General features: G+C 68.4%; 102 protein-coding genes, 1 tRNA gene and 1 riboswitch (1 of these 104 only partly in view). Of the genes, 51 read left to right on the top strand and 52 right to left on the bottom strand.

Going from position 1 to position 114,447, the window contains the following annotated elements:
• Together allB and IEY33_RS14635 are read left to right on the top strand one after the other, a co-directional pair.
• Positions 1-354, top strand: partial view of an allantoinase AllB gene (gene allB, locus IEY33_RS14640; protein ID WP_188964028.1) — the 3' end only. The gene continues 987 nt to the left of window position 1, outside the view; the window shows 354 of its 1,341 coding nt (coding positions 988-1,341); its start codon lies off the left edge, out of view; it ends in the stop codon at positions 352-354.
• Positions 355-432: 78 nt separating this feature from the next.
• The gene (locus IEY33_RS14635; RefSeq protein WP_188964027.1) at positions 433-1,101 is read left to right on the top strand and encodes a PadR family transcriptional regulator; all 669 of its coding nucleotides are present in this window, start codon (positions 433-435) and stop codon (positions 1,099-1,101) included.
• 273 nt (positions 1,102-1,374) lie between these two features.
• On the opposite strand, the gene IEY33_RS14630 is transcribed toward IEY33_RS14635, so the two are convergent.
• A complete protein-coding gene (locus IEY33_RS14630; protein WP_188964052.1) occupies positions 1,375-2,604 on the bottom strand; it encodes a M24 family metallopeptidase in 1,230 nt (409 codons plus the stop codon).
• Positions 2,605-2,686: 82 nt separating this feature from the next.
• Positions 2,687-4,453 (bottom strand): putative bifunctional diguanylate cyclase/phosphodiesterase, encoded by a 1,767-nt coding sequence (locus IEY33_RS14625; RefSeq protein ID WP_188964026.1) that lies wholly within the window; start codon positions 4,451-4,453, stop codon positions 2,687-2,689.
• Between the two features lie 121 nt (positions 4,454-4,574).
• On the opposite strand from IEY33_RS14625, the gene IEY33_RS14620 reads away from it, so the two are divergent.
• On the top strand, positions 4,575-4,997 hold the full coding sequence (locus IEY33_RS14620; RefSeq protein WP_188964025.1) for a HesB/IscA family protein: 423 nt from the start codon (positions 4,575-4,577) through the stop codon (positions 4,995-4,997).
• A gap of 291 nt (positions 4,998-5,288) precedes the next feature.
• Here the strand turns inward: IEY33_RS14620 and IEY33_RS14615 are convergent, their stop codons facing one another.
• The 3 genes from IEY33_RS14615 to IEY33_RS14605 all read right to left on the bottom strand — a co-directional run bounded on the left by IEY33_RS14615 (position 5,289) and on the right by IEY33_RS14605 (position 8,936).
• The gene (locus IEY33_RS14615) at positions 5,289-6,116 is read right to left on the bottom strand and encodes a transglutaminase family protein (RefSeq protein ID WP_188964024.1); all 828 of its coding nucleotides are present in this window, start codon (positions 6,114-6,116) and stop codon (positions 5,289-5,291) included.
• Positions 6,117-6,252: 136 nt separating this feature from the next.
• The gene (locus IEY33_RS14610) at positions 6,253-7,185 is read right to left on the bottom strand and encodes an alpha-E domain-containing protein (protein WP_188964023.1); all 933 of its coding nucleotides are present in this window, start codon (positions 7,183-7,185) and stop codon (positions 6,253-6,255) included.
• Complete coding sequence (locus IEY33_RS14605) at positions 7,185-8,936, bottom strand: circularly permuted type 2 ATP-grasp protein (RefSeq protein WP_229671036.1); 1,752 nt, start codon at positions 8,934-8,936, stop codon at positions 7,185-7,187. Before IEY33_RS14605 ends, IEY33_RS14610 begins: the two co-directional genes overlap by 1 nt.
• Positions 8,937-9,099: 163 nt before the next feature.
• Between IEY33_RS14605 and IEY33_RS14600 the strand changes: the two genes are divergently transcribed.
• Complete coding sequence (locus IEY33_RS14600) at positions 9,100-9,432, top strand: hypothetical protein (protein WP_188964022.1); 333 nt, start codon at positions 9,100-9,102, stop codon at positions 9,430-9,432.
• Between the two features lie 51 nt (positions 9,433-9,483).
• On the opposite strand, the gene IEY33_RS14595 is transcribed toward IEY33_RS14600, so the two are convergent.
• From IEY33_RS14595 to IEY33_RS14550, 10 genes are all read right to left on the bottom strand, one after another.
• A complete protein-coding gene (locus IEY33_RS14595) occupies positions 9,484-10,719 on the bottom strand; it encodes a cytochrome P450 (protein ID WP_188964021.1) in 1,236 nt (411 codons plus the stop codon).
• Positions 10,720-10,800: 81 nt separating this feature from the next.
• Positions 10,801-11,061, bottom strand: a complete 261-nt coding sequence (locus IEY33_RS14590) for a hypothetical protein (protein WP_188964020.1) — start codon at positions 11,059-11,061, stop codon at positions 10,801-10,803.
• A 156-nt stretch (positions 11,062-11,217) separates the two neighbouring features.
• On the bottom strand, positions 11,218-12,312 hold the full coding sequence (locus IEY33_RS14585) for an LptF/LptG family permease (protein WP_188964019.1): 1,095 nt from the start codon (positions 12,310-12,312) through the stop codon (positions 11,218-11,220).
• Positions 12,313-12,364: 52 nt separating this feature from the next.
• Positions 12,365-13,432, bottom strand: coding sequence for an LptF/LptG family permease (locus IEY33_RS14580; RefSeq protein ID WP_188964018.1), 1,068 nt, complete (start codon positions 13,430-13,432; stop codon positions 12,365-12,367).
• A 69-nt stretch (positions 13,433-13,501) separates the two neighbouring features.
• Positions 13,502-14,557, bottom strand: a complete 1,056-nt coding sequence (gene mltG / locus IEY33_RS14575) for an endolytic transglycosylase MltG (RefSeq protein WP_188964017.1) — start codon at positions 14,555-14,557, stop codon at positions 13,502-13,504.
• A complete protein-coding gene (locus tag IEY33_RS14570) occupies positions 14,554-15,564 on the bottom strand; it encodes a carbohydrate kinase family protein (RefSeq protein WP_188964016.1) in 1,011 nt (336 codons plus the stop codon). Before IEY33_RS14570 ends, mltG begins: the two co-directional genes overlap by 4 nt.
• 31 nt (positions 15,565-15,595) lie before the next feature.
• Positions 15,596-16,573 carry a polysaccharide pyruvyl transferase CsaB gene (gene csaB, locus IEY33_RS14565; protein ID WP_188964015.1) on the bottom strand — a complete coding sequence of 326 codons (978 nt, stop codon included), beginning with the start codon at positions 16,571-16,573 and terminating at the stop codon, positions 15,596-15,598.
• A 203-nt stretch (positions 16,574-16,776) separates the two neighbouring features.
• Positions 16,777-18,624: a DUF5693 family protein gene (locus IEY33_RS14560; RefSeq protein WP_229671035.1), complete on the bottom strand. Its 1,848-nt coding sequence runs from the start codon at positions 18,622-18,624 to the stop codon at positions 16,777-16,779.
• Positions 18,625-18,764: 140 nt separating this feature from the next.
• A complete protein-coding gene (gene udk, locus IEY33_RS14555) occupies positions 18,765-19,373 on the bottom strand; it encodes a uridine kinase (protein ID WP_188964014.1) in 609 nt (202 codons plus the stop codon).
• Between the two features lie 89 nt (positions 19,374-19,462).
• Positions 19,463-20,500 (bottom strand): Glu/Leu/Phe/Val dehydrogenase family protein, encoded by a 1,038-nt coding sequence (locus IEY33_RS14550; RefSeq protein WP_188964013.1) that lies wholly within the window; start codon positions 20,498-20,500, stop codon positions 19,463-19,465.
• Positions 20,501-20,641: 141 nt separating this feature from the next.
• Between IEY33_RS14550 and IEY33_RS14545 the strand changes: the two genes are divergently transcribed.
• The 3 genes from IEY33_RS14545 (at position 20,642) to folE (ending at position 25,022) form a co-directional block, all read left to right on the top strand.
• Positions 20,642-22,876: an E3 binding domain-containing protein gene (locus IEY33_RS14545; RefSeq protein WP_188964012.1), complete on the top strand. Its 2,235-nt coding sequence runs from the start codon at positions 20,642-20,644 to the stop codon at positions 22,874-22,876.
• A gap of 174 nt (positions 22,877-23,050) precedes the next feature.
• Positions 23,051-24,268: an adenylosuccinate synthase gene (locus IEY33_RS14540; RefSeq protein ID WP_188964011.1), complete on the top strand. Its 1,218-nt coding sequence runs from the start codon at positions 23,051-23,053 to the stop codon at positions 24,266-24,268.
• A gap of 142 nt (positions 24,269-24,410) precedes the next feature.
• Positions 24,411-25,022 (top strand): GTP cyclohydrolase I FolE, encoded by a 612-nt coding sequence (gene folE / locus IEY33_RS14535; RefSeq protein WP_188964050.1) that lies wholly within the window; start codon positions 24,411-24,413, stop codon positions 25,020-25,022.
• A 207-nt stretch (positions 25,023-25,229) separates the two neighbouring features.
• Here the strand turns inward: folE and IEY33_RS14530 are convergent, their stop codons facing one another.
• Both IEY33_RS14530 and IEY33_RS14525 read right to left on the bottom strand, forming a co-directional pair.
• On the bottom strand, positions 25,230-25,793 hold the full coding sequence (locus tag IEY33_RS14530) for an NUDIX hydrolase (protein WP_188964010.1): 564 nt from the start codon (positions 25,791-25,793) through the stop codon (positions 25,230-25,232).
• On the bottom strand, positions 25,790-26,443 hold the full coding sequence (locus IEY33_RS14525) for a MazG family protein (RefSeq protein WP_188964009.1): 654 nt from the start codon (positions 26,441-26,443) through the stop codon (positions 25,790-25,792). The genes IEY33_RS14530 and IEY33_RS14525 overlap by 4 nt, the downstream gene beginning before the upstream one ends.
• 131 nt (positions 26,444-26,574) lie before the next feature.
• On the opposite strand from IEY33_RS14525, the gene IEY33_RS14520 reads away from it, so the two are divergent.
• From IEY33_RS14520 to IEY33_RS14510, 3 genes are all read left to right on the top strand, one after another.
• Positions 26,575-27,078, top strand: coding sequence for a hypothetical protein (locus IEY33_RS14520; protein WP_188964008.1), 504 nt, complete (start codon positions 26,575-26,577; stop codon positions 27,076-27,078).
• A gap of 128 nt (positions 27,079-27,206) precedes the next feature.
• The gene (locus IEY33_RS14515) at positions 27,207-27,929 is read left to right on the top strand and encodes an SDR family oxidoreductase (protein ID WP_188964007.1); all 723 of its coding nucleotides are present in this window, start codon (positions 27,207-27,209) and stop codon (positions 27,927-27,929) included.
• A 344-nt stretch (positions 27,930-28,273) separates the two neighbouring features.
• Entirely contained in the window at positions 28,274-28,870 is a 597-nt protein-coding gene (locus IEY33_RS14510; RefSeq protein WP_188964006.1) for a DUF937 domain-containing protein, read from the top strand.
• A 220-nt stretch (positions 28,871-29,090) separates the two neighbouring features.
• Here the strand turns inward: IEY33_RS14510 and IEY33_RS14505 are convergent, their stop codons facing one another.
• From IEY33_RS14505 to IEY33_RS14495, 3 genes are read right to left on the bottom strand one after another with little or no spacing between them, the layout of a single operon-like run.
• Positions 29,091-31,319 carry a coiled-coil domain-containing protein gene (locus IEY33_RS14505; protein WP_188964005.1) on the bottom strand — a complete coding sequence of 743 codons (2,229 nt, stop codon included), beginning with the start codon at positions 31,317-31,319 and terminating at the stop codon, positions 29,091-29,093.
• Positions 31,320-31,362: 43 nt separating this feature from the next.
• Positions 31,363-33,129: an RAD23 family protein gene (locus IEY33_RS14500; RefSeq protein WP_188964004.1), complete on the bottom strand. Its 1,767-nt coding sequence runs from the start codon at positions 33,127-33,129 to the stop codon at positions 31,363-31,365.
• Positions 33,126-33,848 carry a roadblock/LC7 domain-containing protein gene (locus IEY33_RS14495; protein WP_188964003.1) on the bottom strand — a complete coding sequence of 241 codons (723 nt, stop codon included), beginning with the start codon at positions 33,846-33,848 and terminating at the stop codon, positions 33,126-33,128. The genes IEY33_RS14500 and IEY33_RS14495 overlap by 4 nt, the downstream gene beginning before the upstream one ends.
• Before the next feature lie 119 nt (positions 33,849-33,967).
• Here IEY33_RS14495 and IEY33_RS14490 point away from each other — a divergent pair, with 119 nt between their 5' ends.
• The 4 genes from IEY33_RS14490 to lptB all read left to right on the top strand — a co-directional run bounded on the left by IEY33_RS14490 (position 33,968) and on the right by lptB (position 37,362).
• Complete coding sequence (locus IEY33_RS14490; RefSeq protein ID WP_188964002.1) at positions 33,968-35,176, top strand: glycine C-acetyltransferase; 1,209 nt, start codon at positions 33,968-33,970, stop codon at positions 35,174-35,176.
• 104 nt (positions 35,177-35,280) lie between these two features.
• Positions 35,281-35,574, top strand: coding sequence for a GNAT family N-acetyltransferase (locus IEY33_RS14485; protein ID WP_229671034.1), 294 nt, complete (start codon positions 35,281-35,283; stop codon positions 35,572-35,574).
• An 89-nt stretch (positions 35,575-35,663) separates the two neighbouring features.
• Entirely contained in the window at positions 35,664-36,485 is an 822-nt protein-coding gene (locus tag IEY33_RS14480; RefSeq protein ID WP_188964001.1) for a GNAT family N-acetyltransferase, read from the top strand.
• A 124-nt stretch (positions 36,486-36,609) separates the two neighbouring features.
• On the top strand, positions 36,610-37,362 hold the full coding sequence (gene lptB, locus IEY33_RS14475) for an LPS export ABC transporter ATP-binding protein (protein WP_229671041.1): 753 nt from the start codon (positions 36,610-36,612) through the stop codon (positions 37,360-37,362).
• Positions 37,363-37,557: 195 nt separating this feature from the next.
• Here lptB and IEY33_RS14470 read toward each other — a convergent pair whose 3' ends face one another.
• Complete coding sequence (locus IEY33_RS14470; RefSeq protein WP_188964000.1) at positions 37,558-38,010, bottom strand: DUF3197 domain-containing protein; 453 nt, start codon at positions 38,008-38,010, stop codon at positions 37,558-37,560.
• Positions 38,011-38,076: 66 nt separating this feature from the next.
• Here IEY33_RS14470 and IEY33_RS14465 point away from each other — a divergent pair, with 66 nt between their 5' ends.
• Positions 38,077-38,601 (top strand): YfiT family bacillithiol transferase, encoded by a 525-nt coding sequence (locus IEY33_RS14465; protein WP_188963999.1) that lies wholly within the window; start codon positions 38,077-38,079, stop codon positions 38,599-38,601.
• Positions 38,602-38,649: 48 nt separating this feature from the next.
• Here IEY33_RS14465 and IEY33_RS14460 read toward each other — a convergent pair whose 3' ends face one another.
• From IEY33_RS14460 to IEY33_RS14450, 3 genes are all read right to left on the bottom strand, one after another.
• Complete coding sequence (locus tag IEY33_RS14460; protein ID WP_188963998.1) at positions 38,650-38,940, bottom strand: hypothetical protein; 291 nt, start codon at positions 38,938-38,940, stop codon at positions 38,650-38,652.
• A 4-nt stretch (positions 38,941-38,944) separates the two neighbouring features.
• A complete protein-coding gene (locus IEY33_RS14455; RefSeq protein WP_188963997.1) occupies positions 38,945-40,066 on the bottom strand; it encodes a M20 family metallopeptidase in 1,122 nt (373 codons plus the stop codon).
• 126 nt (positions 40,067-40,192) lie between these two features.
• Positions 40,193-40,465, bottom strand: a complete 273-nt coding sequence (locus IEY33_RS14450) for a hypothetical protein (RefSeq protein WP_188963996.1) — start codon at positions 40,463-40,465, stop codon at positions 40,193-40,195.
• 461 nt (positions 40,466-40,926) lie between these two features.
• On the opposite strand from IEY33_RS14450, the gene IEY33_RS14445 reads away from it, so the two are divergent.
• From IEY33_RS14445 to IEY33_RS14425, 5 genes are all read left to right on the top strand, one after another.
• Positions 40,927-42,243, top strand: a complete 1,317-nt coding sequence (locus IEY33_RS14445) for a thymidine phosphorylase (RefSeq protein ID WP_188963995.1) — start codon at positions 40,927-40,929, stop codon at positions 42,241-42,243.
• Positions 42,244-42,377: 134 nt separating this feature from the next.
• Positions 42,378-42,851: a LapA family protein gene (locus IEY33_RS14440; RefSeq protein ID WP_188963994.1), complete on the top strand. Its 474-nt coding sequence runs from the start codon at positions 42,378-42,380 to the stop codon at positions 42,849-42,851.
• A gap of 82 nt (positions 42,852-42,933) precedes the next feature.
• The gene (accD, locus tag IEY33_RS14435) at positions 42,934-43,830 is read left to right on the top strand and encodes an acetyl-CoA carboxylase, carboxyltransferase subunit beta (RefSeq protein WP_188963993.1); all 897 of its coding nucleotides are present in this window, start codon (positions 42,934-42,936) and stop codon (positions 43,828-43,830) included.
• Entirely contained in the window at positions 43,827-44,777 is a 951-nt protein-coding gene (locus IEY33_RS14430; RefSeq protein ID WP_188963992.1) for an acetyl-CoA carboxylase carboxyltransferase subunit alpha, read from the top strand. The genes accD and IEY33_RS14430 overlap by 4 nt, the downstream gene beginning before the upstream one ends.
• Before the next feature lie 87 nt (positions 44,778-44,864).
• Positions 44,865-44,939 (top strand) — tRNA-Asn (locus IEY33_RS14425).
• A 96-nt stretch (positions 44,940-45,035) separates the two neighbouring features.
• Here IEY33_RS14425 and IEY33_RS14420 read toward each other — a convergent pair.
• The 7 genes from IEY33_RS14420 to lipB form a co-directional block, all read right to left on the bottom strand.
• The gene (locus IEY33_RS14420) at positions 45,036-48,035 is read right to left on the bottom strand and encodes a PAS domain-containing sensor histidine kinase (RefSeq protein WP_188963991.1); all 3,000 of its coding nucleotides are present in this window, start codon (positions 48,033-48,035) and stop codon (positions 45,036-45,038) included.
• Positions 48,036-48,140: 105 nt separating this feature from the next.
• Entirely contained in the window at positions 48,141-48,890 is a 750-nt protein-coding gene (fabG, locus tag IEY33_RS14415; RefSeq protein ID WP_188963990.1) for a 3-oxoacyl-[acyl-carrier-protein] reductase, read from the bottom strand.
• Complete coding sequence (locus IEY33_RS14410) at positions 48,887-49,483, bottom strand: DinB family protein (RefSeq protein ID WP_188963989.1); 597 nt, start codon at positions 49,481-49,483, stop codon at positions 48,887-48,889. Before IEY33_RS14410 ends, fabG begins: the two co-directional genes overlap by 4 nt.
• Positions 49,480-50,412: an ACP S-malonyltransferase gene (gene fabD, locus IEY33_RS14405; protein WP_268238837.1), complete on the bottom strand. Its 933-nt coding sequence runs from the start codon at positions 50,410-50,412 to the stop codon at positions 49,480-49,482. Before fabD ends, IEY33_RS14410 begins: the two co-directional genes overlap by 4 nt.
• The gene (locus tag IEY33_RS14400) at positions 50,409-51,434 is read right to left on the bottom strand and encodes a beta-ketoacyl-ACP synthase III (protein ID WP_188963988.1); all 1,026 of its coding nucleotides are present in this window, start codon (positions 51,432-51,434) and stop codon (positions 50,409-50,411) included. The genes fabD and IEY33_RS14400 overlap by 4 nt, the downstream gene beginning before the upstream one ends.
• A 161-nt stretch (positions 51,435-51,595) precedes the next feature.
• Complete coding sequence (gene lipA, locus IEY33_RS14395) at positions 51,596-52,594, bottom strand: lipoyl synthase (protein ID WP_188963987.1); 999 nt, start codon at positions 52,592-52,594, stop codon at positions 51,596-51,598.
• Positions 52,591-53,304: a lipoyl(octanoyl) transferase LipB gene (gene lipB, locus IEY33_RS14390; RefSeq protein ID WP_188963986.1), complete on the bottom strand. Its 714-nt coding sequence runs from the start codon at positions 53,302-53,304 to the stop codon at positions 52,591-52,593. The genes lipA and lipB overlap by 4 nt, the downstream gene beginning before the upstream one ends.
• A gap of 207 nt (positions 53,305-53,511) precedes the next feature.
• Between lipB and IEY33_RS14385 the strand changes: the two genes are divergently transcribed.
• Positions 53,512-54,084, top strand: a complete 573-nt coding sequence (locus tag IEY33_RS14385) for an RBBP9/YdeN family alpha/beta hydrolase (protein ID WP_188963985.1) — start codon at positions 53,512-53,514, stop codon at positions 54,082-54,084.
• Between the two features lie 67 nt (positions 54,085-54,151).
• Here IEY33_RS14385 and trxA read toward each other — a convergent pair whose 3' ends face one another.
• Entirely contained in the window at positions 54,152-54,481 is a 330-nt protein-coding gene (gene trxA / locus IEY33_RS14380; RefSeq protein WP_188963984.1) for a thioredoxin, read from the bottom strand.
• Between the two features lie 109 nt (positions 54,482-54,590).
• Here trxA and IEY33_RS14375 point away from each other — a divergent pair, with 109 nt between their 5' ends.
• Both IEY33_RS14375 and IEY33_RS14370 read left to right on the top strand, forming a co-directional pair.
• Positions 54,591-54,980, top strand: coding sequence for a DUF309 domain-containing protein (locus tag IEY33_RS14375; RefSeq protein ID WP_188963983.1), 390 nt, complete (start codon positions 54,591-54,593; stop codon positions 54,978-54,980).
• An 8-nt stretch (positions 54,981-54,988) separates the two neighbouring features.
• A complete protein-coding gene (locus IEY33_RS14370; protein ID WP_188963982.1) occupies positions 54,989-58,054 on the top strand; it encodes a tetratricopeptide repeat protein in 3,066 nt (1,021 codons plus the stop codon).
• 388 nt (positions 58,055-58,442) lie between these two features.
• Here IEY33_RS14370 and polA read toward each other — a convergent pair whose 3' ends face one another.
• The 5 genes from polA to abxC form a co-directional block, all read right to left on the bottom strand.
• Complete coding sequence (polA, locus tag IEY33_RS14365; RefSeq protein ID WP_188963981.1) at positions 58,443-61,202, bottom strand: DNA polymerase I; 2,760 nt, start codon at positions 61,200-61,202, stop codon at positions 58,443-58,445.
• 99 nt (positions 61,203-61,301) lie between these two features.
• Positions 61,302-63,089 (bottom strand): HAMP domain-containing protein, encoded by a 1,788-nt coding sequence (locus tag IEY33_RS14360; protein ID WP_188963980.1) that lies wholly within the window; start codon positions 63,087-63,089, stop codon positions 61,302-61,304.
• Entirely contained in the window at positions 63,086-63,502 is a 417-nt protein-coding gene (locus IEY33_RS14355) for a DUF8082 domain-containing protein (protein WP_188963979.1), read from the bottom strand. Before IEY33_RS14355 ends, IEY33_RS14360 begins: the two co-directional genes overlap by 4 nt.
• A 73-nt stretch (positions 63,503-63,575) precedes the next feature.
• Positions 63,576-64,382, bottom strand: a complete 807-nt coding sequence (locus tag IEY33_RS14350; protein WP_188963978.1) for a hypothetical protein — start codon at positions 64,380-64,382, stop codon at positions 63,576-63,578.
• Positions 64,383-64,608: 226 nt separating this feature from the next.
• A complete protein-coding gene (abxC, locus tag IEY33_RS14345) occupies positions 64,609-65,238 on the bottom strand; it encodes a monothiol bacilliredoxin AbxC (RefSeq protein ID WP_188963977.1) in 630 nt (209 codons plus the stop codon).
• A gap of 302 nt (positions 65,239-65,540) precedes the next feature.
• Between abxC and IEY33_RS14340 the strand changes: the two genes are divergently transcribed.
• Positions 65,541-66,050: an HNH endonuclease gene (locus tag IEY33_RS14340; RefSeq protein ID WP_188964046.1), complete on the top strand. Its 510-nt coding sequence runs from the start codon at positions 65,541-65,543 to the stop codon at positions 66,048-66,050.
• A 162-nt stretch (positions 66,051-66,212) separates the two neighbouring features.
• Here IEY33_RS14340 and IEY33_RS14335 read toward each other — a convergent pair whose 3' ends face one another.
• The 3 genes from IEY33_RS14335 to uvrB form a co-directional block, all read right to left on the bottom strand.
• A complete protein-coding gene (locus IEY33_RS14335) occupies positions 66,213-66,758 on the bottom strand; it encodes a dihydrofolate reductase family protein (RefSeq protein ID WP_188963976.1) in 546 nt (181 codons plus the stop codon).
• Positions 66,759-66,765: 7 nt separating this feature from the next.
• On the bottom strand, positions 66,766-67,725 hold the full coding sequence (locus IEY33_RS14330) for an NAD-dependent epimerase/dehydratase family protein (protein WP_188963975.1): 960 nt from the start codon (positions 67,723-67,725) through the stop codon (positions 66,766-66,768).
• An 89-nt stretch (positions 67,726-67,814) separates the two neighbouring features.
• Positions 67,815-69,830 (bottom strand): excinuclease ABC subunit UvrB, encoded by a 2,016-nt coding sequence (uvrB, locus tag IEY33_RS14325; protein ID WP_188963974.1) that lies wholly within the window; start codon positions 69,828-69,830, stop codon positions 67,815-67,817.
• Between the two features lie 168 nt (positions 69,831-69,998).
• On the opposite strand from uvrB, the gene IEY33_RS14320 reads away from it, so the two are divergent.
• Genes IEY33_RS14320 through IEY33_RS14310 form a run of 3 tightly spaced genes read left to right on the top strand, consistent with a single transcriptional unit; the run spans position 69,999 to position 73,351 of the window.
• Positions 69,999-70,565: a YIP1 family protein gene (locus IEY33_RS14320; protein ID WP_188963973.1), complete on the top strand. Its 567-nt coding sequence runs from the start codon at positions 69,999-70,001 to the stop codon at positions 70,563-70,565.
• Between the two features lie 33 nt (positions 70,566-70,598).
• A complete protein-coding gene (locus IEY33_RS14315) occupies positions 70,599-71,195 on the top strand; it encodes a glycerol-3-phosphate acyltransferase (RefSeq protein ID WP_188963972.1) in 597 nt (198 codons plus the stop codon).
• Positions 71,192-73,351 (top strand): hypothetical protein, encoded by a 2,160-nt coding sequence (locus IEY33_RS14310; protein WP_229671032.1) that lies wholly within the window; start codon positions 71,192-71,194, stop codon positions 73,349-73,351. Before IEY33_RS14315 ends, IEY33_RS14310 begins: the two co-directional genes overlap by 4 nt.
• Positions 73,352-73,579: 228 nt before the next feature.
• On the opposite strand, the gene IEY33_RS14305 is transcribed toward IEY33_RS14310, so the two are convergent.
• On the bottom strand, positions 73,580-74,218 hold the full coding sequence (locus IEY33_RS14305; RefSeq protein WP_188963971.1) for an SRPBCC family protein: 639 nt from the start codon (positions 74,216-74,218) through the stop codon (positions 73,580-73,582).
• Positions 74,219-74,365: 147 nt separating this feature from the next.
• Between IEY33_RS14305 and IEY33_RS14300 the strand changes: the two genes are divergently transcribed.
• Both IEY33_RS14300 and IEY33_RS14295 read left to right on the top strand, forming a co-directional pair.
• On the top strand, positions 74,366-75,364 hold the full coding sequence (locus IEY33_RS14300) for a DMT family transporter (RefSeq protein WP_229671031.1): 999 nt from the start codon (positions 74,366-74,368) through the stop codon (positions 75,362-75,364).
• Positions 75,361-76,839 (top strand): ABC transporter permease subunit, encoded by a 1,479-nt coding sequence (locus tag IEY33_RS14295; protein ID WP_188963970.1) that lies wholly within the window; start codon positions 75,361-75,363, stop codon positions 76,837-76,839. The genes IEY33_RS14300 and IEY33_RS14295 overlap by 4 nt, the downstream gene beginning before the upstream one ends.
• A 42-nt stretch (positions 76,840-76,881) precedes the next feature.
• Here the strand turns inward: IEY33_RS14295 and IEY33_RS14290 are convergent, their stop codons facing one another.
• Positions 76,882-77,448: a DUF1990 domain-containing protein gene (locus IEY33_RS14290; protein WP_188963969.1), complete on the bottom strand. Its 567-nt coding sequence runs from the start codon at positions 77,446-77,448 to the stop codon at positions 76,882-76,884.
• Positions 77,449-77,538: 90 nt separating this feature from the next.
• Positions 77,539-77,717, top strand: a riboswitch (FMN riboswitch).
• 34 nt (positions 77,718-77,751) lie between these two features.
• On the opposite strand from IEY33_RS14290, the gene IEY33_RS14285 reads away from it, so the two are divergent.
• A complete protein-coding gene (locus tag IEY33_RS14285) occupies positions 77,752-78,738 on the top strand; it encodes an ABC transporter substrate-binding protein (protein ID WP_188963968.1) in 987 nt (328 codons plus the stop codon).
• 308 nt (positions 78,739-79,046) lie between these two features.
• Here the strand turns inward: IEY33_RS14285 and IEY33_RS14280 are convergent, their stop codons facing one another.
• On the bottom strand, positions 79,047-79,871 hold the full coding sequence (locus IEY33_RS14280; RefSeq protein WP_188963967.1) for an NAD-dependent epimerase/dehydratase family protein: 825 nt from the start codon (positions 79,869-79,871) through the stop codon (positions 79,047-79,049).
• 259 nt (positions 79,872-80,130) lie between these two features.
• On the opposite strand from IEY33_RS14280, the gene IEY33_RS14275 reads away from it, so the two are divergent.
• Entirely contained in the window at positions 80,131-81,873 is a 1,743-nt protein-coding gene (locus tag IEY33_RS14275; protein WP_188963966.1) for a DUF937 domain-containing protein, read from the top strand.
• 180 nt (positions 81,874-82,053) lie between these two features.
• On the opposite strand, the gene IEY33_RS14270 is transcribed toward IEY33_RS14275, so the two are convergent.
• Together IEY33_RS14270 and IEY33_RS14265 are read right to left on the bottom strand one after the other, a co-directional pair.
• Entirely contained in the window at positions 82,054-82,953 is a 900-nt protein-coding gene (locus IEY33_RS14270; RefSeq protein WP_188963965.1) for a DUF4384 domain-containing protein, read from the bottom strand.
• A 98-nt stretch (positions 82,954-83,051) separates the two neighbouring features.
• Complete coding sequence (locus tag IEY33_RS14265) at positions 83,052-83,390, bottom strand: ArsC/Spx/MgsR family protein (protein ID WP_188964043.1); 339 nt, start codon at positions 83,388-83,390, stop codon at positions 83,052-83,054.
• 323 nt (positions 83,391-83,713) lie between these two features.
• On the opposite strand from IEY33_RS14265, the gene IEY33_RS14260 reads away from it, so the two are divergent.
• From IEY33_RS14260 to IEY33_RS14235, 6 genes are all read left to right on the top strand, one after another.
• Entirely contained in the window at positions 83,714-85,078 is a 1,365-nt protein-coding gene (locus tag IEY33_RS14260) for an ROK family transcriptional regulator (protein WP_188963964.1), read from the top strand.
• Complete coding sequence (locus tag IEY33_RS14255; RefSeq protein WP_188963963.1) at positions 85,075-86,325, top strand: ABC transporter substrate-binding protein; 1,251 nt, start codon at positions 85,075-85,077, stop codon at positions 86,323-86,325. Before IEY33_RS14260 ends, IEY33_RS14255 begins: the two co-directional genes overlap by 4 nt.
• 211 nt (positions 86,326-86,536) lie before the next feature.
• On the top strand, positions 86,537-87,643 hold the full coding sequence (locus IEY33_RS14250; protein ID WP_188963962.1) for a carbohydrate ABC transporter permease: 1,107 nt from the start codon (positions 86,537-86,539) through the stop codon (positions 87,641-87,643).
• Positions 87,643-88,518 carry a carbohydrate ABC transporter permease gene (locus IEY33_RS14245; protein WP_188963961.1) on the top strand — a complete coding sequence of 292 codons (876 nt, stop codon included), beginning with the start codon at positions 87,643-87,645 and terminating at the stop codon, positions 88,516-88,518. The genes IEY33_RS14250 and IEY33_RS14245 overlap by 1 nt, the downstream gene beginning before the upstream one ends.
• 291 nt (positions 88,519-88,809) lie before the next feature.
• Positions 88,810-90,729 (top strand): sensor histidine kinase, encoded by a 1,920-nt coding sequence (locus IEY33_RS14240; RefSeq protein WP_188963960.1) that lies wholly within the window; start codon positions 88,810-88,812, stop codon positions 90,727-90,729.
• 77 nt (positions 90,730-90,806) lie between these two features.
• Positions 90,807-91,259, top strand: a complete 453-nt coding sequence (locus tag IEY33_RS14235; protein ID WP_188963959.1) for a response regulator — start codon at positions 90,807-90,809, stop codon at positions 91,257-91,259.
• A 117-nt stretch (positions 91,260-91,376) separates the two neighbouring features.
• Here the strand turns inward: IEY33_RS14235 and IEY33_RS14230 are convergent, their stop codons facing one another.
• The 4 genes from IEY33_RS14230 to IEY33_RS14215 form a co-directional block, all read right to left on the bottom strand.
• Positions 91,377-92,873, bottom strand: coding sequence for an ATP cone domain-containing protein (locus IEY33_RS14230; RefSeq protein WP_188963958.1), 1,497 nt, complete (start codon positions 92,871-92,873; stop codon positions 91,377-91,379).
• A 96-nt stretch (positions 92,874-92,969) separates the two neighbouring features.
• Positions 92,970-93,572: a TetR/AcrR family transcriptional regulator gene (locus IEY33_RS14225; protein WP_188963957.1), complete on the bottom strand. Its 603-nt coding sequence runs from the start codon at positions 93,570-93,572 to the stop codon at positions 92,970-92,972.
• An 84-nt stretch (positions 93,573-93,656) separates the two neighbouring features.
• Entirely contained in the window at positions 93,657-94,316 is a 660-nt protein-coding gene (locus IEY33_RS14220) for a potassium channel family protein (RefSeq protein ID WP_188963956.1), read from the bottom strand.
• Between the two features lie 82 nt (positions 94,317-94,398).
• Positions 94,399-95,763 carry a TrkH family potassium uptake protein gene (locus tag IEY33_RS14215; RefSeq protein WP_188963955.1) on the bottom strand — a complete coding sequence of 455 codons (1,365 nt, stop codon included), beginning with the start codon at positions 95,761-95,763 and terminating at the stop codon, positions 94,399-94,401.
• A gap of 94 nt (positions 95,764-95,857) precedes the next feature.
• On the opposite strand from IEY33_RS14215, the gene IEY33_RS14210 reads away from it, so the two are divergent.
• Positions 95,858-96,808 carry a type I phosphomannose isomerase catalytic subunit gene (locus IEY33_RS14210; RefSeq protein ID WP_188963954.1) on the top strand — a complete coding sequence of 317 codons (951 nt, stop codon included), beginning with the start codon at positions 95,858-95,860 and terminating at the stop codon, positions 96,806-96,808.
• Between the two features lie 61 nt (positions 96,809-96,869).
• Here the strand turns inward: IEY33_RS14210 and IEY33_RS14205 are convergent, their stop codons facing one another.
• From IEY33_RS14205 to IEY33_RS14195, 3 genes are all read right to left on the bottom strand, one after another.
• A complete protein-coding gene (locus IEY33_RS14205; protein ID WP_188963953.1) occupies positions 96,870-98,150 on the bottom strand; it encodes an HD domain-containing protein in 1,281 nt (426 codons plus the stop codon).
• A gap of 68 nt (positions 98,151-98,218) precedes the next feature.
• Positions 98,219-98,464 carry a DdrH gene (locus IEY33_RS14200; protein ID WP_188963952.1) on the bottom strand — a complete coding sequence of 82 codons (246 nt, stop codon included), beginning with the start codon at positions 98,462-98,464 and terminating at the stop codon, positions 98,219-98,221.
• 92 nt (positions 98,465-98,556) lie between these two features.
• Complete coding sequence (locus IEY33_RS14195) at positions 98,557-99,615, bottom strand: glucose-1-phosphate thymidylyltransferase (protein ID WP_188963951.1); 1,059 nt, start codon at positions 99,613-99,615, stop codon at positions 98,557-98,559.
• Positions 99,616-99,813: 198 nt separating this feature from the next.
• Between IEY33_RS14195 and IEY33_RS14190 the strand changes: the two genes are divergently transcribed.
• The 13 genes from IEY33_RS14190 to IEY33_RS14130 all read left to right on the top strand — a co-directional run bounded on the left by IEY33_RS14190 (position 99,814) and on the right by IEY33_RS14130 (position 114,244).
• Positions 99,814-101,223, top strand: a complete 1,410-nt coding sequence (locus IEY33_RS14190; protein ID WP_188963950.1) for a phosphoglucomutase/phosphomannomutase family protein — start codon at positions 99,814-99,816, stop codon at positions 101,221-101,223.
• Between the two features lie 287 nt (positions 101,224-101,510).
• Entirely contained in the window at positions 101,511-102,617 is a 1,107-nt protein-coding gene (locus IEY33_RS14185; RefSeq protein ID WP_188963949.1) for a mannose-1-phosphate guanylyltransferase, read from the top strand.
• Positions 102,618-102,751: 134 nt separating this feature from the next.
• Entirely contained in the window at positions 102,752-104,317 is a 1,566-nt protein-coding gene (locus IEY33_RS14180) for a polysaccharide biosynthesis tyrosine autokinase (protein ID WP_229671030.1), read from the top strand.
• A gap of 11 nt (positions 104,318-104,328) precedes the next feature.
• Complete coding sequence (wbaP, locus tag IEY33_RS14175) at positions 104,329-105,765, top strand: undecaprenyl-phosphate galactose phosphotransferase WbaP (RefSeq protein ID WP_188963947.1); 1,437 nt, start codon at positions 104,329-104,331, stop codon at positions 105,763-105,765.
• Between the two features lie 42 nt (positions 105,766-105,807).
• Positions 105,808-106,932: an MATE family efflux transporter gene (locus IEY33_RS14170; protein WP_188963946.1), complete on the top strand. Its 1,125-nt coding sequence runs from the start codon at positions 105,808-105,810 to the stop codon at positions 106,930-106,932.
• 1 nt (position 106,933) lies between these two features.
• On the top strand, positions 106,934-108,001 hold the full coding sequence (locus tag IEY33_RS14165) for a glycosyltransferase family protein (RefSeq protein WP_188963945.1): 1,068 nt from the start codon (positions 106,934-106,936) through the stop codon (positions 107,999-108,001).
• A complete protein-coding gene (locus IEY33_RS14160; protein ID WP_188963944.1) occupies positions 107,994-109,307 on the top strand; it encodes a hypothetical protein in 1,314 nt (437 codons plus the stop codon). The genes IEY33_RS14165 and IEY33_RS14160 overlap by 8 nt, the downstream gene beginning before the upstream one ends.
• Complete coding sequence (locus tag IEY33_RS14155) at positions 109,297-110,130, top strand: glycosyltransferase (RefSeq protein ID WP_188963943.1); 834 nt, start codon at positions 109,297-109,299, stop codon at positions 110,128-110,130. Before IEY33_RS14160 ends, IEY33_RS14155 begins: the two co-directional genes overlap by 11 nt.
• The gene (locus IEY33_RS14150; RefSeq protein ID WP_188963942.1) at positions 110,127-110,846 is read left to right on the top strand and encodes a glycosyltransferase family 2 protein; all 720 of its coding nucleotides are present in this window, start codon (positions 110,127-110,129) and stop codon (positions 110,844-110,846) included. Before IEY33_RS14155 ends, IEY33_RS14150 begins: the two co-directional genes overlap by 4 nt.
• The gene (locus IEY33_RS14145) at positions 110,843-111,766 is read left to right on the top strand and encodes a glycosyltransferase family 2 protein (RefSeq protein ID WP_188963941.1); all 924 of its coding nucleotides are present in this window, start codon (positions 110,843-110,845) and stop codon (positions 111,764-111,766) included. Before IEY33_RS14150 ends, IEY33_RS14145 begins: the two co-directional genes overlap by 4 nt.
• A gap of 3 nt (positions 111,767-111,769) precedes the next feature.
• A complete protein-coding gene (rfbB, locus tag IEY33_RS14140) occupies positions 111,770-112,807 on the top strand; it encodes a dTDP-glucose 4,6-dehydratase (protein WP_188963940.1) in 1,038 nt (345 codons plus the stop codon).
• The gene (gene rfbA, locus IEY33_RS14135; protein ID WP_188963939.1) at positions 112,804-113,703 is read left to right on the top strand and encodes a glucose-1-phosphate thymidylyltransferase RfbA; all 900 of its coding nucleotides are present in this window, start codon (positions 112,804-112,806) and stop codon (positions 113,701-113,703) included. The genes rfbB and rfbA overlap by 4 nt, the downstream gene beginning before the upstream one ends.
• Complete coding sequence (locus IEY33_RS14130; RefSeq protein ID WP_188963938.1) at positions 113,696-114,244, top strand: dTDP-4-dehydrorhamnose 3,5-epimerase family protein; 549 nt, start codon at positions 113,696-113,698, stop codon at positions 114,242-114,244. Before rfbA ends, IEY33_RS14130 begins: the two co-directional genes overlap by 8 nt.
• Positions 114,245-114,447 lie beyond the last annotated feature (203 nt).

The following is a 114,447-nucleotide window of genomic DNA, read 5'->3' as shown; positions in this document are numbered from 1 at the left end:
GGCGTCGCGGGCGTGCAGAGCACACTGCAGGCCATGCTGACGCACGGCGAGGAGCGCGGCCTGACGCTGCCGCGCCTGACGCAGCTGCTGTCGTCCGCTCCGGCGCGGCGCTTCCGGCTGGCCGGGAAGGGGGAACTGACGGCCGGGATGGACGCGGATTTTGCGCTGGTGGACGTGGAGGCCCGCGCGGAGCTGCGGCGGGAGGCGCTGCTCAACCGCTGGCCGCAGACGAGTCCGTACCTGGGCGGAACGTACCGGGGGCAGGTGCGGGAGGTGTGGCTGCGCGGCGAGCGGGTCTTCGCGCAGGGGCAGGTGCTGGGGGCGGCGCGGGGGCGGCTGGTGCGGCCCGCGTAGGGCAGGAGTGAGCCGACCTCTTGACAGGCGATATATCGTAAGACTATCTTCGATATATCGCTCAGGAGGAGCGTTCAGATGCACAACCACACCCACAGACCCCGCCCCTACGGTTTCCAGTCCACCGACGAGAACCACCGCTCCCACGGCCACGGCTGCCGCGCCTACGGCCACCGCCCCGGCGGCCCCCGCTTCGGCTTCGGCGACCCCGAAGGCCGCGGCCGACCCGACTTCCGGGGCGGCCCCCGGGGCCCCCGCGCCAAGGTCGGCAACCTGCGCCTCGCCATCCTCGCGCTGCTCGCCGAAGCGCCCCGCAATGGCTACAGCATGATCCAGGAGACCGCGCAGCGCAGCGGCGGCCTCTGGCAGCCCAGCCCCGGCAGCATGTACCCCGCCCTCTCACAGCTCGAAGACGAGGGCCTGATCGAGGTGCAGCCCCAGGACGGCAAGAAGGCCTACGCCCTCACCGAGGCGGGCCGCACCTACGTCCAGGAGAACGCCGACGCCCTCCAGTCCCCCTGGACCCCCCAGGACGACACCGGCCGCCACGGCGACCGCATGGAACTCCGCCAGGCGCTGCACGCCCTGATGAGCGCCGCCCAGCAGGTCGCGCAGACCGGCACCCCCCACCAGACCAGGGAGGCCGCCGGCATCGTCAACACCGCCCGCAAGGCCCTGTACCGCCTGCTGGCCGAGGACGACACCCAGCCCGGCACCGAGCCAGGCACCGCCCCCACCGACCTCTGATACGATTTTGAGCTGAACTTTTGGAGTTCAGCCGAGCGACAAGGGCACCAACAAGTACGGTTTGGAGGAGATGGAAGCGGGCAGGCGTCCCCTCCTGTGGAGCTGTGCCAGTCATGGGCGCTGTTCTGCCCAAGAAGCGGGCAGGCGTCCTGCAGGGCGTATCGTCGTGAACGGACGCGGCTGGCCACGCCACTCCTCCCGTTCTGCCCAAGAAGGGATGTCGGCGCTGTTTCCGTCATCCCTGTAATCGGATCAAAATCGTATGACCGGCCGTTACCTTTCGCCCAGACCCGTGGCCCGCACCGCCTCCCACTCGCCCGCCCCGAGCACGAAGGGCCGCGCCTGGACGGGGGTGGTGAGGCGCGGGCCTTCCGGCGTCACCAGGATGTTCACCTCGCTGCGGATCCCGAACCCGCGGGGCGCCACGTACGCGCCCGGCTCGATGGTGACCGCTTGACCCGGCAGCAGGCGGCGCGTGTCGTGCGTCTCCAGATCGTCGAGGTTCGCGCCGGACCCGTGAATCTGCACGCCGAGGTTGTGGCCTAGCCGGTGCGTGAAGTACTCGCCCAGTCCCGCCGCGTCCAGCACGTCCCGCGCCGCGCGGTCCACCTCCCAGCCCTGCAGTTCCAGGCCCGCGCCCAGCCGCTCCCGCATCAGGCGCAGGCCCGCGTCGCGCGCGCCCGCCACGGCCTCCCACGCGTGCAGGTACTCGGGCGTCGGCTCGCCCGCGAACCCCACCCAGGTCACGTCCCCGAACGGACGGCCCGGCTCCTGCGCCCACAGGTCGATCAGCACGCACTGCCCGCGCGCGAGGGTGGCGTTCTGCTCCGCGGACGGCTCGTAGTGCGGGTCGGCGGCATTCCCGGCGAAACTCACGTTCACGGGATGCCCGGCCGTCATGCCCGCCCCCTCTATGCGCCGCATGATCACGTCCTGCACCTCCAGTTCCGTGACCGGCTCGTCCGCCTTCAGGCGCTCGTGCACCAGCCGGAACGCGGCGTCCTTGGCGTCCATCAGGACCTGCACGGCCCGGTCGTGCGCGTCCAGGTCCCCGTCGCCCCACACCGTGAAGCCCTGCAGCAGGTCCGCGCTGGAGTGCGGGTCCAGGCCCGCCTCTTTCAGGCGCTCCAGGGTGCCCGCGTCCACGCGGCTCACGTACGGCACCGCGCCGCGCGGACTGTACTCCAGCGCGCCACGCTGCCCGTTCAGCAGGGCGTGCAGGTGGGCGTCCAGTTCCGTGTGCGCGCTGTACGGCAGGAAGTTCAGGTTCGCGTCGCCCGCGAGGCTGCGCCACGTGCCGCCCTCGATCCGGTGGTGGACCAGGGTCGGCGTGCCGTCCTTCGGCACCCACACGAAGTACCGCCGCGTGAGGAACGCGTCCCGCAGCCCCAGCAGGGTGCGCGCGTGCGGGTTGAGGCCCTGGAAGTCGTAGATCAGCCAGCCGTCCAGCGGCACGTCACTGGCGCGCACGGCGTCACGCACGCGGTCGAGGGCGGCTTGCATCCCGGCAGTCGGTGAGGAGGACATGCCGTCAGCCTAGAGCATCTGCTTCACGGCGCCACGTCCCGGCGCGCCTGTGCGCGCGTCAGCGGGACACGCCGGGATGCGCGCCGATCTCCTCGGCCGGTCGGGGACGGCCCTGCAGGAAGCCCTGCGTGCGTCCGCACCCGGCCCGGCGCGCCAGGGCGAGGTGCGCGGACGTCTCCACGCCCTCCAGCACCACGTCCAGCCCCAGCGCGTGCGCCATGGCAATGCTGGCCGTCACGCCGCGCCCCTCCCGCAGCGGCGCGGACGTGTCCTCCCGCAGGAACTGCCGGTCGATCTTCAGGCCGTCCAGCGGCACCTGCATCAGCGCGGCGAGCCCCGACCCGCCCGTCCCGAAATCGTCCAGCACGACCCGCACGCCCAGGCCGCGCAGCGCGTGCAGCCGCTGCGTGATCACCGACTGGTGCGACGCGACGAACGCCTCACCCAGCTCCAGTTCCAGGCAGGCGGGCGGCAGGCCGCTGTCGTCCAGCGCGGCACGCACCACCCGCTCGAAATCCGGACGCAGGAACTGGACGGGGGAGACGTTCACGGCCACGCGCGCGTACGGCAGGCCCGCCGCACGCCAGTGTGCCAGCTGCGTGACGGCCTCGCGCAGCACCCACGTCCCCAGCGGCACGATCAGGTCGTCGTCCTCGCAGAGGGGAATGAACTCCGTCGGCGTGACGCTCCCCCAGCGCGGCGAGGTCCAGCGGGCCAGCGCCTCCACCCCGCACGGCTCACCGTCCGGCCCGAACTGCTCCTGGTAATGCACGCCGATCTCGCCGCGCTCCAGGGCGCCCTGCAGGTCCTGCGTGAGTGCCGCACGCCGCTCCGGTGACCCGCTGCCCGGCAGCTGCGCGAGCCACACGAGGCCCCGCCCGTGCCGTTTGGCCTGCCGGGCCGCCTGCTTCGCCAGCGCGCACAGCTCCTCCGGCTGCTGCCCGTGCGGCGGGGCGAGACTCACGCCGATGGACGCGCCCAGCGTCACGCTCGCGCCCGGCAGGTTCATGGGCACGCTCAGCACCAGCCGCACCTTCTCGGCGACCAGCAGGGCCTGCTGAACGCCGTGCAGGCCGCCCAGCAGCACCACGAACCGGTCGCCTTCCGTGCGCGCCACGGTGTCGGTGGCGCGCACGGAGGCCCGCAGGCGCGCGGCGGCCGTCGCGAGCGCCCGGTCGCCCAGCGCCCGCCCGTACTCCTCGTTCACCCGCCCGAAGTGATCCAGGTCGATGGACAGCAGCGCGCACGGCGAGCGGTCACGGGCCGTCCGCGCGAGCGCCTGCTCCAGCCGGTCCCGCAGCAGCGGCCCGCGCGGCAGGCCCGTCAGGGCGTCCGTCAGGGTCATCGCCGCACAGTCGCGTTCCAGCTGCTCGCGCGCCAGCAGGCCCGCCGCGAGGCCCGCCACGACCTCCAGCGCCGCCAGGTCCTCCGGCCCGAACGGCTCAGCGCGCCGCACCGTCAGCGTGCCGAGCGCGCCCTGCCCGGCCGCGAGCGGCAACGCCACCAGCCACCCCGCCTCCCCCTCGTCCTGCAGCACCCGCTGCCGCTCCAGCACCGCCCGCTCACCCGGCCCCGCCTGGAAGGCCGCCCGGTCGGCGGGCAGCAGCGCCTCCGCCACGCCCACGTCCCCCGCGAGGACGCCCGCGCAGGGCTCACCGTCCGGCGAGAGCGGCAGGAGGGCCGCCGCGCGGCCGGACGTGAGGTCCAGGGCCGCCTGCGTGACGGCCTGCAGGGCCTCACGGGTCTGGGCGTGCTCGGCCACGTCCCGCGCCAGCCGCGACAGGACCGAGAGGGCAGACGGAACGGGAGTCAGAGAACTGTGCATGCTGACCCCAGCGTACCCAACGGAGCACCGCAAAACCCTTTCAGGTGCCTCCCGCGATGGGGGGGGTGGCTTTATGGTTCGGGGCACCTTTGAAACCCGGACGGTTTGCTATGGTTTCCGCATGACTCAGCTGGCTGACCTCACTCCCACGCAGCCCGGCGCTGCCCACCCCATCACCATCAGCGAGAAGGGCGCCGAGCGCGCCATCGCCGCCATCGCCGGAAGCGGCAAACCGAACGCCGGCGTGCGCCTCTTCGTGAAGAGCGGCGGCTGCAGCGGCTACCAGTACGGCATGGCCATCGACGACCGCGAACTGGAAGGCGACACCGTCGTCATGGACCGCGGCGTGAAACTCGTCGTGGACCAGATGAGCCTCCCGCTCGTGAAGGGCGGTGAGATCGACTTCATCGAGAACATGATGGGCGGCGGCTTCACCGTCAACAACCCCAACGCCACCAGCGGCTGCGGCTGCGGGCACAGCTTCCGCACGGACGGCGCGCAGGCCCAGGACGGCGAGGGCGCGGCCGGCTGCGGCAGCCACTGAGTGCAGAGGTAAACGCGTGCGCCCGGACCGTGGACAGGTCCGGGCGCATTTCCTGTTCTTCTGAGCGTGGTCGCCTGCCGCCGGTCCGGGCGGCGCGCCGTTTCGTACGGTTTTGAGTTGGACTCCTGAAGTTCAGCCGAGCGACAAGGGCACCGGCAGGTCCGGTCTGGAGGAGATGGAAGCGGGCAGGCGTCCCTCTCGTGCGGAGCTGTACCAGTCACGGGCGGTGATCTGCCCGGGAAGGGATGACGGCGCTGTTCCCGGCATCCCTGTCATCGGACCGAACCCGTTTCACTGCTCCTGGTCGTAGACTTTCACTTCCACGTCCAGCACGCCTCTGGTGCTGCCGTGATAGCTGCCGCTGATGGGTGACACGTCGCCGTAGTCGCGGCCGTGCCCGATCTTGACGTGGGCTTCCACCACCTCGGTGTTGTTGGTGGGGTCGTACCCGACCCAGCCGGTGCCGGGCAGGTACGCTTCCACCCACGCGTGACTGGCTTCGGCGCCCACGAAGTTCGCCCCGGCGTAGATGTACCCGCTCACGTACCGGGCCGGAATGCCGAGCGACCGGCAGATGCCGAGCATGGCGTGCGCGTAGTCCTGGCACACGCCGCGTCCCGTCTGCGCGAACGTCGACAGGGGGGTGCGCACGTCGGTCGCGCCGGGCGAGTACGTGAAGCGGCGGTACAGGGCGCGCGTGAGGTCCATCAGGAAGCCGTGCAGGTCGGCGTCCCGCAGGGGGGCGGTCACCTCGAACACGTCTGCCCAGCGGCCGTGCGGGATGCGGGGCGACGCGATCAGGTACTCGGTCAGTTCGTCGCGGTGCGCGTCCAGGCTGCGGACGGCGGCCGGTGCGGGTACGCGGGACGGGTACGTGACGACCAGCGTGCGCGCCTCGATGCGCAGCAGCGTGTGCCGTTCGTGCACGTGCACGTGGTGGATGAGGTTCCCGAAGTAGTCGCGGTGCGAACTGGCGGGCACGTCGGGCGTGACGCTGATGTCGAAGGCGAGGACGTTCTGCCGTTCGTCCCGGATGGGATGCAGGCGAACTTCGTTGAAGGAGTCCCACACGGGCTCCTGGTACCGGTACTCGGTGACGTGCCTGATCTCTGCTCGCATGATGGGGTTGGGTGGTTCCGGGGGTGCGGCCCTGCCGTGCGGTTCCGCCTGCCTTCACCCTACTGCCCACGGCCTGTCTGTGGCCTGACAGCGGGATGACGTGGCGCGGCCCGCACGGTCACGGCCCTGCGCCCGCTCAGACCACGAAGTACGCCTCGTGAATGGCGCGGCCCAGCGTGTTGAACTCGGCCAGCAGCGCTTCCAGGCCCGGTTCCTCACGCGTGAGGATGTCGTCCACGCCGACGTGCTGCAGGCGCGCGTACAGCCACGCTGCCTCTCGCAGCAGGCCGGGGTGCGCGTCGGGCCTGCTGCGCCCGATCTGTTCGAGCGTCTCGTGCAGGTTCTTCGCGGCGTGCCGCACGCTGCGCGGGAAGTCCGGGTCGAGCAGCAGGAATTCCGCGATGGTGCGCGGGTCGAGGCCCGCGTGGCGGCGTTTCTGGTACGCCTCGTACGCGCTGGCGCTCTTCAGGACCGCCACCCAGCGGTGGTTGTGCACGGCCACCTGCGGCAGGTCGCCGGTCTTCTGGCGGTAGCGGACCTGCAGGAGCCGCAGGGTGTTGTCGCCGCGTTCGAGGATCTGTCCGGCCCGCAGGAACGACCAGCCCTCGTCGCGCGGCAGGGTCGCGAACGCGATGCCGAAGAACAGGTGGCTCGCCTCGCGGGCCGCCACGCAGTACTCGTGCAGTTCGTCCCGGTCGAGGATGCCGTCGTCCTGAAAGCATAGGCTGAGGTACGAGCGGTTCAGCGCCTCCCACATCTCGCTGGGGATGCGGTCGCGCAGGCCGCGCGCGTTCTCGCGGGCACGCGCGATGCTGGACGCGATGCTGCCGGGGTTGTTGCGGTCGAAGGCCAGCCAGGACGGGACGCTGCGCGCGTCGGCGCGGCCCCCCTGCTCACGGAAGCTCGCTTCGGACCCGCTGATGGACAGCAGCGGACTCCACTGCTCGCTCACCACGCCGGACGCTTCCAGGGTGGCGTAGTAGTTGACGTTCAGCATGCGGGCGGTGTTCTCGGCGCGTTCCACGTACCGCCCGATCCAGAAGAGGGATTCTGCGACGCGGGACAGCATCAGTTCCCTCCTTTCTTGCTCTTGCGGGCACGGCGGGCCGGGGTGGGCGCCGCCTGCGGTTCGGGGTCCGGGGCGGGCGTGCCTGGCTGCGCCTGCAGGGCGGGCGCGCCCCTGCCGCCCGACTGGCCTTTCGGGGGCCGGGTGAGGCGCACGCGGTCCTGCGAGGTGCTGCGCGAGATGGCGATCTTCGCGGCGGCGGGCAGCACCGTCTGCATGTCCTGCTCGGTGAGGCCCGCCGTGACTCCGGCGAGCGCCTCGGACGCGACCTTGTCGGCCCTGGACGCGCCCGGCTGGTTGACGGGCGCGATGGGGGGCGCGTCGGACTCCAGCACCCACGTGTCCTTGGACCCGCCGCCCTGCGAGCTGTTCACGACCAGCGACCCGCGCGTGAGGGCCACGCGCGTCAGGCCGCCCGGAATGATCGTGACTTCCTGACCCACCAGGATGTAGGGCCGCAGGTCCACGTGCGCGGGCTCCAGCTTTCCGCTGTCCGGGTAGAAGGTCCCGTGCCGCGACAGCGCCACCAGCGGCTGCCCGATGTAGTTGCGGGGGTTCTCCTTGACCTTCTCCATGAACGCGCGGCACTCGGCCTTCGTGGCGGCCGATCCGATCAGCATGCCGTACCCGCCCGCCTCCCCGACCGCCTTGATGGCCATGCTGGAGGCGTTCTTCAGCATGTGTTCCAGGTGGTCCGGGTTGCTGCCCAGGAAGGTCGGGACGTTGTTCAGGAGGGGTTTCTCGTTCAGGTAGTACTCGATCATGGCGGGCACGTACGCGTAGATGGCCTTGTCGTCCGCGACGCCCGCCCCGACCGCGTTCGCGAGCGCCACACGGCCCTGCCGGTACACCTCGATCAGGCCCGGCACGCCCAGCGCCGAGTCGGGCCGGAACGTGAGCGGGTCGAGGAAGTCGTCGTCGATGCGGCGGTAGATGACGTCCACCTGCTGCCGTCCGGCCGTGGTCCGCATCCAGACGTTCCCGCCCTCCACGAACAGGTCGCGGCCCTCCACCAGCTCGATGCCCATCTGCTGCGCGAGGTACGCGTGCTCGAAGTACGCGCTGTTGTACATGCCGGGCGTGAGCAGCACCACCGTCGGCTCCCGGTCGCGGGGACTCAGGGAGCGCAGCAGAGACAGCAGGTGCGACGCGTAATGCTGCACGGGCCGCACGCCCTGCCCCTCGAACATGCCCGGGTAGATGCGCGTCATCGCCTGCCGGTTCGCGAGCACGTAACTCACGCCGCTCGGCGAACGCAGGTTGTCTTCCAGCACGAGGTACTCGCCGTTCTCGTCCCGGATGAGGTCCGTCCCGACGATGTGCGTGTACAGCCCGAGCGGCACCTTGATGCCGTGCACCTCGCGCCGGAAGTGACTGGAGGTGTACACCAGTTCCCTCGGCACGATCCCGTCCTTCAGGATCTCGCCCGGCCCGTAGATGTCACGCAGGAACGCGTTCAGGGCCAGCACGCGCTGCCTGAGGCCCGCCTCGACGTGCGCCCACTCGGACGCCGGAATGATGCGCGGCACCGGATCGAAAGGGAAGGTGCGTTCCGTGCCGGACGCGTCCCCGTACACCGTGAAGGTGATGCCCTGATTCCGGAAGGCCAGGTCGAGCAGCGCGTGCCGGCGTTGGACTTCCGCCGCGCCCAGTCGGTTCAGGTACGCCTGAACGCCCCGGTAGTGCGGCCTGGACTGCCCGTCCGGCGTGTACATCTCGTCGAAGAACGCTTTGCCCGGCGTGTAATTCAGCATCCGTCCTCCTGATGTCATCCCTTCCGACCCGCGAAGGATTGCATCAAGATACCGGATGATGTGAAGAGATGCGTCCCGCAGCGGCATTCATGTCCGGGGTGGGCGGCCTGCCTCTGTGAGCGGCGGTCCAGGGACGACGCCCACGCTCCTCTACACTGCCCGCATGACCCTGCCCACCACCAGCAAACCCGTCGCGCCCGAGGACCGCAAACGCCTCGACCAGATCTTCATGCAGGTCGTCATGAGCGTGCAGCAGCAGGCGCAGGCGAGCCGCCCACCGCAGCCGGGCAACCTCGCCGCGATGTTCCACCGCGAGCAGGTGTCCGAGGCGCTGCAGGGATGCGCGATGCTCATCGCGGGCTGGAATGCCGGCACGATCGACGCGCCCGGCGTGTCCCGCACCAGCCGCGCCCTCAAGGCCCTCGGCGAGCCCGAATGGGCCGCGCGCGTCGAGGGCCTGTACCGCATCGACGAGGACGGCACGCAGGACGAGTGATCCTGCAGTCCTCAACCCCGTTCTTTCCTGCGTCCCGCACTTCCGGCCGGATCAGTCCAGCGTCGCCTGGAGGGCACGGGGGCCGCGCAGCACGAAGTTCGGGCGGAACGGCACCGGCTGTTCCGGTACCTTCAGGGTCGGGTGGCGTTCCGCGAGCGTGCGGAACACCACTTCGCCCTCCAGGCGGGCGAGGCTCGCGCCGAGGCAGTAGTGCGGGCCGCTCGCGAAGGCCAGATGACGGGCGGCGTTGCGGCGCTGCGGATCGAGCCGGTCGGGGTCCGTGAACACGGACGGGTCGCGGTTCGCGGCGGCCACGATCAGGCCCACGAAACTCCCGGCCGGGAGGGTCTGCCCGTCCAGCGTGACGTCCTGAGCGAGGCCGCGTCCGGTGCGCTGCACGGGCGACACGAGGCGCAGCAGTTCCTCGGTCACGGCGGGCGCGAGGTCCGGGCGTTCCACCAGGGCCGCCCACGCGTCCGGCTGGCGGGACAGTTCCAGCAGGCCGCCCGCGATGAGGTTGGTGGTCGTCTCGTGCCCGGCGGCGAGCAGCAGCACGGCGTTGGCGAGCAGCTCGTCGCTGCTCAGGCGTTCCCCGCCGTCCTCGGCGGCCGCGAGGGCGCTGAGCAGGCCCGGCTGCGGGTGGGCGCGCAGTTCGTCCGCGAGGTCCCGGAAGTACCCGCGCATCTCGCGGGCGTCCTGTTCGATGCGGGCCATCAGGTCGGGCGTCTGTTCGCTGCCGCCGAGCAGGTCGGCGACCGTGCCGGACCACTGCCGGAACTTCGCCTCGTCCTCGCCCCTCAGGCCGAGCATCTCGGTGATGACGCCCACCGGGAGCGGCACGGCGAGCTCCTCGACGGCGTCGAAGGGCCTGCCCTGCACGCCCTGCAGGAGGCGGTCGAGGCGCGACTGTACCAGTTCGCGGCTCTGCGCGACGACGCGCGGCGTGAAGGCCGCCTGCGCCAGTCCCCGCAGGCGCGTGTGCGACATGCCGTTGTGGAACAGCATCATGGGCTGCAGGACGCGCATCGCTTCCGGGTACGCGTCCTCGGTGTCGCCCTGCGCGAAGCCCGCGCCGCTCACGGCGGCCGGACTCCTGAGGACGGCGCTCACGGCGTCGTGCCCGAAGGCCAGGGTGGTGTTCCACTCCGGAACGCGCAGCAGGGACGCGCTGCCCTGCTCGGCCGCGAGCGCCTTCGCGCGCGCGTACAGCGGGTACGGGTCACGGATGGCCTGCGGGCTGAACAGGGCCTGGGCGGCCTCCAGGGCCGGGGACGTGGCAGCAGTCATGCCTGCAGTGTAGGCCCGGGGTTGGACCGGGTTCAAAAGAGCGGCGTGAGAACGGTCCGGCAGGCGCGCACGCCCGGAAGGTCAGCTGATGAGGGAACCGCTGTCGCAGTCGCCCAGCGCGCGGAACTCCTGCGCCTTGTGCGTCAGGCCCATGCTGTCGTAGCAGTGCGCGAGGCGCAGGGCGAAGAAGCGGACGGCCTGGCAGTCCTCGCGCCGTTCGGCCGCTTCCAGGCAGGTGCGGTAGTGCATCACGGCCAGATGGTACTGCTCACCGTTGGCGGCGTGTTCGGCGCGGCAGTGCGCCACGCGCAGGGTCACGATGTCAGGGGCAAGGCGATTCATGGACGCCTCTAGTGTAGACAGATGCGGGCCGCCATGAATGCGAGGTGAAGAAGCATTGGGGCAGCTGGAAGGTGAGCTGAACCCTCATCTGGAGCGGGTTTTCTTGTGTACGGAAACTCCGCGGCCTGCATTCTGCCCGGCCCGAACGGCCGCCCCTCAGCGGCGGGCCGCGACGCCCAGCAGGCCCAGGCCCGCCAGCAGGTAGATCAGGGTCGGCGTCCACGCCGCCAGCACCGGCGACAGCGCCCCCGTCTCGCCCAGCACCCGGAACACGCTCCACGTCGCGTAGTACGCGAACGTCAGCATCAGCACCCACACCAGCCCGATGTTCACGCCGCTGCGCAGCGAGTAGATGCTGAGCGCCACCGCGAAGAACGCCATCGTGACCGCCGCCAGCGGTTCCGCGAACTTCCGCTGCAGCGCCGTGAAGTCCCGCGGCGACCGGATGCCCTGCGCCGCCATGCTGCGCACGTTCGCGATCAGTTTCGGGAGCGGCAGGTAGATGGGCAGCAGCTCGTCGTTCGCCGAGAGGCTCGCCTGCAGGTCCTGCACCGGCAGCGTCCCGCTGCGGAAGCGCACGACCGTCACGGGCCGCGTGTCCTGGTACGTGACGCGCACGCCGCTCTCCAGCATCAGGACGTTGCGGGTCAGGGTGCCGCGCCGCGCCGTGATCACCTCGCGCGCCCCCTGCCCGTCCCGCAGCGTCACGATCCGCAGGCCCTCCAGCCGTCCGCCGGGCCTGACCTGCGCCACGCTGATCGCCCGGCCGAGCGCGTCGCGCAGCACCACGCCCGTCCCGCCGCGCCCGTCCCCCAGGCCCAGCACGCGCGGGTTGTCGAGCACGATGTCGCGCTGCACCTGCAGCGCCTCCACCTTCGCGCGCGGCACGAGCGTCTCCGCCACCGTGAAGCTCAGCAGCGACACGCCCAGCGCCAGCGCCAGCACCGGCCAGAACAGCCGCGTGCCGCTCAGCCCGCCCGACTGCGCCGCCTTCAGTTCCGCGTCGCTCGACAGGCGAGACAGGCCCAGCATCGCCGCGAACAGCAGCGCGATCGGCAGGCCACGCGACACGGCCTCCGGCACCTGCAGCGCCACGAGCCGCAGCACCAGCAGCGGCGCCGCGCCCTTCGCGAGCAGCGGCGCGATCACGCTCTGCAGCGCGGCCAGCAGCAGCAGCAGGATCACCACTGCCAGCCCCGACAGCAGGTACGGCAGGATCTCCTCCAGCACGTACCGGTCGAAGCGCTTCACGCCCGCCCCCCGCACGCGCGGCGCACCCCGGCCTGCACCCCTGTCCCGGCCCTCAACGCAGCCTCCACGCGAGTGCGGCGCCCAGCGCCACGAACACCAGATTCGGCAGCCACGCCGCCAGGGTGGGGGAGAGCGCGCCCGCCTGCGCCAGCGACGGCACGGTGCTCCACAGCACGTAGAACCCGAAGATGAACAGGATCACGCTGCCCGCCGCCCACGCCCTGTTGCTCACCAGCAGCCCCAGCGCGCCCGCCGCCAGCACGAACGCCAGCGGCGTGAACGGGTCCGCCACCCGCCGACTCAGCTCGAAGGCCAGGGACCGCTGCGTCTCGTCCGGCAGGGGACGCTCCGCCTGCAGCTGCCGCAGCTGCGCCCGGAGCTGCGGCGTGCCCGTCTGGTCCGGCCGCGACACGGGCCGCTGCAGCACGTCCCGCTGCGGCAACGTCAGCTCGCCCGCGTAGGGTCTCGGCACGCCGTCCGGGCCGACCACCGTCACGCCGCCCATCGTCCACGTGTGCGCCAGCGCGTCCCACACGCCGTTCGCGGCGCTGTACACCGTGTCGCCCCGGATCACCAGCACGCCCACCAGGCTCGCCAGCACCCCGTTGCGGTCGTTCTGCACGCGGCCCGCCGAGTAGAACGTGTCCCCCTGCGCGAACGCGTACCGGTCCGTGCTGGGCGGCGGCGGCGCCTGATTGAACACCCCGTACCACGCGTTCCACCACCGCTCCTGCCCGGCGGGCGTGACCCAGCCCGCGTTGTAGTACGCGAAGCCCCCCACCAGCAGTGCCGGGACGAGCAGCGGCAGCAGCAGCCGCAGGGGCCGCACGCCGCCCGCCATCGCGGCCTTGAACTCGCTGTCCTTCGCGAGCCGCCCGAACGCCAGCAGCAGCGCGAACGGCACCGCCAGCACCAGGCAACGGTTCAGCAGGGCGGGCATCTGGTCGCCCAGCAGCGCCAGCACCTGGGCCAGCGGCACGCGGTACGTGATGAGCCGACCGACGGTGCTGCTCAGCACGTCGGTCATCTGGAGCGTCAGGAACAGCAGCACACCGCCCAGGTACCAGGGCACCACTTCCTTCAGGACATACAGGGGCAGTTTTTGCCGCACGCCGGGCATTCTACAGGTCCGGACCATGAGGACCGCGCACACCCGCCCGCCCGCAGCGCCGCGTGGCCGGGGCGGTCTTCAGCGGTAGCGCGCCACGTCCCGCAGGTGCGCGGCATAATCGGCGTTCACGTGAATGCGGCCGTCCAGGCCGTGCACGAAGTACAGCGCCTCCCGCCCGTCCGGCAGCGTGCGCCGCGCGTTCAGCACGCTCAGCAGCGCCGCCTCGCCGGGATTGTTGATCGGGCCGGGCGGCAGGCCCTGCCGGGTGTACGTGTTGTACGGCGTGTCCTTCACGAAATCGCCCGCCGAGCGGTCCAGCTGGTTCAGGTCCTTCCCCAGGCCGTACGCCACGGTCGGGTCCGCGCCCAGCGCGATGCCGACCTTCAGGCGGTTCAGGAAGATGCCCGCGATGGTCGGCATCTCGCCCACCGTGGCCGCCTCGGCCTGCACCATGCTCGCCAGCGTCACCCACCCGCACGTCGTGAGCCCCAGACGCCTGGCGGCGCTCAGGCGTTCCGGCGTGAACTCCTGCGTCATGCGGTCCTGCATGGCGCGCACGATCTCGGCGTCCGTCACTTCAGGCCGGAACGGGTACGTGGCCGGGAACAGGAAGCCTTCCAGTGACCCGTTCGGGCAGTCGCCCCGGGCGGCCTTCAGCGCGGCGGGCAGCGTGGCCGGGTCACCCAGCCGCGCGGCCGTCAGGATGTCCGGCAGGTCACGCACGCGTTTGCCTTCCGGGACCGTCACGTTGCGCACGCGCGGCCTGGGCGTGTCCGCCAGCCGGTCCGCCAGCTGGAAGGCGTCCAGACCGGCGGGCAGGTCGTAGTACCCCTCGCGCAGCCGCCCGGCCGTGCCGCGCACCCGCATGATGGTCCGCAGCGCGTCCGGGGAGCGCAGCACGCCCGCCGCCTGCAGCCGCGCGGCCGCGCCCGGCAGGGTGTCGCCGGGCTTCACTTCCAGCGTGTACGCCTGGGTGGCCGCCGCGCCCTGCGGGGCGCGCGTCAGGCTCCACGCGTACCCGGCCACGCCGCCCGCCACCAGCAGCAGGAGCAGCAGCACGGCCAGCAGCACCTTCCACCACGCGCGGCGGCGCCTCGGCGGGCGGGGCGGGGCAGGCTGGTACGTGTCCGTCATACCGTCCCCCCGGCCACGCGGTCGCCCGCGCGTCCTGCCGCGTCCAGGTACGGCGCGAGGCGCGCGTGCAGGTCCGCGTCCGCGGGCGGCCTCGCCCCGAAGCGCGACACCACCCAGCCGCCCACCTGCGCCGCCGCGCCCGCCGCCTCCACCGCGTTCCCGTGCCGCAGGTACTGCGCCAGGAACGCCCCGCCGAACGCGTCGCCCGCCCCGGTCGCGTCGATCAGCCGGTCACGGGTCGCGTCCACGTGCGCCCGCGCGCACCCCGGCCCTTCCAGCAGCGCGCCGCGCTCATCCATCTTCAGGACCACCAGCGCGTCCGGGTAGCGTTCCCGGAACCAGTCCATCGCCGCTTCGGGCGTGTCCTCGTCACTCATGGCGCGCGCCTCGTCCGCGTTCGGGAAGATCACGTCGAACGGAATGCTGTCCAGCACCCGCAGGAACCGCCCCCGCCCCAGCTGCCCGATCATCTGGAAGCTGCCCGGGTCCAGCGACAGCGTCGCGCCCGCCGCGTGCGCCACCCGCGCGGCCTCCAGCGCCGCCGCGCGCGGCGGGTCGCGGAACAGGCTCCACGCGGTCAGGTGCAGGTGCCGCCCCGACGCGATCAGGTGCCGCGGCAGTTCCGACGGCAGCAGCTCCCAGTCGGCGCCCTGCCCGGTCAGCATGGCGCGCTGCCCGCGCTGGTCGATCATCGCGAGGATCACGCCTGTCCGGTGCAGGGCCGACACCGTCACCTCCGGCGTCACGTCCTCGTCCCGCAGGGCCGCGACGGCCAGCTCACCGAAGGTGTCCGCCCCGATCTTGCCCACGAAGGTGCTCGGCTGCCCCAGCCGCCGCGCCCACACCGCGAGGTTCGCGGCACTCCCGCCGCCCGACAGTTCCAGCCGTCCGGTCGTGTCGCCGCCCGCCTGCAGCAGCGTGTCCGGCCGGGCCAGCACGTCCCAGGCGAGATCGCCCAGCGAGATGAGGGGGCCGTCGGGATGCGGGTGGGGAACGTCTCGGCTCATGCAGGCACAGCGTAGAGCATTTCGGGTCGCCTCACCCGTCCAGCGCCCAGCCGAAACTGTCGCGCGCGCGCCGCTGCATCTCCTGCACCTGCGCCCAGTCGGGCGAGACGTTCTTCATGACGAGCCCGCACACCTGCGCCGCCTCGAATCCCGTCGGCACGCTCTGCGCGCCCGCGTCCGTACAGAAGCCCGCCACTTTCGGGTCGTAACTCACGCCCGCGAACGGCACGCCCGCCGCGGCCGCCAGGATCACGGCGTGCAGGCGCACCCCCACCACGTACCCGGCCGCCGCGATGGTGTCGAGTGCGCGCGCGGGGTCGCTCGTGCTGATCACCTCGTCCGCCCCGAGCGCGTGCGCGGCCGTGTCGTCCACGCCGGGATGGAAGCTGAGGACCACCACGCGGCGGCCCTTCTCGCGCAGCAGGGCCGTCAGCGCCTTCAGGCCCGCGTTCGCGTCCTGCACGTCGCCGCGCGGCGCGAGCACCACCGTGTTCCGGTCGGCCGTCAGGCCCGGCGTCGGTGCGAGCAGCAGCGCCGGATCGCCGCCCAGCCGCGCCTGCACGCCCAGGTGCCGCAGCGTCTCCAGGCTCCCGCGGTCCCGCACGATCACCTGCACGCTGCCGCCCGTCAGGACGCGCGCCACGCGCGCCCCGCCCTCCAGGCTGAGCGGCCCGATCGACTGGTTGAAGATCACCACGCGCCGCCGCAGCAGCTGCGCCGCCCGGATGAGCGTCAGGTAGTACGTGAGGTTGCGGGCGCTGGTCTTGTCCTGCAGCAGGCCACCGCCGCCCGACCACAGCATCTGCGCGCCGAGCAGGGAGCCGAGCAGTGCGGCCGGGTTCATGCGGGCGGCACTCGCGCAGCCGTACGCGCGGCGTGTGTGGTCCGGCTCGCGGCTCAGGAGCAGCGGAGCGTGCCCGCGCGACTTCAGTTCGCGGGAGATGGCGAGCGCGATGGCCTCGTCGCCCGTGTTGTGGAAGCCGTAGTAACCGCTGACGGTGATCTTCATGGTGACCCTTCGGCGCCGGAATCGCCCGGAACTCCCCGCGCCAGGCGGGGCGGAACGGGAGCGGCGTCCAGTGTGACGAACGTGATGCCGGAGGTGACGGCGGACTGCGCGGAACGGGCGTCACCGCGCCCACAGGATAGCGAACCTGCGTGGGTGACGCCCGCTCCGGAGGCAGGGAAGGACGCCCGGTGTGCGGCCTGCGCTCAGTTGAGCGTGCCGGACCGCAGCCAGTCGCCGCGCCCCTGCCACAGGCGCATGGCGAACTTCACGGCGTACAGCGCCACGTACCCCAGCACCAGGCCCGCGCCCAGCCCGATGAAGGCCCGCTGGAAGCTGATCAGGAGCGGCGTGTGGAAGTGACTGAAGGTGTTCAGGATGCTCGCCTGCCCGATCACGCCGCCCAGCAGCATCAGCAGCGTGAAGTATCCGGGCAGGATGCCGCTCAGGCCCAGCAGCAGCAGCGGGTGGCCCGCCAGTTCCTTGAAGCGCGGCCGGATGATGCTGTCCTGCAGGCTCTGCCGGACTTTCGCCTCGGCGTCCGAGACGCCGACGCCCGTCGCGTTGCCGCGCCGCAGGAACACCAGCGCGAACGCGGCCGCGCCGAGCACCATCACGATGATGTCGCCCAGCTTGATGGGCGCCGTGTAGATCTGGTACACGGTCTTGCGGATGTCCTGGCGCGGCAGGAAGCTGAGGGCCACCAGCAGGATCGGGAAGAGCAGCGTCAGACCCACGCCCTTGAAGGGGTCCAGGCCCAGCATGCTGTCACGGTTCGCGCCGAGCGCCGACACGAACAGCACGCCCGCCAGACTGAAGCCCGTCGCCACGAACCAGTCCGTGACGCGGTCGCGGCGCATCACGAGGCCCAGCGCCGGGAAGCTGATGGCGGCCACGAGCGCGAAGCCGGGGAACGGCTGCCCGCCGTTCAGGCCGAGCGCGATCAGCAGGCCGATCACGGCGACGCCCAGCCCCACGCGCGTCAGCGGGTAGCTCAGGCCGATCAGCAGGATCGCGGCGAGCGGCCCGACGATGCACAGCCACTTCAGCAGGAGGTTCGGCTCGTACGCGGCAGCGACGGGCGTCCCGACCCGGATGCCCCACTTGTCCAGGCCGGTCTTCAGGTCCTTCAGGAAGGTGGTCGTGTCGTTCACGGTCTTGAAGGGCCGGGTGTACAGCAGCTTGTGGCTGCGTTCACGCGCGGCGAGCACGAACTTGCTGCTCACCTCGGGCGGCGTGAGCAGGTCCTGCCACGCGGCGCTGATCGAGAAGAGCCGCACGGCCTTCCCGCCCGCGATGAGCTGGTCGAGGCCCTTCTGCGGCGTGAACTCGATGATGGCGGGAACGCGGTTCCCGAGGCGCGCCCGGACCTGACGCATGAGTTCCGGGTCGCGCGCGCCGATCACTTCGGTGTCGTTGAACGCCAGGAACGGCACGTCCGGCCAGTCGCTGCCCGGCACCTTCACGACGGGACTGTCGTAGGGACGGTACACGACCACGTACCCCTGGGCCTTCAGGGCGCTGATCAGGGTGGTGTTCGGACCGGCGGGCAGGAAGCTGATGTCGGTCGGCCACGCCGTCCACCTCTGCCCGCCCACGGTGACGTCCGTGAACTTCAGGTTGAAGCGCGCCTTGAGGGCGGCGGTCGTGCCGGGCTTCAGGTCACGGGTGTACGTGAGCTGCGTGTTGACGTTCGCGCCGGGGTTCTCGACGGCCAGTTCGCTGCCCGGCTTGAGGTACAGTTCGCCGCGCGCGACCTTGCTGCCCACGGTGTCCTCGTACACGGCCACGCCGTTCACGCCGAGCGCACGGTACTGGCCGAGCAGGCCGAGCGGCGTCTGGCCGTTCAGGTTCGCCTGCGCTGACAGTGACGAGTAGTCCATCACGATGGACACGGTCTTCTGCGCCTGCTCGAACTGGACGCGCGTGAAGGCCAGGATCAGCGCCGGGATCAGCGACAGCGCGATGAGCAGCAGCAGCACCGGCGTGAGCGGGTGGCGGTTCGGGGTGGGCAGCAGCGGGTTGCGGCTGGCGGGCGGGGTGGTTGGGGTCACAGTGGCTCCGGGAATGGTCTGGGTCGGGGGCGGACGGGCGTGCTCGGCCGTTCAGTATGACGCGCCACGGTAAAGGCCGGGTGTACGGACGCGGCGCTGCGGCCCGTGGCTGCGGACGCCCCGCCCGGACGGCTACAGGGTCAGACGGTGCTGCGGATGCGGGCGGCGAGCATGTCGAGCGCCGGTTCGTTCAGGCCGCCGTGCGGAATGATGACGTCCGCGTACCGTTTGGTGGGCTCCACGAACTGCAGGTGCATGGGCCGCACGAAGTCCAGGTACTGCCGGATGACGCTCTCGGGCGTCCGGCCGCGCTCCTGCGTGTCGCGCTGGAAGCGCCGGATGAAGCGCACGTCGGCGTCGGCGTCCACGAAGACCTTCAGGTGCATGTGCTGCCGGATGGCCTTCTCGTACAGCGTGAAGAACCCCTCGATCACCACGACCGGCGCGGGCAGCACCGTCAGCGTCTCCGGGGCGCGCGTGTGGTTCGTGAAGTCGTAGCTGGGCATCTCGATCGGGACGCCGGCCAGCAGCGCTTCGAGGTGCTCCTGCAGCAGTTCCCAGTCGAAGGCGGCCGGGTGGTCGTAGTTGGTCTTGGTGCGCACGTCGAAGGGGATGTCCGACTGGTCGCGGTAGTAGTTGTCCTGCACCAGCACGGCGACGCCCTCGGTGCCGACCGTCTCGATGACGCGGCGCGTCACGGTGGTCTTGCCGCTGCCGGACCCCCCCGCCACGCCGATCACGAACGGCATACGGACCTCCGGACGGTCAGGGGAGTGGCGGTGGAGTGGGGGTGGGTGGGGAGGGGTTCACGCATGCCTGGAGGTCCTCGCGGGGGCGGTCAGAGCGGCCGGGCGAGCGACCCGATCAGTTCCAGGCGCCGCTCGGCGAGCCTGCGCGCCACCGAATGAATGGGTTTGTTGTTCTGCTGGGCCAGCACGCTGATCTGCGACACCGTCTGGTACACGCGTTCGGCGGCCGCCTCGGCACTGATGCCGGTCGCGACGGCGATCAGGCCCGCCGCGTTGATGGCGTAGTCCGGCACGTACGCGATGCCGGCCTCCTTGACGGCCTGCTCGCCGCGCCGCGAGAGCGGGTGGTGCTCGCCGCCCGCGATCATGCGGCACTGCAGGCGCTCCACGTCCGCGAACTTGATGCTGTGCCCGAACCCGCACGGGGACAGCACGTCGCAGGGCGTGTCGAGCAGCTCGTCGGCCGGGACGACCGCGACGTTGTCGCCGAGCTCCTCCGCCAGCGCCTGCGCCCGCCCCGGCCGGGTGTCCGCGATGGTGAGGCGCGCGCCCTCGCGGTACAGGTGCCCGCACAGCGCCGCGCCGAGCGACCCGACGCCCAGCACCGCGACCCGCACGCCGCGCAGGCTCTCGCTGCCCAGCACGGTGCGCGCCGCGGCCTTCAGGCCCCGGTACACGCCGTACGCGGTCACGGTGGGGGTGTCGGTGTGCATGCCGAGCGTGGAGGTCGTCTCCTGCGCCACGAAGGCGATGTCCTGACCGGTCACGCCCGCGTCCTCGGTCAGCACGACCCGGTCACCCAGGCCGCGCACCTGGCGGCCCAGCGAACGGAACAGCGCCTCGCGCAGGTGGCCTTCCTCGGCGCCGTTCTCGGGCGCCATCAGCACGCAGGCCCCGCCGCCGTAGTTCAGTCCGGCGAGGGCGGCTTTCAGGGTGATGCTCTCGCTCATGGCGAGCGCGTCGCGCAGCGCGCGTTCCTCGTCGTAGGGACGCAGTCGGCACCCGGCGATGGCCGGGCCGAGCACCGTGGAATGGACGGCCACCACGGCCCGCAACCCGCTGGGCGCGTGCTGGAGCACGGTGAGCTGCTCGTGGCCCCGCGCCTGCATTTCCTCAAAGATCAACATGTCGCATCCTTCTCTCAAGACCCCTTTAGAATGGGCTGGTAACACCCAGCCTAGCACGCCGCTCCCACCCCCCCAGCTCCCGAAAAACCTCACGGACAGCCGTGAGAAATGCCTTAGAATGTCAGGCCAGAGGTGGCACACATGGACTCAATCTCACCGCTGGCCAAGATCCTGGCCGAAGCGAACGGTATCGACTGGCGCAGCATCCAAGGTTCGGGTGCTGACGGCAGCGTCGTCGAGCAGGACATCCTGAATTACCTGTCGCGGGTGATGAGTGGTGACGAGGAACCCCCCGCCACCCCGGTGGACGAGGCGCCGCCCGGCTGGACCGGCGAGATGCCGCCCATGCCCGTCAACCCCTCGGGCCTGCAGGCGCTGAGCGCCGCGGGCGTCGAGTCCGACATCACGGACTTCGTGGCGCAGCAGGCGCAGGCCGTGCAGGCGCACGTGCCGGAGGCGCAGGTGACTGCGCCGCTCAGCGCGTTCTCCGGCGGAACGGCTGCCGAGCCCGCCCCCCCCGTTCAGGTCCCCCCGGTGAGCCCGTCGCCCGTCGCGCCCGCCTGGAGTGCGCCCGCCGTGCCGGAAATCACCCCGGCCGCCCAGGCGCAGTCCATGGACGCCGAAGTGCAGCCCGTCCCGGCGCCTGCCGCGCCCGAGGTGTCGGTCGAGTACGCGCCCACCGTGGACGCCGACGTTGACGACGACCTGGAATTCGAACTCGATGACGCCGACGGCGAGACCGAAGGCGAGGACATCGTTGGGGACGAGCTGGAACTCTCCGATCCCGAGCCGGTCGCGGCGACCGCGTACAGTGAGCCCGCTCATGTCGCGCCGCTGACCGCGTACGATCCCGCGCCCGCCTACGACCCGAGCCCCGTCGACCCGGAAGACTCCTTCCTGCGCGCCGACGACCTCGCGGTCGAGGAAGAGGCGCAGCCGACCGTGCCCGCCACGCAGGAGCCCGCCCCGACTTACGCGTGGACGGCCCAGCCCGCCGCACAGGCCGAACCGGCGTACACGGAACCGGCCCACAGCGAGCCGGTCTTCGCTCAGCCCGCCGTGCAGGAGTCTGTGGCCGCCGCACCGGTCGCCGCTCAATTCAGCACGCCTGAGCCTGTCACCGAAACGCCCGTGCAGCTGCCGACCCCCGAGGTCGCGCCTGCCGCCCAGGTGGCCCCGGCCGCGCCCGAGACGCCCGCGACGGGTGGCGGCTTCGGCCTGGGCGGCTTCCTGTCCCGCCTGTACGGCAACCGCTCCTCCCAGCCGGAATCTGTCCAGCCGGAACCCGTTCAGACCGAAGTCGTGCAGCCTGAGCCGGTGACCGAGCCGGAACCCGTCTTTATCCCCGAGCCCGCCGTGGACGAGGTGGCCGCCGACAGTGAGCCCGCCGTGCCGGAGCAGGTGCTGGGCGAGGCCATGGCGGAACAGCTGCCGCACGTGCCGGACTCCCCGGTGGCTGCGCCGCTCGTCGCGGACCAGTGGCGCGAGGACGTGCAGGCTGAGACCAGCCCCGAGCACACCGAAGCGGTCGCCGACACGGCCGACACCGACCTGCGCCCCCTGCCGACCGACGAGGTGATCCCCGAAGCATCCACCCTGCTCGGCCATCACCACGAGGTCCCGCAGGAAGCGCCCCCGGCGCACGAGGTCCCGCAGGAAGCGTCCCCGGCGCACGCACCCGAGAGCGACAGCGACACGGTGTCCACTCCTGCCGCTGCCGGACTGGCCGTCGCCGGGCTCGCTGCCGCTGGCCTGGGTGCCGCTGCCGCGCACCACGCGACGGAACCTGCCCAGGCGGCTGCCGTGCAGCCTGAACCCGTCCATACCGAACCCGTGCACGCCGAAACGGCCCAGGCCGAGCAGACCGAACCCGCCGCCCACAGCGGGCCGGTCGTGCCCGCCGCTGCCCCGGCCGCCGCCCTCGGGCAGACCAGCGTGCTGCGCCTGAACGTGGACGTCGCCGCGCTCGAAACGGCCCGCGCCCAGCTCTCCGAAGCGCTGTTCCGCGAGGTGCCGCTCAGCCTGCTCGTGGCCCGCGCGGCCGCCCGCAGCGCCAGCACCCTCGGCCTGGACGGCCCCGTCGCGCTCGGCACGCACGCCGGGCAGGCGCTCGCCGCCGACCTGAGCGGCGACTTCCGCGCCTCCCTCGACGACCTCAAGCGCCACAGCGACGCGCACGCGGCCCTGCTGGTGCTGGACGCCGCCGAACTGGGCCTCGACGAACTGCACCGCGGCGACCTGAGCCTCAGCGTGGGCCGCACGTCCACGCAGGGCGCCGCACTCAGCCTGCGCGGCGAACTCGACCCGGCACGCGGCGCGCAGTTCCTGCACGAGGTTGCGGGCCTGCTCGGCACGCCCATCCGCCTGCTGTTCTGACGCGCGTCCACCCGTCTGGACCGGACGGGACGCGCGCCCGCCACAACCTGATAAACTGAAGTACGGTGCCACGCACCGTGCTTTTTTTTGTCTCGTGACTGCTCCGGCGGCGCTGAGCAGGAGGCCTGGGCCGGGAGAAACCCGGTCTGCGTGCGTGGCGTTCAGGAGCATCAGATGCCGGGAATCGCAATTATCGGAGCGCAGTGGGGAGACGAGGGCAAGGGCAAGATCACCGACTTTCTCGCCCCGGGAGCGGAGTACGTCGTGCGGTACCAGGGCGGCGCGAACGCCGGTCACACCGTCACCGCCAAAGGCCAGACCTTCAAGCTGAACCTGCTGCCCAGCGGCGTGCTGCACCCCGGCACGGTCAGCATCCTGGGAGACGGCATGGTCATCGACCCCATGAAGTTCATGGAGGAGCGCCGCAACCTGCTGGCTGCCGGGCTGGAACCGGACCTGCGCATCAGTGACCGCGCGCACCTCGTGCTGCCGCACCACAAGTACGTGGACGGCCGCAAGGACTTCGTGGGCACCACCGGGCGCGGCATCGGCCCCGCGTACGCCGACCGTGCCCGCCGCGTCGGCATCCGTTTCGGGGACCTGCTGGACGAGCAGGTGCTCGCCGAGCGCGTCGAACGCCTGCTGGAAGCCAAGCCGAACAGCACCCGCGACGCGGGCTGGACGGACGCGGAGGCGGCCCTGAAGGACCTCGCGCCGATCCGCGAGGCGCTCTCGCCCTTCGTGTACGACACCGGCGCGCAGCTGCGCCAGGCGGTCCGCGAGGGCCGCAACGTGCTCTTTGAGGGCGCGCAGGCGACCCTGCTCGACCTGAACTACGGCACGTACCCCTTCGTGACGAGCAGCCACCCTACCGTGGGCGGCATCCTGGTCGGCACGGGCGTCAGCCACAAGGCCCTCAACAAGGTGTACGGCGTCGCCAAGGCCTTCAACACCCGTGTCGGCCACGGCCCCTTCCTGACCGAGGTGTCCGGCGAGATGGAACTCCGCCTGCGCGGTGACGGCTCTCAGCCCTGGGACGAGTACGGCACCACCACCGGCCGCGCGCGCCGCGTCGGCTGGCTGGACCTCGAACTGCTGCGCTACGCGGTGGAAGTCAACGGCCTGGACGGCCTCGTCATCAACAAGATGGACGTCCTCGCGGGCCTGGACACCGTGCCCGTCTGCACGCACTACGACGCGGACGGCCAGCCCGTGTACCGCCAGATGAAAGGCTGGAGCACCACCGACGGCGCCACCAGCCGCGCCACCCTGCCCGCCGAAGCGCAGGCGTACCTCGACCTGATCGAGGAGACCGTGAACTGCAAGGTCGTGATCTTCTCGTGCGGCCCGGCCCGCGAGCAGACGTACGGCCAGGTGGACTGGAGCGTCTGACCACCCCCGCCAGACTCAGCCGCCAGGAGACGCGCGGGTGAGTCTGGCGCAACTCTGACAATCGCACGCCGGGCGGCCCACTAGACTTCCTGCACTCAAGGAGGTCCCCGTGACCGCTCGACTCACCGAAAAGGCCGACACCATGCCGATACCCAAGACAAACGACACCGTGAACCCCGCCGCCGACGGCAGCGGTCTCGCCGAACTGACGCACAGCTGGCTGGAACGCATCGGGGAGGACCCCGCCCGCGAGGGCCTCCTCAAGACCCCGCAGCGCGTCGAGAAGGCCTGGGGCTTCCTGACGGGCGGTTACCGCCAGACCCTGCAGGAGGTCGCCGGGGACGCCGTGTTCGCCGCCGAGGGCAGCGAGATGGTCGTCGTGAAGGACATCGAGTTCTACAGCATGTGCGAGCACCACATGCTGCCCTTCTACGGCCGCGCGCACATCGGGTACATTCCCAGCGGGCAGATCCTCGGGCTGTCGAAGTTCGCACGGATCACGGACCTGTACGCGCGCCGCCTGCAGGTGCAGGAGCGCCTCACCACGCAGATCGCGGAGGCCGTGCAGGAACTCCTGAACCCCGTCGGTGTGGCCGTCGTGCTGGAAGGCGTGCACCTGTGCATGGCGATGCGCGGCGTGGAGAAGCAGAACTCCAGCACCACCACCAGCGCCATGCGCGGCCTGTTCAAGGAGGACTCCCGCACCCGCGCGGAGTTCATGAGCAACATCCAGAGTCACTTCACGGCCCGCTGAACGCGGCACCCCCTCAACGAGGCGCGCACGGATGAACGTGCGCGCCGCTTTCTTGCCTTGCCGCTGCGCGCCGCGGTTCGGGGCCAGCACTTGCAGCCATGCGACCTGCTCCTGTCCGGATCACACCTGTCATCCTGGATGCTCACGGCCGGACGGCGGCCCCGTATGCCGCTCGGCTGAACTTCAGGCGCTCGGCTCAAGTTCGCGTCACTGCACGCCGCTCTCCAGCACCTCGCGCAGCACGCGGGCCGTCATGCCCCAGATGTCGTGCCCGCGCCACGGGTAGTGGTAGATGGTGATCATGTCGCCCAGCGGCGAGACGCGCTCCTGCGTGGTGGGAACGGCCGCCCGCAGTTCCGACAGGCGCGGCAGCAGCAGTTCCGCCACCTCGTCGCCCGGACTGAGCTGCAGTTCTGCCGGGAGGCGCGCCAGGACGGGCGTCACGTGAAATCGGAACGGCGTGAACACGTCGTCCAGCTCGCCGAGCACCTGCACGCCGGCCGGGTCGAGGCCCACCTCCTCGTGCGCCTCGCGCAGCGCGGCCTGCACGGTCGTCTCGTCCGCCTCCAGGCTCCCGCCGGGAAAGCTGATCTGTCCCTTGTGGGTGGGGAGGGCCGTGGAGCGCACGGTGAGCAGCACGCGCGGGTCCGGTTCCAGCGTCAGGCCCACCAGCACGGCCGCGCGCCGGAAGTCCGGCAGGTGCAGACCCTGCCGGGTGCGGCCGCTCAGCCACAGGCCGAAGGGATCGTCGAGCAGGTCCGGTTCCGTCAAGGGTTCGCCTCCGCGGCCTGCAGGGTGCGGGCCGTGTGGGCGCGCAGGGCCAGTTCCGGGTCCACGCCCTGCGCGCGGGCGAACGCCACGACGGCCGACAGAAGGCGCGCCACGCCCGCCTCGCCGTCCGCGTCCCGCAGGGCCTCCCGCACCGCGCCCACGTCACCCTGCCCTGCAGCCTGCGGCGCGCCGCCGGGCCGTTCGCGCTGCAGGAGCCGCTGCGCCTGCGCTTCGCGCGCCAGTGCGCCCAGCGCCGAGGGAATCCGTTCCGTCAGGGTGCGGTCCCGCCCGCCGCGCTCCTGCGCCTTGATGGCCTGCCAGTTGCTCGCCACCTCGTCACTGCCGCTCACCTGCACGTCCCCGAACACGTGCGGGTGACGCCGCTCGAGCTTCTCGACGATGCCGCGCTCCACGTCCGCGTACGTGAAGTGCCCGGCCTCCTCCGCGATCACGCTGTGAAACGCCACCTGCAGCAGCACGTCGCCCAGCTCCCCGGCGAGTTCCGGCAGGTTCCCGGCCGTGATGGCGTCCGCCGCTTCGGCCGCCTCCTCCAGCAGGTACGGGCGGAGCGTTTCGTGCGTCTGCTCCCGGTCCCAGGGGCAGCCGTCCGGGGCGCGCAGACGGCGCATCGTGCCTAACAGGTCAACCATGCCGTTCATGCTAGCGTCCGCCCACCGGACGTGAGGGCGTGCGGGCGCCCGGAGCCCCCACCTTCAGGCAACCGGAAGACCACTCACGCCCACCCCATCTCCCGTCAGCTTGCATGTGGTGCACTGAGAGCATGAAGATCAAGCCCCCCCGCACGCAGACTCTGGCCGTCCTGGCCCTGCTGACCCTTCCCGTCTCCCTGGTGCAGGCGGCCGCGCCGCAGTCCACCAGCGCGTCCGCGCAGGCCGCGGCCGGCTGGACGCAGGCGAACCTGCAGTCCGGCACGTACGTCGTGCTGCCCCCCACCATCGAGGGCAACGTGAACCTGCTCGGCGCGGACCAGAAGCAGATGGTCGTCACGGCGCTGCAGCACGACCTGCAGGGCGCCATCCAGCGCAAGTACCCGAACGCGAAGTTCGTGACGGACCCCGCCACGCCCGGCGTCATCACCCTGCGGCCCTCCGCCACCATGCCCGGCGCGCTCGTCCCCTGGGAGAGCTTCCAGGTGCGCGTCGACCTGAAACGCGCCAAGAACAGTGCCGTGCTGCAGGACCGCTTCGGGGTGTGGGACGTGTACACGCACCGCGCGGACGCCTTCAACTACATCTACGACAAGCTCGTCGCCAAGCTCCCCTGACCGGCCGGGAGTCACCCCGCCCGCCACACCACCGGACGCGCCCGCCCTCCACAGGGGGTGGGCGCGTCCGGCTTGACCTGACCTTCAGACACCCTTTCTCCGGCCCGGCCGCGTGTTAGCGTGCCAGCATGAACGACACGCAAGCAGGCACGGCACGCAAGAGCGCCTTCGTCACGGGCGGCAGCAAAGGCATCGGGTACGCGACCGCCGAGGCCCTCCTGAAGGGCGGGTATCAGGTCACGGTCACCAGCCGCAACGCCGCCGAGATCGAAGCGGCCGCCGCGCAGCTCGGTGAGGGCGCACGCGGCGTCGTGTGCGACGTGCGCGACTTCACGGCCGTACAGGACGCCGTGGACGCGCACGTCGCCGCGTTCGGCGGGCTGGACGTGCTGTTCGTGAACGCGGGCCTCGGCAACTTCGCGCCCGTGCAGGACATGACGCCCGAACAGTGGAGCGAAGTCATCGACACCAACCTCACCGGGGCCTTCCACACCGTCAAGGCCGCCATTCCCGCCCTGTCGCGCACGCAGGGGTACGTGCTGCTGCTCAGCAGCCTCGCGGGCAAGAACCCCTTCGCGGGCGGCAGCGCCTACAACGCCAGCAAGTTCGGCATGAACGGCTTCTCCGAGGCGATCATGCTGGACCTGCGCCCGCTGGGCATCAAGGTGTCGCAGATCATGCCGGGCAGCGTCGCCACGCACTTCGCCGGGCACCAGCCGGACGCCGACACGGACGCCTGGAAGATCCAGCCGGAAGACCTCGCGCAGATCGTGATGGACCTGCTCGCCATGCACCCCCGCACCCTGCCGAGCCGCGTCGAGGTGCGTCCCGCCCAGCCGCCCCGCAAGTAACACGGCCGCCCCGAAGGTCAGGGAACCGCGCGTCATCCGGTTTTGATCCGATTCCAGGGATGCCGGAAGCAGCACCGACATCCCTTCTTGGGCAGAACAGCGCCCTGCAGGACGCCTGCCCGCTTCCATCTCCTCCAAACCGTACTTGTTGGCACTCGCTTCGCTCGGCTGAACTCTACAAGTTCAGCTCAAAACCGTCTCACTCCCCCCGGCGGACGCCTCCGTCGGGGGAAGCGGGAACCCGCCCGACCACCTATGATGACCGTGTCCGGAGAACCTGACCTGCCGCTCCCCACCCGCCGGGGATGCACTGGCCGGTCCGTCCGGACCACCGGAGGAACACCATGAACGTACTCGACATGCTCGGCGGTCTGCTCCCCACCCAGGCCAGCAGTGTGGCCTCCCAGGTGGGCGCCACCCCGGAACAGACGCAGGCCGCCATGCAGGCCAGCATTCCGCTCATCCTGAGCGCCCTGAACCACAACGCGCAGTCGCCGGACGGTGAGGCCGCGCTCAGCAGCGCCCTGCAGCAGCACGACGGCAGCAGCCTCGACGGGTTCGCTCAGGGTCAGCTGCCCAACACGCAGGACGGCGCGGCCATCCTGAACCACGCCTTCGGTGCGCAGACGCCCGCCGCCGCGAACGCCGTCGCGCAGCACGCCGGTATCGACCCGCAGATGGCCATGCAGATCCTGAGCATCGTGGCGCCCCTGGTGCTCGGCGCGCTGGGCCGCACGCAGAACCAGGGCGGCGCGGCCGGCGGTCTGGGCGACCTGCTCGGTGGTCTGCTCGGTGGTGCGGGCGGCAGCAGCATGGGCGGTCTGGGCGGTCTGCTCGGCGGACTGCTCGGCGGTGGCAACACACAGGCCCAGACGCAGAACCAGTCCTCGCAGCCTGACCTGGGTGGCCTGCTCGGCAGCCTGCTCGGCGGCAAGAAGTAATACGGTTTTGAGCTGAACTTGTAGAGTTCAGCCGAGCGAAGCGAGCACCAACAAGTCCGGTGTTGAGGAGGTGGAAGGGATGTCGGTGCTGTTCCCGGCATCCCTGGAATCGGATCAACACCGTATAAGACCGGAACGAGCTGAACTTCAGGGAATCCGCGCGCCCCGACCTTCTCTGGTCGGGGCGCGCGGATTCAGTTTCTTTCCCTGCCTGGCCGTGTCAGTTCTGGATGAGGCCCGTCCCTCGCTCTGCCCACTGCGCGGCGGCCCGTTCGGCCATCACGAGGTCCGGCGCGTACACCACCAGGGTGCTGCCGCCCAGCTGAGGCAGCGTGAGCCAGCAGCGCCCCCCCACGTCCAGCGTGAGGCGCGAGGGGTGCAGTTCGGCCGCCTGATCGGCCAGCCACGCGAGGCGCAGCACGTCCGCCTCGCAGTCCGTCTCGGTGGACCAGTCGCCGGCGGGGGAGAGGTCCCCTTCCACCACCTGTCCCTTCGTGACGCGCCACGTCCGCACGAGTACCCCGTGAGGCAGGTCGGGCGTCCCGGCGGGCGGCAGGGTCAGGTTCGCGAGATCCGGCGTTCCGGACGGGAAGGGGAGCGCCGACTCGAACAGCGTCGCCTCCTCCAGTGCCGGGGCAGGCTGGGTGGACGTGGCCGCCAGCAACGCCGCCAGCCCAAAGGGGTCCTGCGAGGCGCGGGCAGGCGCATTCTCATGCTGGGCGGGGTCCGTGTGGATGGGGGCGCTGCTCTCGGTGCTGAGCAGGTCGGTGGCCACGTCGTTCTGCTCGAAGGCGTCCGAGTCGAACACGCCCAGCAGGTCCGACAGGGCGTCCGCCCCGAAGGTCGCCGTGACCTCCCGCGCCGCCTGGAATTCCGCCTGCGCTTCCGTCAGCAGGGCCTCGGCACTCTCCAGCGTCTGCAGGTAGCGGGTGCGGGCGTCGCTGGACAGCGTGCCGAGCCGCTGCTGTTCGCGCAGCACGTCCGCGAGCCGCCCGAGCTTCTGGATGGTCTCGCCCGCCAGGTGGCGGTAACGGTCGTAGTCCTGCATGACGCGTGCCGCGCGGGCGTCCATCTGCTCGCGCTGCTGCGCCGCCTCGCCCATGCGGCGCTCCAGGATGCTCCACAGCGGTTCCAGGTCTGCGTTCTGACCGGCGGCCAGCGTGGCGCGCGCCTGCTCGATGAGCGGCTGCAGGTCCGTCAGGGCGCCCGGCACTTCACGCGCGCGCCGCTCCAGTTCGAAGGTCTCGCGCTGCAGGGCCATCAGCTGCTCGCGGCTGCGCGCGTCGCTGGATTCCAGGGTCGTGACGAGGTCGCCCAGCTGCGCGAGTTCGTCCAGCGCGAGGCCGCCCGCCTGCTGCGTGCCCTGCACGACAGACAGCAGCTGCCGCGCGAGCTGCACGGACTCGTCGTGTCCCTGCACGCCGAGGTGTTCGAGACGCGCGGACAGTTCCGTGAGCTGCGTCTGCTGCTGCGTCATCCGGTCGGCGCGGGCCTGCGCGAGGCGTTCGCGCAGCGCGGTGATGGCGGGCTCGCCCAGCACCTGCGCGGCGTTCGACCGGTCGCGCAGGCCCGTGAGTTCCGCGTCGAGGTCCGGGTCGTGCCGCAGCAGCGCCGCGTGTTCCCGCGCGAGTTCGGTCAGCTGGCGCGCCTCGTGCTCGCGTTCCAGCGTCTGCACGCGCGCCTGCGCTTCCGGTGACAGCAGCGAGATGTCGAAGGGCTGCACCTCGTCGTGCCCGGTGACGAGCATGCCGTCCACCATCTCGGCCTTCTGCTCGGGCTTGAGCTGCTGCACCACCGACGACTCCACCTGCTTGCGCAGCGTGAGCGTCAGCGCGAGCGCGCGCTCCACCTCGGCGGGCAGCAGCGTGCGGCTCTCCTGCGCCTCGCTGATCTGCTTGACGAGCGCCTCCAGCCGCTTGATTTTCGGGCCGCCCACGCCCGCCAGCCGCCCCAGGCTGGCCTTCAGTTCCGACAGGTCCTGCCCCTGCGTGACGAGCCCCTCGCGCAGCTTGCGTTCCAGCGTCTCGATGAGTTCCGCGCCTTCCAGCAGCAGGGTTTCCGCGTCGCGTCCTTCGGCGGTCGTCTGCCTCGCCACGCTCAGCACGGCGCGCAGGCGCTGCGTTTCCGGCCAGTCGAAGTACAGCGCGAACTGCTTCGCCTGGTCCTCCAGCGTGATGATCTGCGTGGTGTGACTCTCGGCCGTCTGCCGTACGGCCTCCTGCTCCAGGCTCTCCAGCACCTCCTGCACGCGGCGCTTGGCGAGCGCGGCCGGGATGCTCAGCTGCAGGCGCTTGTAGATGTCGCGCTTCAGGATGTCCTGCAGGGTCGGCACGTCCAGCGTGGAGAGCGTCACGTGACGCTCGCGCGCCGCGTCCGACAGGATGCGTTCCAGCGCCTTGGGGGAGATCAGGTCGCTGAGCATCTTCATGGTGCTGCGGTGCACCATCATGGGCGGACCGTCCGTTCAGGCCGCAGGCGCGTCAGGCGGGGCATCACAGTTCCTCGTCCCAGTCGAGGGCCGGCTGCGGCCCGTCGATGCGGGTGGCGTTCGCGCTGCCGCCCGACCCGCCCAGCAGGCCGAACTGACGGCACAGGCCCCGGAAGCCGTAACTGGCGAGCCCGACCGACACGGCCGCCAGCAGCAGCCACACCGGCAGGCCCCACGCGCCCTGATGCAGGCTCAGGTTCCCGAGGGAGCGCAGGAAGCCCACGCCGCTCAGGTCCCCGAGGTACGCGAGGGTGCCGCCCAGACCTTCCAGCAGCACCGGCAGGACCAGCAGCAGCAGGCTGACCGCGATGGCCTTCCAGTAGTTGTTGCGCCCGCCGAACGCGAGGTTCAGCAGGTACAGCGGGTACAGCGCGAGCAGGCCCACGATCAGGAACAGCAGCGGCCAGAGGGGCGTGCCGATGCGGCTCACGGCGGTGCTCGTCGCGTCGAGCGCGCTGACGGGGCGCGCGTTGGCGAGCGCCTCCACGTTGCTCAGTTCGCCGATCACGGCCTGCACGTCGCTGGCGCGCAGGCCGCTGCGGCTCTGCAGGGCGTTCAGGTCCGAGAGGAGCGTGTCGTACCCGGCGGTGCTGTTCAGGCCGCCGCGCACGAGCGTGACGGCCGCCGTGCCGATCTGCGTGCGCGCCTCGTCGAGGTTCGCGTGCCCGGCGGCCGCCTGCGCGCGCGACAGGGCCGCGTACGTGGCGTTCAGGCTGGCCTTCTGCTGGTCCTGCGGGCTGACGCGGGCGGGCGACGCGACCACCGGCGTGGACGTGGCGGGCGTGGCTGTCGCGGGGGTGGACGCGCTCGGGGTCGCCGTGCCCTGGGTGGGCGTGGCGGGAATGGTGGCGGGCTGCGCTGTACTGGCGGTGCCTGCCGTGCTGGTGCTGGCGGGTGCCGCCGTGCCGGTCTTCACGGCGGTCGTACTGGCCGTCACGAAGGCCGCCGCGCTGCGCTTCAGGGTGGACAGCGTGCCCGTCAGGCCCGCCGTGTCGCCTGCCGTGAGCTGCTGCAGCGCCTGCGTGAACAGCGGAATCGTCAGGCCGCCACTGTCCGGCGCGTCCTGCACCACCGTGAACCACGCCGACGCGCGTGCCAGCGACAGGTACGTCGCGGTGCGGTCGTTCGCGTTCTGCGGCGCGTTCGCCTGTGCGAGGTTCGCCTGCACCTTCTGTGCCGCCGCGCTCCGCAGCAGCCTCGCGGCACTCCCGGCGTCCCGCCCGCTCACGGCCTTCAGGAACGCGCTGCGCCCTGCGCCCTGCAGCGAGAACTCGTCGGCCAGCAGGGCCGCCTGCGCCGCCGGGGGCGTCCCGCCGGACGCCGCACCCAGCTGCCCCAGCGTCTGGTCGTACAGCGCCTTGCGCAGCAGCGCGCGCGCCTGCGTCACCTGCCCTTCCAGATCGGCGGGCGCGCGACTCAGGGACGCGCGGGACGCCTGCAGCGTCTCCTCCAGGTGACGGGTCAGCAGGCTGCTGCTCAGGCCCGGCTTCAGGACCGCGTACGCGGCCGTGGCCCGGTCGAGGTCCGCGAGGCTCGACGCGCTGCTCACCGGCCGGTCCCGCACGGCCCGGTCGAGCGAGCCCGCCATGTCGCGGTAACTGGACAGGCTGAGCACGCTGCGCGCCGCGTTCGGCGCGGCCGCCACCACCGGCGCGGCCGACTGCGCCAGTGCGGGCGCGGGCACGCCCGCCAGCAGCGAGAGCGTCAGCAGGGGAAGCAGGGCGTGACGTGCGCCGGCCCGCCTGTGGCCGACCCGGTGGGAACGATTCATACCGCCTCCTGAAGCTGCTGCAGTTCCGTGATGACGCGGCCGATGTTCACACTCTCCCCGGCCAGGACCGCCACGCAGTACTCACCGATGGGCCGCATACACACCTTGATCTGACCGAGGTCCGCGCACAGGATGCTCAGGGACCGCTGCCGGAACAGCATCACGGTCGCCGCCACGATGCTGCTCAGGGCCTTCTCGCCGCGCGGCGCGCGCGAACGCAGCACCCGGCCGTCCTGCGCGCAGATCACGACGCCCTGCACGCCCGGCTGCCGCGCCAGGTCCGACAGCATCTGCTCCTGCCCTTCCGCGCTCCCCAGGTCGTACACGCGCTGCTCGCCCTGGAAGACGCTGAAGTCCGGGTCGTCGTACTCGAAATCGTCGGCCTGCAGGCCACCCACCTCGTCCTGCCCGTCGTCGTCGAGGCTGTCCCAGTGCAGCGGTCCCTCCGGGTCCACGAACAGCGTCAGGGCGCGCGGGTGCTGCTCCGCGATGCGGCGCGACAGCGCCCGCAGGTCCCGGCTCGCCTGCGCCTGCGGCAGGACGCTCGCCAGTCGGCGCAGGAGCGGTCCTGACAGCACCGTCTGCATCTCCTGCGCCGTCACACTGTCCGGCGAGAACTGAGCGTCCTTGAGAGCGGCTTTGAGCATGGTGTCGGCGGCACGCTCGCTCACCGAACTGCTCAGCGCGTTGATAACCAGAGTGTAAACGGGAGTAGGCATGAGACTGGCCACAGTATAGGAAGACGTCACTTACATATTTATCTCATGGCCCGCCTCCATGAACTTCCGGATCTGCCGCACGTCTTCAGTGCCCGCCACGCCGGGTCTACACTGACGGTATGACCAGCACCCTCCGGGAACCCGTCACCCTCCAGGGGCGGATCCGCACCGAACTCCAGAAGCTCCACGACGCGCACCTGCACATCAGCCCCCGCGTCCTCGAAGCGCCGCAGCGCGCCCGCACCCGCATCCTCGGGCGGGACGTCGTGAACCTCGCCAGCAACAACTACCTCGGCTTCGCCGACCACCCCTTCCTGAAGGAACGCGCCGCGCAGTACCTGCAGCGCTGGGGGGCCGGGGCGGGCGCCGTCCGCACCATCGCCGGCACCCTGCAGATCCACGAGGACTTCGAAACGCAGCTCGCGGCCTTCAAGCACACCGGCAGCGCCCTCGTGCTGCAGAGCGGCTTCACCACCAACCAGGGCGTGCTGGGCACGCTGCTGCAGGAAGGCGACCTCGTCGTCAGCGACGAACTCAACCACGCCAGCATCATCGACGGCCTGCGCCTCGCCAAGGCCACCAAGAAGGTCTACCGCCACAAGGACCTCACGGACCTGCGCCGCGTGCTGGACGAGAACCCCACCGACGGCCTCATCATGGTCGTCACGGACGGCGTGTTCAGCATGGACGGCGACATCGCGCCCCTCGCGGACATTGTGGCCCTCGCCCGTGAGTACGGCGCCGTGACCTACGTGGACGACGCGCACGGCAGCGGCGTCCTCGGCGAGCAGGGCCGCGGCACCGTCCACCACTTCGGCCTGCAGGACGCCCCCGACGTGCTGCAGATCGGGACGCTCAGCAAGGCCTGGGGCGTCGTCGGCGGGTACGCCGCCGGTCCCGCCGACCTGCGCGACCTGCTCATCAACCGCGCGCGGCCCTTCCTGTTCAGCACCGGGCACCCGCCCGCCGTGGTCGGCGCCCTGAGTGCCGCCATCGACCTCGTGCAGCAGGAGGGCGGCTTCATGGAGCGCCTGTGGGACAACACCCGCTTCTTCAAGGCCGAACTGCACCGCCTGGGCTTCGACACCTTCGGCAGCGAGACGCCCATCACGCCCGTCATCTTCGGGGAGGCCGAGACGGCCTTCGAAGCGAGCCGCCGCCTGCTGGAACGCGGCGTGTTCGCGGTCGGCCTGGGCTTCCCGACCGTCCCGAAAGGCCTGGCCCGCATCCGGAACATCGTGACGGCCGAACACACGCAGGACGACCTGGAACGGGCACTGAACGCCTACGAGGCCGTGGGCCGCGAGATGGGCGTGATCGGCGGCTGAACACGGCGTACCGGGTCAGCGTCCCGCCCGGCCCCACCGAACTGGCGGCCCTGCACGCCGCCGCCTTCGGGTACGCGGCGGAAGCCAGGGACGCTGAGGGGTGGGTGCGCGTCCTGGCCCGCAGCCTGTGCTGGGTGACGGCGCACCGGGAAGGCCGGCTGATCGGTTTCGTCAACGTCGCCTGGGACGGTGGCCTGCACGCCTTCCTGCTGGATACCGCCGTTCACCCGGACTGCGCCCGGCAGGGTGTCGGCACGGCGCTGGTCGAACATGCGGTGCGGGAGTCGGCGCGGCTGGGGGCAGGCTGGCTGCACGTCGATCACGAACCGCACCTGGAAGGGTTCTACAGCCGATGCGGCTTCAGCGGGACGCGGGCCGGACTGCTGCGGCTGCGCTGACCGGCCCGCAGGGCAGGCGGGTCACCCGCCCGTGCGGGCCCACACCTGCCCGGACGCGGACGCACGCCCCACCGTATCCTGAAGGTCCATTGACTCCCTACACCTTCGATCACGTGACGGCCGACACCCTCCCGGACCACCTGACCTTCGTGGGCGTCCACGACCCCGCACCGCTGCAGGCGCGCCTCGCGGACGGACGCCTCGCGTTCACGCAGCTGCGCCGCATGCGCTCCCCGCGCGGCACGGAAGCCAGCTGGACCGACACGGGCGGCCCCCTGCTGTTCCCGCGCGTCCGGACCGACCTGCCCACGGACGGCGTGCACGCCCTGGCCCGCGAACTGGCGCGCGGCACGGCCACCCGCGTCATCCTGAACGAAGGGCACGCGCCCCTCACGGACGCGCCCTGGCAGGCGGCCGGGTGGACGCTGGACCCGCACGCCGTCATGGCGCTCACCGACCTGACCGCCCGCACGTGGCCGCTCGACCCGCGCGTGCAGGAACGCCCCCTCGCGGACCTGCTCGCGCCCGACCTGCTGGACCTGTACGCCGCCCTCACCCGCGACGGTGGAGTGATCGGAGACACGGGCGGCACGGACCCGCACGCCGCCCTCCAGGACGACCTGCACAGCGACCGTCGACTGCACGTGCTGACAGACGCCGGACAGGTGCTCGGCGCGGCCCTGCTGGACCCGGACCCGCGCGGCGCGGGCATCCACATGCTCGGCGTGCGCCCGGACCGGCGCGGACACGGTCTGGGCGGCGCGCTGCACGCGCACCTGCTGGCCGTCGCGTCCCGCACGCACGCCCGGCACGGCGGCACCACCGAGTACGCCAACCACGCCATGCGCCGCATCTTCGAGCGCAACGGCTGCACCCTCACCGAACAGAAGCAGTTCGTCCGGACCGGATGACCCGGACGCCCGCGCGGGCCGACGGGAGGCTGCGGCTGGGGCCGCGCTCACCCGCCCTTGCTATCATCCACCCGTGAGCGCCCCCGCCCAGCCCGGCCCCCCCACCTTCCGGCCCGACCCGAACCTGCCGCACGACCTGCCGGGCCGCAACGCGCCCGAACTGCTGTCGCACGGCCTGTCCAAGACCTTCGGGAAGCGGGCCGTGGTCCGGAACGTGGACCTGCGCGTCGCGCGCGGCGAGATCGTCGCCCTGTTCGGCCCGAACGGCGCGGGCAAGACCACCACCTTCTACATGATGGTGGGCTTCATCCGGCCCGGCGGCGGCCAGATCCTGCTGCGCGGCGAGGACATCACGCGCCTCCCCATGCACGAACGCGCCCGGCGCGGCGTGGGGTACCTGCCGCAGGAACCCAGCGCCTTCCGCAAGATGACGGCCCGCGACAACCTGCTCGCCATCCTCGAATTCCAGAAGCTCAGCCGCGCCGAGCAGGCCGCGCGCGCCGACGCGCTCCTCGCGGAATTCAGCCTCTCGCACCTCGCGGACAGCTACGCGTACCAGCTGTCCGGCGGGGAACGCCGCCGCCTGGAGCTCGCGCGCGCCCTCACCACCGACCCCGACTTCCTGCTGCTCGACGAGCCCTTCACCGGCGTCGACCCCAAGAGCATCCGCGAGATCCAGCGCCTCATCCTCGACCTGCGGGAACGGCGCGGCATCGGCGTGTTCATCACCGACCACAACGTCCGCGAGACCATCGCCCTCACGGACCGCGTGTACCTGATGTACGACGGCGAGGTGAAGTTCGAGGGCACCCCGCAGGAGTTCGCGCAGGACGAGGACGCCCGCAACCACTACCTCGGCGACGACTTCACCCTCTGATACGGTGTTGATCCGATTCCAGGGATGCCGGGAACAGCACCGACATCCCTTCTTGGGCAAAACAGCGCCCTGCAGGACGCTTGCCCGCTTCCACCTCCTCAACACCGGACTTGTTGGCGCCCTTGTCGCTCGGCTGAACTCCAAAAGTTCAGCTCAAAACCGTATGACGCGCGGCTGCCCCCGCGCCTCGTGCCGTTACAGGCCTGCCTGCACGTTCCGGTCCGTCAGGTAGATGCCCGGGTCCGACGGACTGCTCGACGCGATCAGGCCCGCCAGTTCCGCCGCGTCCGGCTCGCCCGCGAGGTTCGCGAGCTGCGACGCGCCCACCACCGTCTCCCGCACGGACAACCCTGCCGACTGCGCCCACTCCACCAGGCCTGCCAGGGCCGCCGTGCCTGCCCGCCCGAAGTGCGGTCCAAATGCGGCGCCCGTCACGGCCAGCACCTCCCCGCGCACCTCCACCAGCGCCGCGTACCGCGCGCGGCTGCGTTCGCCCTGCCGGTCCGTCAGCAGGATCAGCCGCCCGCCCCGCAGTTCCGACGCCTGAAAGCGCGTCAGGACGGCGTGCAGCGTCGCGTCCGGCGCGCCGTTCAGGCCCAGCAGGTCGGGGAGGGACGAACCGGACGGCGCGGAAGCAGGAGGCGTCATGACCCAGTGTAGGCCGCGCAGTCGGGTCGGGGCGTGCCGGGGCGTTCCCGGCTCTACACTCGGGGCATGACCGATGCTCGTTTTCCCGTGGGGCCGCAGCCGCAGGTGCAGTCGCTCACGCCCGAGGAGCGCTTGGTGGGCCTGGAGGCCCTGCGTGCCCTGCCGGGCGAGTTCCGCGCGGCGCTGTCCGGCCTGACGGACGCGCAGCTCGACACGCCGTACCGCGAGGGCGGGTGGACGGTGCGGCAGGTGGCGCACCACGTGCCGGACAGTCACCTGAACGCGTACGTGCGGACGCGGCTGGCGTTGTCGGAGGACGCGCCCGTCATCCGGCCGTACGATCAGGACGCGTGGGCGGCCCTGCCGGACGTGGCGGGCGACGTGGCGGACAGCCTGGACCTGCTGTCGGCACTGCATTCGCGCTGGGTGCGGCTGCTGTCGGTCCTGCCGCCGGAGGGGTGGGCGCGGACCTTCGTGCACCCGGAGTACGGCCGGGTGTACACGCTGGACGGCATGCTCGCCAGTTACGCGTGGCACGGGCGGCACCACGCGGCGCAGGTGCTGGGCCTGCGCGAGCGGCGCGGCTGGTGAGCGCTTCCGGTGGGGGGGCGTGCGTGCCGTGCCCGGCCCCCTGCCGGATCACTCCTCCCAGTCGCTGAAGGGGATGAGTTCGCCGCCCTCCACGTCGGCGGACGTGACGGCGTAGCGTTTGTCGAAACGGACGGTGACTTCGCCCCGGTCGAGGTGCTGGCTGCTGAGGATGGCCTTGCGGTACACGTAGCTGCCGTCGTCGTCGATGCCGATGTGGGCGGCGCGCGTGAAGCGCAGTTCGACGGTGTCGCCGTGGCGGGCGGTGCGGACCCTGAGGCGGTACACGCCGTTGCCGTCGTCTTTGATGTGGGGGTTGGCGGGTTTCCGGCGGAAGAACATGGCTTTACTGTACGCCGGGTTCCTGCAGGAGCGCGGTGAGGAGCTGCGTGTGCGCCTGCCAGCGGTCCAGGCGGACGTGTTCGTGAGAGGCGTGCGCGCCGTCGCCGGGCGCGCCGAGCCCGTCGAGGGTGGGGGAGAGGGGCGCGGTGAAGTTCCCGTCCGACCCGCCCCCCACGCTGGCCTCGCCGACCGTGAAGCCGAGCCGCGCGGCGTGCGCCTGCGCCTGCGCGGCGAGGGCGGCGGTGCCGGGCGTGCGTTCGAAGGGTGGGCGGTTCATGCCGCCCGTCACGGTGACGGTGGCGCGCGCGTCTTGGGCTCGCAGGGCCCCGAAGCCCGCCTGCAGGCGCTCCGCTTCCTGGAGGGTGGAGACGCGCAGGTCCGTGTCGAAGGTCGCGTGCGCGGGGACGACGTTCACGGCGCCGCCGCCGGTGACGCGGCCCACGCTGACGGTCGTGCCGAGGTCGGGACGGGCGAGGTCGTGCGCCTGCAGCACGAGGCGCGCCGCTTCCAGAATGGCGTTCACGCCGTCCTGCGGGCGGTTTCCGGCGTGCGCGGCGACGCCCTGCACCGTCACGGTGAACATGCCGACGCCCTTGCGGGCCGTCTTGAGGTCGTGCGTGTCCGCGACGGGCGGTTCGACCACCAGCACGCGGCGGGCGTGGCGCGCGGCGTCCTCGATGGCGCTCCGGCTGAGGTGCGAGCCGACCTCCTCGTCGGCGGTCAGGAGCACCTCGATGCCGCCGTCCGGCCACGCGCCGTGCAGGGCGCGCAGGGCGTGGACGGCCATGACGATGCCGCCCTTCATGTCGTACGTGCCGGGACCGTAGGCGCGGTCGCCGTCCACCTGGAACGGCATGTCCTGCAGCGTGCCGTGCGGCCAGACGGTGTCGGCATGCATCAGGATCAGGGTGGGGCGGTCCTGCGGGCCGAACCGGAAGCGGCGCACGTCGCCCGGCAGGGTCTCCACCTGCGCGCCAAGGGCCTGCATCCAGTCCTGCACGGTGTCCTGCACGGCGCGCACGGCGTTCAGGTCGCTGGACGGGGATTCCTGTTCCACCAGTGTCCGCAGGTCGCGGAGCATGGCGTGCGCGTCGGGGGTCGCCGGGCCGGTCGGGGTGGCGGTCATGCGCTGACCATACCGCAGGGACGGGCGGCGGTGCGCGGCGTATGGATCGGCCCCCGGCGCGCCCGTGCCGCGTTGCCCTGCGTGTGGGCAGGGGGCGGTGGGCGGCCGGGGGCCGGGACGTGCGGGTCAGGCGAGTTCGAGGAGCTGGCGTTCGCTGATGCGCAGGCGGGCGCGGCCGCGCAGGTACAGGTCGTCCATCAGGGCGCGGCCGAACATCACGGCGAGCCTGGCGACGGCCAGTTCGCGCACCTGCACGCGCTTGTTGCCGGGGCGCAGCAGCGTGAAGCGGACGCGGTCGGTGGTGCCGGGCACCCACGCGCACTCGGCGTCGTGGAAGCTGGCGGGCTCGGTCTGGGCTGCAGTGTCGGTCGTGGCATTGGTGGAAGTCTTGAATTTCATGGGGACACCGCCTGTAGGAGAAAGAGGGAACCTGAAGGGAAAGCTGCCAGATCGGGGGGGCGGCACGGCTGAGGGATGACCTGAACCGGACATCGGCTGTGAGCGTGCTGCCTGACCCTGCGTGTACCCGTTCTTCCAGAAACGTCTATTTCGAAGAAAACGAGATGAATTCACATCAGAACATCGGAGATTGGATGGATCAGACGGTCTGAGCGACTGTCTGGACGCATGTTTCCGGGGAACCGGGTACAACTAGCATAGGACCGCACCTTACGGCCCAGACAAGAGGACGTTAAGTACGACCTTCACCTGAAAGTCATCCGGACATGAACGTAAACCTGACGTGAATCTGACGGCCGCCCGCACACATCTGCGTCCGCACCGGCACGCCCTCCAGCCCGCCCCAGGCACCCCGCGCACGCTGGACCCACCGCGCCGGGAACGGGTACACTCCAGACCTCATGGCCAGCCCCCACACGACCGCCCTCAACGTCCCCGACCTGATCCAGCAGAAACGCGACGGCGGTACGCACACCGCCGCCGAACTCGAAGCCCTGATCCTCGGGTACACGCGCGGCGAGGTGCCGGACTACCAGATGAGCGCGTGGCTGATGGCCGTGTACTTCCGCGGCATGACCCCGCAGGAGACGGGCGACCTGACGCTCAGCATGGCCCGCAGCGGCGACCTGCTCGACCTGAGCAGCCTCACGCACACCGTGGACAAGCACAGCACCGGCGGCGTCGGCGACAAGACCAGCCTCGTCCTGACGCCCATGCTGGCCGCCCTGGGCCTCACGGTCGCCAAGATGAGCGGGCGCGGCCTCGCGCACACGGGCGGCACCATCGACAAGCTGGAAAGCATTCCCGGCTGGCACCCGGAACTCTCCGACGAGGCCTTCCTGCAGCAGGCGCGCGAGGTGGGCCTGAGCCTCGTCGGGCAGAGCAAGAACCTCGCGCCCGCCGACGGCCTCCTGTACGCCCTGCGCGACGTGACCGCCACCGTCGACTGCCTGCCGCTCATCGCGAGCAGCATCATGTCCAAGAAGATCGCGTCCGGCGCGCAGACCATCGTGCTGGACGTCAAGGTCGGTGCGGGCGCCTTCATGAAGACCCCCGCGCAGGGCGAGGCGCTCGCGCGCGCCATGGTGCAGATCGGGCAGCACGCGGGCCGCAACGTGCGCGCCGTCCTGACCGACATGGACGCCCCGCTCGGCCGTCTCGCCGGGAACAGCCTGGAGGTGCAGGAGGCGCTCGCCACCCTGCGCGGCGAAGGCCCCAGGGACCTGCACGACCTGTGCATCGAACTGGCGACCGAGGCGCTCACCGCCGCCGGATTCCCCGACCGGGCCGCCGAGCGCGCCGAGGCCACCCTGCGGGACGGCACGGCCCTCGCCCGCTTCCGCGCCTTCGTGGCCGCGCAGGGCGGCGACCCCGCCTACGTGGACGAACCCGCCCGTCTCGACGTGGCACCGGGCCGCGACGAACTGCTCTCCGACCGGGACGGGTACCTCGCGGGCGTGGACGCGCTCGGCGTGGGCCGCGCCGTCCTCGCGCTCGGCGGTGGCCGCGAGCGCAAGGGCGAGGCCATCGACCACGGGGTCGGCGTGGAACTGCTCGTCAAACCCGGCGAGCACGTCCGGGCCGGACAGCCGCTGCTGCGCGTGTACCACCGGGACGGCCGTGGCCTGGAGCGCGCCCGCGCCCTGCTGCTCGCAGGCCTGAGTTTCAGCGGCACGGCCCCCACCGTGCCGCCCCTCATCCTGGGCCGCGTCGGCTGATCTTCTCGCATTTTCACAGTCGGGCCGTGCCGTGCAGTGTCACGGTGCGGCCCGACTGCGCGTGAAAGAAACCTAAGCGCGCGCGTTAAGGTGTCGTCAGCCGGGGCTTGTTACGCTGAAGCTGGAGGTCTCTCATGAGATTCAATCTGAACACCGTCCTGCTGGCGATCCTGGCGGTCCTCACCATCGCCTTCCTGATCCCGCCCGAGAACCGCAACACCCTCACGGCCCCCCACACCCTCAGTGTTCCGGGCCTCGGCGTGTCGCAGGGCGTCCCGGTCGGCACGTACCTGCTCGTCGGCTGGCTCGTCACGGCCGTGCTGTTCGCGCTCGTCAACACCTTCTCCCGCCTGCGCCGCGACGCGGACAGCGCCCGCATCCTGCGCGACATGGAGAACCTCCGCGCGAACCTCGACAAGGCCGAAGGAAGCCGCTTCGCGGAACTGCAGGCGTACCTCGACCGCCGCCTCGGCGAGATCCAGACGCAGGTCAAGACGCAGGCCACCGACCTCGGCACCTACACCGCCCGCATGGACACCGTCCGCAACGAACTCGCCGCCGACCTCGGCCAGCTCGACAACTACCTGAAACGTAAACTCGGCGAGTAACCCGCATCCGGCGGCGCCTTGTACCGCGTCAACCCATTCAAACCCGAGCGCCGCTAGAATGCCTCCATAAAGGAGTCTTCTCTTGGCGCTCGATAAATTTTTCCGCAGACGCCGGGCCCAGCCCGCAGAGGGCAGCGACATCCCCGACCTCTGGAGCAAGTGCCCCGCCTGCAAGGAAAACATCTACAACAAGGACCTGGAAGCAGAGAGTTACGTCTGCCCCAAGTGCGGTTACCACCATCGTCTCTCCGCCCGGCGCCGCATCGAGGTGCTGCTCGACCCGGGCAGCTTCTGGCAGCAGTCCGGGCACGTCCACCCCGTCGACGTGCTGAACTTCGTGGACACCGAAACGTACCCGGCGCGCCTGGAGCGCGCGCAACGCAAGACCGGGCAGCCGGACGCCATCCTCACCGGGCGCGGCACGCTGCTCGGCCTGCCGGTCATGGCGGCCGTCATGGACTTCGAATTCTCGGGCGGCAGCATGGGCAGCGTCGTCGGTGAAGAGATCGCCCGCGCCGCCGAAACGGCCGCCGAGGCGGGCGTCCCGCTGCTGCTCGTCGCCGCGTCCGGCGGCGCCCGCATGCAGGAAAGTGCCCTGTCCCTCATGCAGATGGCCAAGACCACCGTCGCGCTCCAGCGCCTCACGGAACGCGGCCTGCCGTACATCAGTCTCCTCACCGACCCCACCACCGGCGGCGTCACCGCCAGCTTCGCCACCATCGCCGACGTGATCGTCGCCGAGCCCGGCGCCCTCATCGGCTTCGCCGGACCGCGCGTCATCCAGCAGACCATCCGTCAGAACCTCCCCGAAGGCTTCCAGAGGTCCGAATTCCTGCTCGAACACGGCATGGTGGACCTCGTCACGGACCGCCGCGAGCAGCGCGCCGTGCTGCACAGCCTGCTCAGCGTGCTCACGCGGCAGCCGGCCCCCACGCCCGGCACCGCTCTCCCGGACGCGCCCGCCGAGGACCCCCGATGACCGCGACCGCCACCCAGACCACCCTCACCGAACTCGAAGCGCGCCTGCAGGACCTGCACGACACCGCCCGCAAGACCGGTGCGGACCTCAGCGCCGCCATCCAGTCCCTGCAGGAGCAGGTGGACCGCCTGCGCGGCCAGCTCAGCACCCCCACCCGCTGGGAACGCGTGCAGCTCGCCCGCGCGCCCGGCCGACCCACCGCCCTCGACTACGTCGAACGCCTCGCCACGGACTTCACCGAACTGCACGGCGACCGCGCCTACGGCGACGACCCCGCCCTGATCGGCGGTCCCGCCCGCTGGCAGGGCCGCCCCGTCATGCTGCTCCTGCAGCAGAAGGGCCGCGACACCAAAGGCAAGATCAAACGCCGTTTCGGCATGAGCAACCCCGAAGGCTACCGCAAGGCCATGCGCCTCATGGACCTCGCCGAGAAGTGTGGCCTGCCCGTCGTGTGCCTCATCGACACGCCCGGCGCGTACCCCGGCATCGCCGCCGAGGAACGCGGTCAGGGCTGGGCCATCGCCGAGAGCATCCAGCGCATGGTGCGCCTGCGCGTGCCCGCGGTGTGCGCCGTGATCGGCGAGGGCGGCAGCGGCGGCGCGCTCGCCATCGGCGTCGGCAACCGCGTCATCATCATGGAGAACGCCTGGTACAGCGTCATCTCGCCCGAAGCGTGCGCCAGCATCATCTGGAAGGACAGCGCCAAGGCCCCCGAAGCGGCCGAAGCGCTCCGGCTCACCGCGCCCGACCTGCTCGAACTGGGCCTCGTCGAGGAGATCGTGCCGGAACCGCAGGGCGGCGCGCATCTCGACCCGGACACCAGCGCCGCCGCGCTCGGCACGGCCGTCTCCCGCCACCTCGACGATCTCGCCACTCTCAGCAGCGACGAACTCCTGCGCCAGCGCAGCGAACGCTTCCGGACCCTCGGCGCGTTCCTGGAGAACTAGGCAGCTTTTCAGGGCGGCCCGCAGGCGGGTCTTGCACTCCCCGCGCCGCCCTGATACACTCTGTCTCGCTGCGAGAGCGGCAACTGATCGGGAGTAGCTCAGCGGCAGAGCGTTCGACTGTTAATCGAATGGTCGTAGGTTCGATCCCTACCTCCCGAGCCAAAGAAATCCCCCTGTCCCCGGACGGGGGGTTTTTCTATGCCTTCAGGTCGCGGGACAGATGCACGGTCCGGCCCGGTGCAGCGCTGGCCGTGCTCTTCAGCGGGGGAGGGTGAAGCCGAAGGTCGCGCCACGCCCCACCTCGCCGTCCGCGAAGACCCGCCCGCCGTGCCGCAGCACGATGCGGCGCACGGTGGCGAGACCCACGCCCGTCCCCTCGAAGTCCCGCTGGTTGTGCAGGCGCTGGAACACCCCGAAGAGCTTGTCGCGGTACGTGGCGTCGAAGCCCGCGCCGTTGTCGCGCACCTGCACCGTCCAGTGGTCCGGCGTGCCCTCCGCCCACACCTCGATGCGGGCCGGATCGCGGTCCCGCGTGAACTTCACGGCGTTCGAGACGAGGTTCGTCATGACCTGCTGCAGGGTGGTCGCGTCCCCCTGCACGGTCGGGAGCGGCGAGACCACCCACTGCACCGTGCGGCCGTGCAGGTCGGTCGCCACGTCCGCCTGCGCGCGTTCGAGCAGCACGTTCAGGTCCACCGGGCCGGGCCGCAGTTCCTGCCGGGTGCTGCGCGAGAGGTGCAGCATCGCGTCGATCAGGGCCGACATGCGCTCGGCGGCCTGCTCCACGACCTGCATGTGCGCCACGGCGCGGTCCGCGTTGCCCTGCGCGACGGCCTTGCGCGCCAGTTCAGAAAAGCCCTTGACGTGCCGGACGGGGGTCCGCAGGTCGTGCGACGCGGAGTACGCGAACGCTTCGAGCTCCTCGTTCGCGGCGTGCAGTTCCTCGTTGCTGTGCGCGAGGTCGGCGTTGCTCTGCCGCTGGCGTTCCTCCGCGAGGCGGCGCTCCGTGACGTCCCGGAAGGCGAGCACGGCGCCCTGGATGATGCCGGACGCGTCCCGGATGGGGGTGCTGGTGTACTCGACCGGGAAGCTGCTGCCGTCCTTGCGCCAGAAGACCTCGCCGTCCACGGTGCGCGTCTTGCCGTCCGTGAACGCGGCGTACACCGGACACGCACGGCGAGGGTAGGGGCTGCCGTCCGCGTGCGAGTGGTGGATGAGGTCGTGCTGCTGGCGGCCCACGAATTCCTGCTCGGTGTACCCCAGCATGCGGAGCGCGGCGGGGTTCGCGAAGGACGTGCGGCCCTGGATGTCCACGCCCGCGAGGCCCTCGCCGACGTTGTCGAGCAGCAGGGCGTTGAAGCGCGACGCGGCGTTCAGGGCCGCCTCGGTGCGGTGACGGTCCGTGACGTCCTTGACGAAACCGATGACGCGCGTGGCCCGCCCCTGCGCGTCCCGGTGGATGAAGGCGTCGTCCTCGATGTCCTGCACGTCCCCGTCCCGCGTGATGAGGCGGTAACGCAGGTGCAGTTCCTCCCCGCTCGCGAGCGCGTCCGTGAGGCCTGCCCGGTACGCGGCCTGATCGTCCGGGTGGACGACGTCGTCCGCCCAGCGCAGCGTGCCGAGTTCCGTCTCGCCGTACCCGGTGATGGCCGTCACGGTGCCCCCGTACACCCGTTCCGTCCGGTCGGGGTTCCAGTCGTACAGCAGGTGCCCGGAGCCGCGCACGGCCGTCTCGTACCGTTCGCGCCACGTGCGGATCTCGCGGCCCTGCTCGGCGCGTTCCAGCGCGATGCCGAGCGAACGGACGGCCGTCTGCAGCAGCGAGCGGTCACTGTCCGTCCAGAGGTGCGCCTCGTGCACGCCGACCACCAGCACGCCGCGCACCCGCCCGCTCACGTGTACCGGCAGCGCGGCCGACGCCCGGATCTCCGTGAACTGCTCGCGGGCCGTGCGGGCCGTACCGGGATCGAAACTGTCCTGGTACACGGGTTCGGCGGTGTCGTAGGGCACGTCCACGTTACGGTTCGCGCCGCGGCTCAGGCCGCCCTGCAGGGTCCGCAGCAGGTCCGGGTTGCGGAAGTGCCCCCGGTGCGACACGAGTCGCCACCCGCCCGCGCCCGCGTTCCAGTCCCCGTCAGGCTCGTAGTACGTGCTGACGCCGCTCGGGATGAGGGTCAGCACGATGTCCTGCGCGTGCCCCACCAGCGCCCGCGGGTCGCGTTCCAGTGCGAGGTCGCGCGACAGGTCCGCGAAACGCTCCAGCGTCCGGGCGCGCGCCTGCAGTTCCGCGTTGCGGCTCGCGAGGCGGCGCGTCTGCGCGGCGCGTTCCAGCGCGAGGTTCAGGCTGCTGCCCACCGCGCGGAACACGCCGCGCGCCTGCGCGTCCCACTGCCGGTGGGACGAGGTGCCCATGACGAGCATGCCGTGCGGCTCGCCGTCCACGAAGAACGGGTGGAACGCGGCCGCGCTGGACGCCTCCGACTGCGGCGTCTGCTGCTCCTGCGCGTCCCAGTCGTCCACGAACACGGCCTGCCGGGCCTCCACGGCCTGCGCGTACGCGGGCGTGCGTTCCGGCAGGCCCGCGTCCAGCGTGGCGCGCAGCGCGTCCGGGACGCGGGCCGCCAGCATGCGGGCCCGCCACAGGCCGTCCTGCAGTTCGGCATACATGACGCCCACACTGCCCAGCGTGCTCTGAATGACCTGCGCGGCCTGCTGCGCGAGCGCGATCACGTCGGTGGTGCTGGCGGTCGCCTGCGTGAACGCGATCAGGGCGTCCAGCGCCGAATCCCGGCCCGGGCCGTCCGGGGGGAGCGCCACGGGCATGGGCGTCTCGCGGGTCCGGGCGAGCACCGACGACGCCTGCACGGCCACGGCCTGCAGGTAGTCCTGCGCGTCCGGCGTCCAGCCGTGCGCCGCCTGCGGGTCGTCCAGGCGGACGTACACGGCGCCGAGCAGCAGGCCGGAGGAGCCGTGCACGACCGGCACGGCCACCTCGCGGCCCTGAGGGGTCTGCAGATGCTGCGGGAGGCGTTCCGTGAGGGCCGCCTGCACCGCGGCAGGCCGGTCGTCCACGCGGTCGTCCACGAGGTGCAGGTCCACCTGCTCGGGCGTCAGGTGCAGGCCGTCCGTGACGGCGTGCCGGACGGCGGCGCGCACGTCGGCGGGCGTACCGGCCGCGGCGAGCGCGACGTTCAGCTGCTCAAGCGGTTCGCTGGACGGGTGAGGGGGCGTGGTCCTCACTCTCTGCGGTCCGGGCATTTCATGAGGATACCGCGCTTCACGGTGTTCCCGCCGGTGCTCCACGGGAAAGATGAACGGCCCCTCAAGGGGGCCGGTCGCGTGCCTGTCCCGGCCGGGTGGGGGTCAGTGAGGGTACAGGCCGCCGTCCACGCCGATGACCTGCCCGGTGATGTACCCGGCTGCGCCGGACGCCAGGAACGACACGAGCGCCGCGACGTCCTCCGGCTGCCCGAACCGCCCGAGGGGAATGCCGTCCAGGTAACTCTTCTGGACGTTCTCGGGCAGCTGCGCGGTCATGTCGGACGCGATGAAGCCCGGCGCGACGGCGTTCACGGTGATGCCGCGCCCGCCGTACTCCTTGGCGAGCGCCTTCGTCAGGCCGATCAGGCCCGCCTTGCTCGCCACGTAGTTCGCCTGACCGGGGTTGCCCATCAGGCCGACCACGGACGCGATGTTGACGATGCGTCCGGTGCGGGCGCGCATCATGTGCTTGATGGCCGCCCGGCTGGCGCTGAAGGCGCTGCTGAGGTTGGTGGCGATCACGGCGTCCCAGTCCTCGTCCTTCATGCGGATCGCGAGGCCGTCGCGGGTCAGGCCGGCGTTGTTCACGAGCACGTCCAGTCGCCCGAAGGTGGCGATCACGTCCTCGACCAGCCTGCCGGCGTTGGCCGGGACGCTCAGGTCGGCCCCGAAGACCTCGGCCCGCACGCCCAGGCCAGTGATCTCGGCGGCCACCCTGGCGGCCTCTTCGGCATTCCGACCGTAATGCACGGCCACCGCAAAGCCGTCTGCGGCGAGTTTCAGGGCCATGGCGCGGCCCAGGCCCCGGCTGCTGCCGGTGACGAGGGCGACTTTCTGCGTGGTGTCGGTCATGCTTGCTCGCTTTCCGGAAGGCGGCGGCGCACGCCTTCCAGGTGATGGGAATGGTGGTACACGGCAAAATACAGCATCTCGCGCAGGGTCAGTCGGCCCAGCAGCGGGTGCGGCAGGGTCAGCAGGTCCAGATCGGCGTCCGGCCAGCGGGCCACGGCTCCGCTCAGCGCCTCCAGCGAGGCCAGGAACTCGGCCACCCCGGCCGCCTGCGCCTCGGCGTTCCGGCCCGCACCGAGCGTCGGCAGGAAGCGGCCCGAAGCGCGCCCACCCGCCTGCAGCGCGGCCAGGTACGTCCCGCGCATGGTGGCGAAGTCCCGGCCCGCCCGGCCGTGCTCGGTTCGGCCGCCCAGGGCCAGCAGCGCCAGTCGGGGCAGCCGCAGCGCCTGGGTCAGCGGGCGGTTCGAGAGCGTCAGGTGCCGCACGTGGTGGGCCGGCGACCACTGCTCGTCGCTGCCAGCGAAGTAGACGTGCGGCGGCAGGCGGCCGAAACAGGTCGCGGCGTCCTGACCTGCCCGGCGCAGTTCCCCGCTCAGGTCGGTGCTGTCCGGTCCGGAACGGTTGAGGCCGGTGCTGTCTGTGTTCAGGTCGTTCACGCCAGGAAGGCCGCGATGTCCTCGGGGGTGTGCAGGTTCACGGTGCGCGCGTCCGGCAGGATGCGTTTCACGAGGCCCGTCAGGACGGTGCCCTGCCCGAACTCCACGAAGGTGTCCGCGCCGAGTGCCGCGAGCCGCTGCACCGTCTGCACCCAGCGGACGCTGCCGGTGATCTGCGCTTCGAGGAGCGGCGCGATGAGGGTGGCGTCCGTGACGGGTTCCGCCGTGACGTTCGCGACGACCGGGAAGGCGGGCGTGCGGTACGCCGTGGCGTGCAGGTCCCCGGCGAGGCCCTCGCGGGCGGGCGTCATGAGCGAGCAGTGGAAGGGGGCGGACACCTTGAGCGGGATGGCCTTCAGGCCGCGCGCCTTGAGGGCCGCGCCTGCCGCGTCCACCGCCGCCTTCTCGCCGCTGATGACGGTCTGGGTGGGCGCGTTCAGGTTCGCGATCTCGGCCACGCCGTCCACGCCCGCCAGCACCTCGCGCAGCACGTCCGGGTCGCCCATCACGGCGCTCATGGCGCCCACGCCGGCCGGGACGGCCGCCTGCATCAGCTCGCCGCGCCGCCGCGTGAGGCGCAGCGCGTCCCCCAGGGTCAGGCTGCCGGCCGCGACGTGCGCGCTGAACTCGCCGAGGCTGTGCCCGGCCGCGAACGCGGGCACGGGACCGCCCGCCGCGAGGTACGCGCGGTATACGGCGACACTCGCGGCGACGAGGGCGGGCTGCTGGTTGGCGGTGAGGGTCAGGTCCTCCAGCGGGCCGTCCCGCATCAGGCCGGTCAGGCCGGGCACGGCGGCCTCGGCGGCGTCCATCACGGCGCGCGCTTCGGGGCTGTGCGCGGCGACCGCCTGACCCATCCCGAGCGCGTGGGAGCCCTGCCCGGGGAACAGTGCGGCGATCACGCCGCGGGCCTGCACGGGCGCGCTCACCGGGCCACCAGGGCGGCCGGAGCGGCGCGTTTCGTCTCGGTGCGGCCGCCGTACCAGCGCATGGCGCTCGCGCCCCAGCTGAGGCCGCCGCCGAAGGCGACGAGCAGCAGCTGATCGCCGTCCTTCACGCGGCCGTCGTCGAGCGCCTCGCGCAGGGCGAGCGGGACGCTGGCGGTGCTGGTGTTGCCGTACCGGTCGAGGTTGATGACGGTCTTGTCGAGGGACACCCCGAAGCGGCTGCACGCCGACTCGATGATGCGGACGTTCGCCTGGTGCGGGATCAGCCAGTCGATGTCGCTGCCCTTCAGGCCCGCCTTGCCGAGCGCCTGCTCGCCGCTGTCGCCCAGGACGCGCACCGCGAACTTGAAGACCTCGCGGCCGTTCATGCCGAGCATGGCGTTGCCCGTCCCGACCGGCACGCCGGGAATGCGGTCCGCGACCGCGAACTTGTAGAGGCTGGAGCCGCCCGCGCTGTCCGCGCCGAGCACGAAGGACTGGAAACCGTACCCGTCCGGCACGTCCTCCACGATGGCCGCGCCTGCCCCGTCCCCGAAGAGGATGCAGGTGGTGCGGTCCTGCCAGTCCACGATCTTGGAGAGGACCTCGGCGCCCAGCACGAGCACCTTGCGGGCCGTGCCGCCCATGATCATGCCCTGCGCGACGGACAGGGCGTACACGAAGCCGCTGCACGCGACGGACACGTCGAGGGCGCCCGCGCCCGCGAGGCCCACCTGGCCCGCGACGAGGGCAGCGGTGCTGGGGAAGTACGCGTCGGGGCTGCTGGTGGCGCACACCACGAGGTCCACGCCGTCCAGCACGTCCGGGTAGCGGTCCTGCAGGTCGCGCACGGCGCGCACGCCCATGTCGGACGCGAATTCGCCGTCGGCGGACAGGTGGCGTTCGCGGATGCCGGTGCGCGACACGATCCACTCGTCGCTGGTCTCGAACATCCCTTCGAGGTCTGTGTTGGTCAGGACGCGCTCCGGCGTGTACGCCCCGAGCGCCGTGATACCGATGGGCATAGGTGATCCTCCGACCGACACGGTAGCATTCCTTGACCAGACGGTCAATGAATTATCCGTGAGTTCCGGCCACACCGCCGACACACGAAAAGGCCACGGCAGGACCCCCTACCGTGACCTCCACACCGCCCGCCACGAGGCGAACGGCACCCCTCGGGAACTCAGGCCATGCTGAGCACGTCACCGTCGCTCAGGTGCGCCAGCGCGCCCGGCAGGCGACCCTTCTCCAGCACCTGCTCGGCCTTGTAACTGCTGCGCACCAGCGGCCCGCTCACGACCTCCAGGAAGCCCAGCTCCATCCCGATCACGCGCAGCTCGTCGAACTCCTCCGGCGTCACGTACCGCTCCACCGGCAGGTGATGCTGCGTGGGCCGCAGGTACTGCCCGAAGGTCAGCACGTCCACGTTCGCCGCGCGCAGGTCACGCATCGCCTCCATCACTTCCTCGCGCGTCTCGCCCAGACCCAGCATGATGCTCGTCTTGGTGATCACGTCCGGACGGGCCGCCTTGGCGTGCGCCAGCACCGCCAGCGTCGTGTCGTAGCTCGCGCGGATGTCACGCACCGGGTGCGTCAGGCGGCGCACCGTCTCCACGTTCTGCGCGTACACGTCCACGCCGCTGTCCAGCACGAGGTCCACGCACGCGGTGTTTCCGCCGAAGTCCGGCGTGAGCGCCTCCACCTTCGTCTCCGGATTCACGTGCTTGATGGCCTGCACCGTCTTCGCGAAGTGATACGCGCCGCCGTCCGGCAGGTCGTCGCGGTCCACCGAGGTCAGCACCACGTACTTCAGGCCCATCAGGCGCACGCTGTCCGCCACGCTGGCCGGCTCGTCCAGGTCCAGGCGCCCCATCGGGTTGCCGGTGTCCACCGCGCAGAAGCGGCAGGCGCGCGTGCAGATGTGACCCATCAGCATGAAGGTGGCCGTGCCGCGACTCCAGCACTCCCCGATGTTCGGGCACATCGCCTCCTCGCACACGGTGTGCAGGCGGTGCTCCTTCACGATCTTCTTCACCTCGCCGAACACGCCGCCCGTCGGGATGGTGACGCGCAGCCAGTCAGGCTTCTTCTCGCGGGCCTTGACGGCGTCCTTGCGGTAGATGCCGTTCTTGATGAACTTCGGTTCCTGCACGGCGGGCGTGTTCGGGTCTGCTTGCGTCACTTGGGTCCTCCTGCCGCCGGTTCAGGCAGCGTCCAGTCGTAGGTGTCGAAAACCGCCGCGAAGGCCCGCGTGAGGGCGTCCTTGACGGTCGGCATGTCGGGGGGCGTGCCCAGGCCGCGCCGGTCGTACTCGTGCGCGACGGACGTCATGTGCGTGTCCTGCAGGCCGCACGGCAGGATCAGCTCGAAATGCTGCAGGTTCGTGCCGACGTTCAGGCCCAGCCCGTGCAGCGCCACGCCCCGCTGCACCGCCACCCCGAACGAACAGATCTTCTGGTCGTACGTCCGGCCGTTCACGTCCAGCGGGTCCACGTACACGCCCGCGTACCCGGGGTTCGGGCGGGCGTCCGGCAGGCCCAGCTCCTGCAGGGTCACCACCACCGCCCGCTCCAGCAGCCTCAGGAAATCCGCGACGCGCCGCCCCACCGGGAAGATCGCGTACCCGACCAGCTGACCGGGACCGTGGTACGTGACGTCCCCGCCGCGCTCCACCTCGTGAACCGCGATGCCCTGCGCGTCCAGGTACGCGCGCGTCACCACGATGTTCGTCCCTTCCTTCGCCTTGCGGCCCAGCGTCAGCACGGCCGGGTGTTCCGCGAGCAGCAGCACGGGGCGCCCCCCGGCCGCGACGCGCGCGTGATGCTCCTTCTGGGCGGCCCAGGCGTCCGTGTACGGGATCAGCCCGAGGTCCAGGGTGTCGAAAGCCTGCATGACGCGATTGTACGCCGCCCGCCCCCCGCGCCAACGTGCCGGAGCATCCGGTATTGCCGTACCGGCAGTGGTGAATCCACAGGCGGCACCTCCACCCGCCACGCCCCGGGCGCCCACCCACGCGGCAGGCTATCCTGACCGCATGACACGGCCCAGCCCCACCCGGCCCGCCCCGCACGCCACCCACGCCCGCCCGGCGGCCCGCGCGTGACGCCCCGCCTCGTGATCGTGCCGGGCCTCGGCGACAGCGGCCCCCAGCACTGGCAGACCCTTTGGGAACAGAAGTACGGCGCGGCCCGCGTCCGGCAGGACGACCCCGACCGCCCCACCCCGGGCGCGTGGTCCGCCCGGCTGCAGGACGTGATCGACGCCACGCCCGGCGAACTGATCCTCGTCGGGCACAGCTGCGGCGTCCCGAACATCGTCCACTGGGCGCACCTGTACGGCGGGCACGAACGGGTCAGGGGCGCCCTCCTCGTCGCGCCGACCGACGTGACGGACCCCGCCGTCACGGGCGAGTACCCCGCCATTCGGGCGCTGGCCCCCCTCCCCATGACGGAACTGCCGTTCCCGGCCCTGGTCATCGCCAGCGAGAACGACCCCTACTCCGGCTTCGAACGCGCACAGGAGATGGCGCACGCCTGGGGCGCCGAATTCATCAGTGCGGGCGAGGCCGGACACATCAACGTCGCCAGCGGTCACGGCACCTGGGAGGACGGTCAGGTGCTCCTGTCCGAATGCCTGCACGCCTGGACGCCGCCCGAAATCACGCGCTTCTGAAGCCACACCGAACTGCACAAGGAACCGCACCGCCCCCAGCTGGAGGCGGTGCGGCAGTGCCAGAGGATCAGTTGCTGACGGTGGCGAGGTGCTTGTCGAGCAGCGCCTCGAAGGCCCGCTTCGGCTGCGCGCCGACGACGCCCTCGACCGGCTGGCCGTCCTTGAAGAGGATCAGGGTGGGGATGCTCATCACGCGGAACTGCATGGCGGTCTGCTGGTTGTCGTCGACGTTGACCTTGCCGACCTTGACCTTGCCCTCGTACTGCGAGGCGATTTCCTCGACCACCGGCGCGATCATGCGGCAGGGACCGCACCAGGGGGCCCAGAAGTCCACCAGCGTCAGTCCGCTCTCGATCTCGCCCTTGAAGTTGCTGTCGTTCAATTCCATCGGCTTCATGACCCAACTATATGCTCTGTTTTCTAAAGTGGCAGTGACCGGGGGCAGCATTGACGTTGGCAGCCCTTTGAGCGGGCGCTCATCTGCCGGGGGGGCGGTATGCTCGGGCATGAACGCCGGGACACCCGACACGCCACCGCCCGCACCGTCCCTCCCGCCGGAGCTGCCGCCCGCCCTGCACGCGGGCGCCGCCCTGTTCACGGCGGGCGAGTGGTGGGAGGCGCACGAGGCCTGGGAGGGCGTGTGGGCCGCCGCGACGGGCGACGAGCGCCGCTTCGTGCAGGGCCTGATCCTGCTGGCAGCCGCGCTGCACAAACGCTGGGTGCACGGATCCCTCACGCACCGCAACTACTTCAAGGCGCTCCGTCACCTTGAAGGCCTCCCGCCCGGCTTCGGCGGGGTGGACCTCGCGCGGCTGCAGGGGGACACCTGGGCGGCCCTGCACGCCGACGGGCTGCGGCCCGCGCTGTACGCGCCCGGCGCGGCGCAGCGTCTATGATGTGAAGCATGTTGCACACGCTCGGCGGGCTGCACCTGGAGAGCGCGGCGCGTCAGCAGTCCGCGCCGCTGGTGCTGCTGACGTACCTGGCGCTGGAGGGGCCGCAGGAGCGCCGCAGCGTGCAGGAACTGTTCTTTCCCGGTCACGCGGACGGCGCGGGCCGCCTGCGCATGATGGTGCACCGCCTCAGGCACGCCGCGCCCGGGGCGCTCGACACGCCCGGCACGCGCCTCGTCTCGACCCTGGAGTGCGACGCGGGCCGCCTGATGCGCGCCGCGGAACGGCAGGACGCGGCCGAGGTGCTGGCCCTGTACCAGGGCAAGTTCCTGGACGGCGTGCGCCTGCCGGGCGACGCGGAACTCGAGGAGTGGGTGTTCTCGATGCGCGAACGGCTCGCGGCGCGCGTCCGGACGAGCCTGCTCGCGCTGGGCTGCGCGGCGGCCCTGCGGCACGAAGCGGGGCAGGCCCTGTCGCACGCCGAGCGGGCGTACATGCTGCCCGGCGCGCCGGAACCGGACCGGGACGAGGCCTGCCGACTGGCGCTGCTGCTGACGGCGACCGGCAGTGCCTTCGCGGCGGACGCGCGCGCCGAGACGCGGCGGCTGGGCGTCACGCTGCCCGAACAGGCCGCCGACGCGCTCGCCGCCCTGCAGCCGGGCGCGGCCCGGCAGGAACCGGCCGGACCGCCCGGCGGCCTGGAACGCCGCCGACCCGCCGGGGACACCGCGCCCGTCACGACGGACCGCCCGGACGCGCGCACCGACGCGGACGGACCCCTCCCGCCACTGCTGGGCCGCGAGGACGCCCTCGCGCACCTCGACGCGAGCCTGAACGCGGGCACGCGGCTCGTGACGATCCTCGGGCAGGGCGGGGTCGGCAAGACGCTCCTCGCGCGGCACGTCCTGCAGCGTGCCCTGCAGCGCGGCGCGGACCGCGACGTGACGCCCGCCCTGATGGTGGACCTCAGCGACACGCACGACCCGGCCGCCGTGATGGCCGCCCTCGCGGGCCGCGTCCACGCGCGCTCCGCCGCGCTGCAGGACGTCGCGCAGGCCCTCGCGCCCTATGACCTGCTGATCCTCGACAACTTCGAACAGGTCCTGCCCGCCGCGAACGACGTCTCGCAGCTCCTGCACGCCCTCCCGCACCTGCGCGTCCTCGTCACGTCCCGCGAGCGCCTGCACCTCGCGCAGGAAGCGGTGCTGCCCCTGGACGGCCTGTCCCTCGACCGGCCCGTCGCCGAGGACGGCGAGCCCGGCTGGTCGGACGCCGCCCGCCTGTTCGTGCGCCGCGCCACCCGCGCGTCCCTGAACTTCACGCCGGACGAGCACCGTCACGGCATCGAGAGCGTCTGCGCCCTCGTGCGCGGCGTGCCGCTCCTCATCGAACTCGCGAGCGCCTGGGTCCGCACCCTCAAGCCCGCCGAGATCGCCGCGCAGCTCGACAGCGGCATCCTGCGCGGCGCGGACCTCACGCAGCCGGACCTCGACCTGCTCGAAACCCGCGACCGCGACGTGCTGCCCCGCCACGCCAGTGCCCGCATGGTGCTGGAAGCCTCCTGGCAGCGCCTCGCCCCGCAGGAACAGGAGCGGCTCGGACGGCTCGCGGTGTTCCTGGCAGACTTCACGCCGCGCGCCGCGCGGCAGGTGACGGGCGCCACCCTCAGCGACCTCGCCGCCCTGACCGACAAGTCCTGGCTGAGCGTCGGTACGGCCGGCCTCGGCGGGACCGGCCCGGGCGGCGGACGGCTGCGCTGGCACCCGCTCGCCCGCGCCTTCGTGCGCGAACAGGCCCAGGCGGCTTGGCAGGGCGTGCTGCACCGGCACGCCCTGCACTTCGCGCAGTCGCTGAACGCCGGACGCTTCCAGGGCGGGCAGGTCGCGGACCTGCTGGACGAATGGCCCGACATCGGGCAGGCGGCCCGTACGCTCGCGCACCACCCGCACGACTGGCCGCTCCTCACCACCCTGGCGCGCGAGGCGCCCCGCTGGGCTGACCAGGTCGGCAACTACGCCAGCGTCGCGGGCCTGATGGGCCGCGTCCTGCAGGACCTCCCGCCGGACGCCGCGCCACGCGGGCACGTGCTGCGCTCGCGCGCCGCGCTCCGCATCCGCATGCACCAGCTCCCGCAGGCGCGCGAGGACTTCCGCGCGGCCGCCGACCTGCTCCTGCAGAGCGGCGACACGCAGGAACTCATGCAGGGCATGGACGCCCTCGCCGTCCTGCATCACCAGGCGGGCGAGTACGAGCAGGCCGAAGCGATCTGGCTCGACATCAACCGGCAGTCCGAGGCCCTCCAGCTGCTCTCCCGGCAGGCGTACACCCTCAACTACCTCGGGGTGAACGCCGTGCAGGCGGGCCGCCTGCAGGACGCCGAGACGTGGATGCGCGCCGCGATCCGTGCAGGTCAGCGCCTCCCGCTCGGCGGGAACCACGTGCAGGCGCACGCCTCGCTGGGCCGCATCCTGACGCGCCTGGGCCGCCGCGCCGAAGCGCACGTGGCCCTGACGGACGGCCTGAAGCTCGCGCAGGACCTCCAGGCGACCGCCATGATCCCCGGCCTGCTGAACCACATGGCCCTCAACCTGCTGGACCTCCAGCGGCCCGCCGAAGCGGTGCGCCTGTGCCTGGACGCCCTCGCGCTCGACCTGCAGGGCCAGCCGGGCAGCCGCGCCGAGATGCTCGACACGCTCGCCCAGTGCCTGTACCAGCAGGGCGACGAGCAGCGCGCCGCCGAGGAACTCGCCACCTGCGTGCAGATCGGCACGCAGCTGCACGACCCGGCCGTCCTGCTGCACCGCCTGCACACCTACACCGTCATCCGCGCGCCCCACATGACCCCGGAAGACCACGCGGCCCTGCTGCACTGGCTGCTCGGCCGCGCCACCACCGACAGCGCCCTCAGGGAACTCGTGCTCGGCACGCTCCAGGAGGACGTGCAACCCGCCCTGTGCCTCCCGCAGCTCGACCCGGACATCTTCCCGCCGGACGCGCAGCGCCAGTGCGGATACGTACCGGGCAGTCCGACCCTGCAGGTCCACTACGACCTGAGCGGGCCAACCTACTCCGGCTGACCCGCCCGGCACACCCTCCCGCTCCTGCCGGTCAGTCCGGCAGGGGCGGAGTGACGGGGCCGCCATCCGGTTTCGGGGCGGGCGTGGGGACGGGCTGCGGCTGCGGTTTCGGTTTGGGGTTCGTGGGGGTGGTCATGGGTGCAGTGTGGCAGGACAGGCGTCTCCTGCCCGTTTACCTGTGCGTCCGGTCCGGGAGCCATGCCGGGCAAACCGGAGCTGCCTCATCCGGTGTTGATCCGATTCCAGGGATGCCGGAAACAGCGAAGGCATCCCTTCTTGGGCAGAACAGCGCCCTGCAGGACGCCTGCTCGCTTCCATCTCCTCCAAACCGTACTTGTTGGTGCTCGCTTCGCTCGGCTGAACTCCAAAAGTTCAGCTCAAAACCGTATCACTTGGTGTCGTACCAGTTCGGGCCGACGCCCACCTCCACCGCGAGCGGCACCTTGAGCTGCACGGCGCCCTCCATCACCTCGCGCACGAGGGCCGCGACGCTCTGCGCGCGCTCCTCGGGGACTTCCAGCAGCAGTTCGTCGTGCACCTGCAGCAGCAGTCGCGCGCCCGTACCCTGCAGTTCGCGGTCCAGGCGGATCATGGCGAGCTTGATGATGTCGGCCGCCGTGCCCTGGATCGGCATGTTGTACGCCAGCCGCTCGCCTGCCTCGCGCACGTTCCGGTTCCCGCTCGTCAGTTCCGGCACGTAGCGGCGGCGGCCGTACAGCGTCTCCACGAACCCGTGCTGCCGCCCGAAGTCCAGCGTCCGGTCGATGTACCCGCGAATGCCGGGGTACGTGCTGAAGTACGTCTCGATGAAGCCCGCCGCGTCCGCGTACGGGATGCCCAGATCGCCCGACAGGCGGTGCGCGCTCATGCCGTACAGCACCCCGAAATTCACGGTCTTCGCGGCGCGGCGCTGGTCGGGCGTGACGGTGTCCTCGTTCAGGCCCAGCACCTGCGCGGCCGTGCGGCGGTGAATGTCCGCGCCCTCCTGGAAGGCGCGCTGCATGAGGGGGTCGTCCGCGATGTGCGCCAGGAGCCGCAGCTCGATCTGCGAGTAGTCCGCGCTGATCAGGCAGTACCCGTCGTCCGCGATGAAGCCCTTGCGCAGCTCCCGGCCATTCTCGCTGCGGATGGGGATGTTCTGCAGGTTGGGGTTCAGGCTGCTCAGGCGTCCCGTCGCGACGGCCGCCTGAGCGAACGTGGTGTGCAGGCGGCCCGTGCGGGCGTTCACGAGGTTCGGGAGCGGGTCGAGGTACGTGCCGCGCAATTTTTCCAGCTCGCGGTATTCCAGCAGGGCGGGCACGATGGGGTGCTCGTCCCTCAGGGGTTCCAGCGCGGCGACGGCGGTGCTGCGCTTCCCGGTCAGTTTGGTCTTCTTGCCGCTGGCGAGGCCCAGTTCGTCGTACAGGACCGCTTCCAGCTGGTCGCGGCTGCGGATCTGGAATTCCCGGCCCGCGTGCGCGTGAATCTGCGTTTCGAGGGCCGCGATGCGCGCGCCCATCGCGAGGGACATGCCGCGCAGGTACTCGCTGTCGAGGCGCACGCCGTGCACCTCCATGCGCGTCAGGACGCGCGAGAGCGGCAGCTCCATGTCGTGGTACAGGGCGCGGCGCGCATCGTCGAACTGCGCGGGCAGGTCGCGCAGCAGCCGGGCGCTCAGCGTGGCGCGGCCCGCCGCGTCGTCCGGCCAGGGCGTGTTCAGGTAGCGTTGCGTGACGGCGCTCATGCTGGTGTTGGCGGGGTCCAGCAGGTACGCCATCAGGAGGGGGTCGTCGCCCGGTTCGAGCGTCGTGCCGCGCACGCTCAGGTGAGCGGCGAGAGCCTTCGCGCCGGCCGCCGTGACGGTCCGCTGCCCCACGAATTCCGCGTCCAGCACCGTCGCCGGGAACTGCTCACGCAGCTTCTGCGCGGCCTTCTCCTGCTCCTTCCGTGCCTTCTCGGCGGCCTTCTGCTGCGTCTTGGTGCGCGGCGCGTCCGGCGCGTCCCCGAACAGCCCTTCCGGCGGGGCGTACGCCTCGGTGCGGCGCCACTCGGGCGGCTCCTGGCGCGGCGCGACCCGCACCACGCCCGCCTCGCCGGTGCCCTCGCCCGGCGCCTCGAAGGTCGCGGCGTCCAGCAGGGCCGCCGTCAGGTCGTCCTCGCGGGACAGCACGTACCCCCACACCACGTCCTCGCCGGGCGTGCGCCACTCCGCGGTCGCCGCCTCCGCGACCGGTTCGGCCTGGACGGTCTGCTCCCGCGCGTGCTCGGCCTCCAGCACGCTGTCCGGCACCCGCGCCTCCGGCCCGTCCAGGCCCAGCACGTCGCGCTTCACCGAGTGCAGCTCCAGTTCCGTGAGCAGCGCGTCGAGCCGCGCCGGGTCGCCCGGCAGTCGCCCCGCGCCCAGCTGCACGTCCAGCGGCAGGTCCGTCACCATACACGACAGCCGGTGGCTGAACTGCACGGCCGCCTCGGAATCCAGCAGTTTCTGGCGCGTGCCGTCCGGTTTCAGCGTCCCGGCCCGCGCGGCCTCGTAGATGCCTTCCAGCGAACCGTACTCCTGCAGCAGCTTCGACGCGGTCTTCGGCCCGATGCCCTTCGCGCCGGGGATGTTGTCGCTCGCGTCGCCGGTCAGCGCGCGGTAATCCACCCACTGCCGGACCGTCACGCCGTACTTCTCCAGCACCTCCTGCGGCCCGATCAGCCGGAAGTCGTTGGTGATGACGCGCACGTGATCGTCGAGCAGCTGGTACGCGTCGCGGTCGCTCGTCACGATCCGCACCTGCATGCCGGTCCCTTCCGCCTTTCGGGTCAGGGACGCGATCACGTCGTCCGCCTCGTAGCCGGGTTCTTCCAGGCGAGGCAGGCCCACCGCGTCCACGATCTCGCGGATGCGGTCGATCTGGCCGGGCAGGTCGGCGGGCATTTCGGCGCGGCCCGCCTTGTACCCCTCGAACTGCTCGTGCCGGAAGGTCTTCACGGGCGGGTCGAACACCACGATCACCTGATTGCCCGCCTGCCGCGCGAGGCGAAGCGTGAGCTTCAGAAAGCCCAGGATGGCGTTCGTCGCCTCGCCCTGACGGTTCGTGAGGGGCGGCAACGCGAAGTACGACCGGAAGGCCAGGGCGTGCCCGTCGATCAGCACGAGCGTGGTGGGGGCGGGAGCCGTCATGCCCTCATTGTAGCGTTCCGCTCCGGACAGAACGGAACCGCCCCCGGAACGTTCCGGGGGCAGTCAGGCTGAAGGAGGTGTCGCGGAGAGGGGAGAGGCTCAGACGCCCTTGCGGCGGCGGCGGAGGCGTTCCATTGCGGCCTCCAGCGACAGACGCATGCGTTCCAGCGCCTGCGCCAGGTCACCGATCTCGTCGTTACGCTCCACCGTCACGGGGCGGTCCAGGTCACCCATGCTGATGGCGTCCGCGGCGCGCACCAGACGCTCGATCGGCTGCACCACCAGGCGCGCCGTGCGGGCCGCGAGCAGGGCCGCCAGCATGAACGCCAGGAGGGCCACGCCCAGCACCAGCAGCAGCGTGTTGCGCAGCAGCGCGAAGGCCGCGTCGCCCGGCACGCCGACCACGATGCTGTACAGCGGCGTGCCGCTGGCGGCCTTGATGCCCTGACCCACCGCACGGTCACCCTGCGCGTTCTGGGTCACGTTGATGCTCGACAGCAGGTACGTGATGGTGGTGGACTTCTGGTTGTCGGGGTTCGCCACCGACTGCTTCAGCGCTTTCGCCTGGTCCGAGTCGCCCGCGCCCACCTGCTCCAGCAGGGCCAGCTGGTACCGGTACGAGTCGGCAGGGCTGCCGCTCTGCACGAAGGTCGAGTTGTCCGGGTGCTGCTGCACCCACGCCGCGATCTGCTCGGACAGGGGGCCGTCGGTGTACGCGTTCTTGCTGCGGAAGAAGGTCGTGCCGTCCGGCAGGTTCACCTGCACGAAACCCACCGAGCTGCGCTTGATGAGCGCGTCCAGCTGCGCGTACACGGTGTTCTGGTCGGTCACGTCGAGGTTGCTGCCCACGGCGACCGCCACCGCCTGCGCGTTCTGGGTGATCAGCTGCCGCTGCGCGTTCGGGAGGGCGTACACCAGGAAGCCCAGTGTCAGCAGCGTGAACAGTCCCAGCGGGAGCAGGGTGGACAGCAGCACGCGGCGCGACAGGCTGCTGCGGCGCGCGGGTTTCGCGTCCGCTTCGGTCTCGACCGTCATGATGCTGGTCGGGTTGTTCACTTCGGGCGTGCTCGTGCTGTTCGCGGGCGCGCTGTTCAGCGAGCCGGTGAAGTCCGCCCACGCGTCGTCCGTGATCGGTTCGCTCGTGACGGTGGGCAGGGGCGCGCTGCTCGGGAAGGTCGCGCCGGACAGGCCGTACACGTTGTCCGGCAGCGGCGTGAGGGCCGTGATGTCGTCCGGCAGGTCCGGGGTGCTGGCCGGACGGGACGTGCCTAGCAGGCCGCCCAGGTTCATTTCCGGCACGCCGCTCGGCACGTGTTCCGGCGTGACGAGGTCCGCGTCGCGCTGCACGAACGGTTCCGGGGTGGGGAGCGGGTCGCTGGGCAGCAGGCCCGCATCCCAGCCCTGCGAGGGGAGTGTCGCGACGGTCGTGCTGCCCCAGTCGGCCTGCGTGCCGGACGGCAGTCCCGTGAAGGTGCTCTCGCCGGACAGCAGCGGGCCGGTGCCGTAGGGACTCGGGCCGCCGGTCAGGGCGTCGCCCTGCGGGAACGCGCTCGTCCCGGCGGGGGCGTAGGGGCTGGTGTCCACCTGCGGGACCGGCAGGGTGGCCGCGCCGACCAGTCCGGGACGCTCGGCCGCGAAGGGGTCCTTGAGCATCGTGGTGTCCTCGCGGACCTCTTCCAGCGTCACCTGCGCGCCGACACTCTGGAACACCTGCATCAGGCGCTCGGCCCGCTTGCGGGTGGTGGGCTTCATGAGGCGACCGCTGCGGCGCGACGCGAGCTTGGCGGCCTGATCGGCCGTCAGTTCGAACTGCTTGCTGAGTTCCCGGGTGAGTTCACCCAGAATGGCTTCGGGAACAGGCTGACGGATGACCACGGTGTATTTCATGCAATTCCTCTGCTGCGTAGGATGCGTGCCAGGGCCTGGCTGTGCGGTTCGCTGAGCTGGGTGTTGAGACTCGACACCAGGGCCGAGAGGGTCGTCTGTTCGGGAAGGTCGTCCAGCGCGTCGTCGATCATCAGTTCGCCCATCGGGCCGACCACGCTCACGAGCGCCTGCCGCAGCGCCTTCTCCAGTTCCCCGGTGAGCGGCTGTTCACGGACGGCGGCACGTCCGAGCCAGTTGCGGACCTCGGTCAGCGCCTGCCGCAGCTGCGGTTCCTTCAGGCCGAGGGTCGTGGAGAGCTTCTCGATGCTGCGGCGGCCGTCCACGACGTGCATCACGCGCCAGTACATGAAGGGCAGCGGGGTCTGGTCGGTCAGGCCGGGCGGCCAGGCGGGGTAATCCAGTTCTGCACTCATATCGCTCCTGTCGTTTCTGGGGTGGCCCGTTCAGACCGCACGGGCATGCCGTGGTCCTGCCGGGCGCGCACGGTCATTCGTCCAGTCCTGAAGTCGCCCACAGCGGGTGGCTGCGTGCCTCCGGCATGGGGATGCTGCGCGGCGCGACGCCGTGCAGGGCCGTCATCGTGCGGTACTGGTCGAGCATCGCGGCCCGCAGTTCCGCCACCGGGACTTCCGGGTCGGAGTGCACGGTCGTGCCGTCCAGCCACACTTCGCGCGCGAAGGGGTCTAGGCAGGGGTGCGTGTCTGCCAGACGCGACGCTGCCTGCCGCCACGCCTCGGTGAGCGGCAGGCGGGAGGCGCTGGCCGACATGACCAGCGACCAGAAGACCTCCAGGTCCGCGTGCGTGTAGCGTGCGCGCGGCGTCACGGTCTGCAGCGGCTCGCCGGGACGCGGGACGTTCCCGGCGACGAGGCGGCCGTCCTCCCAGAAGCTGCAGCTGTTCGCGCCGAGCAGCGCGCCCCGGAAGCGGCGCGACGCGAACAGGTCGCGCGCGTCCGGCCACTCGATGGGCAGGGACACGAGGTCCCCGTCCCGGCAGGACCACACGAGCTGCGCGAGGGCCGGGTCGAGCGGGGTGAGGCTCACGGTGGCGCGCGCGAAGGTGCTGGGCAGCACCCGCACGTCCAGCTCGCCTTCCTGGCCGAAGCCGCCGCGCAGCTCGCCGTTCACCCACAGGAAGCGCCCGGCCGCGCCGCTCTGCCGGACGTCCAGCACGCCACTGAACTGTGGCCGCAGACTCAGGTCGGTGTACACCTCCGTCCACGGGTAATGGTCGGTGGACAGTCCGTCGTAAACGGCTTGATCCGTGGGGAGTGGCAGCCAGACATGAGACATAGTTAACAAATCCTAATGGATCTCGGCCCCCGAGGCTGCGGCAATTTTCGCATCAGGGGCAGGGGGACGAATGCGGGCCGGCACGGAACACGCCCAGACACCGCAGCAGACGAACGCCGACACCCCGCCGCACGACACGCCCGGGCGGCAGGAGGCAGGCACACACGAGAAACGGGTGAGCCTGTTCAGACTCACCCATCTCACCTCAAGGCCTCTTACGGGACGCTTACAGGGCCGAAAGCAGCTCCTGCACGCGCTCCTTCAGGTTCCCGCGCTCCTGCGGCGCGCCCAGCTGATGCAGCCCACCGTGGTACGCGTCCGGATCCCCGAACAGGTTCGACAGCAGCTCGAACTCCCGCTTGCTGCGCAGCGACGCGTCGTCACGGAACATGTTCACGTACTGGTCCTGGAAGGCCCAGTCGGGCAGCTGCCCGTCCAGGAAGGCCCGCATCAGCGCCTTGTACGGCTCCACGCTGCCCGCCGCGCTTCCAGCCACGACCGCCGCCGCCTCGCCGCGCGCGGGCACCAGCGTCGCGAAGACCGGCTCCAGCGCCTCCGGCGTGATGTCCCAGTTGTCCACGTCGAAGACCGGCTCGCCGTCCCGGAACACGATCAGCTGCGGCGACTGGTGCGTGATGCCCGTCCGCGCCGCCACGTGGTTCGACGCCGGACGCCAGTCCACCACGCGAATGAACCCGATCGGCAGATCGTGGTCCTTCAGGAACGTCTCCAGCACCCCGAAGCCCTGCATGGTCTTGTGGCAGGTGCCCGCCTTGAACACGCCGGACAGCGGGTTCTCGGCGAGGAAGGTCTCGACCTCATCGGGGGTGGTCAGCGGAACGAGTACAGGTGTCATGCGCACAGTCTACCGGCCCCCCGTCCACCTGCAGTGAGCTGACGCAGCATCTGCCCATGAACCGGCACCGGGCCGGACCGCCGCACGCCTCTGTCCCGCACCCGTCGCCACGCCTACGTGAACCTTCATGAGTGCGCCGAACAGTCATGAGTGTGGCGCTGGCAGCAAGGCAGGACGCGTAAGCCATTGTGCGCAACACTGCTCTGACCCAAACGCGCTAAACTTTCCGTGTGAACGGGATAACGCCAAGAGCAACGACGGAGCCAACCACCCCAGAGGTGACGGGCCCGGCACGCGCGGCGGTGAATCTAAGCACCCCGCGCGTGCTTGTTTTGAACGCCTCGTACGAACCTCTCCACGTCACGAGCGCCAAGCGCGCCATCACCCTCGTGCAGTACGGCGTGGCCGAAGTGCTGGAGGAGAGCAGCGACGTCGTGCGCTCGCCCAGCACCGAACTGCTCGTCCCGAGCGTCATCCGCCTGCGCCGCTACGTGCGCCGCCCCCGCGCCCACCCCATTCCCTTCAACCGCCGCAACGTCCTGCGCCGCGACCACTTCGTCTGCCAGTACTGCGGGTCCCGCGAGGACCTCACCATCGACCACGTGCACCCCCGCTCACGCGGCGGACGGCACGGCTGGGACAACGTCGTCACCGCCTGCCGCATCTGCAACCAGCGCAAGGGCAGCCGCACGCCCGACGAGGCGCAGATGCCGCTGCGCATGCCGCCCCGCGCACCCAGCTTCGGCTTCTACGCCTACGGGCAGTTCGCGCAGATGCGCGAAGGCTGGGGCAAGTACATCGGCGAGAAGTAACACCGGATGGCTGACCGCCTGGAGTGCAGCAGAGCGGACGGCATACAAGAAGTACGGTGTTGAGGAGATGGAAGCGGGCAGGCGTCCTGCAGGGCGTCCGTCCTGCCCAAGAAGGGATGCCTTCGCTGTTCCCGGCGTCCCTGAAATAGGATCAACACCGCCTCAGGTGCCTCGCGCCTCGTACGTCGCCTGCACCAGCCCGCTCGGGAACGCTTGGCTGCCCGTGAGGGTCCACGCGCCCTCCGGCACGTCCGGCCCGAACAGCGGTACGCCGCGCCCCAGCAGCACGGGCACCCACGACAGCGTGAGGTGCGTCACGCGCCGCGCCGCGAGGCCCTGCCGGACCGTCACGCCGCCGTCCAGGTACACGTGCCTCGCCCCGCCTGCCCGCAGGCTGTCCAGCACGTCCGGCAGCGGCCCCTGCGCGAACGTCTCGCCGTGCGCGCTCCCTGGCGGCGGGCGGTGCGTGAGGACCGTCACCCGCTGTCTCGCGAAGGGCCACCCGGGAAAGCCCAGCACCGCGTCGTACGTGCGTCGTCCCATCACGACCGCGTCCGCGGACGCCATCAGGGCCGCGTACCCGGTGTCCTCGGGCGGGTCGGTGCGCACGGCGTCCAGCCACTCCAGGCCGTGATCGGCCCGCGCGATGAAGCCGTCCAGGCTCACGCCCACGAACACCGACACCCGCCAGGTCGTCCCTCCCGTCACGCGGCGCTCACCGTCCCGCTTCCCGCGCGGCGAGGATACCCGGCACGGGCCGCTCCCCGGCGGGCCGCGTGACGCTCCATGCCAGCGTGTCACGCGCCGTCTCCTCCAGCGGACGGCAGCGCAGGCCCGCCCGTTCCGCCCACGACACGTCCACCCGCATGAGGCCCGTCACGTCCAGCGCGCGCGGCACGAACAGCGGCACCTCCGCCCACCCCAGCCCGCGTTCCGCGAGTTCGGCGGCGGGTGTCCACGCCAGCTCCGACTGTGACCGGACGCCCTCGGCCACCCCGTTCAGGAACGCGTGCCACGAGCGGCTCCCGGCCGCCGCGTTGAAGGTGCCGGGCGTGCCGTCCGTCAGGAGGCGCAGCACGAACGCCGCGAGGTCCCGCGCGTCCACGTACTGCACCGGGTCGCTCCCGTCGCCCGGCGCGAGGACCGGCCCGCCCGCCGCGAGCGCTTCCGGCCACGCCGTGAACCGCCGCGTGTGATCCCACGGCCCCGCCACGATGTGCGGCCGGACGTGCGTCGCACGCTCCCCGAACACCTCGTTCACCACGCGCTCGCACAGGACCTTCAGGCCCCCGTACGCGGCCTGGACGTCCTCCGTGGCCGGGTCGTCCAGCTCCTGCAGCGGCGCGTCCTCCGGCGTCCAGTCGCGCGGCCCGGGCGCGTACACGCTCACCGTGCTGATGAACAGGTAGCGTCCCACCCGGCCCCGCAGCAGCTCCGCACTCTGCCGCACCACGCGCGGCACGTACCCGCTCACGTCCACGCACGCGTCCCACGACCCGTCCCGCAGGGCGTCCAGGCCGCCGTCCCGGTCGCCGCGCAGGCGCGTCACGCCGGGCGGCAGGTCGTCCGGTGACACCCCGCGCGTGAACACGCTCACGCTGTGCCCCGCCTCCACTGCCGCTTCCACGATGTGCCGCCCCACGAACTGCGTTCCGCCCAGCACCAGGAGATTCATGCCCCCAGCAGACCACACCCGCGCCCGGCAGGCCAGCCCCGCACAGAGGGGCCGTGACCGGGCAGGGCGTCAGGCGGGTGGGGGAGGGGTCAGCGGCGGCCGCGCTTGCGGACCTTCTGGCCGGGGATGGTGGGCTGCGAGAACTCCTTGCCCTGCAGTTTCGCCTCGATGGCGCGGATCTGGTCGCGCAGGGACGCGGCCCGCTCGAAATCCAGGTCCTCGGACGCCTGCCACATGTCGAGCTCCAGGTCCGTGAGCTGCATGGTGAGCGCGTCCTTGCCTTCGGCGAGCGTGCCGCCCGTGGGCAGTTCGGCTTCCTCCTCGCCGCGGATCACGTCACGGACGGTCTTCTTGATGCTGGTGGGCGTGATGCCGTGTTCGAGGTTGTGCGCGGTCTGCTTCTCTCGGCGGCGGCGCGTCTCGTCCATCGCGTACTGCATGGCGGGCGTGATGGTGTCGCCGTACAGGATGACTTCGCCGTTCAGGTTGCGGGCGGCGCGGCCGATCGTCTGGATGAGGGCGCGTTCGCTGCGCAGGAAGCCGGGCTTGTCGGCGTCCAGAATGGCGACCAGACTCACTTCCGGCAGGTCGAGGCCCTCGCGCAGCAGGTTGATGCCGATCAGCACGTCGTAATGCCCGAGGCGCAGGTCGCGGATGATGACCTGCCGTTCGACCGCGTCGATGTCGCTGTGCATGTAGCGGGCGCGGACGCCCTTCTCCAGCAGGTACTCGCTGAGGTCCTCGCTCATGCGTTTGGTGAGCGTCGTGACGAGCACCCGCTCCCCGATGCCTGCCCGCTGCCGGATGCGGCCCAGCAGGTCCTCGATCTGTCCCTGGATGGGACGCACCGTCACCTGCGGGTCGACGAGACCGGTGGGGCGGATGATCTGGTCGGCGGTGTTGTCGCTCACCTCGCGCTCGTACGGGCCGGGCGTGGCGGACACGTACACCGTCTGCCCGGTCTTTTCCAGGAACTCCTGGAAGTTCAGGGGGCGGTTGTCGAGCGCCGAGGGGAGGCGGAAACCGTAATCCACCAGCGTCTGCTTGCGGGCGCGGTCGCCGTTCGCCATCCCGCCGATCTGGGGGACGGTGACGTGCGACTCGTCGATGAACGTGATGAAGTTGTCGGGGAAGTAGTCGAGCATGGTGTACGGCGTGGCGCCCGACGCGCGCCCGTCGATGTGCCGCGAGTAGTTCTCGATGCCGGAGCAGTACCCGAGGACCTTCAGCATCTCCAGGTCGTACAGGGTGCGTTCCTTGATGCGCTGCGCTTCGAGCAGTTTGCCCATGCTGCGGAAGTACTCGAGGCGCTCGTCGAGTTCCTGCTGGATGGTGACGATGGCCCGCTCCACGTTCCCGGCGGACGCCACGTAGTGCTTGGCGGGGTACACGACAGTCGCGTCGAGCGTGGCGAGCGCGTCGCCGCTGACGGGGTGCACCACCTGGATGCGTTCGAGGTCGTCGCCCCACAGTTCGAGGCGCAGCGGCTGCTCGTCGTAGCTGGGCCAGATCTCCAGGGTGTCGCCCTTGGCGCGGAAGCGGCCGGGCGCGAGTTCGATGTCGTTGCGTTCGTACTGCATGGTCACGAGCCGCTCCAGGATCGCGTCGCGCCCGATCGGTTCGCCGGCCTTCAGCACGAGGTTCAGCGCGCGGTACTCTTCGGGGTCGCCGAGGCCGTAGATGCAGCTGACGCTGGCGACGACGATGGTGTCGGGCCGCGTCAGGAGGCTGCGGGTGGCGGAGTGCCGCAGGCGCTCGATCTCGTGGTTGATGTTGGCGTCCTTCTCGATGAAGAGGTCCTTGCCCGGCACGTACGCTTCCGGCTGGTAGTAGTCGTAGTACGAGATGAAGAACTCCACGGCGCTGCCGGGGAAGAACTCGCGGAACTCGCTGGCGAGCTGCGCCGTGAGGATCTTGTTGGGGGCCATGATGAGGGCGGGGCGGCCCGTCTCCTCGATGACCTTGGCCATGGTGTACGTCTTGCCGGTGCCGGTGGCGCCGAGCAGCGTCTGGGAGCGCAGTCCGGACTCCAGGCCTTCTACCAGGCTGCGGATGGCGGTCGGCTGGTCTCCTGCCGGTCTGTACTCTGACTCTACCCTGAGCATCCGTTCATTTTACGGCATGGACGTATTGTCTGTGTGGTCTGCGGCACACGCGCTCCCTCACCCAACCTTCACGTCCCGCCGCATCACGCCCCTCCACCGTTCGGATGACGCGCCCCGCCCCGCCACCCCGTATGCTGCACTCAGGCACACCACCCCACCGGAGGAACCATGACGCAGCCCAACCCGCAGGCCACCATCCAGGACATGTTCCCGCAGAGCGTCGCCGTGCTCTCCCAGCCGAGCGTCGCCGCCTTCGAACGCTTCGAACGCCGCGGCGGCACCCGCGAGGCCGCCATCTACGTCCTGCTCGCCGCCCTCGTCTCGGGCCTCATCGCGGGCTTCTTCGCGGTCTTCCACTCCGACGTGACCGTCCTCGGGCAGTTCTTCAGCCGCCTCGTCCAGACGATCCTCGGCTTCGGGATCTTCACGGGCCTCGTGTACCTCGTCGGGCGCGGCATCTTCAAGGGCACCGGCACGTACCCCGAAGTGGCGTACACCTTCGCGCTGTTCTTCGTGCCGATCAGCATCGTCAGCACCGTCATCGGCGTGATCCCCGTCCTCGGCTGGCTCGTCAGCTGGCTCCTCAGCCTCGTCACCGTGTACTTCGGCTTCCTGGCCGTGCAGTCCAGCATGAACCTGCGCGACACCGTTCAGGCCGCCGTCACGCTCGTGCTGTCCGGCATCGGGTACCTCGTCGTGCTGGCCGTCCTCGGCTCGCTGTTCCTGCTCCGCTGACCCCCGTCCCCGATTCCCTCTAGACTGTCCGTCATGGTCGCCGTCCTCGTTCTGCTGCTCTCGTATCTGCTCGGCTCGCTGGTGTTCGGCGTGCTGTACTCGCGCCTGCGGGGCCGCGACATCCGCGACAAGGACCTGCCCGGCGGCAGCGGCACGTACCGGCAGTACGGCCTGTGGCCCGCCATCATCGTGACGGCCCTCGACATCGGCAAGGGCATCCTGGCGGCCGTCGTGACGCAGCACTACGCCCCGCAGTACACGTGGCTGGCCGTGGCGGGAGTCACGCTCGGCCACTGCTACCCCGTCTACTTCCGCTTCTCCGGCGGGGGCGGCATCGCACCGTTCAACGGGGCCTTCATGGGCGCCGCGCCCCTCACGGCCACGCCCACCTTCATCGTCACGCTGCTCATCATCCCGCTGTACAAGGCGACCCTGCAGAAACGCCTCAAGCTGAACGCCATTCCCTTCGCGGCCGCCTGCATGCTGGTCATCGGGGTGGCGTTCTCGCTGCTGCTGCACCGCGGCCTCGCGGAATTCCTGGCGGGCGGGGCCGTGATGGCGGCGCGCGCCGTGCACATGCTGCTGCAACCTGACCCCGGCCAGGACGCGGGGGGGAAGGCCACCACTTGACGCGTCCCGCGCCGCGCCGCGCCCGCCGCCCCCTGGCCGCCTTCCGGGGCGGCCTCGCCGCGCTGGCCGCCACGCTCGGCCTGCTCGGCGCGGGCCTCGCGGGTGCGGACGCCGCCCTCGACGCCCGCACCCTCACGTACCAGAACGACGACGGCCTGACCACCTGGACCCGCACGTACCCGCCGGAACTCGGCCCGATCAGCGGCCCGCTCCGCCAGGACGGCCTGACGTGGCTCGCCGTCGGCCCCGCCCTGTACGGCTACGCCGACGACGGCGAACAGCGCGTCCGGCTGGACTTCCCCGGCGAGGTGTCCGCCCTGGACGGCGGGGGCGGCACGCTGCAGGCCACCGCCGGGTTCGGCAGCGTCCGGCAGACCTTCACGGTCGCCGAGATGCAGATCCAGGGCCGCGTGGTCCTCCCGCCCGACCCGCAGGTGACCGGCTGGCTCGCCCGCGCCGCCAGCGTCGTCCCGCAGTCGCAGCTCGTGCAGGCGAGCCAGCAGGACCCCGCCAACCCCTTCCTGAACCTGCGTCTCGCGCGCCTCTCCGAACTGCGCGGCGACCGCTACGGCGCCATCTCGGCCGCGCAGCGCGCCGTGACGGCCGAGGTGCCGTTCGCGGCGTCCGTGCAGCTCGCCGCGCAACTCGACGCGGCCGGCTACCCCGCCGCTGCCGACCTCTCCCTTGACCGCGCCGCGAGCGACTGGGCGGCACGCGGCTACGACCCGGCCCTCACCGTCAGCCAGGACGCACTGCGCGCGTACGGCGACCCGCTCGGCGAACTGAACACCCTGCTCGCCCAGAACAAACTCCGCCGCGCCGAGGCCTGGATCCGCTACCTGCGCCTCGTCTCACCGCGCTTCCAGGGCTACCCGGAACTGTACGCCCGCTACGCCCGCATCCTCGACGCGCAGGACCGTGGCGGGGAGGCCGACGAGTGGCGGCAGTTCTCCCACGACCTGTCCGCCGGGACGCTCTACAACCTCGGACCCGGCTCGCTGCTCATCCTGCAGGCCGCGTCGCGCCTGCTGGCGGCCGCGCTGCTGCTCGCCATCCTCGCCGCCCTCAGCGGGTACGCCGTGCACTACTGGCGCGTGCAGGGCGAGGACCTCGCGCCGCTCGGCGGCCGCTGGCGCAGCTGGCTGCGGCACCCGCTGTCCCGCGCGCGGCGCATCACGCTCGGCTACGCGGGCTTCGGCGAGAAACTGGTGCTCGTCGCGCTGCTGCTCGGCCTGCTCATCAGCCTGTCCGCGTGGGTGTGGACGGGCCGCGTCAACGCGCGCCTGCTCTCCCCGGCCCTCACGGCCGGCACGTACGGCGGCGCGTGGTTCTACGACGGCCTCGACCGCCTCGCCCTGAGCGGCAACGCGGCCGACATCGCCCTCATCCGCGGCCTCGCCTCGCAGCTCGACGGGGACACCGCCACCGCCCGCCAGACGTACGCCCGTGCCGGCACGGCCCCCTCCGCCTGCATCCAGAACAACCTCGGCGTGCTGTCCGGCGTGGGCGGCGACACCGCCCAGGCCCGCGACAGTTACCGGCAGGCGCTCGCGCTGGACCCCGGCCAGGTGCCCGCCTCGTACAACCTGGGCCTGCACCCGCAATCGCCCGAGACGGCCTTCCAGGAGAGCCAGCGCTCCAACCAGCCGCGGCTATGCTACCCGGACCAGCAGACGCTCATCCAGGCGCTCGACACGCCGCCCGGCAGCTCCGTCCTGGGCCTGCTGCGCGACCCGTGGAACGTCCTGAACGGCCTCCCGACCGGCCTGCCGCGCCCGCTGCAGTGGATGTGGGTGACGCTGCTGCTGGCCCTGCTGACCGCCAGCATCCTGTGGCTCGCCGTGCCGCGCCTCCCGGCCGGTCACGCCGCCGGACGCCCGCCGCTGTACCGCCTGACGGCCCTGCTGCTGCCCGGCTCGGCCCTGCTGGAAGGCGCGTGGGGCAGCGTGCTGCTGCTCGGCTGGGCACTCACGCTGGCCGTCCTGGCCGGACGGCGCGGCCTGATCCCGTCCGGCGCGCTTCTCGGCTCGGCCGGAGCGGGCCTCGGCGCGTTCCTGGTGACGCTGCTCGCCGCGATCTACGCGCTGAACATCCTGGTGTTCGTGCTCGAAGAACTCCGCTCCGCCCGCGACGCCCGCCGCTCCCGCCGCAGCTGACCCCGGCACGAGAAGGCGCGGACACAGGAGGAATCCCCGTGCCCGCGCCTTCGTGCCTGCCTGATACGGTCTTGATCCGATTCCAGGGATGCCGGGAAAAGCACCGACATCCCTTCTTGGGCAAAACAGCGCCCTGCAGGACGCTTGCCCGCTTTCACCTCCTCAAAACCGTACTTTTTGGTGCTCGCTTCGCTCGGCTGAACTCCAAAAGTTCAGCTCAAAACCGGATCAGTTCTTGCTGCTGCTCTGTTCGAAGGCCTGCTTGAACTTCTGCAGGTCCTCCGCGATCTGCTGGCTCGGCTCGCTGCCGAACATCTTCGCGACCGCCGCGCCGAGCGGCCCGGCCGGGGGACGGTAGCTGAGCGCGACGTGTACGCGCGTCCCGCCGCCCGCCAGCGACTCGAACTGCACGCTGCCCGCGTTGTCGACGGTCGCGCCGGGCAGGCTGTGCCAGCCGATGCGCTCGCCGGGCTTGTCGTTCACGATCTCCGCTTCCCACTCCACGTGACTGCCGAGCGGCGCCTTCGCGACCCAGCGGCTGCGGCGGTCGTCGAGGACCGTCACGGACTCCAGGTGGCTCATGATGTGCGGCAGGTTCTCCAGCTTGCGCCAGTAGTCGTACACCTGCTGCGCGGGCCGGTCGATGACGACGCTGTGCTCCACGAAGATCGGCTTGCTGGCGACCGTGCCGCCGCCCGCCGCCTGCATCACCGGGTCGTTGCCGGTCGCGGCGCGGTACACGAGGTACCCGCCTGCCGCTGCCATCAGCAGTCCCAGCGGGCCGCGCTTGCGCGCGCCGAGAAGGGCGAGCAGCCCACCGGCGGCACCCGAGATGATTCGCTGCTCCTGACCTACGTTTGTATCCATGCTGACCTCCGCAGTCCCCAGCGTAGCGCGAACGGGTGTGTGGCGCGCCGCGAAGGGTGAAGCTTCCCTTCATGCCGCGTCCCGCCGCGCCCACGCCCGCTGGCCCGCCCGTGCGCCGGTCCTGCCGGGCGGTGCTAGCCTGCCAGCGTGAAGTCGTCCGCCGCCCCGATTGCCAAGGCCGCCAGCAGCCCCGCCCGCTTCGACCCGCTGAGCCTGGGGGCCGTGCTGTTCACCATCGTGTTCTGGGCGTCCGCCTTCGCGGGCATCCGCGAGGGCCTGCGCGCCTTCACGCCCGAACACCTCGCGCTGTACCGCTTCCTGGTGGCGAGCGCCGTGCTGGGCGGGTACGCGGTCCTGAAGCGCTTCCCGCTCCCGTCCCGCCCGGACGCGCTGCGCATCCTGGCGGTCAGCGTGTGCGGCATCTCGCTGTACCACGTGCTCCTGAACATCGGGGAGCTGAGCGTACCCGCCGGGACGGCCAGCCTCATCATCGCGGCCGGGCCGGTCTTCACGGCGCTCCTCGCGGCCCGCTTCAGCGGCGAGCGCCTCAACGCGACCGGGTGGATCGGCACGGCCGTCAGCCTGGCGGGCGTCACCCTGATCGTGCTCGGCAACCCCGGCAGTCTGCACGCCACGACGCAAGGCCTGAGCGGCCTGCACGCCACGACGCAAGGCCTGAGCAGCCTGCACGCCCCCACCCAGGGTGCTCTCAGCTTCACGCAGGGCGCCCTGCTGATCCTCGCGGCGGCCCTCTTCACCAGTGTGTACTTCGTGTTCCAGCGGCCCATCCTGAAACGCGTGCCGCCCGCGCAGTTCACGGTCTGGAGCCTGATCGCCGGGACGATCCCCATGCTGGTCTTCCTGCCGGGCCTCGGCGCGCAGCTCGCGCAGGCGCCCGTGCGCGCGCACCTCGCGGTCGTGTACCTGGGCGTGTTCCCGTCCGCGCTCGCGTACCTCAGCTGGACCTTCGCGATCTCGCGGGTCGGGGCGGGCCGCACCACCAGCTTCCTTTACGTCAGCCCGGTGTTCGCCATCCTGATCGCGTGGCTGTGGCTGCACGAGACGCCCGCCCTGCTGAGCGTGCTGGGCGGCCTGATCGCGGTGGGCGGCGTGATTCTCGTCAACACGCGCGGGCGGCTCACGTGACGCCCGGCCAGGACGGCGGGAACGCCATCGAACTGAGCGGCGTGCGCGTCCGGCTGGGCGGCACCGTCATTCTGGACGACGTGAACCTGCAGGTGCGGCGCGGCGAGTTCCTCGCCCTGATCGGCCCGAGCGGCGGCGGCAAGAGCACCCTGCTGCGCGTCATCGGCGGCCTCCTGACGCCCGAGGCGGGACAGGTGCGGGTCAGCACGCCGCCCGCCTTCGTGTTCCAGGATTACCGGCTGCTGCCGTGGCGGACGGCGCTCGCCAACGTGCGCCTGCCCGCCGACCTGAACCTCGGCCAGCTCGGCGCGGACGCCGCCCTGAAACTCGTCGGCATGAACGACTTCGGCGCGTACTACCCCGCGCAGCTGTCCGGCGGGATGCGCGCCCGCGTGGCCCTCGCGCGGGCACTCGCGCAGTCGGGCGACGTGCTGCTGCTCGACGAGCCGTTCGCGGCCCTCGACGCGCTCGTCCGCGAACGCTTCAACGACGAACTGCTGCACCTGCACGACAAGACCGGCCGCACCACCGTCCTCGTCACGCACTCCATCCGTGAGGCCACGTACCTCGCCGACCGGGTCGCCGTGCTGCGCGACGGCCGCATCGTCCGCGTGCTCGACACCGCCCGCCAGGGCCGCGCGAGCGCGTACACCGAGGGCCTCGAAGCGGAACTGCGCGCCCTGCTCGGCGAGGGCGACAGCACCCGCCTGCGCGAGGACGCAAGGCGCGGCCCGCCCCTCGGGTGGCTGTGGCCCGCCCTGGCCGTCCTGCTCGGCCTGCTGCTGTGGCAGTTGATCGCCGTGACGCTGCACCAGCCGTTCCTGCTGCCCGCCCCGACCCTCGTGTGGACCGAGCTGCTCAGGGCGCACACCGAACTCCTCCCGCAGCTGTGGTTCACGGCCCGCACGGCCATCCTCGGCGCGCTGCTCGGCACGCTCGTCGGCCTCCTGATCGGCTACCCGCTCGGCCGCTCGCACTGGCTGGAACGCTTCCTGAGCCCCTTCCTCGTCGCGAGCCAGAGCACGCCCGTCGTGGTGCTCGCCCCGATCCTCATCACGGCCCTCGGCTTCGGGGTGCTGCCCGCCGTGCTCGTGTCGGCACTCAGCGCCTTCTATCCCGTCATGATCTCCGTCATGGTCGGCGTGCGCGAGGTGGACCGCGGGTACCAGGAACTGTTCCGCAGCCTGCGTGCCGGCAGCTGGCAGCGCCTGCTGCACCTCGAACTGCCCGGTGCACTCCCCGTGATGCTGGGCGGCATGCGCCTCTCCCTGAGCCTCGCGCTGATCGGCGCGGTCGTGTGGGAATTCGTGAGCAACCAGCCGGGCCTCGGCTTCGCGGTGAATCAGGCGCGCGCGTACTACAACGGCCCCCGCCAGTACGCCGCCATCGTGCTGCTGGTCCTGCTCGGCGTGACGCTCAACCAGCTCGTCGGCAGCTTGGAACGCCGCGTGCTGCGCGGCCGCCGCCAGCACTGACCCGGCCGGAAGGAGAAGGAAGGCGGGGCAGGGGAGGCCGGGTCAGCCGTTCACGGCCCGGCGCATCGCGGCCGTGTAACTGCGCGCCGCGCGCCGCTGCAACGCGCGCACGACCGGCCCGCCCAGCCGCGCGAGCGGGTGCCTGGGCCGAGAGAAGGCCAGCAGTTCGAACCACACCTCCCCGCCGGGAGCGAACCGGACCGTGAACCGTTCCTCGCCCTGCTCGGCGTGCCCGTCCAGCGTCCCGTACCCGAAGGCGCACACGCGCTCCTCGTCCACGGTGTACACCACCCGGTCCGCGATCAGGCTCCAGAAGCCCAGGTGCGCGACCTGCACCACCAGCGTCTCGCCCTCCCGGAACGCCGCGTCCGGCGTGCACAGCGTGATCCACCCGGTCCTGAACATCTGCCAGGAGTTCAGCGCGTCCCGCGCCCGCGCGTAACAGTCCGCGCCGTGCCCCAGCAGCGCCCGGTGCCGGTCGTGCGCGTACCCGGCCGGGAGAGGCCCGCCGCGCGTCCCGCCCACCTCGGGGTACGTGAGTCCCGAGCGGCGCTGGGCGTGCAGGAAGGCCTGCACGGCGGCAGGGGTGGGGCGGCGCAGCAGGAACACACCCGTACTGTATCTGCCTCGCCCGCCGGGAAACCCTGACCTTTCAGACAGTGCGTCCCGCGCCGCCCGGTATATTCATGAGTGGCGAAAGCCATCCTTCGGGGCAGGGTGAAACGCCCTACCGGCGGTGACGGTCGCGGGACACCCCGCGCCTCAGCCCGCGAAGCCAGCGCCAGATGCGGTACGGCGCGGCCCGACCCGGTGAGATTCCGGGGCCGACGGTTCCCCCGCGCACGTCGCGGGCACAGTCCGGATGAGAGAAGGAGGAGGCCGACCTGCGTCCCGTGCAGGCCGGTACACGTCATGCATTCAAACAGGAACCGTTTCGCCATCCGTCTGTCCGGTCTGCTCGCCCTGTCCCTGGCGCTCGCGCCCGCCGCGTCCGCGCAGGCGACCCGCACCGTGAACATCGGGCTGGGGTACATCCCGAACGTGCAGTTCACGCCGTTCTACGTCGCCGACAGGCTCGGGTACTTCAAGGCCGAGGGCCTGAACGTCAAGTACCAGCACGGCTACGTGTCGGAACTCATGCCGCTGCTGCTGCAGGGCAAGCTGGACTTCGTGGTCGGCGATCCCGAGGACGCCATCTTCGCGCGCGCGCAGGGCGCCGACGTCCGGTACGTGATGGCGATGTACCAGAAGATTCCCGTCACGGTCTTCAGCCTGCCCGCCAGGAACATCAACTCGGCCGCGGACCTCAAGGGCCGCACGGTCGGCATTCCCGGCACGTTCGGCAGCAGCTACTTCGCGCTGGGCGCCCTGCTGGACGCCGCGAAACTCAAGGAGAGCGACATCCGCCTCGCCAGCATCGGGTTCACGCAGCTGGAAGCGGTCCGCAGCGGCAAGGTGGACGCCGCCGTCGGCTACGTGAACAACGAGGTGGTGCAGCTCGCGGCGGCGGGCATCAAGGCCGACACGCTCGACGTGACGGGCGCGTACCCGATGGTCGGCGTGGGCCTCATGACGACCGGCAAGACCCTGACGGGCGACATCGCCAAGCGCGTCGTGCGTGCCGCGCAGCGCGGCCTGAAGTTCACGGTCGCCAGCAGCGCGCAGGCGTTCCGGGTGGCGCAGCCGGTGTTCGGGTCGGGCGGCGGGAACCTCGACGTGCTGAAGGCCAGCGTGCCGCTGATGCAGTCCGCCGCGACGCGTCAGAACGGCCTGGGGTTCAGCGACCCGGCCGGGTGGAGCAAGGCCGTCGCGTACCTGCAGCGCTCCGGGAAGCTCCCTGCGACCTTCAAGGCGACGGACTTCTACAGCAACGCCCTCATCAGCAAGACCATGAAGTGATCCGCCCGCCGGTCTGCCGGTGCTCGCGCCATGCGGCTCGCGTCACCGCTGGACCGGTGCCGCAACCGGGAGAGCCGCAGGAGAGGGGGCCACATGCCGCGCGCGCGGGTGGCCCCCTCTCCTGTCCTGCCCGCGTGCGGGTCATACGGGTTTGATCCGATTCCAGGGATGCCGGGAAAAGCACCGACATCCCTTCTTGGGCAAAACAGCGCCCTGCAGGACGCTTGCCCGCTTCCACCTCCTCAAAACCGTATTTTTTGGTGCTCGCTTCGCTCGGCTGAACTCCAAAAGTTCAGCTCAAAATCGTATCAGGAGCGCGGTTCGGTCGCGGCGAGGCCCACGTAGTCCGGCTCGGTGAACACGCCGCCCTGGTTGGACTCGGTGCGGCTGCCCTGCGCGCCCTGCGTGCGGCCCTGAACGGCCTGCAGGTAGGTTTCGGCGTCGTCCTCCGGGACGTACCCGAGGGTGTCCCAGCCGTCGCGGGTCATCCAGGCGCGCGTGTTGCCGCTGATGCCCGCCACCGTCAGGTAGCCGACGCGGGGCGCGGTGATCGCCTGCCGGAACAGCTGCACGGCGTCCCGGGGGCTGAGCCACGTGCTGAGGTTGCGTTCGTACTCCGGGCGCTGCAGGAACGAGCAGATGCGGACCGACACGAATTCCAGGCCGTGACGTTCCCAGTACATGCGGCCCAGCGCCTCGCCCGCCACCTTGCTGACGCCGTAGAACGTGTCGGGGCGGACCGGCATGTCGGGGCTGACCTGCTCGCTGCGCGGGTAGTAGCCGACCGTGTGGATGCTGGACGCGAAGGCGACGCGCGTGACGCCGTGCTCGTGCGCGGCCTGCAGGACGTGCTGCGTGCCGTCGATGTTCACGGCGCGGATGCGGTCGTAGCGGTGCTCGTTGGCGATGCCGCCCAGGTGGATCACGGCCTGCGCGCCCGCCATGGCGGCCCGGACCTGTTCGGGGTCCTGCAGGTCGGCCTGACGGTACGTTTCGTGCGCCTGCAGGTCGGCGGGGGGGTTCAGGTCCGTGAGGATCAGGTCGAAGGTGCCGTGCAGGCCGTGGCGCAGGGCCGTGCCGACCTCGCCGGACGCGCCGGTCAGCAGCACGCGCAGGGGGGGGGTGGTGGTCATGCACTCACTGTAGCGGGCCGCGCCGGAACGCCATACCTGAATGTCAATCCCCCCGCGCTGGCTGCACCTGCAGCCGTAAGGAAACATAAATGACGGATACTCCACATTTGTCTCAGGCCTCTCACATCCTTGCTAGCCTGAACTGGGAAGCCACTCATCGGGGAACGATCGTCATGCCGCTCAACTCGGACGGACGGAACTCAACCAGACGCAGGACCGGCGACTCCGCCCTCAGGAGCGCCACAAGGAGAACACCACCATGGACTTTCTCGAACTCTTCAGAAGCCAGCTGAACGGCCCGGTCATGGAACGGCTGGGCGGCGTGCTCGGCCTCGACGCCGCGCAGGCGCAGCAGATCGGCCAGGCCGTGCTGCCCGCGCAGCTCAAGGTCATCACCGACAAGGTCGCCACGACCGCCGGCGCGCAGCACGTGCTGGACCTCGCCGCGCAGGTGCCGCACGGCACGCCGCAGGACCTGCTCGCCGCCCCTGACAGCCTCACCACCCTGCGGCAGAAGGGCACGGCGCTGCTGCCGCAGCTGCTCGGTAACCGCCTCGACGACACCGTGCAGGGCCTCGCGCAGCAGACCGGCGCCAGCCGCGGCGGCGTGCAGGGCATGATGCAGATGATCCTGCCGCTCATGCTCGGCATGATCGGCCAGCAGGCCGGCAAGTTCGGCCTGAACGCTTCCACCCTCGGCGGCCTCTTCAGTGGTGGCCTCGGCGGTCTGGGCACGGCAGCAGCCGGTCTGGGCGGCGCGGCGGCGGGTCTCGGTGCGGCCGCGATGGGTGGTCTGGGCAAGGCGGCGGACGGCGTTCAGGGCACCGTGAGCGGCCTCGGTGACGGCCTGAGCGCCGGTGCGACCAACCTCAGCAAGGACGTGCGCGGCGCGGCTGCCGGGATCGGCGGTGCGGCCGCTGGCCTGGGTGCGGCGGCGGCTGGCGGTCTCGGCAGCGCTGCGGGCGCGGTCGGTGGCGCGGCACGCGGCGTGGGCGGCGCGGTCACGGACGGCATGGCGACCGTCGGTGAGGGCGCTGGGCTGGGCGGCGGCGTGCTGCACAGCAACCCGGCCCTCGGGGGCCGCAAGGGCCTCGGCTGGCTGTGGCTGCTGCCGCTGCTGCTCCTGCTGCTGCTCGGCGGCTGCTTCCTGCTGCGTGGCAAGCCCGCCGCGGTCTTCGCCGTCACCGAGCCTGCCAACGGCGCGGCCGTCAGCGGCCCCTTCGCCGTGAAAGGCACCGGCACGGCCGGCGAGGAAGTCACCGTCAGCGAGAACGGCCAGCCGGTCGGCAAGGCCACCGTCGGAGAGGACGGCACCTTCAGCGCGGACGTGCCCGCCCCCACCGCCGGTGACCACACGTACGCCATCAGCGAGGCGGGCAGCAGCGAGAACCTCAACCTGACCGTCAAGGCGGCCGCCGCGGCCGGCACGGCTGCCGGTGCGGGCGACATGAGCGGCATGGACATGAACGGCAAGTTCTCCATCGCCGCGCCCGCCTCCGACGCGAACCTCCCCGCGGGCGCCTTCGAGCTGAAGGGCAGCGGCAAGCCCGGCGACGTGCTCGAAATCTTCGAGGACGGCGTCAGCCTCGGCAAGGTCACGGTCGGCACGGACGGCATGTGGACCCTGAACGTCCCCAGCCCCGCCGCGGGCGCGCACACCTACAGCATCAAGGGACCGGACGGCGCCGAACTCGGCAGCGTCAAGGCGACCGTCGCGGCCGCGGCGGCCAGCACGGCGGCCTGCACCAAGGACTTCTCGCTCAGCATTCCCGACGGGCAGACCGTCGCCGAACCCTTCCGTTTCGGCGGCGTGGGCAGCGGCAAGAGCTACACCGTCACCGTCACGCGCGGCGACCGCAAGATCGGCAGCAAGGTCCTGCCGCTCGACGGCACCTGCGGATACAGCTACACCAGCAAGCCCGGCAAGGGCACCATCACGTACTCCGTCAGCCAGACCGGCTCGGCCGACGTGGCCGGCAAGATCACCCTGACCGTCAAGTGAGACCAGACTGAGCTGAACTCCTGAAGTTCAGTCGAGCGGCCCCCGGAGTTGTCTTCCGGGGGCCGCTTCTTCATGTCGCTGCGTCATGACGGAAGGGGCGGGACCCCTGTTCGGAAGTCCCGCCCCGTCTGCTCTCTGAGGAGGAAAGCTCCTCCATTGTGCCTCAGCTTCTGCTGAGAATCAGTTGCGTTTGATGATGACGACTTCGACCTTGCCGCCGTTCAGGGTGATGCGCAGTTCGCTGGTGCTGTTGCCGTTCTGGAACTCGCCCGCGTACCGGCCACGGTCGGCGCGGCGGTCCACCTGACGGAAGCCCTGGCGCTGCAGCTGCGCGGCGTAGTACGCGTACACGTCGTCCGCGTTGCGGTCGGTGCTGAAGGTGCTGCGCCACTCGTCACCCTGGGGGGTGTAGACGGGGAAGCCGTAGCTGGGGACGCTCACGACGGGGGCCGGGGCGGGCTGGGCGCTGTAACCCTGCGCGACGTTGTAGTACGCGGTGTCGCTGATCCAGGTGTTCTGCGGGACGGGGTTCACGACGATGCTGAGCGCCTGCGCGAGCTGCTGCTGGCCCTGCACCTTGACGTCCGCGAAGCCCTGGCTGCTGTTCTGCGTCTGGAAGGTGGCGATGTCGTTCAGGTTCAGCTGGGTCTTGGACGCGAGCGCCAGCACCTTGTTCAGGCCGTAGGGCGCGGCGATGTCGAAGGTGAAGCGGTCCTGGCTGCTGGGGAAGGCCTTGACGGTCCCGGCACGCACGTAGTTCGCGCCGCCCGCATAGCGGTTGGGGAGGATCAGGTCGACCTGCCCGTTGGGGTCCACGTTGAACAGGTATACGTATGCGTCCTGGTTCACGCTGGTGTAGATGCGGATCTTGTCGCCGACAGAGTAGTTGGGGGTCTGCGCGCCGCTGGTGTCGCGGTCCGTCCAGACCTTGACGCTCAGGCTGGTCTGCACGGGGTTCACGATGATGCTCTGCGCGGACAGCTTGGGCGCGGCCGAGGCGTTGGTGCTGACGGCCGTGCCGAGCAGGACGGCGCCGAGGGCCAGGGGGGCGAGCAGGGCGGTGAGCTTGGTCTTGTTCATGGCCGTATGGTGCTCCGCGTCACTGACCGGCAGCTGAAGAGGCCGCGCAGAAAGTACAGGCGCTTCTCAGCAACCCGTCAGAAAGGCACCGGGGGCCGTCAGTCCTGGGCGAGCATGGCGGCCCAGCCCTGCGGGTCCTCGCCGACGCTGAGCAGTTTGCCGCCGCGCACGAGCGGCAGGCGCAGCACCTCGGGGTGTTCGATGACGCGTTCGGTGAGGCGTTCCTCGCTGATGCGCAGGTACGCGAGGCCCAGCGATTCGTAGGCCTTGCCGTTCAGGTCGAGCAGGGCCGTGAGGCCGAACTTCTGCACGAACCTCCCGAGTTCGCCCCTGGCGATGGGGCGCGCGCCGAGGTCCACGAAGATCACCTTGACGCGCCGTTCCTTGAAGAAGCGTTCGGCGGCGCGCGTGGCGCTGGATTTCTTCAGGCCGAACATCTGGATGCTGGGGGCGGGCTTGCTCACGCGCCCCAGTGTAGTGCAGCGCTCCGGGCGCGTCCGCCCCCGTGGGACGGACGTGTGGGGCGGGCGACAGAGGCGTGAGGGCCGCTCACGGGTGGAGGAGGGGAGGGGTGGGGCGCGCCAGGGCGGCCGGATGCAATGGTTCGTCCGTTTGACAAACAAAACGATGGCGGCCTATCTTTAGGGCATCTAAATTTCCGAGCCGGGTGCCGTTCACCGTGGGTTCATCTTACTGCCCCGCGCCGCACCCCGACCTGCCCCAGGCTTCCGTCGCCTCCGTCCCCCCTGCCAGGAGTCCCATGAACTACGACGTTCTCGACATGGCCGCTGTGCGCGTACAGCACAGTCTGCTGCTGCTCCAGCTGCTCTGGCAGCAGGACGCGCCGCGGATCGACCTGTCGCGCCGCGTGGGCCTGTCGAGGAGCGCCATCAGCAGCATCGTGCAGGACCTGCTGTCGGCCGGACTGGTGCACGAGGTCGGGGCGCGCGTCAGCGAACGGGTGGGCCGCCGCGCCACCATGCTCAGCCTCAACCAGACGGCCGCGTACCTGCTGAGCATCGACCTCGGTGCGAGCCACGTCCGCGTGGCCCTGCTGGACCTGCGCTGCACCGTGATCGCCAGCTGCGAGCAGCCGCACGACATCCGCACCGGTCCGGCCGACACGTACACCCTGATGCGCCGCCTGTCGCTGGACGTGCTGGCCCAGGCGGGCGTGCCCGAAGCGCACGTCGCGGCGGTCGGCGTCGGTATTCCCGGCCCGGTCGACTTCCGGACCGGTGAGGTCATCCGCCCGCCCAACATGACCGGCTGGGACGGCCAGAACGTCTCCCGTTCGCTCGGTGAACTGTTCAGCGTGCCGGTCCTCGTCGACAACGACGCGAACCTCGGCGCGCTCGCCGAATGGAAGTTCGGGGAGCGCCGCGGCACGCCGGACCTCATCTACATCAAGGCCGCGACCGGCATCGGGTCCGGCGTGCTGCTCGGCGGGCGACTGCACCGCGGCGTGAGCGGCGGCGCGGGCGAGATCGGGCACATCAGCATCAACGAACAGGGCCCGCTCGGCCGCAGCGGCAACCCCGGCAGTCTCGAAAGCTACGCGGCGGCCGGCGTGGTCCTCTCCAAGATGCGCACCCGCCTGCACCGCTACCCCGGCACGTCCCTCACCGAGGACAGCCGCATGGGCGACCTGACCCGGCTGAGCGGCACGGACCCCCTGGCGCGCGACCTGTGGGCCGAAGTGGGCCGTCACCTCGGCGTCGCCATCACCACCACCCTCAACCTCTTCAATCCGTCCGCCGTCGTGATCGGCGGGCAGATGGCCGCCGCGGGCGAACCGCTGCTGTGCGCCGTGCGTCAGGTGGTGCAGGAGCGCGCCATGCAGGTCAACCGCGGCGACGTCAGCATCACCGGCAGCACCCTGGGCCGCGACATCGGCGTGCTCGGTGCGGGCGTCATGATGCTCGAACTGCTGTACTCGCCCGCCGGGATCGGGCAACTCACCCGCGTCAGCCGCGCCACGGCCCAGAACGCCTCGGGGTCGCGCGCGCCCCCACCGGTCCAGGCGGCCCGGCGAGAAGTTCCGTCCGCTTTCCCTCCCACGCCCGTCCCACGGGTGCCGCTGTCCGCTTCACCATCCACGTCCCTCACGGAGGACTTTTCATGAAGAACCGCACCAAGACCGCCATCGTCACCGTCACCGCCGCAGCCCTGCTCGCCAGCGCTGCCCAGGCGGCCGGCAAGCTCGAGATCTTCTCGTGGTGGGCCGGTGACGAAGGCCCCGCCCTTGCCGCGCTCGTCAAGCTGTACAACGCCAAGTACCCCAGCGTGACCGTGGACAACGCCACCGTCACCGGCGGCGCCGGCACGAACGCCAAGGCCGTCCTCAAGACCCGCATGCTCGGCGGCGATCCGCCGGACAGCTTCCAGGCGCACGCCGGCCAGGAACTCACCGGCACGTGGGTCGTCGCGGGCCGCATGGAGGACCTGAGCAGCCTCTACAAGAGCGAAGGCTGGGCCAGCAAGTTCCCCAAGGCCGTCATCGACCTCATCAGCTACAAGGGCGGCATCTACAGCGTGCCCGTCAACGTGCACCGCAGCAACGTGATGTGGTACGTGCCCGCCACCCTCAAGAAGATGGGCGTCACCGCCCCCACCAGCTGGTCCACCTTCCTCACCACCTGCAACAAGCTCAAGGCGAAGGGCATGGCCACCCCCCTCGTCATGGGTGAGAACTGGACCCAGCAGATGATCTGGGAGTCCGTCGCCGTCGGCGTGCTCGGCCCCAAAGGCTGGAACGACCTGTGGAGCGGCAAGCTGAAGTTCACGGACCCCCGCGTGGTCGGCGTGTTCACCACCTACGGCAAGGTCCTCGACTGCGCCAACAAGGACGCCGCCGGCCTCAGCTGGCAGCAGGCCACCGACCGCGTGCTGTCCGGTCAGGCCGCCTTCAACATCATGGGTGACTGGGCCGCCGGGTACCTCACCACCACCAAGAAGCTGAAGGCCGGCACCGACTTCGCCTGGAGCGCCAGCCCCAGCACGAACGGCACCTTCATCATGCTCGCCGACTCCTTCGGCCTGCCCAAGGGCGCCAAGGACAAGACCGAAGTCATGAACTGGCTCAAGCTGCTCGGCAGCAAGGAAGGCCAGGACACCTTCAACCCCCTCAAGGGCAGCATCGCCGCCCGTACCGACAGCGACCTGAGCAAGTACAGCACGTACAGCCAGAGCGCCGCCAAGGACTGGAAGAGCAAGGTCATCGTGGGCAGCATGGTGCACGGCGCCGCCGCCAACGAAGCCTTCACCAGCGGCTTCGGCAGCATCAACGACGCCTTCGTCAGCAACCGCGACGCGAAGGCCGCCGCCCAGGCCGCCCAGGACCTGGCCACCAAGTCCAAGATCGGCATGTAAACCCACGGCCGGAGCGCGGCCCAGCCACGCTCCCGGCACGCCTCCGGTGCGCCCCAGCGGCCACCGGAGGTTTCAGGGTCCGGCCCCCACCCACAAGAGAAGGCCCGACCCGCGCCACGGGCAGGCACGCCACCCGCAGCGCACGCACCGCACCCCCCAACACCAGAAGCTCCTTTGAGGTCGCCACAATGAGAAACCACAGGTCCACCCTATGAAGAACACCGATCGCCTCTGGTCCAAGATCGTGCTGGCCCCGTCGATCATTTTGCTCGCCATTTTCGTGTACGGCTTCATTGCCCGCACCGGCTACACCAGCCTCACCGACTGGGGCAACGACCCCGTTCAGGCGATGAGCCTCACGCCCGTCATCAAATTCATCGGGCTGCAGAACTACACCGACCTCTTCACCGGCGGCCTGAACGTCCGTTTCCGGCAGGACATGATCAGCACCCTGTTCTTCACGGTGTTCTTCATCGCCGGCTGCCTCGGGCTGGGCCTCACGCTCGCCCTGATGCTCGACCGCAACCCGCGCGGCGAGGGCCTGTGGCGCACCATCTTCCTGTTCCCCATGAGCCTGTCCTTCATCGTGACCGGCACCATCTGGCGCTGGATGCTGCAGCCGCAGGGCGGCCTGAACCAGCTGCTGCACCTCGACCCCGCCAAGAGCGAATGGCTCACCAGCCGCGGCAGCATCCTGTCCTTCGACTGGAACAAGATCCCGCTCATCACGGCCGCCGTGGTCGCCGTCGTGCTGGGCGTCGTGGCGTTCCAGGCGATGCGGGCCGGTCAGCGCACCCGCACGCTCGTCGCGGCCGGCTGTGCGGCCCTGCTGCTCGTGTGGGCGCTGTTCGTCGGCCCGAACGTCAAGCTGCTGCCCGCCCCCGAACTGCACGGCTTCAACCTTGCCTTCATCGGCATCATCATCGCCGCCGTGTGGCAGATGAGCGGCTACACCATGGCGCTGTACCTCGCGGGCCTGCGCGGCATTCCCGAAGAGATCCGCGAGGCGGCCCGCGTGGACGGCGCCGGCGAGTGGGACACGTACCGTCACGTCATCTTCCCGCTGCTCGCCCCGATCACGCTGTCCGCCATGATCGTGCTCGGCCACATCAGCCTGAAGATCTTCGACCTGGTGTTCGCCATGACCGGCCCCGACAACGCCGCCACGGACGTACCCGCCCTGCTGATGTACATCACGTCCTTCCGCCAGAACGCCTTCGCGGTCGGCGCGGCCATCGGGACGGTGCTGCTGCTGCTCGTCGCCGTGATCATCGTTCCGTACCTGGCGAGCCAGTTCAAGACCGAGGAGGCCCGCTGATGACCACCACCCCCATCTCGCTCAGCAAGTCCGAAACGACCCTGCCGCCCGCCCGGCCCGCCCTCAAGCCCGGCCGCATCCTGATGTACGCCGGTCTGCTCGTCGCGTCGCTGTTCTTCCTGCTGCCCGTGTACCTGCTGATCGTGACGGCCTTCAAGACGCCGGACGCCATCAACCTCGCCACCACCTGGCAGCTCCCGAAGGGCCTGAACTGGTCGAGCTTCAGCGACGCGTGGGCGAAGGTCGGCGGGAACATGGGCAACAGCCTGTTCCTCGCCGTGACCGCCACCACCCTCAGCGCGCTGCTCGGCAGCCTGAACGGCTACGCGCTCAGCAAGTGGAAGTTCCGGGGCGCGAACACCCTCTTCGCGCTGATGCTGTTCGGGATGTTCATCCCGTACCAGTCGGTGCTGATCCCGCTCTTCCAGTTCGTGAAGTCCCTCGGCCTGTACGGCAGCATCTGGGCGCTGGTGCTCGCGCACGTCGTGTACGGCATCCCGATCACCACCCTGATCTTCCGGAACTTCTACGCCGACGTGCCGGACGCCCTGATCGAGGCGGCCACCATCGACGGCGCGGGCTTCTGGAGCATCTACGGCAAGGTCATCTTCCCGATCAGCATTCCCGGCTTCGTGGTCGTGGTGATCTGGCAGTTCACGCAGGTCTGGAACGAGTTCCTGTTCGCCGCGACCCTCACGAGCACCAGCAGCCAGCCCGTCACGTACGCGCTCGCGCAGCTCGCGGGCGGTCAGGCGGTCAGCTGGAACCTGCCGATGGCGGGCGCGATCCTGGCGGCCATCCCCACCCTGCTCGTGTACATCGTGCTGGGCCGGTACTTCGTGCGCGGCCTGCTGGCGGGCAGCGTCAAGGGCTGAGCCGCCCCGTCCCGCTCCGTGCCGGGCCGTTCCGAAAGGGGCGGCCCGGTTCGCGTGCAGGTCCTGTACCCGCTGATGTGGCCGCATGTGGAGGCCCTGGAGGATAGTTCACCATGTCTTCACTGGAGGCTACGCTACACTTCCAGTACCGCGCCAGCACAGGCCGACAGGGGAGAGCGTCACCGCGGGTGCAGTCACACGGTGAACACGACGACGGCAGGAACAGGACAGACGAGGTGTGGCTGGAGGCCGGGGGGCAGACGTGGCACGTGAGCGAAGCAGTGACAACCGATGACTGAACGTCCCTTCGCGCGCCCGTCCCCGGACAACACGCAACCCGTCCCGGCCCCCACCCGGCCGAGAAGCGTGATCGTTCATGTCATGGCGCGCATGGTGCCCGCCTGGGTGGCGCTCGCACTCGTGCTGCTCGCGCTGCTGAGCGTGCTGCTGCTGCTGCGTTCCCACGCCCTGAACCTGCAGCGCGCCTCCAGCAACCTGAACGCCACCGAACGCCTGCGCGCCGACGTGCTCGACATGGAGACCGGACTGCGCGGCTACGCCCTGACCGGCTCACCGGAATTCCTGCAGCCGTATGACCACGTGATCGGCACGCTCGGCCCGCACCTGCAGGCCTTCCGGGAGGCGGCGCAGGCGACCGGGATGACGCGCGTGAACCGCGCCGCGACCGAAGCCGAGGTGCTGATCGTGCAGTGGCGGCAGACGTACGCCGGGCCGGTCCTCACGCGCGGCCCGGGCGCCCGCCGCGACCTGGAGCTCGCCCGACTCGGCAAGCGCCTCGTGGACGACATCCGCGTGCAGCTCGACGTGGTCGAGGAGGCCGGGCACGCGCAGGTGAACGGCATTCAGGGCCAGATTGCGGGCCTCGCCGGGCGCTGGCTGCCGCTCCTGACCCTGCTGTCGCTGCTGGCCCTGGCGCTGAATCTGTGGGTGCTGATTCGCCTCGCCACCGAGATCCGTGACGGCCTGCGCCACGTGACGCAGCCGGACGCGCTGCCCGCCTGGCTGCGCTGGCAGGAGAGCGTCGAGGCCCGCGCCAGCGTGGACACCCGCGTGAGCGCCGTGCAGGGCGAACTGGCCCGCGAGCGCGAGGAACGCCGCCGTACCGGCCTCACCCTGGACGGCGTACTGAACACCATGACCTCCCAGCTGTGGGTGCTGGACGAGTACGGCAGCGTCACGCGCATCAACCGCGCGGGCCTGCAGGCACTGCACCTGCACGACCAGCCCCCGCAGGGCACGCGCCTGCAGGACCTCTGGCCGGAACTCGCGCAGCTGTACCTGCACGGCGACACCCTGCCGGACGAGCCGCAGGAACTCCCTACCCCGGACGGCCCGCGCTGGTTCCTGCTGCAGCGCGACGAGCAGGAACGCGGTACGCTGCTGCTCCTCACGGACGTCACGCCGCTGCAGCTGTCCCGGCACGCGCTGGAGGCCAGCAACGTCAACCTCACGCGCTCCAACACCGACCTCGAACACTACGCCTTCGTGGCGTCCCACGACCTGCAGGAACCGCTGCGGACCATCGCGAGCTTCGCGGGCCTGCTCCTCGCCACGCAGGGCGACCGCCTCGACGAACGCGGACAGTTCTACGCCCGCAACGTCATCGAGGGCGCCGAACGCCTCAAGCGCCTCATTCAGGACCTGCTGAGCTTCGCGAAGGTCCGCGCCGAGCAGCTGGAGTTCGCGCCCGTCGACATGACCCACGTCACGCACGCCGTCCTCGCCACGCTGGAGGAAGAGGTGGGACGCTGCGCCGCCCACGTGACGGTCGCCCCCCTGCCGCCCGTGCTGGGCCGTGAGAGCCTCATCACGCAGCTGCTCTTCAACCTGATGCAGAACGCCCTGAAATTCTGCCGTGACGACCTGACGCTCCACCTGAACGTGCACGCCGAACCGCAGGGCGACTTCGTGCGCTTCACGGTCGAGGACAACGGCATCGGGATCGCGCCGGAGTACCAGGAGCAGGTGTTCGTGATCTTCCAGCGCCTGCACGGCCGCGCCCGCTACCAGGGCAACGGACTGGGCCTCGCCATCTGCCGCCGGATCGTGGAACTGCACGGGGGACGCATCTGGCTGGAGTCGCAGGAAGGGATGGGATGCCGCTTTCACTTCACCCTGCCTGCCGCTAGACTGGACGGCAGCCCGGAAGACAGCGCACCGCTGGACCGGCCCCGGCCCGGCACCCCCTGAAGGGCCTGGACCGGGAGGCCCCTCACGTCCCCCGCACGGCCACCCCGGCGCGCTGCGAACGCTTCACCCCTGACCCCATGCCACAGAACCTGAAAACAATCCGCATCCTGATGGCCGAGGACAACGACATGGACGTGTTCCTCGTCCGTGAAGCCTTCGACCAGGGCCGTCTGGCCGTGCACCTCGACGTGACCGAGAACGGCGTGGACGCCCTCGCGTACCTGCGCCGCGAGGGTCAGTACGCGGACCGGCCCCGCCCGGACCTCGTGATGCTCGACATCAACATGCCGCGCCTCGACGGACTCAGCACCCTGAAGGCCATCCGTGAAGACCCGGACCTGCGGACCCTGCCGGTCATCATGCTGACCACCTCGGACGCCGAGACGGACGTGCTGCGCAGCTACGAGAGCTTCGCGAACGCGTACATCGTCAAGCCGATCAGCATGGACAACTTCTTCTCGGTCATCCGCACCTTCGAGGACTTCTGGTTCTCGGTCGTGCGCCTCCCGCAGGTGCCCGCCGGAACCTGAACCTCACCCCTTCGCGGCGGCACACCCCGGGAGTCGGCACGGACCAGTTCCGTGCCGACTCCCGGCTTTCGTACCGGACGGTGCGGCACGGACGAACCGGCGTCCGGACGACCCGTCCTACTCGTTCTCCTGCCTCGCGGCCACGGCGCTCGCCTCGGCGTTCCCGAGCAGGTCGGCGCGTTCCTGCGCGGACAGTTCCGCCAGGACGCGCTGCAACACCAGTCCGACCGCGCGGTCGGCGGACTCGTCGAGGCTCAGGCCGTCCAGGCGCGGCACGTTCAGCTGTTCCGCGAGGCGTTCCAGGTAGCCCTGCATGGCGCGGATCTCGTCGAAGTACTTCATGTAGCGCGTGCGGGGCCGCTGCTGACGGCTCTCCAGGGCGCGCGACTCGAAGTGGCTGCGGTGCTCGTCGTCGCTCGGCAGCGTGATGAGGAGCGGCACGACGATGGCCGCGCCGAACTCCTCGGTCGGCAGGTAGCCGGGCACGAGGTGCACGCCCTCCAGCACCATGCTCACGCCCTCCGCGAGGCTGCGGCGCACGACGGCGCCCAGGCCCACGCTCACCTGCTGCACCTGTTCACGGAAGCCTGCCAGCAGCTGCCGTTCGCTGGGGTGCTCGGGGGAGTCCTGCTCGGGCGGCACGAGGGCCTCCCAGGCGTTGAAGGTGCTGGCGTGCAGCGTCGGGATGAGGGCCGGGCTCACCATGGCACGCATCACCTCGCGGATCGAGTCGGTAGACACGATGCGCGAGATGCCGAGCCGGTACGCGATCTCGGACGCGAGCAGGCTCTTGCCGGTGCCGCTCACGCCGCCCAGCAGCACCACGAGCGGGCGGGGCGGTTTGCGGATCACGCGCAGCAGACGGTAGCGGGCCGCGACCTCCGGGCCGACCTCGCCGCGCAGGAGTTCCTCGACCTTCTCGCGGATCTGCGCGCGGTCCACCACGCGGTCGTCCGCGCCGCGCAGCTGCCGCTGCGTGCTGCGCGCCACCTTGCGGGCGTAGTCGGGCGGCACGCCCGCCGCCAGCAGCGACTGCACCAGGATGCCTTTCGAGAAGGGGGTCGGCAGGGTGCTCTCGCTGGTGAACACGCCGAGCCGCCCGCGGTTGTAGCGCAGGAAGCGGTACGTGAGGCGCATCTGGTTGCCGTACTGCTCGCCGAGAATGCGTTCGGTCAGGTCGTCGATCTCGTCGGCGGAGATGCGCTGCACGCCGTCACGGCGCAGCCACAGGTCCACCTGACTCGCCACGGAGTAAGCCTCGCGCGGCGCGAGACCCAGGTCCTCCAGGCTGCGGGCCAGCACGCCGCGCGAGAACGGCAGTTCACGCTTCTGCGTCTGCACGATGATGTCCTGAAAGGCCGCCACCTGCCGTTCCACCTCGCGCGTCACGTCCGGCGGCAGCAGCTGACGGCTGAACCGGGTCATCAGGGTCTTGAGCTCGTCGGCGCTGGTGTAGTGCGCGTCGCTGACGTGCAGGGCCTGCTCGACGCTGCGGGCCACCGTGACGGCCGCCGCCGGGTTCGCTCCGGCGTTCAGCAGGGATTCCACCACCAGTCCCCGCGAGAACGGCCAGTGCTGCTCGGCGTTCCCGATGTACAGTTCACCCTCGATCAACCGTCTCCCTCCTCCGGCCCGTGCAGGTCACGGGGTCACGGCATTGTACGGTGCGCGTGCCGCAGGCGTCCGGACATTCGGTGCGGCAGGGTGCGGTCAGCGGCGCATCACGCCGTCCATCAGGAAGCTCAGCGTGAGCCGCATCTCCTCCTGCAGGGACCGGCCGCCGCCGTAGGCGCTCCAGCGCAGCGCGATCATCAGGTACGTATCCGCGATCAGGTTGCTCATGCGGCTCAGGCTCAGGTCGCTGCGCAGCTGTCCGGCCTGCTGCATGGGGCGCAGGATCATCTCGATGACCTTTCCGAGCGGCAGGGCCTGATACGCGATCCGGGCGCGTTCCGGGTCGGGATTCAGCACCTCGTACGCGAGCGGCGGGATCAGGTCGCGCTCGTGCTCGTTCTGCTCCGCGAGGCGCATCCAGACTTCCTGCAGCACTGTGGCGGGCGGCGTGCCCTCCGCGAGGCGCGACTCGGCGAGCGCGCGCAGTTCCTCCACCACGGCGCTGCCGTAGTCGAGCAGCACCGCCTCCTTGTAGGGGTAGTAATTGAAGAAGGTACCGCGCGAGACGTTGCTCGCCTTGGCGATGTCGGTGGCGGTCGTCGTCTGAAAGCCGCCCTGCTTGAACAGTTCGATGGCAACGCCGTAGATGCGGGCGCGACGACGCTCTTTCTGCCGCTCTCGCAGCGATGCTGATTCCATATCCCTCAGGTATAGCGCAGCCGAGTCTAAATTTGAACCGGGCTTAAAAACACGCCCGGAGGGCCGGGCCGCCCGCCGCGCCCGTCAGCCGCCCAGGTACCGGCGCAGATCGTCGATGGCGTGCGCCAGACCGATCACGACCAGCTTGTCGTGCGCGCGCAGTTCCTCCTCGGCACGCGGCGAGATCTCCACCTTCCCGCCGCGCTTGATGGCGATCACCTGCACCCCGAACCGGCCCGTGAGGTTCACGTCGCGCAGGTTGCCGCGAATGCGTTCGTTCGCTTCCAGCTCCACGATCGCGTGATCGCTGCCCAGGTCGAGCGTGTCCACCAGGTTCGGCGTGGCGATCTGCCGCGCGATCCGCACGCCGCTGTCGTGCTCCGGCCGGATCACGAGGTCCGCCCCGATGCGTTCCAGCACGCGGCGCGCCATCTCGTCGATCGCCTTGGTGACCACGTACGGCGCACCGAGACTCTTGGCGTTCATGGTCGCCAGGATGGCCGCCTGCACGTCCGTCCCGATGCCCACCACCACCACGTCGAAGTCCGCCACCCCGATGGCCTTCAGGGCGCGCTCCTCGGTCGCGTCCAGCACGGCCGCGTGCGTGACGAGGTTCGTGACGTTCTCGACGTTGTCCTCGTTGGTGTCGACCGCCACGACCTCGTGACCCATCTCGTAGAGGGTCGTGGCGACCGCCGTCCCGAAGCGGCCCAGACCGATCACCAGACATTGTTTGCTCTTCATTCGGCTCCAGGGTATGTCGCGCCGCAGCCCGGATCAACAGGGACGCCCGGCCCGCCCGGTGAGCGGGGGAGGGGAGAGGCCCTCAGCCGACCAGGATGTCGCGTTCCGGCGGGTAGTTCACGTCGCGCACGCGGACGCTGCTGTTGAACGCCACCGCGAACGTGAGCGGCCCGATGCGCCCCACGTACATGAGCAGCAGCAGCAGCACGCGCTGCGCGGCGTTCGTGTCGGGCGTGGCGTTCATGGACAGTCCCGCCGTCGCGAAGGCGCTCACCGTCTCGAAGGTCAGGTGCAGGAAATCCAGGCGCGGGTCGCTGTTCAGGGCCAGCATCAGCATCAGGGCCACGCCCACGATCACGGTCGACAGCAGCGTCACGCTCAGCGCGCGCAGCACCGTCTCCTGATCCAGCCGCCGCCGGAACGCGATCAGCTCGCCGCGCCCGCGCACCATGTTCCACGCGCTGCCCAGCATCACGAAGGCCGTGCTCGTCTTGATGCCGCCGCCCGTCGAGCCGGGGTTCGCGCCGATGAACATCAGGAGGATCGTCAGGAACAGCGTCGCGGGCCGCATCAGCTCGTAATCCAGGGTGTTGAAGCCCGCCGTGCGCGGCGACACGCTGTGAAAGAAGCTCGCGAGTACTTTCGCGCCCACCCCGAGCGGCCCCAGCGTTCGCGGATTGCTCCACTCCAGCAGCGCGAACAGCGCCGTCCCGCCCACCAGCAGCACCGCCATGACGCTCAGCACGATGCGGCTGTGCACCAGCAGATGCTGCCGCCGCCGGTCCCGCAGGTGACCCAGGATGTTCGCCTGCACCAGGAACCCCGTCCCGCCCAGGATCACCAGCACCGGCACCACCACGCTCACCAGCGGGTCCGCCACGTACGGCGTGAGCCCCTGCGGCAGCAGCGTGAAGCCCGCGTTGTTGAACGCCATGACGGCGTGATACACGCTGTAGTACAGGCCCTGCCCCCACCCGAACTCCGGCACGAACCGCAGCGCCAGCAGCGCCGTTCCGCTCGCCTCGATCACGGCCGTGTACAGCAGGATGCTGCGCAGCAGGCCCAGCACGCCGCCCACGTTCAGGGCACTGATCTGCTGCGCGAGCAGCACCCGCTGCGAGAACGCGATGCGCCGCCGCGCCAGCAGCGCGAACAGCGTCCCGAGCGTCACGATGCCCAGCCCGCCCAGCTGAATGAGCAGCAGCAGCACGCACTGCCCGGTGAGCGTCAGGGTGCGCGGCAGGTCCACCACCGACAGGCCCGTCACGCACAGGGCGCTCGTGGCCATGAACAGCGCGTCCAGCGGCCCGAGCGCCTGACCGGGCCGCACCATGCCCGGCAGGCTCAGGAGCGCCCCGCCGATCAGGATGGCCAGCGCGAACGACAGCGCGATGAGCTGGGGCGGCGTGACGCGGGACAGCAGGGGTCTTCTCACAGGGCGGCTCATGACTGACGGGGCATTGTACCAGCCGCGGCCCGGCCCGGACGACCCACCTTCCCGCCCCCTGCACGCGGCGGCACGCGCTCGCTACCATGAAGGCATGCCGACCCTTCCCAGACTGCTGCCCCTCACGCCCCAGTTCCGCGAACGCGTCTGGGGCGGTGAACTCCTGCACCCCTCCTCCAGCGGCATGCCGATCGGGGAAGCGTGGATCGCGTACGGCGAGAGCGTCGTCACGGCCGGACCGCGCGCGGGCCTCACGGTGGACGACCTGCTGCGCGAGGACCGCGCGGCGCTGCTCGGCACGCGCGGCGCGGCGCAGGGCGGTTTCCCGCTCCTCATCAAGCTGCTCGACTGCGCCGACTGGCTGAGCGTCCAGGTGCACCCGAACGACCGGCAGGCGGAGAGCATGGTCGGCCCCGGCGAGCGCGGCAAGACCGAGGCGTGGCACATGCTGCGCGCCGCGCCGGACGCCGAGATCCTCGCGGGCGTGCAGGACGGCACCACCCGCGACGCGCTGGCGCACTCCATCCGCAGCGGCTCGGTCCTCGACGTCGCCGAACGCCACCGGGTCGAGGCGGGCGACACCGTCTTCATTCCCGCCGGGACACTGCACGCCCTCGGGCCGGGCCTGCTGCTGTACGAGGTGCAGCAGAGCAGCGACACCACATACCGCGTGTACGACTGGGACCGCCCCGCCAGCGCCGGCCGCGCCCTGCACCTGGAGGAATCCGTCGCCGTGACCGACCCCGCCCTGCGCGGCGACCTGCGCCCCGCCAGCGTCACGCACGGCCAGGGCACCCTCACGAGCAGCGCGTACTTCGAGCTGACCGGCCTGCGCCTCATGGCCGGTCACGCCTACACGGACGACACGGCCGGGCAGAGCGTGCAGATCGTGACCGTCACCGAAGGAGAGGCGGACCTCGTGAGCGGCGACGAGCGCCTCACGCTGCCGCAGTACGCCACGGCCCTCGTGACCGGCGCGGCCGGCACCTTCACGCTCACCGCGACCGGCGACACGCGCGTCCTGATCTCCACCCTGCCCGAATGACGTGACGGATGGTCGGGGTCGGCGCACGACCGGCCTGACCCCCGACGGACCGCCGCACCGCTCAGCGGGTCCCGGCGTCCCGCAGTTCGTCCCGCAGCCACAGCCGCGCCTCGTCCCGCACTTCCGGCGCGATGAACACGTACTCGGCACTCACGGGCGGCAGGTCCCGCAGCAGCCTCGACGACGCCTGGGCGGACTCCACCCCGCCGCGGCCCAGCAGCGGGAAGTCCAGCCGTCCGGGCCGCCGCTCGACCGGGTCGTACACCACCTGCGCCGGACCGAACCGCTCGCGCGCCGCGACCGCGATCTGCCGCGCGAGCGGCGCGCCCGGCTGCTGCCGCGAACGGTACAGCAGCCGGTAATGCTCCCGCCGCTCCAGCCGCCGTGCCCAGCGGTGCCCCGGCAGGCCCGGGTCCAGGTTCGCGAGCCGGATCGCGGCGAACACCTCGTTGTCCGTGAGCGCCAGGTGACGCTCCAGTCGCCCGGAGAAGCCGCCCGCCTCGCCCTGCGGGAGGAGCGGCGTGCCGAGCGCGTCGCGCAGGAACATCCCTAGGTGATGATCGTAGATGCGCCGCACCGGGTGAAAGTACAGCCCCTCGTACAGCGCGTCGCGCGTCGTGAGGAGCGCCTCGGCCGCCTGCAGCGCCCCGCCGTGCAGGCCCACTTCCAGGCCCGCCGGGCCGCGCAGCAGCACCAGCCGGTCCACCAGCCGCGCCGCGTCGAAGGTGCCGAGCACCGCGCCGCTGTGGTACGCGTCCCGCAGCAGGTAATCGATGCGGTCCGCGCCGAACGCGTCGCCCGTCACCAGGCTCGACAGGGCCGCCAGCCAGCCCGCCTCGGCCTCCGGTTCCCGCCCCGCCCCCCCGTGCGCGCCGACCGCGACGAGCGCCACGTCGTGCGGATCGACCTCCAGGGCCGCGAGCGGCGCGTCCAGAAACGCCGACACGATCAGGCGACCGCTCAGGTCCTCGTGCGACTGCCCGTCCGGCAGCAGGTCCTCCGCCGCGTGACTGAACGGCAGGTGCCCCACGTCGTGCAGCAGCGCCGCCGCCCGCAGCACCCGCCGCCAGTACGGGAGGTCCAGGCCGGACGGCAGCGCCGCCGCACCCGCCCAGCGTTCCGCGTTGCGCAGCAGGGCGTCGAAGGCGAGCCCCGCGAGGTGCATCACGCCCAGCGAGTGCTCGAAGCGCCGGTGCGTCGCGCCGGGATACACGTGACCGCTGTACGCCAGCTGGTGAATGTGCCTCAGGCGCTGCACGGGCGCGCTGTCGAGCAGCAGGCGTTCCGGCTGCGAGAGGCGCACGAAGCCGTGAATGGGGTCCTTGATCTCGTGCTGCCGCATGGAGGCCACACCCAAGCTTAACGCCCCGGGCCGTGAAGGCGCCGGGGCGTGTGTGGATGTGGGGTGGGTCAGGCCTGAACGGTGCTGCGGCGAGGGGGGGTGGGGGTGCGGTCCTGACTCTGCCCGGCCGCGAAGCCCGCCTGCGCGCCGAACTGCCACGCGAGTTTCAGCATCAGGGTGATGGCGTCCTCGTCCTGCGCGAGCACCAGCGCGTGCAGGTGCTCCGGCAGGCCCTCGGGCAGCGGCATCTGGCGCAGCTGCTCGCCGTACTCCGCCCGCAGCTGTTCAAACCACTCGGCATAGGGATTCGACATGCCCACAGGTTAACAAAACCACACTCAGATAATGTCAGCGGGAATGGATTTTCAAGGTCCAGTCAGCCGGCGACCACACCCGCCTACCACACTCAGGTCAGCTCGACGATGCTCGCGTCCGACAGCGTCAGCTTCAACGTCTTCGGAATGCGCCGCCCGCCCCGCACCACGGCCCGCAACCCGATCAGGCAGTCCTGCAGGCGCGTCTCCACGTCCTCGATCACGCACTCCTGCTCGATCACGCTGTGCTCCACCTCCGAGTTCCGGATCACGCTGCCCGCACCGATGCTCGTGAACGGCCCGATATACGCGTTCTCGATCACCACACCCTCACCGATCATGGCAGGCCCCACGATCTTGCAGTTCGTGACGCGCGCCGTCGCCGCCAGCGCCACCGGACCGGTCAGGCGCGAGTCCTCCACCGTCCCCAGACGCGCGTCTTCCAGCCGCTCCAGCAGCAGATGATTCGCCTCGATCAGGTCACGCGGCTGCCCCGTGTCCTTCCACCAGCCCTCCACCGTCTGCCCCAGCACCGTCTGCCCGTCGTCGATCAGGCCCTGAATCGCGTCCGTGATCTCGTACTCCCCACGCGCCGACGGCTTCAGCGACGCCAGCTGATCGAAGATCCGGCTCGAGAAGCAGTACACGCCCGCCACCGCCAGATTCGACGGCGGGTTCTGCGGCTTCTCCACCAGTCGCACGATCCTCTGCCCGTCCAGCTCCGCCACGCCGAAGGCCCTGGGGTTCTCCACCTCCACCAGCCCGATCACCGCCGACGGCCGCTCCCGCACGAACAGGTCCACGTACGCCCCCACACCGTTCTGGAAGAGGTTGTCGCCCAGGTACACGCACACGTCGTCCTCGCCCACCCACTCGCGCCCCATCAGGACCGCGTGCCCCAGGCCCAGCATCTCCGACTGCTCCAGGAACTCCAGCGTGACGCCCGGCAGGTCCTCCGTCGCCTGCTGTACCGCCGGACGCGTCACATCCGACACCACGATGCCGATTTCCGTGATGCCCGCCGCCTGCAGCGTCTCGATGGCATGCACGATGATGGGTTTCCCCGCCACGTTCAGGACGGGCTTGGGCCGCGTAAAGGTCAGGGGCCGCATCCGGGTTCCGAAACCAGCGGCAGGAATGATCGCTTTCATCTGGACCGATTGTAGAGGAGCGGACATGACGGGGACTTTAGAGTCCTCGAGGGAGACGCACGCGCGTCCTGGCGTTTCGGTGCCGTGCGGTATGTTCAGGACTGCACGACCAGGGGAGCCTACAGCCCCCGACGCCGGACGTTATCCAGCGGCACTCCGGACATGCGTCCAGTCAACTTAGGAGAAAAGGAGAACTCTATGCCCATCAAATTCGGAACGGACGGCTGGCGTGACATCATCGCTCAGGACTTCACCTACGACAACGTGGCCCGCGTGGCGGGCGCGCACGCACGGTACCTGCGCGCGCAGGGCGGGACGGACGTCGTGATCGGACACGACACCCGGTTCCAGGGCGAAGGCTTCGCGCGCGTCGCCGCCGACACCATGGCGGCCGCCGGGCTGAACGTCCACCTCGCGCAGGACTTCATTCCCACGCCCGCCCTGTCCTTCGCGGTCCGGCACCTGGGCGCGGCGGGCGGCGTGATGATCACCGCGAGCCACAACCCGCCCCCGTACAGCGGGTACAAGCTCAAGGGCCCCTATGGCGGGAGTGCCACGCCTGCCATCGTGACCGAGGTGGAACACGCCCTGCAGGCCCAGAGCGGCCCGGCTCCTGAAACGCCCGGCCACACGGGGACCCTCGACGTGCGCGAACCGTACTTCGCGGCCCTCGACGCCCTGCTGGACCTGCCCACCCTGCGGCAGTACCGCGGGCGCGTATTCCACGACGCGATGGGCGGCGCGGGCGCCGGATGGATCGAAGCGTACCTGACGCGCGCGGGGATTCCCGCGACCTTCGAGGCCATCCGGGGCGAGCCGACCCCCATGTTCTACGGCGTCAACCCGGAACCGATCCCGCAGAACCTCGCGGTGACCATGACGAGACTGCAGCACGAGGCCGGGGAGACCTTCGCGATCGTGACGGACGGCGACGCGGACCGCGTGGGGGCCGTCACGGCCGGCGGCCTCTTCTTCAACAGCCACCAGATCTTCGCCGTGCTCCTCAAACACCTCCACGACAAGGGCCTGCGCGGCCGGGTCGTGAAGACCGTGTCCGGCAGCGGCATCATCGACCGGCTGTGCGCGGTGCTTGGCCTCGAACTGCTGGAAACGCCGGTCGGCTTCAAGTACATCACGGACGCCTTCCTGGAAGGCGAGCAGGACCCCAGCCTCGCGGTGCTGATGGGCGGCGAGGAGTCCGGCGGTCTCGCGTCACGCGGACACATCCCCGAACGTGACGGGATCTTCAACGGCCTGCTGCTGCTCGAAGCGGTCGCCACGAGTGGACGCTCGCTCCCGCAGCTGTTCGCCGACATCGAGACACTCACCGGATTCCGGCACTTCTACGGCCGCAACGACCTGCACCTGCAGCCCGGACAGACCCGCGAGGCCCTCAGTGCCCAGGTGAGTGCCCTGACTGAACTCGCCGGACGCCGCGTGCTCGACGTCAACGCCAGGGACGGCGTCAAACTCCTCCTCGAAGGCGACGCGTTCGCGATGTTCCGCTTCTCCGGCACGGAACCGGTCGTCCGCGTGTACGTGGAAGCCCAGTCACAGGAGGAGCAGGAACGGATTCTCTCGACGGCCACCTCGCTCATCCGGACCTGACGCCCGGAGGGAGGCCGTCTGCCCCCCAATCTGATCGTTCGATGAGGCGCAGACGAGAGAAAAAGTTGTGACACCGCACGCATTTCGGGGTAATGTAATGGACGGTTTCAGGGACAAGCCCTCACGGGGCTGTCTGAAAGTTCGCGGACCGAAGACCCCGGGGGTTCAGGCCGGTAACGCTGAAGTCGACTCCACACACCGCACCGTGATACGCGTGCATCCGCTGCTCCAGATGGCACGATACCCATCCTGGAACAGCGCTCGCAGTCACGAAAAGAGGCAATGACTTGAGTGCACACGAACCGTCCGGCTCCACGGCGCCACAGTTCTATCCGGTAATCCTCGCAGGCGGAAGCGGCGAACGCTTCTGGCCCCTCTCCCGGAAGAGCAAACCCAAGCAGTTCCTGACACTCGACGACAGTGGGTTCAGTCTCATCCAGGCGACAGTCAACAGGCTGGCCACGCTCCCTGGTGTGAGTGTCGAGGACGTCATGATCGTGACGGGGGTGGATCACCGGATGCAGGTCCTGCAGCACCTGCCGGACCTGCCGACCGAGAACCTGCTCGTGGAACCCGTGGCGCGCGATACGGCGGCCGCCGTCCTGTACGCGGCCCTCAAGATCGAACAGCTCGACCCGGACGGCCTGATGGGCGTCTTTCACTCCGATCACCGCGTCGATCGTCCGGACGTGTTCGCCGACGTGGTCGGCCGCGCCATCGCGCTCGCCTCGGAGCGCGACGTGCTCGTGACGCTCGGCATCGCTCCGACCTACCCGTCCATCGCCTACGGGTACATCGAGCGTGGTGAAGAGGTGGGTGGCCAGCAGGACTTCCCGGCCTACCGTGTCGCCCGCTTCACTGAGAAGCCCGACGCGGAAACAGCCGCCGGATTCCTCGCGACGGGCCGGTTCAGCTGGAACAGCGGCATGTTCATCTGGAAGGTCAGGACCATCCTGGAAGCGTTCGCCCGCTACCAGCCTGAACTGCTCAAAGCACTTCGGGCGGCCGTCGCGACCCGTGGCGGCATCCGCACCCACTACCCCGACCTGGAAAAAATCAGCATCGATTACGCGATCCTGGAGAAGGCGGAGAACGTCGTCGTCATCCCGGCCGAATTCGGCTGGGACGACCTGGGTGACTGGAATGCCCTGGAACGCCTGCTCCGTGGTCACGGTGAGAACGTGGCCGTCGGCCGTCACGTCGGAATCGACACGGGCGGTGCCATCCTGTACACCACCGACGGTGACGACCTCATCGCCACCATCGGCCTTGAGGACGTGGTCGTCGTCCGCACGGCAGAAGTCACCCTGGTCGTCCACAAGGACAGAACCCAGGACATCAAGAAACTTGTTCAGAAAATTAAAGAAAACCCAGAACTGGAGCGTTTTGCATGACGAATTTCCCTCCCTCAGATTTCGACGAACTTCGGTCCGGCACAGACCGCCCACGACGCCAACAGCCACAGGCTGGTGACGAGGAACAGAATGAGATAGAGCTTGGTGCCCTCTGGCAGGGCATACGGCGATACATGACCTGGATCCTGCTCACGACGGTTGCCGTGGGTGTCCTCGTGTTTCTCCTGTCACGCGCACAGCCGGACGTGTTTGAAGCGTCGTCCAGTCTCGTGACCAGCGGGAACAGTACGAACATTGGCGCTGTGCGCGATACAGTCGTTACGGCCGCTCCACTCCCGGCAGGTGCACTTCAGGAGGCTCTTCAAGGGCCGGTGGTCCTGGGCGAAATCATTCAACGTGTCAGGAATGCACCGGAACTGCCCGTGGACTTGCGGACTGAGCTGGCTGTAAAGCTACAGAAGGAGCTTCGCCGACGTGACGTCCAGACAGTCGGGCTGCAGAACCAGCTGGATTTCAACGGCAACGGTGTCTACACCGCCACGGCACGTGCGGGCAGTCCTGAGGCCGCTGCTTTTCTCGCAGATACTACGGCCCAGGCGCTACTCAACTGGGACCGCGGTCGGGCACTCAGCGGTGTTCAGCGTGCTGAGCGGAGCCTACGTGCACAGCTGGGCGAGGTGGACCGTCAGCTGGCCGAGGGTGGCCAGAGCGATCTGGAGCGCCAGACACTCATCTCCTCGCGTGCAACACTGCAGCGTAACCTCGCCCAGACGGGCATCCAGGCGGAAGGCGTGAGCGGATCGCTGGAACTCGTCGCGCCTGCCGTCGTCCCCCTTGACCGTGTCGCGCCGAAACCGACGCGGAATGCGATTCTGGCGTCCTTGGTGACACTGTTGTTCGGTGCTGGCATCGCGGCATTCCGAACCGTCACAGACCGTACCGCCCGAACTGAAGATGATCTTCTCAGTTTCGGATTCCCTACACTCGGGATGATTCCACGGTTACGTCGCCGTGAGGTGGTGTTTAACGGCATCGTTCGTGCAGCACGACTCGCGGGCCTGTATGAAGCAATCGGGTTCCTTCGCGTGAACATCCTGTCCAGAATCGGTAACAAGTCTGGTCAACGCATCATGATTTCGTCCACGGCACCGGGAGAAGGCAAAAGCAGCCTGACGGCCACCCTGGCAGATGGATTGGCTGCCAGTGGGCAACGTGTCCTGATCATCGATGCCGATATGCGGCGCGGCACTCAACAGGAAGTGTGGGACAAGTACGAGACGGAGCACAGCTGGGTGCAGCTCACCGGGCAGAACGGGGCACGGACGCTCGTGGACGCCCTCAAGGATCCGACGAACGTTCAGGTTATGGAGGCCGAACCGGGTGTACATGTCCTTCCCGCCGGACCTGGTATGCACGACAGTCTCGGACTCCTGAACCGTGTTCCGCTCGGTGAGTACCTGACTCGTTGGGGACAGGGATACGACCTCATCCTTATCGACAGTCCGCCGCTTCTGGCACTTGCTGATGGTCTGGTTATCGGCCGTCATGTAGATCATGTCCTGCTGGTCGTTGAGGAAGGGAAAACCAGTCTGCAGGCGGTCCGACAGAGCTTGCGCCGGGCCAGAAATGCGAACGTTAGTATTCTTGGCTTTATTTTGAACAAGGTCAATCCTTCAGGTCAGGACAGCAAGACGTACGGCTACAGTTACGGATACGCACCCAATAGTCGGAAGGCTTGAGGCGCACATTCATGGGAATTCTTACACCGCTCTCGACTTCAGTGAGACAGACTGAGCTGAAGGCTGCTGGAACACTGACGAGTGTCCCTCAGGGTGGCGCACTTCTTGTCGGCGATGCTGTCAGCCTGATGCTCGCCTCTCTTCTGCTCATTCTTGTGCAGCATTTGATGGGATTCGACAGTGCGAAGTACAACCTGCTCGTGTGGGGGTGTGTGTGGATATTGTGGCGGGCATATTCTGGACTGTATCCCGGCTACGGTCGTTCTCCTCAGACTGAACTTCGAATGCATGTGACGGGTACAGCACAGGTGGTGGCCGTACAGCTGGCAGCAGCAGTAGCCGTGCAGCAATTCGCGCCTAACGTTGTGGGTGTCCTGCTGTACTGGACCATCACTCTCTTCCTGGCTCTATTCGTTCGGTATGCAGTTCGTTATCTTCTGATTCGTTTAGGTCGGTATGGGCGTCCGATCAGTATCATTGGAGCCGGGCAGACGGCTCAGATCGCGATCAGTCATCTGAGAAACCATCCGTCATACGGACTGAATCCCGTGGCTGCATATGATGACAATCCATCACTGCACGGTGCAGATATTCATGGTGTTCCCATTCTCGGCCCGCTTGAGCTTGCGTTGACTGAACCTCAAACTGAACAGGCACTTATCTCTATGCCCGGAGCACGTGCTGAGTTACAGCAAAGGATTGTAAACGCAACATACGCCGTTTTTCCTCATACCTGGGTGATTCCAGATCTGTTTGGTGTGCCGAATCAGGCAATGCAACCTCATAATATCGGTAGTGTCGCAAGTTTAGAAGTCAGAAACAACCTGAGAAGTGTCCAGTCTCGTGCAATGAAGCGCACAATTGACCTTATCGGTGCCGGTGTTGGGGGATTGCTTATCCTTCCTATTCTTCTTTTGATTGCAGTTGCCATCAAGATTGACAGTCCTGGGCCAGCCGTCTATCGAGCTCGTCGATTAGGTAGAAATGGGCAAGCATTCGACTGCTTCAAGTTCCGAAGCATGCATAGAGACGCTGAAGAAAAACTGAAGAGCGTCCTTGATAGTAATGTAGAACTTAAGATCGAGTTCGAGGCTACACATAAGCTAAAGAATGATCCTCGCGTTACACGTGTCGGGGTTTTCTTGAGAAAGACAAGTCTTGATGAATTGCCACAATTGGCGAATGTAGTCCTCGGAAGTATGAGCCTTGTCGGTCCGAGACCTATTGTACAGGGTGAAGTTGCAAAATATGGAGATATCTATGCTGTGTACAAGCAGGTGCGGCCTGGAATGACAGGATACTGGCAAGCCAATGGTAGAAGTGACACCAGTTATGAAGAGCGTGTGGGTATGGATAATTTTTATGTGACCAATTGGACACCTTGGTTGGATATGGTGGTTTTAATTCAGACTGTACGTGTCGTATTTGCCGGGAAAGGCGCTTATTAAATGTTTGCCAAAAATGTATTTTTTTCAAGCGTATCGTATATTTTGAATGCCCTGGTTCCTATACTATCGATCCCGCTGCTTTTGAGTCACATGGGAACCGGAGATTATGGAAAATACATATTTTATGTTACCACCTTTTCTGTCTTATCTACAGTTATTGATTATAATTTTTCAACCTACGGGATTGTTCACGTAGTTAAAACCCATTCATATTCACCGGTTATCGCGAGACTTTTGCTGGGATTAATAACACTGATGCTAACAGTGACGGTCTTGGTAGTTTTTGAAATGACTCCCCCAAAGATAACCGCTTGTTTTGCTATATATATAATATTTTACTGCCTCAATACGCAATTCTTCCTCACAGCCATAGAGAGGACTCTTCCTATTCTTTATTCGACGGTACTGTCTAAAAGTGTGTTTCTTCTGATGATTTTAATTATAAAAATGGATCTTTATTCGGCTTTGCTATGCTATGTGATCTCGATAGCTTTTCAGGGTATATTTAATTTTTTTGCCACCCTTTACCAAATTAAATTAATGAATTATACAAGAGAAGGTTCGATATTCGCATATTTTATGAAAGATTTTCCGAGTTTTATTATAAATATACTCGGTTTCTTTGCCGGTAATTTTCATATTTTTTTAGCAAAAATTTTTTTAGATCCAGCCTCTTTTGGTGTACTCACAGTCTATGATAGAGTTGTTAGATCTGTTATTGCGTTATATACAAGTGTAGTGGCAAACTTAACACCTTATTTTGTTTCTAAAAATAAAGGAGAGGCGAAGTATAAAAAACTATTTTCGGTATGGTTATTGATATGCGCAGTATATTTATCCATGGCAATCGCAATTCCTATTTCGTTAAGCATTTTAGGAATAAATTTTGGCGACGTCAAAATTGGATATAATATATTGTATTCATCTTTCGTCTTATGGGGGCTGGCTGCTGTTACTGCTGGTTACTTTGGTGTCACTTACCTGATAGTTGAAGGAATGTCTCGTTTGTACGTTCAAATATATATCGTTGCGATTATTTTGGGTGCCGGATTTTTGTCACTACACTCTTACGGGACTACTTTGCGAGATGTCAGCTATTCAATTCTTATATCGGAGTGCTTCATAGCTTTTGCGGTTTTGTGGATTTTCTTGAGACGAAGGAGCTAATATGAAAATTCTTTACCTAATGCACATAGAATGGGGATGGATCAAGCAGAGGCCACATTTTATAGCAGAAGAGTTAGAAAGCGCGGGCAATAAAGTAGATGTGAGATATGAAACTAGTCTTAGGCGATTTAAAAGGTTAGAGAATAAATCTGATCGTATAAAACCCAAGCGTCTCATTCCGATTCCAAAAAAAAGGCATTACCCGATGCGGTTTTTGGATATCGTGATCAATACAGCGTATGTTTATATCTTGCACAAGAGAAAAAAATATGATGTGATTTGGATTTGCCATCCAGGTTTAGTACAGTACGTTTATCATCTTGGAATTCCTATTATATATGATTGTATGGACGATCATGTGGAATTTCACGGTAATCGGAAGGACAGAAATTTTTTGATTGAAACTGAGGATCTAGCTTGTTCAGTTTCCACTGTGATCGTTTCCAGTAATTATCTGAAAAAGAAAATAGCTGAAAGGTACGGCAGTAATTTGAATGTTAGTCTTGTACGAAACGGATTGTCTCAGAGCATTGCATCAAAATTCCATAATTTCTATTCGATGCTTCCCGAATCTGATCTCTACTACACTATAGTGTATTTCGGTGCTATCGCTGAATGGTTCGACTTTGGAGCTATCCAGACTTTGCTTCAAAGCTCTAGAAAAAAAATTAAAATAGTTTTAATAGGACCATCAGAAGTAGATCTTCCAAAAGAGGAGAATCTTATCTATACGGGCCCCATGGATCATGAATCTATGATGGTTTACGCTGGTAAAGCGGATGCTCTAATTATGCCTTTTAAGCTTAGTGAGTTAATTTATGGTGTTGATCCAGTAAAACTTTACGAATATATATGTTTTAACAAGCCAGTTTTCTCCATCTATTATGAAGAAATATTTAGGTTTGAAAAATTTGTATACTTTTATAAGACTTATGAAGAGTTGTGTCTTCTGGTAGAAAGCACTCCTCCTGCGAAAGGTAGCGATCTAGAAAAGCTCGATTTTATCAAAGAAAATACCTGGGAAAACAGAACAAAGGAAATTGAGGACGTGATTGGCAAGAATGTTTGACATTGCGATGAGTTTTTTTGCTCTTTTTTCCTCTATAATTCTTATGCTAGGTTTTCTGAAAAGCAGTAAGTATAATTCGTCAAAGCTATTAATCAGTGCAAATGCTATAACGTGGAGCGCTGTATTTTTGTTATATTACTTAGGCGAAGTACTAATATTTAAGAACAAATTTCCGAATTTGGGAAATCTGAATTATATTTATATAGTTTCGCTTGTTGGAAGTTTATTAGTCACCCTTGTGCCGACGAATGTTTATAGTAGAAGGGAATTTTTGCCCGATTTGAGAGCTAAGAACGCCAGTTTGTTTTATCTCTCTGTTATATCGATATGTGTAGCCTGCTTATACAACGTTTACGTATTTGCAGGAATGAATATTATAGATTTTTTTAGTAGTTCATCGAGTATTAGAATCGAAAAATTTAAGTATTCTTATGAAGGTGCGCCTTTATTATATTCACTGGTAGAGTACGTCGGATACATATATGTCCCTGCTCTGTTTATTATTGTATTAAAAGCTAAAAACAAAAGTGATATATTTTATATAGTAAGTATCGGACTACTGGCGTTATTGTTGGGCCTATTCAACTTCTCTAGAACGCCGGTTGTTATATATATTTCTATTATTTTGCCAACCTTGTTCTTTAACCCATTTCTAATTTCCAAAATAAAGAAAGTATTTAGTGTCAGAAACATATTGCTGATCGCTTTATTACTATCTTCTGCCAATTTTATCTCTTTGAGCAGAGACAACGGAGCGGAAACTTCGTTTAACATAATTAAAAGTAGATATAATTTAAAAATACAGAATAACCAATTTAACATTGCCATCGTGTCAAACTATCTATATATATATACCAGTATGAACAATTTGAAGGATAAGTACAACAGTACAAGCCTGGCTGAGAATTATGGCTACGGTTTGAATACTTTTGGACCGCTTATAACATTTATAAGGAAGCTTGGCATAGATTTTAGCATTCAGGAAAATATTTTTGACACGTCAGGAGAAACAAACTCGTATATTTTTGGATATAATGCAACTTACAATGCAAGTACAGGATATTTATCTTTTATTAAAGATTATGGCAAGGTATTGGGGTTAATACTACCGACATTGCTTATGTTGCTGGTAACCTTGTCAAGTTACTTAAAATCCACTTATTACCGTGTATATTTGTATGTCGTGGCATGCGGCTGGATGTTGAATTCTCCTTTTGTCAATTACTTTCAGACTGCTGGAAAAGCAATTATAGTAGGCCTGGTTGTAATTTACATAGTCGAAAAAAGGAAAACGGATGCGCAATAATCTAAATAAAAAGGTTTACGGACTTGTGATATTTTATCACCCTACAGATGAGCAGGTGAGTTTAGCAATTAAAAACTCAAGTCAGTTTGATAAACTTTATGTTTGGTGTAACAGTAATGTCTTTTCAATGGATAAAAAAGAGCATATCATTTTAATAGGTAACTCCGTAAACGATGGAATAGCTGTTGCTATAAACAAAACTATCGAAATAATTCAAGACAGCTGCGAGTATTTAGTTATTCTTGATCAAGATAGCAAAATTGAGGACAATTTTGTCGAAAAGATGATCAAATTTATGGACGTGCATCCTTCTGTTGCCTTGTCGGGTCCCGTAATTCTTGAGGATGGCAGTGGAATTGTTTTAAACGATACGGATAATACAAGAATCATCACCTCTGGCTCAGTCATCAGAATGCTTATGTGTCAAAAAATACAATTAGATGAAAATTTGTTTATTGATTACGTTGATTTTGATTATTGTCTCACGCTACTAAACAACGGGATGAAGCTTTCGATAAACAGAGATGCAAGTTTGATTCAGTCTTTGGGTAATCCAATAGCGAAAAATATTTTGGGTATAAAAATATCATCATCTAATCACTCTGTTATCAGAAGATATTATATGTTTAGAAATAGGATTTATATCATCCTGAAACATTTTAATAAGCACCCAGTGTGGTGTGGTAGAGAGATAATCAGATCAATTTCGGAGATAGCAAAAATTCTGATTGTAGAACATCAGAGATTTGAGAAAATTCGTTGTATCGCTGTCGCTACCTCTGACGCTATACGTGGCAAAATGGGCGCGAAGAGGGTAGCATGAAACCTAAAGTATCTGTGTGTATGGCGTCTTATAACGGAGAAAAATATATTGGTTCCCAGATAAGAAGTATCATTCTCCAAATCAGTAGTCAAGATGAGATAATTATAGTTGATGATAATTCAAAAGACAATACGGTTGCCGTAATAGAGTCTTTCAAAGATATTCGCATAAAAGTAATTAAAAACGAGAAAAATTTAGGAGTTTTAAAAAGCTTTGCAAAGGCTATAGAATATTCGACCGGAGATTACATATTTTTGTCCGATCAAGATGATATATGGTTGCCCGGTAAGATTGTGAAAATGCTTTCTGCTATGAGAAGTTCAGAGAAAATGGTTTGTCTATCCGACGCTTATATTTTAAATGAAAATGGGAAATGTGAGGAAACTTTCTTAAAATCTCGTAATGTAAGTCGAAACTTGTTGGGAGCCATGTATAAAAACTTCTTTATCGGGTGCTGTATGGCGTTTGATAAAAAAATTAAGTCGAAAATACTACCGTTTCCTAGTAATATAAATATGCACGATCAGTGGATAGGGGTCGTATCTTTAGTAATGGATTCATTTGTTCTAGTAAATGAACCACTCATATTGTATAGGAGACATTCGAATAACGTTACTTCAATGAAACGCGGTGATATAACATCAATTATTCGAAAGCGATCTTCGGTTATCGGTCAAGTTTTGATAGCAATGTATAGAAAATCGAGGAAAATATGAAAATTTTCGTCGTTATTCCGGTTTATAAGCCCGACAAAAAAATTTGGAAAATAATCGATTATTCTCGAGCCAGTAATCTAAAGCCTTATATAAAAATAATTGAATCTGATCAAAGTTTAATTTTTACTAGCAAAGAATTATACGTAAATACGGAATTTTTTAACATTTCCCAAGACGAATTTAATCACGGAGGCACAAGAAATCTAGGAGCGAAACTGGCCTCACAATCCGGCGCTGATGTATTGGTCTTTATGACTCAAGACGCTGTCCCGCATGATTCAGGGTGGCTCGAGAAACTGGTTGAGCCGATTCGAACTGGCGAAGCTGTAGCGACGTTCGCGCGCCAGCTGCCGCGACCGGGAGCTTCGCTGCTGGAGCAGTTTTCAAGGGATTTCAATTACCCTTCCATAAGTCGCGTGCGCGATCGTCAGGATATCCCTGCAATGGGCGTCAAGGCGTTCTTTTTCTCGAATGTGTGCTCGGCCGTTCGTGCAGACGTCTTCTGGGAACTGGGTGGATTTCCGGACAACGTGATCATGAACGAGGACATGATGATGGCCGCCAAGATCTTGCGGGCTGGCTACAGCATCAAATACGTGGCGGAGTCGGAGGTGGTTCACTCGCACGACTACACGCTGAAACAGCAGTTCCGCCGGAACTTCGATGTCGGCGCGTTTTTTGCGGATGCGGGAAGCATGCTGGATGGAGCGGCTGTCGGCGGTGAGGGACTGCGCTTTGTGCGAGAGCAGGTCCGCTACGTACTGAGCCGTGGACGACCAGCGCTGATTCCGTTGGTGGTCGCGGAGGCCGCCGTGAAGTTCACGGCGTTCCAGCTCGGCAAGCGCCACCGTTTCCTTCCGTTATCCGTGAAGAAACGGATGAGCATGCACAGCTATCATTGGGATCAGCACAAGGAGTGATGTATGAGCGAAATCAAGAATCTGTTGGTGACGGGCGGTTGCGGGTTTATCGGGAGTAATTTCGTGCGGTACTGGCTGGCGCAGCATCCGGAGAGCCGGGTCGTGGTGTACGACAAGCTGACGTATGCGGGACGTAAGGAGAACCTGCACGACCTGTGGGACACCGCGAACGTGTCGCTGGTGGTGGGGGATATCGGCGATCAGGATCTGGTGCGTAAGACCTGCCAGGACGAGGGCATCGACCTGATCGTGAACTTCGCGGCGGAGACGCACGTGGACCAGAGCATTCTGGGGCCGCTGGTGTTCACGGACACGAACGTGCGCGGCACGCACGTGCTGCTGGAGGTGGCGCGTGAGCTCGGGATCCGGCTGCATCACATCAGCACCGACGAGGTGTACGGCCACATCAAGGACAACCACCAGAGCGTGGAGACGGACGAGCTTGCCCCGCGCAGCCCGTACGCGGCAAGCAAGGCGGCCGCCGATCAGCTGGTGCAGGCGTACGCGATCACGTACGGCATTCCCGTGACGATCACGCGCGGCGCGAACAATGTCGGGCCGTACCAGTACCCGGAGAAGGCCGTGCCGCTCTTCAGCACGAACGCCATCCTGGGCGAGCCGCTGCCCGTGTACGGTGACGGCCTGCAGATGCGTGACTACGCGCACGTGTACGACCACTGCACCGGCATTGAGACGGTCCTCCTGAAGGGCGTGATCGGCGAGGTGTACAACGTCGGGACCGGACGCGAGATGACGAACCTGGAAATGGTGGACATCGTGCTCGACACCCTCGGCAAGGACCACAGCCTCGTGAAGCACGTGACGGACCGCCCCGGCCACGACCGCCGCTACAGCATGAACGTCGATAAGCTCCGCGCGCTCGGCTGGGAACCGAAGTACGATCCCAGACAGGCCGTCGCGGAGGCCGCGAAGTGGTACGTGGACAACCGCTGGTGGTGGGAACCGATCCGCAGCGGCGAGTTCCGCGAGTACTACAACCGCCAGTACGCCGAACGCCTCGCGGGGACCAGTCAGCAATGACGGCGTTCACCACGTCCCGCCGCGGCATCATCCTGGCGGGCGGGTCCGGCACGCGCCTGTACCCGGCCACGCTCGCCGTCAGTAAACAACTGCTGCCCATCTACGACAAGCCGATGATCTACTACCCGCTCACCACCCTGATGCTGGGCGGCATGCAGGACATCCTGATCATCAGCACGCCCGAAGACACCCCCCGCTTCCGGCAGCTGCTCGGCGACGGTTCACAGTGGGGCATCCGCCTGCAGTACGCCGTGCAGCCCAAACCAGACGGCCTCGCGCAGGCCTTCCTGATCGGTGAGGACTTCATCGCCGGGAACCCCAGCGCCCTCGTGCTGGGCGACAACATCTTCTACGGCAACGACCTCTCCGACCTGATGCAGGACGCCAACGGCCGTCCCCAGGGCGCCACCGTGTTCGCGTATCAGGTGAGCGACCCGGAACGCTACGGCGTCGTCGACTTCGACGACACCGGTAAGGCCCTCTCCATCGAGGAGAAGCCCGCCGAACCGAAATCCGACTACGCGGTCACCGGCCTGTACTTCTACGACGAGCGCGTCGTCGACATCGCCCGCAGCATCAAACCCTCCCCGCGCGGCGAACTCGAGATCACCGACGTCAACAGCACGTACCTGAACGAGGGCCTGCTCGACGTGCAACTCATGCGGCGCGGCTTCGCGTGGCTCGACACCGGCACACACGAAAGCATGCTGGAAGCCAGCCTGTTCGTGCAGGCCATCGAGCACCGCCAGGGCCTCAAGATCGCCTCGCCCGAAGAGATCGCGTGGCGCAACGGCTGGATCAGCACCGATATGCTGCTGGAACAGGCACAGAAACTCGCCAAGAACCAGTACGGCAAGTACCTGATCAAGCTCAGCAAGGAGAAACGCCATGCCTGAACACACCATCAAACTCGCGCCCGAATACGCGCAGGAACTGAAGTTCGAGACGTACCCCGCCGCCGCCCAGATCGACGGCGTCTGGTTCCACCCCCTCAAGAAGAACCGCAGTGAGAACGGCGCCTTCATGGAGTACGTCCGCCTCGACGAGCACGGCGTGCAGGGCCTCCCCGGGCAGCTCACGCCCCGCCAGATCAGCGTTTCCTGGGCCGCCCCGAAACGCATCAACGCCTTCCACATCCACGTCAAACAGGAACAGAACGAGATCTGGTGCGTCCTGCAGGGCCAGCTCATGATCTGGCTCGTCGACTGCCGCGAGGGCAGCCCCACCCTCGGCGTGAAACGCAAGCTCGTCTTCAGCGGTGAGCAGCCCATGATGTTGCACATCCCCAGCGGCGTCGCGCACGGATACCAGGCCGGCGAACAGGGCGCCACCCTCCTGTACACCATGGACGCCCAGTTCGACATCACCGACCCCAACGAAGGCCGACTCCCCTGGAACCACTTCGGGGATGACCTCTGGGCCGAAGACATGGGCTAACGTTTAATCACGGCTCGCTATGAGCGTTAGTAGGCTGGAACTATTGAGACCGGTAGAAATTCAGGTTGCTACACTGGCTGGGACATGGCACCCTGGCACCCCTCCAGGTACACCCGCCCCCAGCTCGAAGAACGGCGACTCGCTGCACTGGACATGATTCAGGCCGGCGGACACACCAATCAGCAGATCGCGGATCACTTCGG

Origin of the sequence: Deinococcus aquiradiocola (assembly GCF_014646915.1) — a bacterium.
Classification (GTDB): domain Bacteria; phylum Deinococcota; class Deinococci; order Deinococcales; family Deinococcaceae; genus Deinococcus; species Deinococcus aquiradiocola.
Note: the sequence above shows the minus strand (reverse complement) of the source record. Positions and strands in the feature narration are given on the sequence as shown.

Bases quoted from the DNA above. Each gene is read 5' to 3' on its own strand.
- IEY33_RS14635 (WP_188964027.1), top strand. From the start codon at position 433: ATGCACAACCACACCCACAGACCCCGCCCCTACGGTTTCCAGTCCACC.
- IEY33_RS14630 (WP_188964052.1), bottom strand. From the start codon at position 2,604: ATGCAAGCCGCCCTCGACCGCGTGCGTGACGCCGTGCGCGCCAGTGAC.
- IEY33_RS14625 (WP_188964026.1), bottom strand. From the start codon at position 4,453: ATGCACAGTTCTCTGACTCCCGTTCCGTCTGCCCTCTCGGTCCTGTCG.
- IEY33_RS14620 (WP_188964025.1), top strand. From the start codon at position 4,575: ATGACTCAGCTGGCTGACCTCACTCCCACGCAGCCCGGCGCTGCCCAC.
- IEY33_RS14615 (WP_188964024.1), bottom strand. From the start codon at position 6,116: ATGCGAGCAGAGATCAGGCACGTCACCGAGTACCGGTACCAGGAGCCC.
- IEY33_RS14610 (WP_188964023.1), bottom strand. From the start codon at position 7,185: ATGCTGTCCCGCGTCGCAGAATCCCTCTTCTGGATCGGGCGGTACGTG.
- IEY33_RS14605 (WP_229671036.1), bottom strand. From the start codon at position 8,936: ATGCTGAATTACACGCCGGGCAAAGCGTTCTTCGACGAGATGTACACG.
- IEY33_RS14600 (WP_188964022.1), top strand. From the start codon at position 9,100: ATGACCCTGCCCACCACCAGCAAACCCGTCGCGCCCGAGGACCGCAAA.
- IEY33_RS14595 (WP_188964021.1), bottom strand. From the start codon at position 10,719: ATGACTGCTGCCACGTCCCCGGCCCTGGAGGCCGCCCAGGCCCTGTTC.
- IEY33_RS14590 (WP_188964020.1), bottom strand. From the start codon at position 11,061: ATGAATCGCCTTGCCCCTGACATCGTGACCCTGCGCGTGGCGCACTGC.
- IEY33_RS14580 (WP_188964018.1), bottom strand. From the start codon at position 13,432: ATGCCCGGCGTGCGGCAAAAACTGCCCCTGTATGTCCTGAAGGAAGTG.
- mltG (WP_188964017.1), bottom strand. From the start codon at position 14,557: ATGACGGACACGTACCAGCCTGCCCCGCCCCGCCCGCCGAGGCGCCGC.
- IEY33_RS14570 (WP_188964016.1), bottom strand. From the start codon at position 15,564: ATGAGCCGAGACGTTCCCCACCCGCATCCCGACGGCCCCCTCATCTCG.
- csaB (WP_188964015.1), bottom strand. From the start codon at position 16,573: ATGAAGATCACCGTCAGCGGTTACTACGGCTTCCACAACACGGGCGAC.
- udk (WP_188964014.1), bottom strand. From the start codon at position 19,373: ATGCCGTTCGTGATCGGCGTGGCGGGGGGGTCCGGCAGCGGCAAGACC.
- IEY33_RS14550 (WP_188964013.1), bottom strand. From the start codon at position 20,500: ATGTTGATCTTTGAGGAAATGCAGGCGCGGGGCCACGAGCAGCTCACC.
- IEY33_RS14545 (WP_188964012.1), top strand. From the start codon at position 20,642: ATGGACTCAATCTCACCGCTGGCCAAGATCCTGGCCGAAGCGAACGGT.
- IEY33_RS14540 (WP_188964011.1), top strand. From the start codon at position 23,051: ATGCCGGGAATCGCAATTATCGGAGCGCAGTGGGGAGACGAGGGCAAG.
- folE (WP_188964050.1), top strand. From the start codon at position 24,411: ATGCCGATACCCAAGACAAACGACACCGTGAACCCCGCCGCCGACGGC.
- IEY33_RS14525 (WP_188964009.1), bottom strand. From the start codon at position 26,443: ATGGTTGACCTGTTAGGCACGATGCGCCGTCTGCGCGCCCCGGACGGC.
- IEY33_RS14520 (WP_188964008.1), top strand. From the start codon at position 26,575: ATGAAGATCAAGCCCCCCCGCACGCAGACTCTGGCCGTCCTGGCCCTG.
- IEY33_RS14515 (WP_188964007.1), top strand. From the start codon at position 27,207: ATGAACGACACGCAAGCAGGCACGGCACGCAAGAGCGCCTTCGTCACG.
- IEY33_RS14510 (WP_188964006.1), top strand. From the start codon at position 28,274: ATGAACGTACTCGACATGCTCGGCGGTCTGCTCCCCACCCAGGCCAGC.
- IEY33_RS14505 (WP_188964005.1), bottom strand. From the start codon at position 31,319: ATGATGGTGCACCGCAGCACCATGAAGATGCTCAGCGACCTGATCTCC.
- IEY33_RS14500 (WP_188964004.1), bottom strand. From the start codon at position 33,129: ATGAATCGTTCCCACCGGGTCGGCCACAGGCGGGCCGGCGCACGTCAC.
- IEY33_RS14495 (WP_188964003.1), bottom strand. From the start codon at position 33,848: ATGCCTACTCCCGTTTACACTCTGGTTATCAACGCGCTGAGCAGTTCG.
- IEY33_RS14490 (WP_188964002.1), top strand. From the start codon at position 33,968: ATGACCAGCACCCTCCGGGAACCCGTCACCCTCCAGGGGCGGATCCGC.
- IEY33_RS14470 (WP_188964000.1), bottom strand. From the start codon at position 38,010: ATGACGCCTCCTGCTTCCGCGCCGTCCGGTTCGTCCCTCCCCGACCTG.
- IEY33_RS14465 (WP_188963999.1), top strand. From the start codon at position 38,077: ATGACCGATGCTCGTTTTCCCGTGGGGCCGCAGCCGCAGGTGCAGTCG.
- IEY33_RS14460 (WP_188963998.1), bottom strand. From the start codon at position 38,940: ATGTTCTTCCGCCGGAAACCCGCCAACCCCCACATCAAAGACGACGGC.
- IEY33_RS14455 (WP_188963997.1), bottom strand. From the start codon at position 40,066: ATGACCGCCACCCCGACCGGCCCGGCGACCCCCGACGCGCACGCCATG.
- IEY33_RS14450 (WP_188963996.1), bottom strand. From the start codon at position 40,465: ATGAAATTCAAGACTTCCACCAATGCCACGACCGACACTGCAGCCCAG.
- IEY33_RS14445 (WP_188963995.1), top strand. From the start codon at position 40,927: ATGGCCAGCCCCCACACGACCGCCCTCAACGTCCCCGACCTGATCCAG.
- IEY33_RS14440 (WP_188963994.1), top strand. From the start codon at position 42,378: ATGAGATTCAATCTGAACACCGTCCTGCTGGCGATCCTGGCGGTCCTC.
- IEY33_RS14430 (WP_188963992.1), top strand. From the start codon at position 43,827: ATGACCGCGACCGCCACCCAGACCACCCTCACCGAACTCGAAGCGCGC.
- IEY33_RS14420 (WP_188963991.1), bottom strand. From the start codon at position 48,035: ATGCCCGGACCGCAGAGAGTGAGGACCACGCCCCCTCACCCGTCCAGC.
- fabG (WP_188963990.1), bottom strand. From the start codon at position 48,890: ATGACCGACACCACGCAGAAAGTCGCCCTCGTCACCGGCAGCAGCCGG.
- IEY33_RS14400 (WP_188963988.1), bottom strand. From the start codon at position 51,434: ATGCCCATCGGTATCACGGCGCTCGGGGCGTACACGCCGGAGCGCGTC.
- lipB (WP_188963986.1), bottom strand. From the start codon at position 53,304: ATGCAGGCTTTCGACACCCTGGACCTCGGGCTGATCCCGTACACGGAC.
- trxA (WP_188963984.1), bottom strand. From the start codon at position 54,481: ATGAAGCCGATGGAATTGAACGACAGCAACTTCAAGGGCGAGATCGAG.
- IEY33_RS14375 (WP_188963983.1), top strand. From the start codon at position 54,591: ATGAACGCCGGGACACCCGACACGCCACCGCCCGCACCGTCCCTCCCG.
- IEY33_RS14370 (WP_188963982.1), top strand. From the start codon at position 54,989: ATGTTGCACACGCTCGGCGGGCTGCACCTGGAGAGCGCGGCGCGTCAG.
- polA (WP_188963981.1), bottom strand. From the start codon at position 61,202: ATGACGGCTCCCGCCCCCACCACGCTCGTGCTGATCGACGGGCACGCC.
- IEY33_RS14360 (WP_188963980.1), bottom strand. From the start codon at position 63,089: ATGAAATACACCGTGGTCATCCGTCAGCCTGTTCCCGAAGCCATTCTG.
- IEY33_RS14355 (WP_188963979.1), bottom strand. From the start codon at position 63,502: ATGAGTGCAGAACTGGATTACCCCGCCTGGCCGCCCGGCCTGACCGAC.
- IEY33_RS14350 (WP_188963978.1), bottom strand. From the start codon at position 64,382: ATGTCTCATGTCTGGCTGCCACTCCCCACGGATCAAGCCGTTTACGAC.
- abxC (WP_188963977.1), bottom strand. From the start codon at position 65,238: ATGACACCTGTACTCGTTCCGCTGACCACCCCCGATGAGGTCGAGACC.
- IEY33_RS14330 (WP_188963975.1), bottom strand. From the start codon at position 67,725: ATGAATCTCCTGGTGCTGGGCGGAACGCAGTTCGTGGGGCGGCACATC.
- uvrB (WP_188963974.1), bottom strand. From the start codon at position 69,830: ATGCTCAGGGTAGAGTCAGAGTACAGACCGGCAGGAGACCAGCCGACC.
- IEY33_RS14320 (WP_188963973.1), top strand. From the start codon at position 69,999: ATGACGCAGCCCAACCCGCAGGCCACCATCCAGGACATGTTCCCGCAG.
- IEY33_RS14315 (WP_188963972.1), top strand. From the start codon at position 70,599: ATGGTCGCCGTCCTCGTTCTGCTGCTCTCGTATCTGCTCGGCTCGCTG.
- IEY33_RS14305 (WP_188963971.1), bottom strand. From the start codon at position 74,218: ATGGATACAAACGTAGGTCAGGAGCAGCGAATCATCTCGGGTGCCGCC.
- IEY33_RS14285 (WP_188963968.1), top strand. From the start codon at position 77,752: ATGCATTCAAACAGGAACCGTTTCGCCATCCGTCTGTCCGGTCTGCTC.
- IEY33_RS14280 (WP_188963967.1), bottom strand. From the start codon at position 79,871: ATGACCACCACCCCCCCCCTGCGCGTGCTGCTGACCGGCGCGTCCGGC.
- IEY33_RS14275 (WP_188963966.1), top strand. From the start codon at position 80,131: ATGGACTTTCTCGAACTCTTCAGAAGCCAGCTGAACGGCCCGGTCATG.
- IEY33_RS14270 (WP_188963965.1), bottom strand. From the start codon at position 82,953: ATGAACAAGACCAAGCTCACCGCCCTGCTCGCCCCCCTGGCCCTCGGC.
- IEY33_RS14265 (WP_188964043.1), bottom strand. From the start codon at position 83,390: ATGTTCGGCCTGAAGAAATCCAGCGCCACGCGCGCCGCCGAACGCTTC.
- IEY33_RS14260 (WP_188963964.1), top strand. From the start codon at position 83,714: ATGAACTACGACGTTCTCGACATGGCCGCTGTGCGCGTACAGCACAGT.
- IEY33_RS14255 (WP_188963963.1), top strand. From the start codon at position 85,075: ATGAAGAACCGCACCAAGACCGCCATCGTCACCGTCACCGCCGCAGCC.
- IEY33_RS14250 (WP_188963962.1), top strand. From the start codon at position 86,537: ATGAAGAACACCGATCGCCTCTGGTCCAAGATCGTGCTGGCCCCGTCG.
- IEY33_RS14245 (WP_188963961.1), top strand. From the start codon at position 87,643: ATGACCACCACCCCCATCTCGCTCAGCAAGTCCGAAACGACCCTGCCG.
- IEY33_RS14240 (WP_188963960.1), top strand. From the start codon at position 88,810: ATGACTGAACGTCCCTTCGCGCGCCCGTCCCCGGACAACACGCAACCC.
- IEY33_RS14235 (WP_188963959.1), top strand. From the start codon at position 90,807: ATGCCACAGAACCTGAAAACAATCCGCATCCTGATGGCCGAGGACAAC.
- IEY33_RS14225 (WP_188963957.1), bottom strand. From the start codon at position 93,572: ATGGAATCAGCATCGCTGCGAGAGCGGCAGAAAGAGCGTCGTCGCGCC.
- IEY33_RS14220 (WP_188963956.1), bottom strand. From the start codon at position 94,316: ATGAAGAGCAAACAATGTCTGGTGATCGGTCTGGGCCGCTTCGGGACG.
- IEY33_RS14215 (WP_188963955.1), bottom strand. From the start codon at position 95,763: ATGAGCCGCCCTGTGAGAAGACCCCTGCTGTCCCGCGTCACGCCGCCC.
- IEY33_RS14210 (WP_188963954.1), top strand. From the start codon at position 95,858: ATGCCGACCCTTCCCAGACTGCTGCCCCTCACGCCCCAGTTCCGCGAA.
- IEY33_RS14205 (WP_188963953.1), bottom strand. From the start codon at position 98,150: ATGCGGCAGCACGAGATCAAGGACCCCATTCACGGCTTCGTGCGCCTC.
- IEY33_RS14200 (WP_188963952.1), bottom strand. From the start codon at position 98,464: ATGTCGAATCCCTATGCCGAGTGGTTTGAACAGCTGCGGGCGGAGTAC.
- IEY33_RS14195 (WP_188963951.1), bottom strand. From the start codon at position 99,615: ATGAAAGCGATCATTCCTGCCGCTGGTTTCGGAACCCGGATGCGGCCC.
- IEY33_RS14190 (WP_188963950.1), top strand. From the start codon at position 99,814: ATGCCCATCAAATTCGGAACGGACGGCTGGCGTGACATCATCGCTCAG.
- IEY33_RS14180 (WP_229671030.1), top strand. From the start codon at position 102,752: ATGACCTGGATCCTGCTCACGACGGTTGCCGTGGGTGTCCTCGTGTTT.
- wbaP (WP_188963947.1), top strand. From the start codon at position 104,329: ATGGGAATTCTTACACCGCTCTCGACTTCAGTGAGACAGACTGAGCTG.
- IEY33_RS14165 (WP_188963945.1), top strand. From the start codon at position 106,934: ATGAAAATTCTTTACCTAATGCACATAGAATGGGGATGGATCAAGCAG.
- IEY33_RS14160 (WP_188963944.1), top strand. From the start codon at position 107,994: ATGTTTGACATTGCGATGAGTTTTTTTGCTCTTTTTTCCTCTATAATT.
- IEY33_RS14155 (WP_188963943.1), top strand. From the start codon at position 109,297: ATGCGCAATAATCTAAATAAAAAGGTTTACGGACTTGTGATATTTTAT.
- IEY33_RS14150 (WP_188963942.1), top strand. From the start codon at position 110,127: ATGAAACCTAAAGTATCTGTGTGTATGGCGTCTTATAACGGAGAAAAA.
- IEY33_RS14145 (WP_188963941.1), top strand. From the start codon at position 110,843: ATGAAAATTTTCGTCGTTATTCCGGTTTATAAGCCCGACAAAAAAATT.
- rfbB (WP_188963940.1), top strand. From the start codon at position 111,770: ATGAGCGAAATCAAGAATCTGTTGGTGACGGGCGGTTGCGGGTTTATC.
- rfbA (WP_188963939.1), top strand. From the start codon at position 112,804: ATGACGGCGTTCACCACGTCCCGCCGCGGCATCATCCTGGCGGGCGGG.
- IEY33_RS14130 (WP_188963938.1), top strand. From the start codon at position 113,696: ATGCCTGAACACACCATCAAACTCGCGCCCGAATACGCGCAGGAACTG.